Origin of the sequence: Gordonia sp. CPCC 205515 (assembly GCF_048537925.1) — a bacterium.
Lineage (GTDB): Bacteria > Actinomycetota > Actinomycetes > Mycobacteriales > Mycobacteriaceae > Gordonia.
The window spans coordinates 458,978-571,255 of the sequence record NZ_JBCLVJ010000010.1 but is presented as its reverse complement, the minus strand read 5'-3'; the positions used below and the strand labels follow the sequence as shown (position 1 = coordinate 571,255).

General features: G+C 67.8%; 65 protein-coding genes (1 of these 65 running past the window's edge). 30 read left to right on the top strand and 35 right to left on the bottom strand.

Translation table 11 applies throughout. The annotated features are described in order from the left end of the window. The coding region (locus AAFP30_RS17510; protein ID WP_419231240.1) for a DUF222 domain-containing protein at positions 1-925 on the top strand (925 nt) is incomplete at its 5' end. A gap of 327 nt (positions 926-1,252) precedes the next feature. Here the strand turns inward: AAFP30_RS17510 and AAFP30_RS17505 are convergent. The 4 genes from AAFP30_RS17505 to rplN are packed head-to-tail and all read right to left on the bottom strand — an operon-like array spanning position 1,253 to position 2,709. Further along, a complete protein-coding gene (locus AAFP30_RS17505; RefSeq protein ID WP_006338055.1) occupies positions 1,253-1,438 on the bottom strand; it encodes a type Z 30S ribosomal protein S14 in 186 nt (61 codons plus the stop codon). Between the two features lies 1 nt (position 1,439). Continuing rightward, complete coding sequence (rplE, locus tag AAFP30_RS17500) at positions 1,440-2,018, bottom strand: 50S ribosomal protein L5 (RefSeq protein WP_419231239.1); 579 nt, start codon at positions 2,016-2,018, stop codon at positions 1,440-1,442. A gap of 2 nt (positions 2,019-2,020) precedes the next feature. After that, the gene (gene rplX / locus AAFP30_RS17495; RefSeq protein ID WP_419231238.1) at positions 2,021-2,338 is read right to left on the bottom strand and encodes a 50S ribosomal protein L24; all 318 of its coding nucleotides are present in this window, start codon (positions 2,336-2,338) and stop codon (positions 2,021-2,023) included. Positions 2,339-2,340: 2 nt separating this feature from the next. Further along, on the bottom strand, positions 2,341-2,709 hold the full coding sequence (rplN, locus tag AAFP30_RS17490) for a 50S ribosomal protein L14 (RefSeq protein WP_419231237.1): 369 nt from the start codon (positions 2,707-2,709) through the stop codon (positions 2,341-2,343). Positions 2,710-3,038: 329 nt separating this feature from the next. Here rplN and AAFP30_RS17485 point away from each other — a divergent pair, with 329 nt between their 5' ends. From AAFP30_RS17485 to AAFP30_RS17470, 4 genes are read left to right on the top strand one after another with little or no spacing between them, the layout of a single operon-like run. Then, positions 3,039-16,514: an amino acid adenylation domain-containing protein gene (locus AAFP30_RS17485; protein WP_419231236.1), complete on the top strand. Its 13,476-nt coding sequence runs from the start codon at positions 3,039-3,041 to the stop codon at positions 16,512-16,514. Continuing rightward, positions 16,511-16,762, top strand: a complete 252-nt coding sequence (locus tag AAFP30_RS17480; RefSeq protein ID WP_419231235.1) for an MbtH family protein — start codon at positions 16,511-16,513, stop codon at positions 16,760-16,762. The genes AAFP30_RS17485 and AAFP30_RS17480 overlap by 4 nt, the downstream gene beginning before the upstream one ends. Continuing rightward, positions 16,749-17,732: an ABC transporter ATP-binding protein gene (locus tag AAFP30_RS17475; RefSeq protein ID WP_419231234.1), complete on the top strand. Its 984-nt coding sequence runs from the start codon at positions 16,749-16,751 to the stop codon at positions 17,730-17,732. Before AAFP30_RS17480 ends, AAFP30_RS17475 begins: the two co-directional genes overlap by 14 nt. Then, complete coding sequence (locus AAFP30_RS17470) at positions 17,729-18,514, top strand: ABC transporter permease (RefSeq protein WP_419231233.1); 786 nt, start codon at positions 17,729-17,731, stop codon at positions 18,512-18,514. The genes AAFP30_RS17475 and AAFP30_RS17470 overlap by 4 nt, the downstream gene beginning before the upstream one ends. Before the next feature lie 2 nt (positions 18,515-18,516). On the opposite strand, the gene AAFP30_RS17465 is transcribed toward AAFP30_RS17470, so the two are convergent. Both AAFP30_RS17465 and sigK read right to left on the bottom strand, forming a co-directional pair. Continuing rightward, positions 18,517-19,326, bottom strand: a complete 810-nt coding sequence (locus tag AAFP30_RS17465; protein ID WP_419231232.1) for an anti-sigma factor — start codon at positions 19,324-19,326, stop codon at positions 18,517-18,519. Continuing rightward, positions 19,319-19,894, bottom strand: coding sequence for an ECF RNA polymerase sigma factor SigK (sigK, locus tag AAFP30_RS17460; protein ID WP_419231231.1), 576 nt, complete (start codon positions 19,892-19,894; stop codon positions 19,319-19,321). Before sigK ends, AAFP30_RS17465 begins: the two co-directional genes overlap by 8 nt. Before the next feature lie 169 nt (positions 19,895-20,063). On the opposite strand from sigK, the gene AAFP30_RS17455 reads away from it, so the two are divergent. After that, complete coding sequence (locus AAFP30_RS17455; RefSeq protein ID WP_419231260.1) at positions 20,064-21,011, top strand: alpha/beta hydrolase; 948 nt, start codon at positions 20,064-20,066, stop codon at positions 21,009-21,011. A gap of 9 nt (positions 21,012-21,020) precedes the next feature. On the opposite strand, the gene AAFP30_RS17450 is transcribed toward AAFP30_RS17455, so the two are convergent. Next, on the bottom strand, positions 21,021-21,314 hold the full coding sequence (locus AAFP30_RS17450) for a response regulator transcription factor (RefSeq protein ID WP_419231259.1): 294 nt from the start codon (positions 21,312-21,314) through the stop codon (positions 21,021-21,023). Positions 21,315-21,657: 343 nt separating this feature from the next. Here AAFP30_RS17450 and AAFP30_RS17445 point away from each other — a divergent pair, with 343 nt between their 5' ends. Next, entirely contained in the window at positions 21,658-22,419 is a 762-nt protein-coding gene (locus tag AAFP30_RS17445; protein ID WP_419231230.1) for an acetoacetate decarboxylase family protein, read from the top strand. A gap of 71 nt (positions 22,420-22,490) precedes the next feature. After that, on the top strand, positions 22,491-23,513 hold the full coding sequence (locus tag AAFP30_RS17440; RefSeq protein ID WP_419231229.1) for a pirin family protein: 1,023 nt from the start codon (positions 22,491-22,493) through the stop codon (positions 23,511-23,513). 2 nt (positions 23,514-23,515) lie between these two features. On the opposite strand, the gene AAFP30_RS17435 is transcribed toward AAFP30_RS17440, so the two are convergent. Further along, the gene (locus tag AAFP30_RS17435; protein ID WP_419231228.1) at positions 23,516-24,187 is read right to left on the bottom strand and encodes a CE1759 family FMN reductase; all 672 of its coding nucleotides are present in this window, start codon (positions 24,185-24,187) and stop codon (positions 23,516-23,518) included. Further along, the gene (locus AAFP30_RS17430; protein ID WP_419231227.1) at positions 24,184-25,293 is read right to left on the bottom strand and encodes an LLM class flavin-dependent oxidoreductase; all 1,110 of its coding nucleotides are present in this window, start codon (positions 25,291-25,293) and stop codon (positions 24,184-24,186) included. The genes AAFP30_RS17435 and AAFP30_RS17430 overlap by 4 nt, the downstream gene beginning before the upstream one ends. A gap of 135 nt (positions 25,294-25,428) precedes the next feature. On the opposite strand from AAFP30_RS17430, the gene AAFP30_RS17425 reads away from it, so the two are divergent. After that, positions 25,429-26,025, top strand: coding sequence for a DUF4878 domain-containing protein (locus AAFP30_RS17425; protein ID WP_419231226.1), 597 nt, complete (start codon positions 25,429-25,431; stop codon positions 26,023-26,025). 88 nt (positions 26,026-26,113) lie between these two features. Here AAFP30_RS17425 and AAFP30_RS17420 read toward each other — a convergent pair whose 3' ends face one another. Next, positions 26,114-26,647 (bottom strand): hypothetical protein, encoded by a 534-nt coding sequence (locus tag AAFP30_RS17420; RefSeq protein WP_419231225.1) that lies wholly within the window; start codon positions 26,645-26,647, stop codon positions 26,114-26,116. Between the two features lie 213 nt (positions 26,648-26,860). Between AAFP30_RS17420 and AAFP30_RS17415 the strand changes: the two genes are divergently transcribed. Next, positions 26,861-27,376, top strand: a complete 516-nt coding sequence (locus tag AAFP30_RS17415; RefSeq protein WP_419231224.1) for a DUF4190 domain-containing protein — start codon at positions 26,861-26,863, stop codon at positions 27,374-27,376. Between the two features lie 35 nt (positions 27,377-27,411). On the opposite strand, the gene AAFP30_RS17410 is transcribed toward AAFP30_RS17415, so the two are convergent. The 4 genes from AAFP30_RS17410 to AAFP30_RS17395 form a co-directional block, all read right to left on the bottom strand. After that, positions 27,412-27,720, bottom strand: a complete 309-nt coding sequence (locus AAFP30_RS17410) for a hypothetical protein (protein WP_419231223.1) — start codon at positions 27,718-27,720, stop codon at positions 27,412-27,414. Positions 27,721-28,005: 285 nt separating this feature from the next. Then, positions 28,006-28,248 carry an MbtH family protein gene (locus AAFP30_RS17405; RefSeq protein ID WP_419231222.1) on the bottom strand — a complete coding sequence of 81 codons (243 nt, stop codon included), beginning with the start codon at positions 28,246-28,248 and terminating at the stop codon, positions 28,006-28,008. A 101-nt stretch (positions 28,249-28,349) separates the two neighbouring features. Further along, a complete protein-coding gene (locus AAFP30_RS17400) occupies positions 28,350-62,642 on the bottom strand; it encodes a non-ribosomal peptide synthase/polyketide synthase (protein WP_419231221.1) in 34,293 nt (11,430 codons plus the stop codon). A 181-nt stretch (positions 62,643-62,823) separates the two neighbouring features. Then, entirely contained in the window at positions 62,824-70,863 is an 8,040-nt protein-coding gene (locus tag AAFP30_RS17395) for an amino acid adenylation domain-containing protein (protein ID WP_419231220.1), read from the bottom strand. 604 nt (positions 70,864-71,467) lie between these two features. Here AAFP30_RS17395 and AAFP30_RS17390 point away from each other — a divergent pair. From AAFP30_RS17390 to AAFP30_RS17370, 5 genes are all read left to right on the top strand, one after another. Further along, positions 71,468-72,856 (top strand): ATP-binding cassette domain-containing protein, encoded by a 1,389-nt coding sequence (locus AAFP30_RS17390; RefSeq protein ID WP_419231219.1) that lies wholly within the window; start codon positions 71,468-71,470, stop codon positions 72,854-72,856. After that, entirely contained in the window at positions 72,853-73,647 is a 795-nt protein-coding gene (locus tag AAFP30_RS17385; RefSeq protein WP_419231218.1) for an ABC transporter permease, read from the top strand. Before AAFP30_RS17390 ends, AAFP30_RS17385 begins: the two co-directional genes overlap by 4 nt. Then, positions 73,644-74,480: an ABC transporter permease gene (locus AAFP30_RS17380; protein ID WP_419231217.1), complete on the top strand. Its 837-nt coding sequence runs from the start codon at positions 73,644-73,646 to the stop codon at positions 74,478-74,480. Before AAFP30_RS17385 ends, AAFP30_RS17380 begins: the two co-directional genes overlap by 4 nt. A 68-nt stretch (positions 74,481-74,548) precedes the next feature. After that, on the top strand, positions 74,549-74,911 hold the full coding sequence (locus tag AAFP30_RS17375; protein WP_419231216.1) for a GNAT family N-acetyltransferase: 363 nt from the start codon (positions 74,549-74,551) through the stop codon (positions 74,909-74,911). Positions 74,912-74,944: 33 nt separating this feature from the next. Next, positions 74,945-75,421 carry a phosphoribosyltransferase gene (locus AAFP30_RS17370; RefSeq protein ID WP_419231215.1) on the top strand — a complete coding sequence of 159 codons (477 nt, stop codon included), beginning with the start codon at positions 74,945-74,947 and terminating at the stop codon, positions 75,419-75,421. On the opposite strand, the gene AAFP30_RS17365 is transcribed toward AAFP30_RS17370, so the two are convergent. From AAFP30_RS17365 to rpsJ, 13 genes are all read right to left on the bottom strand, one after another. Then, positions 75,396-76,856 (bottom strand): alpha-amylase family glycosyl hydrolase, encoded by a 1,461-nt coding sequence (locus AAFP30_RS17365; protein WP_419231214.1) that lies wholly within the window; start codon positions 76,854-76,856, stop codon positions 75,396-75,398. The two genes, AAFP30_RS17370 and AAFP30_RS17365, sit on opposite strands and share 26 nt — an antisense overlap. Further along, the gene (locus AAFP30_RS17360; RefSeq protein ID WP_419231213.1) at positions 76,832-78,175 is read right to left on the bottom strand and encodes a cation:proton antiporter; all 1,344 of its coding nucleotides are present in this window, start codon (positions 78,173-78,175) and stop codon (positions 76,832-76,834) included. Before AAFP30_RS17360 ends, AAFP30_RS17365 begins: the two co-directional genes overlap by 25 nt. A 107-nt stretch (positions 78,176-78,282) precedes the next feature. Beyond that, on the bottom strand, positions 78,283-78,567 hold the full coding sequence (gene rpsQ, locus AAFP30_RS17355) for a 30S ribosomal protein S17 (RefSeq protein ID WP_419231212.1): 285 nt from the start codon (positions 78,565-78,567) through the stop codon (positions 78,283-78,285). After that, complete coding sequence (gene rpmC / locus AAFP30_RS17350; protein ID WP_419231211.1) at positions 78,564-78,797, bottom strand: 50S ribosomal protein L29; 234 nt, start codon at positions 78,795-78,797, stop codon at positions 78,564-78,566. The genes rpsQ and rpmC overlap by 4 nt, the downstream gene beginning before the upstream one ends. Next, positions 78,797-79,213 carry a 50S ribosomal protein L16 gene (gene rplP / locus AAFP30_RS17345; protein WP_419231210.1) on the bottom strand — a complete coding sequence of 139 codons (417 nt, stop codon included), beginning with the start codon at positions 79,211-79,213 and terminating at the stop codon, positions 78,797-78,799. The genes rpmC and rplP overlap by 1 nt, the downstream gene beginning before the upstream one ends. 3 nt (positions 79,214-79,216) lie before the next feature. Then, a complete protein-coding gene (gene rpsC, locus AAFP30_RS17340; RefSeq protein ID WP_419231209.1) occupies positions 79,217-80,026 on the bottom strand; it encodes a 30S ribosomal protein S3 in 810 nt (269 codons plus the stop codon). Further along, a complete protein-coding gene (rplV, locus tag AAFP30_RS17335; RefSeq protein WP_419231208.1) occupies positions 80,026-80,436 on the bottom strand; it encodes a 50S ribosomal protein L22 in 411 nt (136 codons plus the stop codon). Before rplV ends, rpsC begins: the two co-directional genes overlap by 1 nt. Further along, the gene (rpsS, locus tag AAFP30_RS17330) at positions 80,436-80,717 is read right to left on the bottom strand and encodes a 30S ribosomal protein S19 (RefSeq protein ID WP_348805557.1); all 282 of its coding nucleotides are present in this window, start codon (positions 80,715-80,717) and stop codon (positions 80,436-80,438) included. The genes rplV and rpsS overlap by 1 nt, the downstream gene beginning before the upstream one ends. A 21-nt stretch (positions 80,718-80,738) precedes the next feature. Further along, positions 80,739-81,575 carry a 50S ribosomal protein L2 gene (rplB, locus tag AAFP30_RS17325; protein WP_419231207.1) on the bottom strand — a complete coding sequence of 279 codons (837 nt, stop codon included), beginning with the start codon at positions 81,573-81,575 and terminating at the stop codon, positions 80,739-80,741. Between the two features lie 30 nt (positions 81,576-81,605). Next, on the bottom strand, positions 81,606-81,911 hold the full coding sequence (gene rplW / locus AAFP30_RS17320; protein ID WP_419231206.1) for a 50S ribosomal protein L23: 306 nt from the start codon (positions 81,909-81,911) through the stop codon (positions 81,606-81,608). A gap of 2 nt (positions 81,912-81,913) precedes the next feature. Further along, the gene (rplD, locus tag AAFP30_RS17315) at positions 81,914-82,573 is read right to left on the bottom strand and encodes a 50S ribosomal protein L4 (RefSeq protein ID WP_419231205.1); all 660 of its coding nucleotides are present in this window, start codon (positions 82,571-82,573) and stop codon (positions 81,914-81,916) included. Next, positions 82,570-83,226, bottom strand: a complete 657-nt coding sequence (rplC, locus tag AAFP30_RS17310; RefSeq protein ID WP_419231204.1) for a 50S ribosomal protein L3 — start codon at positions 83,224-83,226, stop codon at positions 82,570-82,572. The genes rplD and rplC overlap by 4 nt, the downstream gene beginning before the upstream one ends. Positions 83,227-83,247: 21 nt before the next feature. Further along, a complete protein-coding gene (gene rpsJ, locus AAFP30_RS17305; RefSeq protein WP_003938093.1) occupies positions 83,248-83,553 on the bottom strand; it encodes a 30S ribosomal protein S10 in 306 nt (101 codons plus the stop codon). A 531-nt stretch (positions 83,554-84,084) separates the two neighbouring features. On the opposite strand from rpsJ, the gene AAFP30_RS17300 reads away from it, so the two are divergent. Genes AAFP30_RS17300 through AAFP30_RS17285 form a run of 4 tightly spaced genes read left to right on the top strand, consistent with a single transcriptional unit; the run spans position 84,085 to position 89,988 of the window. Then, a complete protein-coding gene (locus AAFP30_RS17300) occupies positions 84,085-84,867 on the top strand; it encodes a succinate dehydrogenase cytochrome b subunit (protein ID WP_419231203.1) in 783 nt (260 codons plus the stop codon). Between the two features lies 1 nt (position 84,868). Next, positions 84,869-86,836, top strand: coding sequence for a fumarate reductase/succinate dehydrogenase flavoprotein subunit (locus tag AAFP30_RS17295; RefSeq protein ID WP_419231202.1), 1,968 nt, complete (start codon positions 84,869-84,871; stop codon positions 86,834-86,836). 11 nt (positions 86,837-86,847) lie between these two features. Beyond that, entirely contained in the window at positions 86,848-87,600 is a 753-nt protein-coding gene (locus AAFP30_RS17290; RefSeq protein WP_419231201.1) for a succinate dehydrogenase/fumarate reductase iron-sulfur subunit, read from the top strand. A gap of 6 nt (positions 87,601-87,606) precedes the next feature. Beyond that, on the top strand, positions 87,607-89,988 hold the full coding sequence (locus AAFP30_RS17285; RefSeq protein WP_419231200.1) for a lysylphosphatidylglycerol synthase domain-containing protein: 2,382 nt from the start codon (positions 87,607-87,609) through the stop codon (positions 89,986-89,988). A 4-nt stretch (positions 89,989-89,992) separates the two neighbouring features. On the opposite strand, the gene AAFP30_RS17280 is transcribed toward AAFP30_RS17285, so the two are convergent. Further along, positions 89,993-91,471, bottom strand: a complete 1,479-nt coding sequence (locus AAFP30_RS17280; RefSeq protein ID WP_419231199.1) for an anion permease — start codon at positions 91,469-91,471, stop codon at positions 89,993-89,995. 114 nt (positions 91,472-91,585) lie between these two features. On the opposite strand from AAFP30_RS17280, the gene AAFP30_RS17275 reads away from it, so the two are divergent. Continuing rightward, positions 91,586-92,053, top strand: coding sequence for a hotdog fold domain-containing protein (locus AAFP30_RS17275; protein ID WP_419231198.1), 468 nt, complete (start codon positions 91,586-91,588; stop codon positions 92,051-92,053). A 3-nt stretch (positions 92,054-92,056) separates the two neighbouring features. Here AAFP30_RS17275 and AAFP30_RS17270 read toward each other — a convergent pair whose 3' ends face one another. Continuing rightward, positions 92,057-93,244 carry a hypothetical protein gene (locus AAFP30_RS17270; protein ID WP_419231197.1) on the bottom strand — a complete coding sequence of 396 codons (1,188 nt, stop codon included), beginning with the start codon at positions 93,242-93,244 and terminating at the stop codon, positions 92,057-92,059. 146 nt (positions 93,245-93,390) lie between these two features. Here AAFP30_RS17270 and AAFP30_RS17265 point away from each other — a divergent pair, with 146 nt between their 5' ends. From AAFP30_RS17265 to AAFP30_RS17230, 8 genes are all read left to right on the top strand, one after another. Then, positions 93,391-96,114 carry a glutamate--cysteine ligase gene (locus tag AAFP30_RS17265; RefSeq protein ID WP_419231196.1) on the top strand — a complete coding sequence of 908 codons (2,724 nt, stop codon included), beginning with the start codon at positions 93,391-93,393 and terminating at the stop codon, positions 96,112-96,114. A 1-nt stretch (position 96,115) separates the two neighbouring features. After that, positions 96,116-97,915: an N-acetylglutaminylglutamine amidotransferase gene (locus AAFP30_RS17260; RefSeq protein ID WP_419231195.1), complete on the top strand. Its 1,800-nt coding sequence runs from the start codon at positions 96,116-96,118 to the stop codon at positions 97,913-97,915. Next, positions 97,912-99,921: an alpha/beta hydrolase family protein gene (locus AAFP30_RS17255; protein WP_419231194.1), complete on the top strand. Its 2,010-nt coding sequence runs from the start codon at positions 97,912-97,914 to the stop codon at positions 99,919-99,921. Before AAFP30_RS17260 ends, AAFP30_RS17255 begins: the two co-directional genes overlap by 4 nt. Before the next feature lie 8 nt (positions 99,922-99,929). Beyond that, positions 99,930-100,622 carry a GntR family transcriptional regulator gene (locus AAFP30_RS17250; protein WP_419231193.1) on the top strand — a complete coding sequence of 231 codons (693 nt, stop codon included), beginning with the start codon at positions 99,930-99,932 and terminating at the stop codon, positions 100,620-100,622. A 97-nt stretch (positions 100,623-100,719) separates the two neighbouring features. Beyond that, positions 100,720-102,069: an NADP-specific glutamate dehydrogenase gene (gene gdhA, locus AAFP30_RS17245; protein ID WP_419231258.1), complete on the top strand. Its 1,350-nt coding sequence runs from the start codon at positions 100,720-100,722 to the stop codon at positions 102,067-102,069. 8 nt (positions 102,070-102,077) lie between these two features. Then, a complete protein-coding gene (locus AAFP30_RS17240; protein WP_419231192.1) occupies positions 102,078-102,272 on the top strand; it encodes a hypothetical protein in 195 nt (64 codons plus the stop codon). Between the two features lie 177 nt (positions 102,273-102,449). Next, on the top strand, positions 102,450-104,018 hold the full coding sequence (locus AAFP30_RS17235; protein WP_419231191.1) for an NCS1 family nucleobase:cation symporter-1: 1,569 nt from the start codon (positions 102,450-102,452) through the stop codon (positions 104,016-104,018). A gap of 5 nt (positions 104,019-104,023) precedes the next feature. Next, the gene (locus AAFP30_RS17230; protein WP_419231190.1) at positions 104,024-104,749 is read left to right on the top strand and encodes an aspartate/glutamate racemase family protein; all 726 of its coding nucleotides are present in this window, start codon (positions 104,024-104,026) and stop codon (positions 104,747-104,749) included. 219 nt (positions 104,750-104,968) lie between these two features. Here the strand turns inward: AAFP30_RS17230 and AAFP30_RS17225 are convergent, their stop codons facing one another. From AAFP30_RS17225 to AAFP30_RS17215, 3 genes are all read right to left on the bottom strand, one after another. Next, the gene (locus AAFP30_RS17225) at positions 104,969-106,252 is read right to left on the bottom strand and encodes a DUF222 domain-containing protein (RefSeq protein WP_419231189.1); all 1,284 of its coding nucleotides are present in this window, start codon (positions 106,250-106,252) and stop codon (positions 104,969-104,971) included. A 334-nt stretch (positions 106,253-106,586) separates the two neighbouring features. Beyond that, complete coding sequence (locus AAFP30_RS17220; protein WP_419231188.1) at positions 106,587-107,834, bottom strand: CynX/NimT family MFS transporter; 1,248 nt, start codon at positions 107,832-107,834, stop codon at positions 106,587-106,589. After that, positions 107,831-108,508: a FadR/GntR family transcriptional regulator gene (locus AAFP30_RS17215; RefSeq protein ID WP_419231187.1), complete on the bottom strand. Its 678-nt coding sequence runs from the start codon at positions 108,506-108,508 to the stop codon at positions 107,831-107,833. Before AAFP30_RS17215 ends, AAFP30_RS17220 begins: the two co-directional genes overlap by 4 nt. A 122-nt stretch (positions 108,509-108,630) precedes the next feature. On the opposite strand from AAFP30_RS17215, the gene AAFP30_RS17210 reads away from it, so the two are divergent. Both AAFP30_RS17210 and AAFP30_RS17205 read left to right on the top strand, forming a co-directional pair. Further along, entirely contained in the window at positions 108,631-109,365 is a 735-nt protein-coding gene (locus AAFP30_RS17210) for a DsbA family protein (protein ID WP_419231186.1), read from the top strand. Between the two features lie 8 nt (positions 109,366-109,373). Continuing rightward, positions 109,374-110,039, top strand: coding sequence for a vitamin K epoxide reductase family protein (locus tag AAFP30_RS17205; RefSeq protein WP_419231185.1), 666 nt, complete (start codon positions 109,374-109,376; stop codon positions 110,037-110,039). Between the two features lies 1 nt (position 110,040). Here AAFP30_RS17205 and AAFP30_RS17200 read toward each other — a convergent pair whose 3' ends face one another. The 3 genes in view from AAFP30_RS17200 to mftF are tightly spaced (at most 15 nt apart) and all read right to left on the bottom strand, a layout consistent with a single transcriptional unit that may run on beyond the window. Next, positions 110,041-110,469 (bottom strand): PPOX class F420-dependent oxidoreductase, encoded by a 429-nt coding sequence (locus AAFP30_RS17200; RefSeq protein WP_419231184.1) that lies wholly within the window; start codon positions 110,467-110,469, stop codon positions 110,041-110,043. A 4-nt stretch (positions 110,470-110,473) separates the two neighbouring features. Beyond that, the gene (mftG, locus tag AAFP30_RS17195; protein ID WP_419231183.1) at positions 110,474-111,799 is read right to left on the bottom strand and encodes a mycofactocin system GMC family oxidoreductase MftG; all 1,326 of its coding nucleotides are present in this window, start codon (positions 111,797-111,799) and stop codon (positions 110,474-110,476) included. Positions 111,800-111,814: 15 nt separating this feature from the next. Next, positions 111,815-112,278: the end of a mycofactocin biosynthesis glycosyltransferase MftF gene (gene mftF, locus AAFP30_RS17190; RefSeq protein WP_419231182.1), read on the bottom strand. Its footprint extends 973 nt past the window's final position; only the last 464 of its 1,437 coding nucleotides appear in the window; the start codon falls outside the window, past its right edge; it ends in the stop codon at positions 111,815-111,817.

Genomic DNA, 112,278 nt, shown 5'->3' with positions numbered 1-112,278 from the left:
ACATGCCGATGCCATCCTCTCCGGAATCACCCACGTCGAGCGTCGGGCACCCGACGGATTGTGTACGGAGGAGAAAGCCGAGGTGGAACGCACGTTGATCGCGCAGGCGATGTCAGGTGCCAGCCCGGTCGACATCGGGAAGAAAGCCCGAGAACTGGGCAACGACTACGCCGCTGAATCCGGTGGCTTGCCGGCCGGGGAGGACCGCTCGATCAACGAGTTCTCCATGCGCCCCACCGGCGACGGACGGCTCACCGTCCGCGGAGACCTCGACGCAGTGATCGGCGAGAAACTCACCACCGCCATCGAATCGTTGAACCGGCCACGACCCGAACCCGACGGCTCCGATGACGCCCGTACCAGCACCGCGCGCAACGCCGACGCCCTCGAAATGATCCTCGATGCCGCCGCGGTCGCCGACACCCATCTGGCCACGCCCCCGAAAACCCATGTCGACCTGGTGTTACCGGCCGCAGCGCCGGAGAGGGCGCGGTTGTTGTACCTGGGACCGATCAGCGCGACCACCGCCAAGCTGCTGCTCTGTGATGCCGAGACGACCGAGGTCGTCGTCGACGGAGACACGGTTCCACTGCAGATGGGTACCAACCTCCGCCGATTCCCGCCACACCTGCGACGCGCGATCATCATCCGTGACCAGTGCTGCATCAAATGCGGGGCACCAGGCGGCCGCACCCATGTTCACCACATCGAGTTTTGGAGCAACGGTGGGCCGACCGATCTGGACAACGGGTGTCTGCTGTGTCCGTCGTGTCACGCGTTCATCCACGCCACCGACTGGGACATCATCCTGGGCGCCGACCGGCACCCCTGGTTGATTCCACCGGCCGCGATCGATCGGCAACGACGACAGCTACCGGCCTACAACCGCCGCACCCTGACCCTCGACGACCCGATCGCCGCCTGAGGTCCACCGATCTTGTCGGGGGTCGGTGATACACCTGTACCAGGTGATCAGCCAGGGCAAGAGGCTGACACCCCACGACATCTGATGCGGGCTCCCGCCAACGACAACACTCCCCGTGTGTAGCACCTTTCGCGCACCCGACCCGTCGGGACCGCGCACGCACATTGACAAGTCCATAGTGTGAACCGGCATGTGTCGACCGCTGAGATGAGTACAGCCCCACCTCCCTGGTGGGAGGTGGGGCTGTACCCATTGAAGCTATTGCGCCTCAGGTGGTTTCGACTCGCCCTTCGCTATCGCTCCGGGCGGCTCAACCAGCGGTGAAAGTCACCAGCTCGACTTCTGCACGCCCGGCAGCTCACCGGCGTGTGCCATTTCGCGCAGGCACACACGGCACAGGCCGAACTTGCGGAACACCGAGTGCGGGCGACCGCACTTGTTGCACCGGGTGTAGCCACGCACGGCGAACTTGGGCTTCTTGTTGGCCTTGTTGACCAGAGCCTTCTTTGCCATGTCAGTTGTCCTTCACGGAGTTGTCTTTGAACGGGAAGCCCAGTGCGCGAAGCAGCGCACGGCCTTCGTCGTCGGTGGTGGCCGAAGTGACGACGGTGATGTCCATACCGCGCGGCCGATCGATCTTGTCGATGTTGATCTCGTGGAACATCGACTGCTCGTTCAGGCCGAACGTGTAGTTGCCATTGCCGTCGAACTGGCGGTCCGACAGTCCGCGGAAGTCGCGGATACGCGGGAGGGCGATGGACACGAGGCGGTCCAGGAACTCCCACATGCGGTCGCCGCGCAGCGTGGCGCGAGCACCGATCGGCATGCCCTCGCGCAGCTTGAACTGCGCGATGGACTTGCGGGCGCGACGGATCTCCGGACGCTGACCGGTGATCAGCGCGAGGTCCTCGACGGCGCCGTTGATCAGCTTGGCGTCGCGGGCGGCGTCACCGACACCCATGTTGACGACGACCTTGACGACGCCGGGGATCAACATGACGTTGTCGTAGTTGAACTCTTTGTTGAGCGCGTCCTTGATCTCCTCGCGGTAGCGAGTCTTCAGGCGCGGCTGAACCTTTTCAGTGGTGGTCATGATCAGATGTCCTTCCCGTTTTTGCGGGAAATCCGGACTTTCTTGCCGGTCTCCTCGTCCACGCGGTAGCCCACGCGGGTCGGGTTTCCGTCGGAGTCGACGACCATCACGTTCGAAACGTGGATCGAGGCCTCCTGGGTCACGATGCCGCCGGACGATGCGCCGCGCTCGTTGGCCGATGCGGCGGTGTGCTTCTTGATGCGGTTGACGCCCTCGACGAGAACTCGCTGCTCCTTCGGGAAGGCCTGGATGACCTTGCCCTTGGCGCCCTTGTCCTTGCCCGAGATGACGATCACGGTGTCACCCTTGTGGATCTTCATGGTCAGATCACCTCCGGTGCGAGCGAAACGATCTTCATGAACTTCTTCTCGCGGAGCTCACGGCCGACCGGGCCGAAGATGCGGGTACCGCGGGGGTCGCTGTCACCCTTGAGGAGGACGGCGGCGTTTTCGTCGAAACGGATGTAGCTTCCGTCCGGACGACGGCGCTCCTTGGTGGTGCGCACGATAACCGCCTTGACGACCTCGCCCTTCTTGACGTTGCCGCCGGGGATGGCGTCCTTGACAGTGGCGACGATGACGTCACCAATGCCGGCGTAGCGCCGCGACGAGCCGCCCAGCACGCGGATGCACAAGATTTCCTTGGCACCGGTGTTGTCGGCCACGCGCAGACGCGATTCCTGCTGAATCACTGTGCGTAGTCTCCTTGACCTGGATTGCGATGCACGCCGGATTTCCGACCCGACGCGCACGGTCTGTCACCACCGAACACACGCCTGCCTGGGGTTTTAGTCCTAAGACGGCAATCCCAGTGGGTTCGTGAGCCGATTCGCGGCACGTTCATGCCGCAGGCAACCGTTCAAGTGTAGGCGAATGCGCAGGTCGGAACCAAATCCGTGCCTTGGTGACCCACATCGCAATTCTGCACCCATCTGCACCCAGTTCCCACGCGAAGCACCACACAGACGGCACTGCGCCGGCCACCCGGTCGCCGCGCACGCCGAGATGAGGGGAGAAACGCGTGACCACGGAGAACGCCATCCGGACAGATTTCACCAATGATCCCGGTGCTTCGATCGCCATGACCGCGGCGCAACGCGGCATCTATTACGCACAACAACTCGACCCGGATGTGCCGATGTCGGTGGCGGCGTTCGCCGAATTCCGCGACCACGTGGACGCCGACGTGATGCAGCGAGCGATCACCGCGACGACCGCGGAGACCGAGTCTGCGCTGCTGCGACTCGTGCCCGATGAGGACGGCGAGCCGACCGTCCTGGTCGATCGCATGCGCAACATCACCCTGGGACGTCGAGATTTCTCTGACGCCGACGACCCGCGGACCGCCGCGCTCACCTGGATCGACGAACACCGCTCGCAGATCGCCGACCTGTACACCGATCCGCTGTTGCAGACCTCCCTGCTGCGCCTCGGCGAGCGTCATTACATCTGGTACTGCTGGGGCCATCACCTGGCCTTCGACGGGTACGCCGCGATGTACATGATGTTGCGCGTCGCGCAGCACTACACCGCCATCGTCGATGACACCGAGGTTCCTCCCGCCTCGTCGGCATCGACCGCCGACATCGCCGAGTTCGACGCCACCTACCGGTCGTCGGCAGCCTTCGACGATGACCGCCGGCACTGGACGGGCTACCTCGACGCCGACGGCGGAGCCCCGGAGTCCACGTCGCTCTCGTCGATGAGTGCCGCCGCTGCGCCCACCGCAACTGTCCGAGCCGCGACCCTCCCGGCGGATCTGGTCGACCGGATTCGGAGCGTGGCGCGTGATCATCAGGTTCGGGCGGCCTCGCTGATCACCGCCGCCGTCGCGACCTACCTGGCGCGATTCAACGACCGCGACGCCGCCATGCTGAGCTTGCCGGTTGCCGCCCGCGACCGCGACATCCTGCGGACCTCGGCCGGGCTGACGTCGAACGTCGTTCCGATCCGCGCCGCTATCGCCGACTCGGGCCACCCGGTGACCGCCGCGGAGCTGCTGCGCCGGGTGAACGGTGACATCAAGGCCGCAGTACGCCACCAGAAGTATCGGCACGAGGACATCACCGGCACCGTCCTGGAATCGCCGGGCGGCCGTCGCGGCTTCTTCGGTCCGATGGTCAACGTGATGCTGTTCTTCGAGCACATCGACTTCGGCCCGCTGCGCGGCGAACTCAACGTACTGTCCACCGGCCCGGTCGAGGACGCGTCGATCAACGTCTACGACGGCTTCACCGGCGGGATGCGCCTCGACCTCGAAGCCAACCCGAACGTCTACTCGTTCGAAGAGATCGCGGACCACCACGACCGGATCGTCGGCTTCTTGCAGCGCTTTGTCGACGCCGATCCCGATGCCCCGGTGACCGACATCCCGATGATGTCCGACGACGAGTCGGCGGCCGTCGCGGAGTTCACCGCCGGTGAGATCGTCGACCGGCCCGACCTGACTCTGCTGCACCTGCTCGCCGATGCCGCAACCGGCTCCGGCACCCGCACCGCGCTGCTCGACACCACCGGCGCCGAGGTGTCCTACGCCGAGTTCACTCGCCGCGCCGAGCGGGTCGCCGACGGCCTGCGCCACCACGGCGTCGGCCCGGAAAGCGTTGTCGGCGTGGCCATACCACGCAGCATCGATCAGGTCGTCGCACTGCATGCGGTGATCCGGGCCGGGGGTGCGTACCTACCTATCGACCCAGAAGAACCACCGGCGCGGCTCGAGCACATCCTCACCACCGCCGCACCGGCGCTGGTGATCTCCGACGGATCCCTCGATCTCGACACCGCGACGGTGACCCTCGACGACCTGTCGGCAGAACACCCGCACGGCACGCCCCCGGCGCGGCAACCGCACCCGGATCACCCCGCCTACGTGTTGTTCACCTCCGGCTCAACCGGAAAGCCCAAGGGCGTCATCATCAGTCACCGCGCCATCGTCAATCGGCTGCTGTGGATGGCCGACCAGTACCGCCTCACCGACACCGATCGGGTGCTCCAGAAGACACCGGCCACCTTCGACGTCTCGGTGTGGGAGTTCTTCTGGCCCATCATCTCCGGTGCAGCGCTGATGATCCCGAGCCCGCACGGGCACCGCGATCCGTGGTACCTGCGCGAGATCATCGACCAGTACTCGATCACCACAGCACATTTCGTGCCGTCGATGCTGGCCACCTTCGCCGCGGCGCACGCCGACGATCCCGACACCGCCAACGACCTGCGCTCGCTGCGTCGCATCATCACCAGCGGCGAGGCACTCACGCCCGACACCGTCGCCGCGATCGGCCGTTTCACCGACGCCCCGGTGCACAACCTGTACGGCCCCACCGAGGCGGCGGTGGACGTGACCAATCACGACGACGTCGCCGCCGACGCAGACACGGTGCCGATCGGTGCACCGATCGCGAATACGTCGGTGCGGGTGCTCGATCATCGGCTCGCGCCGCAGCCGATCGGCGCGATCGGCGAACTCTATCTGGGCGGAGTGCAACTGGCCCGTGGGTACCGCAATCGTCCCGAACTCACCGCCGGCCGATTCGTCGCCGACCCATTCTCGCCTGGCGCACGGCTGTACCGCACCGGCGACCTGGTTCGTCGCCGCCGTGATGGCGAGCTGGAATACCTGGGCCGCAGCGATTCTCAGGTGAAGATCCGCGGGCAGCGGGTGGAACTCGGAGAGATCGAGGCCGCGCTCACCCGGCTCGACGGAGTCCGGGCGGCCGGCGTGGTGCTGCGCGACGACATCGTCGCCGACGGGCACACCGTCGTCGGCTATGTCGCCGGCACCGACGGACTGCGCGCACGCGACCTGCGCGCCGAGGTCGCCGCGCTCGTCCCCGAACACATGGTGCCCACGCTGATCTCGGTGCTCGACGAACTGCCGACCACCGCGAACGGCAAACTCGATCGTCGTGCCCTGCCGGCACCGGCGTTGCCCGAGCGCGTCGACGCGATCGCACCGGACGGCCCAGTCGAACAGCTCGTGTCCGACACGGTTGGTGTGGTCCTCGGCTGCGAGTCGATCTCCATGTCGGACAACTTCTTTGCCCTCGGTGGCGATTCGCTGTCGGCAACGCGGGTGGCCGCTCGACTCTCCCGCGCCACCGGGCGTCGGGTCGATCTCCGGGTTGTCTTCGACACCGACGACCTCGCCGGGATCGCGGCCCGCATCGACACCGACGGCGTCGACATCGACCGTCTCGACGACGATGCCGCGGTCGCGACACATCTGGAGCCGGTCGACGGGCCCATCCCGCTCTCCCCCGCGCAGCATCGTCTCTGGCTGGCCGAGCGCCTCGATCCGGAGTCGGCGGGCAGCTATCACATCCCGTTCACGGTGCGTCTGGTCGGCGTGCTCGACGCGGAGGCGTTGCACCGCGCGCTGACCGATGTGGTCGGGCGTCATGAACCGTTGCGCACCACGGTGGCCGAACGGGACGGCACCGCGTACGGAGTCGTCGCGGACGCCGCCAACATCCGGATTGACCTGCCGATCCTGGACGTGACCACCGATGACGTCCCCGATGTCCGTGAATTCGCCTCGACGCCATTCGATCTCGCACACGACCTACCGATCCGCGCTCGCCTGGTCCGCAGCGGCACCGATGACCATCGGCTGACCGTCGTGATCCATCACCTCGCTGCCGACGGCTGGTCGCTGGCGCCGCTGGCCGCCGATCTCGCGACTGCCTATCGGGCCCGGCGCGACGGCACCACGCCGGCCTGGGCCCCGCTGCCGGTCAGCTACACGCAGGTGAGCGCGAGCCGCCAAGCCGGTCTCGACGACAGCACACCCGGGTCACCCGCCGCCGAGGACCTCGAGTTCTGGACAGCGCAACTCGCGGGGGTGCCCGGGGAGATCGAGTTGCCCCTGGACCGCCCGCGGTCGACCACTCCCGCCGTCGCGGGTGCCCGCCTGCACACCGCCGTGACCGCTCGGACCCATCAGCGAGTCGCGGAGCTCGCCGGCCGGCACGGCGTCACCGGCTTCATGGTGTTGCATGCCGCGGTCGCCGCGCTCCTGCGCACCTATGCGACCACCGACGACATCACCGTCGGCACACCGGTGTCCGGGCGCGGAGACGCCGACCTGGATGCGTTGGTGGGCATGTTCGTCAACACCGTTGCCCTGCGCACCCAGGTTCGCAAGGACGTACCGTTCACGCAGCTTCTCGCCGACGTGCGCAACACCGACCTCGCGGCATTCGGCCACGCCGATCTGCCATTCGACCGGCTGGTGACCGAACTCAACCCCGGTCGTTCGGCCAACGTCCACCCGTTCTTCCAGGTGTCAGTGGCCGTCGAGGACAGTGCGGCGATCAACCTGGAGTTCGCCGAACTGTCCGCCACCGCATCCCGGGTGGACACCGGCCACACCAAGTTCGATCTGCAGTTCACCTTCGCCGAACACACCGGAGCCGACGGCGCACCAGCCGGCATCGGTGTCGACATCGATTACGCGACAGCCTTGTTCGAGCGCGACACCGTGCGCACACTGTCGCGGCGACTGCTGCGGCTGATCGAGGCGATCGTCGACACCCCGGATACGCCGATCGGCGACATCGGGCTGCTCGAACCGCATGAGCAGCTTGATCTGGTGCCGGCGGTGGGTGCGGGACGTCGACCCGTCGAGCACCTGACCAAGATCCTGGCGCGCGCAGTGGAGACCGGCCGCGATCAGGTCGCCCTGTGCGACAGCACGTCCGCCCTCACCTACGGTGAACTCGACGCCGCCGCCAACCGGCTCGCCCGCCTGCTCATCGCGCAGGGCGCCGGTCCCGAACGTTATGTCGCGGTGTCTCTGCCGCGCAGCGTCGACTGGATCGTCACGCTCTGGGCGGTCGCCCGGACCGGCGCAGCCTGGGTGCCGGTCGACCCGCGGTATCCGACCGAACGCATCGCGTTCATGCTCGAGGACTCCGGAGCCCAACTGCTCGTGAGTGATTCGCGCTCGGTCCCGGAGACGACGGGTATCACTACCATCGTGCTGGACGATCCGTCGACCCTCGCTGCGCAACAAGACTGCTCAGCGGACCCGATCACACTCGCCGAGCTCGGCGCGCCACAATCGGTGGATCAACCCGCCTACCTGATCTACACCTCGGGTACCACCGGCACCCCGAAGGGTGTGGTCGTCAGCCATCGTGGGCTCGCGGATTTCGCAGCACAGCAGGTCGTCGGCTTCGGCCTCACCGGATCGAGCCGCACCCTACATCTGGCCTCACCGAGCTTCGATGCCTCCGTGCTCGAGATCCTGATGGCCACCGCCGCCGGTGCGACCATGCACATCGCGCCCGCCGACATGGTCGGCGGAACCGAACTGGCCGATCTGATGCGGACCGCACAGATCTCCCACGCGTTCCTGACGCCGTCGCTGCTGACCACGATGTCGCCCGACGACGTGCCGGACCTCGAGGCGCTGGTCATCGGCGGGGAGCACCCGAATCCGGAGATGGTGCGCCGGTGGTCGGCGGCATGCTCGCTGTACAACGCGTACGGCCCGACCGAGACCACGGTGGTCGCCACCATCTCCGACGAGATCGATCCCGCCGACCCGACGGTGACCATCGGGCGCCCCATCCGCGGGATCGCCGCGATGGTGCTCGACGAACGCCTGCAACCGGTGGCGCCGGGCGCGGTCGGCGAACTCTACATCGCCGGTGGCCATCTCGCACGCGGCTACCACGGGGTACGTCCGCTCACCTCCAAACGATTCATCGCCAACCCGTATGGCGACCCCGGCGACCGCATGTATCGCACCGGTGATCTGGTGCGCTGGACCGCCGATCGTGAACTCGAGTTCCGGGGGCGCGCCGATCACCAGACCAAGATCCGTGGCCATCGGATCGAACTCGGCGAGATCGATGCCGCCCTGGTCGCCGACGATGCCGTCGTGGCCGCCGTCACCACGACGGTCGGGGAAGGTTCCGAGGCGCGACTCGTCTCCTATGTGACGACCGCCGCGGCGGGCCACGAGAACATCGGTGCCGCAGTACGTTCCCGGCTGGCCGAGCGGCTGCCCCGCCACATGGTGCCCGCCAGTGTCATCGAACTCGACGAGATCCCGACCACCCCGATCGGCAAGGTCGACTTTCGTGCCCTGCCCGCTCCGGACGTCGAGACATCCACCGACACCATCGACTATGTGGCACCTCGCACGGCTGCGGAACGACTGGTCGCCGACCTCGTCGCCGCCCAGCTCGGGGTCGACGTCGCTGACATCGGACGTGAGCACGACTTCTTCGATCTCGGTGGCAGCTCCTTGTCGGCGATCCACGTCGTCGAGCAGCTACCGACGGGCGCGGATGGCCGGATCTCGGTGCGGGACCTCTTCGATCACTCGACGATCGCCGAGATCGCCGGCCTCCTCGACGATATCGACCTGGACACCGAGGCACGTCCACTCGCCGCACTGCATCACGATCCCGACGCGGAGGTCGAACCCGGACCGGCACAACAACAACTGTGGTTCCTCAACCAGACGGCAGCGGGTTCGGGCCACTACAACATCGCGTTCGCGCTGGACCTGCGGGGCGAACTCGACGTCGACGCGCTGACCGGCGCGCTCGCCCACACCATCGATCGGCACGAACCACTGCGGACGGTCTACCCCGATCGGGACGGCCGCCCCGGAATGGCGATCAAGTCAGCCGCGGATGCGTGCCCGGATCTGACCCCGGTGACTGTCGCCCCGGCCGAATGGGACACCGCAGCGGCCGATCTGGCTGCCCAGCCGTTCGACCTGACTCGGGACACCCCCATCCGGGCGGCGCTGCATCGTGTCGGCGACACCCACAAGCTGACCATCGTCGTGCATCACATCGCGGCCGACGGATGGTCGATGGCGCCGCTCGCGAGAGATCTCGCCGGCGCCTACGCGGACCTGCGGGACGGTCGATCACCGTCGCAGGCTCCGTTGCCGGTCGGCTACCGCGATCATCTCCGGTGGCAGGCCGAGAATCTGGAGGGCCGGTTCGACGAACTGGCCGGGTGGTGGGGCCGAGAGCTCGACGCACTCGACCCCACCCCCATCCTCCTGCCGGACTCGTCGACGGCCGAAGCCGTTGTGCCGCAGGCAGAAAGTGTCGAGGTGGCGTTCGACCTCGATCTGCGTCGCGCGCTGGCGGCCATTGGCGAGGACCGGACCACCGAGTTCATCACCTTGCACACGGTGTTCGCGGTGCTGTTGCACCGGCTGCACGCCGACCCCGATGTCCATGTGGGCGGCCGCCATTCGGATGTGGTGATCGGCACACCGGTCGCCGGACGACCCGATCCGCGCCTCGCCGACTTGGTCGGCATGTTCGTCAACTCGGTCGTGCTGCGGACACCGGTCGACGGCTCCGCCGGGTTCGCCACGGTGCTCGACGAGGTGCGGCAGCGGGATCTGGAAGCCCTCTCCCGCGCCGAGATGCCGTTCGAACAGGTTGTCGCAACGGTCAATCCGCCGCGCACCGGCCGCCACCCCATCTTCACCATCTCGCTGTCGGTGGACCCCGCAGACCCCGGTTCGGGTTCGACGCTCGGCATCGACGTCGGCCTCGCCGGTCTCGACGTATCCGTCGCCGAAGTGAACACCGGTGCGTCGCGGTTCGATCTCGAGTTGCGGCTACGCGGCAACACCGCCCGCTTCACCTATGCGACAGAACGATTCAGTCGCCGGCGAGTGGAGACCATCGCGGCGGCATTCGTGTCGCTGAGCCGGCAGATCGTCGCGCATCCGGACCGCCCGATCGACGATCTCGACCTCGACCTCGCCGACCACCCGAGCAGCGAATGCGTTGCGACACCGCCGGCCCATCTGGCCGATCTCCTGCAGCGCACCGTGTCCGAGAATCCGGATACTGCCGCCGTCGACGACGGACACACGGCGCTCACCTACGCCGCGCTCGAACGTCGCGCCCAGCGCTGGGCCCTCGCGCTCAGCGAGATGGGCATCGGCGCCGAAGATGTGGTGGCGGTGGCGCTCGACCGGTCGACCGAGTCGGTGACCGCCACCTGGGCGGTTGCCCTCGCCGGCGCCACCCTGCTCCCCCTCGACCCGCGTTATCCCGCGGATCGGTTGCGGCACATGATCGACGACGCGCGCACCGTCCTCGGCATCAGCAGCGACACCCAACTCGCCGGGCTTCCGCGCGACAAGTGGTGGCTCACCACCGATCACCTCGACGCCCACTCGGAGGCGACCGCACCCCGGTGCCGCCGCCCTGCCCTCCGCAATCCCGACAGCGCCGCCTACATCGTGTATACGAGCGGATCGACCGGAAAACCCAAGGGCGTCATCGTGACCCACCGTGGCCTGGCGGCGTTCGCGCAGGCGCAGCAGCAGGCGTTCGCGGTCGGCGCCGGGGACCGCACCCTGCATTTCGCATCGCCGGGTTTCGACGCCGCGATGCTGGAGTTCCTGCTGGCCTTCACCACCGGCGCCACCATGGTGGTCGCGCCGGCCACCATCTACGGCGGCGACGAACTCGTCGAGTTCCTGGCCGACGAAGCGGTCACCCACGCGTTCATCACCCCGGCGGCGCTGGCCGCCGCCTCGGCCGCCGACCTGCCGAAGCTCCGCATGCTCGGTGTGGGTGGCGAGGCGTCGACGCCGGCGCTGGTCGAACGCTGGGGCACCGGCCGCGACTACCGCAACAACTACGGGCCGACCGAGACCACGATCGTCTCGACCATCTCCGAGCCACTGCGCCCCGGGGAACCGATCACCATCGGCGCGCCGATCGCCGGATGCACCGCGCTGGTGCTCGATCATCGGCTGCGGCCGGTCCCGCCGATGGTGCCCGGCGAGCTCTACCTCGCCGGCCCCGGCGTGGCCCGCGGCTACCTGGGTCGTCCGGACCTGACTGCCGGCCGATTCGTCCCGGTACCAACCGCATTCGCCGACACCCCCGGCGTGGTGATGTACCGGACCGGTGACATCGTGCACCGCGACACCGCAGGTGCACTCACCTATCACGGGCGCAGCGACAACCAGGTGAAGGTCCGCGGCTTCCGCATCGAACTCGATGAGGTGTCCGGCGCACTCGCCGACCACCCAGCCGTCGACTTCGCCACCACCCTCGTGCGCGGCTCCGGAGCGGAAGCAACACTCGCCTCCTATGTCACCCTGCATGCCGCAGAGACGCTGCCGACCGACGCGGACCTGCGTGCCGCCCTGCGCGGTCGACTGCCCCGCCAGATGATCCCGTCGTCGATCACCATCCTGGATCGGATTCCGTTGACCACCAACGGAAAGCTCGACCGTGCGGCGCTGCCCGAACCGACCGTGATGACATCGACGGGTCGATCGGCGGGTACCGCCGCGGAGGTCGCGGTTGTCGAATCGGTGGCCGAGATCCTCGGGATCGACGCCGCCAGTGTCGATCTCGACGACGATTTCTTTGGTCTCGGTGGCACGTCGCTACAGGCGACAGCGCTCGTGAGTCGGTTGCGGCGGGTCGCACCCGACGTCGACTGGCGGGTCGCCGACATCTTCGACACCGCTTCGATCGCCGCGTTCGCCGCCCGTATCCCGGCCGATGCCGAGCTGCAGCCAGCCGCCGGTGCCCCCGACGCCGAAAGCATCGGACCACGACCCGAGCGGATCCCATTGGCGCCGATGCAGCGTCGGCTCTGGTCGGTGGCCCGCGCAAACCCGGACTCGACCGACTACCTGATGCCGTTCGCCATCCGGCTCAGCGGTCCACTCGACGTCGGCGCGCTGCGCGAGTCCTTGGTCGACCTGGTCAGCCGGCATGCGGTGCTGCGGACGATCTACCCGCTCGACGGACACAGCCCGGTCGGTCAGGTGCTCGACGACCCGGGTGCCGTCGTCGGCGACCTGACCACGAGCTCGGACGCCGGCATCGTCGAGGGAGAACTGTTGCGGCCGTTGGACGTGACCACCGAGCCCCCGTTGCGGGCCGCGGTGATCGCCCACGATCACGATGACAACACCCTGGTGCTGGTGATCCACCACATCGCGGCCGACGGGGCGTCACTGCCGCTGCTCGTCGCCGACCTGGTGTCGGCGTATCGGGAACGCGTGTCCGGCCGCGAGACCGTGTGGTCGGCAGCGGAAGTCGACTACCGCGACTACGCCATCGAGGTCGGCGGCGCCGGCCATGACGACACCGCATCCGCCGACCGCACCTACTGGGCCGACCATTTGACCGACGCACCGGCGGAGACCACGCTGCCCGCGACAGTGCACAGCGCACCCACCGACGAGCATCGCGGCGCCACGCTGCACCACGAGATCGAGGACGAACTACGCAGTGCGTTCGCCGATTTCGCTCGCGACCACGCCGTCACGCCGTTCTCCGTGCTGCACACTGCGTTGGCGATCCTGCTGCATCGGCTCGGTGTCGGCGACGACCTCGTGATCGGGACGCCGGTCGCCAACCGCACCCCGCGTGGCGGTCGCGGCACGAACTACTCGTCGGTGGTTGGCATGTTCGTCAACACTCTCGCCTTGCGCACCCGGTTGTCGCCGCACACACCGGCGACCACGCTCCTCGAGGAGATCCGGGCCACCGACCTGGCCGCCCTCGACCATCTCGACGCGGCCTTCGACGACGTTGTCGCCGAGGTCAATCCGGTGCGCGAACCCGGCCGGCACCCGCTGTTCCAGGTCGCGTTGTCGGTGCATGATTTCGCCGACTCGATCACCGACGAGATCCCGGTGACCGAGGAACTGCGCCTCGGACTGGCCGAGATGGGCACGCGCACCGCCAAATTCGACCTGCAGTTCACCATCACTGGACTGTCGGCCACGGACCGACCGGCGGCGGTGGAGGTCAATTACGCGTCCGGGCGCTACCGTGAGCGTGACGTCGAGCAGATCACCATCCGCTTCCTGCGGGTGCTGCGCGCACTGCTCACCGACGCAGATCGCCCGATCGGCGACCTGCGGATCACCGATCCGCTCGAGGTCGCCGAGTTGAGTCCGGCGAGCGGACCGGCAGCCGCATCGACGACGACCTTCGAAGCGCTGCTCGCCGCGGCCGTCCGCGCCAATCCGGAGGGTTGGGCGGCGGTCACCGACGGTGACGCGATCACCTACGCCGATCTCGACGCGCGCTCCAATCGACTCGCCCGCGTCCTGCTCGGTCGGGGTGCCGGTGACCGCCCGGAAAGCGTGGTCGCCATGGCCATCCCGCGCTCCATCGAGGCCGTGATCGCGGTCTGGGCGATCGTCAAGACCGGTGCCGCCTATGTACCGGTCGACCCGACCTATCCGGCCGAGCGGATCGAGCACATGCTCGCCGACAGCGGCGCGGCCCTGGTCGTGACCATGGCCGACTACCGCGAGCGGCTTGGCGATGCAGTACCGATACTGCAACTCGACGCCCCGACGACGCGGACCCGACTCGGGCACTCGTCCCCCGCACCGATCCGCGACCACGAGCGGATTGCGCCGCTGCGGGTCGATCAGCTCGCGTACATCATCTACACCTCCGGCTCCACCGGCCGCCCCAAGGGCGTGCTCGTACCGCACAGCGGTCTGGCCGCGGTGCATGAGGAACTCCGCACCCGCATGGGGCCCGAGACCGGTTCGCGAGTGCTGCATTTCGCGTCACCGAGCTTCGACGCGTCGGTGCTTGAGTTCCTGCTGGCCGCCGGCGGTGCCGGAGCACTGGCCATTGTGCCGCCCGGTATCTATGGCGGGCGTGACCTCGAGCGGTTCATCGAGCGGCACCGGGTGAGCCACGCGTTCATCACCCCGGCCGCGGTCGCGAGCATGGACCCGAAGGCCGTGCGAAGCCTGCACACCATGGCGGTGGGCGGTGAGGACTTCGGCGGCGAGCTCGTGCGCCGCTGGGCGCCCGGACGGACGATGCTCAACGTGTACGGACCCACCGAGACCACGGTGATCACCACCGGCAGTGCGCCGTTGACCCCCGATGAGAACTTGACGATCGGCACGCCGAACAACGGTGTCGGAACGCTTGTGTTGGACCGGCGCCTGCATCCGGTGCCGCCCGGCGTCGTCGGCGAACTGTATCTGCTGGGTGACCAGGTCACCCGCGGATACCATCGCCAACCCACGTTGACCGCAACCCGATTCGTGTCGGCGCCGATGGTCACCGGTGAGGACTATGCCGGCCAACGGATGTACCGCACCGGCGATCTGGTGCGCAGGAGCGACGACGGCCGCATCGAGTACGTCGGTCGGGCCGACGGTCAGGTGCAGATCCGCGGCTTCCGGGTCGAGCTCGGCGAGATCGACGACGCCCTGGCCGCCCATCCGTCGGTCGACTTCGCGGTCACCGTCGTCGACGAGTCCGGCAGCGCACCGGTCCTGCGCAGTTACCTGACCACGGTCGACGCTGCTGCACTGGATGATTCGGCGCTGCGGGCCCACCTGGCGGCGCAGCTGCCCCGGCACATGATGCCGACATCGCTGACCCGACTCGACGACGTCCCACTGACGCCGACCGGAAAGCTCGATCGCACCCGGCTTCCGGCGGTGCGCGACGAAATACGCTCGCGGGCACCGAGACCCGGGTTCGAGCAACAGATTGCGGAGGTATTCGCCGAGATCCTCGAGGTGGACGCCGGCACGATCGGCGCCGACGACGGCTTCTTCGACCTCGGTGGCAACTCGTTGCTGGCCGGTGCCGTGGCCGCCCGGTGCGGGGAACTCCTCGGGCGGGAGGTGCCGGTGGCCGCGTTGTTCACCGCGCCCACACCGGCCGAGTTGGCGGCACTCGCCGACGGCGATCGCGGCACCGGCTTCGACCCGCTGCTCCCGTTGCGCCGCAGCAGGTCCGACATGTCAACGCCGCCCCTGTTCGTGGTGCACCCCGCGATCGGCCTGTCATGGAGCTTCGCGGCTCTGTTGCCGCACCTGCCGGAGCAGCAAGCGCTGTATGCGTTGCAGAATCCTGCGCTGTCCGGAATGCCTGCGTCACCATCGATTGCCGAGCTGGCAGCCGATTACGTCGCACGCATCCGCGCGGTGTCCCCGGATGGTCCGTTCCACCTGCTCGGCTGGTCGTTGGGCGGACTCATCGCCCACGAGATGGCCGTGCAACTCGAGGCCGCCGGCGAGGAGGTGGCGTCGCTGACGCTGCTCGATTCGTTCGTGCTCGCCGATCGCCCGGAGCTGGCCGTCGAGCCATCGCTGGGTGAGCTGCTCGCCGAGTTCGGGCTGGGCACCGACGACACCGAACCCGGTGTCGAGCAGGCCTGGCGGGCGGTGCGCGACTCTGGCGGCGCCCTGGGCGGACTGAGCCTCGACGAGTTCGGCAGGGTCCATGACGTCTTCCGCGCCGCAACAGATTTGGCCGCCGATTGGCGTCCCGGGGTGTTCGGCGGGGACATGACGTTCGTGACCGCTGCCGACGACCCGCCGCCGGGACGCTCGGCCGTTGCCGACTGGGCCGGCCACGTGCGCGGTGCTGTCGACGAGATCGTCGTCGAGTGCACCCACGCGCGAATGCTGCTACCGGAGAACGTCACCCAGTTCATCAGTGCCATCGATATCCACACCACACCGAAGGAGGAATCATGACCAACCCGTTCGACAACACCGAAGGCGTGTTCTTCGTACTCGTCAACGACGAGGGCCAGCACTCACTGTGGCCCGAGTTCGCTCCCGTTCCCGAAGGGTGGCGCGTCGTCCACGGTCCCGCCGGACACGACGACTGCCTGGCCTACGTCGAGGAGAACTGGCGGGATATGCGCCCGGCCAGTCTGATCCGCGCGATGGAGTCCGCGGCACCCACCACCGGAGGTGAGGCCACCGATGCCACGACATAGCCTGCCGAAGATCACGCTCACCGGCGTGGCCAAGACCTACCGTTCGGGCCTCTTCGGCCGCGGACCCCGGGTACACGCCCTGAAAGACCTCGATCTTGTTGTCCCACAGGGCACCGTGCATGCCCTGCTGGGCCCCAACGGCGCCGGCAAGACCACCACGGTGCGGACCATCGCCACTCTCCTGCGTCCCGACGCAGGCACGGTCGAGGTGTGCGGTCACGACGCGCTCACCGACGCCGACGCAGTGCGTGAACGGATCGGGGTGTCCGGCCAGTACGCCGCGGTCGACGGCACCCTCACCGGATTCGAGAACCTCCGGCTCGTCGGGCAGCTCTACGGGCAGTCCCGCGCAGATGCATCCGACCGTGCGCGCCAACTCATTTCCGAGCTGTCGCTCGAGGAGGCGGCGGATCGACCGATGCGCACCTACTCCGGCGGCATGCGACGACGACTCGACCTGGCCGGCGCGCTCATCAACGATCCGGAACTGATCATCCTCGACGAACCGACCACCGGGCTCGACCCGCGGGGTCGCCGCCAGATGTGGGAGGTCATCGGCGCACAGGTGTCGTCGGGCACCACCGTGTTGCTCACCACCCAGTATCTCGAGGAGGCCGACGCCCTCGCCGACGAGATCACCGTCATCGACCACGGCACCGTCCGCGCGCAGGGCACCGCCGAGGAGCTCAAATCGACGACGGCACAATCCATTCTCACCATCGAGGTGGACGGATCGACGGACGAACAGGGCGATCTGATCGCGACCACCCTTGCCGACATCGGACTCGGCATGCCGCGACAGCTCGACTCGTCGCGGTGGACGGTGGCCGTCGCCGACGGCACCCGCAGCGGCGTGGACGCAGTCAAAGCCTGCGCGCTCGCCGGCATCGACGTCGTCGACGCGGAGGTCTCCTCCCCCACCCTCGACGACGTGTTCCTTTCTCTCACCGAACGATTGGAGCGAGTGTGACCACCTTCACCGACGCCGCAGTCATCGTCGAACGCAATCTGCTGACCGTTCGGCGCATTCCGACCCTGCTCATCAGTGCGACGATCCAACCGCTGATGTTCGTGTTCCTCTTCGCCTACGTGTTCGGCGCGACGTTCGGCGGGGGCGCCTATCGGGAGTTCCTGATGGCCGGGATCTTCACGCAGACAGTCGTCTTCAACGCTGCGTTCACCACGATCGGGCTGGCCAACGACATGTCGGCCGGCATCATCGACCGGCTGCGTTCGCTGCCGATGTCCCGCCTGGCGGTGATCGCCGGGCGTGTCGGATCGGACATGCTGCTCGGCGCGCTCGGCCTGGCGGTGATGGTGGTGTGCGGCCTGGCGATCGGCTGGCGCATACGGGGCAGCGCTCTCGACGCCGTGATCGCCTTCGCGATCATCGGCCTGTTCGCCCTGGCGATGGCGTGGGTGGGGGCGGTGACCGGTCTGGCCGCGCCGAATGTCGAAGTGGCGCAGAGCCTCGGCTTCCTGTGGATGTTCCCGGTGACATTCCTGTCAAGCGCGTTCATCTCCGCACAGAGCCTGCCCGGCTTCCTGCGACCGATCGCCGAATGGAATCCGGTGACCGCCGTCGCGACCGCCGCCCGGCAGAAATTCGGCAACGCCGCACCGCCGGACTTCCCACCCGCCACCGGATGGGTGGCCGAGCACGCCGTCGGCTATTCCATCGGCTGCAGTCTGGTCATCCTCGCGGTCTGTATCCCGCTGTCCCTGGTCCTGTATCGCCGCGCTACGGCCTGAGATCAGATCGGTACCTGCACGAGGATGGGGGTCGTCGGCTGCGGCGATCCACCCCTCGGCTCGATCGTGACGGCCAGCACCGAGGCTCCGTCGAGTGCGTCGACCAGGGTCGGCGCACCGGCGCGGCCCGGTGGCACCAGACCGGCCGAAACCGGTTGTGCCGCCTTGCCGACCAGCCACAGTTGGAACTCACTGTCCACCGGGATCGGGTTGCGCGGGTCGCGCAGCACCGCCACCGCCTGGTTGCGGTCACGTGAGGTGACCACCGACACGACACCTCGGTTGTCGTCGAGCCGGCCGGCCGACAGCTGCGCATCCGGGGCCGCCAGCACTTCGGCGACCTGCTGTTGGGTTTGCGCAATCGGCGGCGGCGCAGGCTGTTCCGGCGCGGTGCTGCGACCGATGATGACGCCCGCACCGAGCGCCACTACCACGGCGGCCGCGGCCGCGGCGATCCCGGTCGCCCAGCGACGCCGGTTCCGCGACCGGTCGATCGGTACAACCGTACCGTTGTGCCCAGGCTCATCAGGCTCATCGGGCATTTCGACCGGCGCCGACACGGGCCGGGCCGGGGGTTCGTCGGCGATCCGGCCGAGAACCCGGTCGCGGAGTCCGGCGGGCGCATCAAGCGCGTAGGCGCTGGCGAACTCGCTCATCGCCGTGTGGATTTCATCGATGCGGCCCTCGTAGATGCTGCGCTCGACGGTCGTCAGGGTCGCGAGTTCCCGCTGCACCCGATCGTGCTCGTCGGTGGCCAGGGCATCAGCGGCGAAGAGTTCGATGTGCTCGTCGAGCCACTCGGTGTCAGCCATGGTCGCGCCCCTTGAGGCAGTCGCGCAGCTTGCGCAGTCCGTCGCGGATGCGCGATTTGATCGTCGGCAGCGGCGTCGAGGTGTGTTCGGCGACCTCGGGATACGACAGACCGCCGAAGTAGGACATCTCGATGCTGTCGCGCTGCAGGTCGGTGAGCCGATTCAGACAGGTGCGCAGTTCGGTGGTCGCCTCCCGGTCGACGACCAGTTCCAGGGTGGCCGGCACATTCGAGGCTTGGTTGGTGGCACCGAACTCGGCGGTCTTGCGGTGCTGCAACTCCTCCGACCGCACCCGATCGACGGCGCGTCGATGCGCAATGGTCATCATCCAGCTGATGACCGACCCCCGCGACGGCTGGTAGTCGGCGGCGCGCTGCCAGAACTGGAGGTACGCCTCCTGCACGACTTCCTCGGCGTAATTGCGGTCGACGACCACCCGGAGCGCGAGACCGTAGATCCGCGAACTCGTCAGGTCGTACAGCCGCGCGAAGGATGTGCGGTCGCCGAGTGCCGACTCGGCAAGCAGGGTGCGCAACTCCTCGGCATGGGCCGCCCCAATGGAAGTCACACCTGCCACCGTAGCCAACTTCGGTTCGTCGGGGGAGTTCGGCCGCGACGTGTCGGGCCCGCCCGTTAAACTGGGCCCTCACGCAACCAAGTGAACAGGGTGGGACACAGTGCGCAGTCAACGTCTGATGATCGCGGCCATAGTCGCGGTGCTCGGAGTCATCGCAACAATGCTGACGGGAACACCGGGGACGGCATCGGCGGCACCGCAATCACGCATTCTGAGCAGCTACGACGACAACCCCCAGCAGGTCACTCTCGTCGTCTACTCCGCAGCCATGCGGCGCGCGATCCCGGTCACGGTACTGACGCCGCGCAACCGCTCGACGCCCGCACCGGTGCTCTACCTGCTCAACGGCGCCGGCGGTGGCGAGGACTCGGCGACCTGGGACGCACGCACCACCTACAAGGACTTCTTCGCCAAGAAGAACGTCTACGTGGTCACCCCGATCGGCGGCGCCTTCTCGTACTACACGGACTGGCAGCGCGACGACCCCGTGCTCGGCCGAAACAAGTGGACGACCTTCCTCACCAAGGAATTGCCGCCGCTGATCGACGGCAAGTTCCGGACCACCAAAGCACGCTCGCTGGCCGGGATCTCCATGGCCGGCACGTCCGTGCTGACACTGGCCATCGCGGCACCCAAGTTCTACAAGTCCGTCGCCGCGTTCAGCGGGTGCGCCCGCACCAGCGACCCGGTGGGTCAGGAGTACATCAAGCTCGTGGTCGAGAGCCGCGGTGGCGGCGACGTGACCAACATGTGGGGTCCGCTCAACGGTCCGGGGTGGCCGGCCAACGATCCCTACATCCATGCCGAGAAACTGCGCGGCACCAAGATCTACATGACGTCGGGCACCGGTCTGCCCGGCGCGCACGAGACCCTCAACGATCCGCTGATCGACGGGAACGCCTTCACCCTCGCCAATCAGGCGGCGCTCGGCGGCCTCATCGAGGCGGCGATCAACCAGTGCACCCACCAGATGGCACAGCGCCTGGCGGCACTGCACATTCCAGCGGTCATCGACTTCCGGCCCGTCGGTACCCACTCCTGGGGCTACTGGCAGGACGACCTCTACCGCACGTGGCCGAAGATCGCCCGTGACCTCGGGGTCCGCTGAGAGGTCAGGTCACCAGCGATCGAGGCTGGTGTAGCCATCCTGGAGTGCGCGGGCGAAGAGATGGGTCTTTGTCGGGGCCTCCCGGCCGACCGCCGAATACTTCGCCCGAATCCGGGCGAGATGGGTGCTCACCGTCGACGCGGAGATGAACAGCGCGGTCGCCGCCTCTTCCTTGGAGTCGGCGTCGAGCCAGGCCAGCAGCACCTCGACCTCACGTGAAGACAATTCCGGCCGACGATAGTTCGGCAGGTGCGCGCTGTCCGGCCGGTAGTCGGACAGCCGCGTCACCGCAGACTCCCGCATCCCCTTCGGCACGCTGTGCCGTCCGTCGCTCTCACCTGCTTGTTCGTGCGTTTCCGTCACGTTCATGGACATTCGCGAACCCCCGCTCATCGAATTTCTTCGCTCCACCATGTCCTCTGCTCCCGATGCTGCACGTCGGGCCTCGAGGTGATCTGAACACTGTAATCACCAGAATCCCCGACTGACCTGGACAATAGACCCACAGTCGGCGACGTGTCCGGTGAATGTCCGTATCGCTTGGCCAGAATCCACAATCCCGTGGCGAACGAGTCTTCACATGCCATCATGGCAAAATAGGAACGTGTTCTAGTTTTCGCAATGGTTCGCCGAGAGGATGCACTCCATGCCCGCTGCCCCGTCCACCCACGACGTCCTGGGCACCGCCGTCACCATGCCGGTGGAGATCCGGTACGCCCGATGCTTCGTCGCGGGGTTCACCGCCGACAGTTCCGCGGTGCGCGAGGCCATCGCTGCGGCCGGTGGCACCGATCACGCTCGCCTGCGGCCACTCCGTATCCGACCCGGACGGACGATGTGCATGCTGGTGTTCGTCGACTACGTCGACGGCGACCTCGGACCGTATAACGAGTTCGGCGTCTGCTTCCTCGTCGAAGACCCCACGCAACCCCCGGCCAATCCACTGCAGGCGATGCGCAAGCTCGCCGGCGGGGACGCCCGTGCGCTGGTCCATCGGCTGCCGGTGGACGGCGAGTTCACGCTCGCCGCAGGACGCGGGATCTGGGGCTTCCCGAAGTTCCTCGCCGACTTCGACGTCGACCACGACGCGACCACCAAGCACGGTCGGGTCAGTGCCGACGGGCAACTGATCGCCGACCTGACGGTCCGGCGCGGCATTCAGGTGCCCGACAACCCGGCCGACACCGTTCTCAACGCCTACTCGCAGCTCGACGGGGTGCTGCGGATGACGCCCTGGAAACTCACCTCGACCTCGGGCACCCGCACCCGCATCGGTGGCGCCCGACTGGAACTGGGCACCCATCCGATCGCCGACGAACTGCGTTCCCTACGCCTGGGCAAGCACGCGTTGATGACGTCGTCGGTGGATCGGATAACGATGCGGTTCGAGGATGCAACGGTGATCTGACCGGGCGGTGTCCAACACCCCATAGACTGGGTCGTACAGCCCCGACGACCTGCGTGGATGGTGTGTGCCGAATGAGTAACCTGGAACTCGAACCAACGGAAATCGATTGCGGTACAACGGTTCAACGAGATGGACTGCGAGCCGTCGAGACGACCGACGAGGTGCGGGTCGAGGTGCTGACCGCACGCGACGTCCCGCTCGGCGGTCCGCGTGCGATGACCGTACACCGGACACTTCCGCAGCGGCAGCGGTCACTGATCGGAGCCTGGTGTTTTGCCGACCACTACGGGCCGGACGACGTCTCGGTGACCGGTGGTATGGATGTCCCGCCGCACCCGCACACCGGGCTGCAGACGGTCAGCTGGCTGTTCACCGGGGAGATCGAGCATCGCGACACCATGGGCAATCACGCGATGGTGCGTCCTGGCGAGGTGAACCTGATGACCGCCGGGCACGGCATCGCGCACACCGAGGTGTCCACGCCGGAGACCACGACACTGCACGGCGTCCAGCTGTGGGTGGCGCTGCCCGCCGACGCCGTCGACACCCCACGGGATTTCGCCCACTACGTGCCGCCACTCATCGAGGCCGACGGCACCGCGTTGCGGGTCTTCCTCGGCGAGCTCGCCGGCGAACGGTCACCGGTACACACCTTCACCCCACTCCTCGGCGCGGAGCTCACCCTCGACGCCGGCGCGGAGATCGATCTACCAGTGAATCCCGAGTTCGAGCACGGCGTGCTCGTCGATACCGGTGCCATCCGGGTCGTCAACTCGGCGGCCGCGCCGCTTGTCCGCACCGAACTCGGCTACGTCGGCGTCGGCGCCACCCACCTGCACCTGTCCAACGTCGCCGACGAACGAACGCGAGTGGTGATCCTCGGCGGCGCGCCGCTCGACGAGGAGATCATCATGTGGTGGAACTTCGTGGGCCGCACCCACGACGACATCGTCACCTACCGCGACGAGTGGATGGCACACAGCGACCGGTTCGGTCAGGTGCAGGGCTACACGGGCGAGGTGCAGCACCTGCCCGCGCCGACCTTGCCGACCACCCACCTGCGCCCGCGGCACAATGAGCCGGGGCGCGCCTGAGCTCAGGCGGACTCGCCGAGGAGCTTGGCGAAGGTGGCGATACCGGCCGCCTCAGTCGCCGTCGCGTAGTCGTCGGAGCCGAATCGTGCTGTGACACTGCGTGTTACGCTGCGATCACTATCACCGTTGACTAACGGCAGCAACGCAACGAGTTCGGCTGCGGCACGATGCACCCGATCCGACAGCGCCGCGGTGTCCCCCGACGTACCCGCCCAATCCTCGGCTGCGGCATACACGCCGGTCGGCACGACGATTGCACGCAGATAGCCGAACAACGGACGGATCGCGTGATCGAGGACCATCGAGTGGCGCGGACTGCCGCCGGTCGCCGCGATCAGCACCGGTTTGCCCGCCATCCGGTCCACCTCGACGAGGTCGACGAACGACTTGAACAACCCACTGTAGGACGCGTTGAACACCGGCGTCGCCACGATCAAACCGTCTGCGGCATATACCTTCTCGAGCGCCCGGCGCACCTCGGCGTCGGCGAATCCGGACACCAACGATTGCGCGATGCCGACCGCGAGGTCCCGCAGATCGACCACCTCGACGTCGACCGTCTGCGAACGGTCATCGAGGATCTCGCGCGCCGACTCGACGAGCCGGTCGACGAGCAACCTCGTCGACGACGGATCGCCGAGTCCCGCATTCACCGCCACCAGACGGGTCGTCATAACCGCGCCCCCTCAACGGATTCCTGCTGGGCAGCAGCCTGTTTCGCGGCCACCAGCGACGCGTGCGTCGGCGCGTCGGGCACTGCGTCTCCCCTGCCCTCAGCGAAGCCGGCACGCAGGTCCGGCAGCACCTCACCGAGCAGGTCCAGTTGCTCCAGAACGGTTTTCAGCGGCAGACCCGCGTGGTCGACGAGGAACAGTTGACGCTGATAGTCGCCGAAGCTCTCCCGGAAGGTCAGGGTCTTGTCGACGAATTCCTGCGGGCTGCCCACGGTGAGCGGGGTTTCGCTGGTGAACTGTTCGAGCGACGGTCCGTGCCCATAGACGGGCGCGTTGTCGAAGTAGGGGCGGAACTCGCGCACCGCATCCTGGGAGTTCTTCCGGATGAAGAACTGGCCTCCGAGTCCGACGATCGCCTGCTCGGCGGTGCCGTGGCCGTAGTGCTCGAACCGCTCGCGGTAGAACGCGATGAGCCGCTGGAAGTGCTCCTTGGGCCAGAAGATGTTGTTGGCGAAGAAGCCGTCACCGTAATAGGCTGCCTGCTCGGCGATTTCCGGGCTGCGGATGGAGCCGTGCCACACGAACGGTGCGACGTCGTCGAGCGGCCGCGGCGTCGACGTGAAGCCCGTCAACGGAGTGCGGAACTTACCCTCCCAGTCCACGACGTCCTCCGTCCAGAGCCGGTGCAGCAGATGATAGTTCTCGATCGCGAGCGGTATGCCTTGGCGAATGTCCTGCCCGAACCACGGGTAGACCGGGCCGGTGTTGCCGCGGCCCAGCATGAGGTCGACGCGGCCGTCCGCGAGGTGCTGCAGCATCGCGAAATCCTCGGCGATCTTCACCGGGTCGTTGGTGGTGATCAGCGTGGTCGCGGTCGAGAGCTGCAGTTTCTCGGTCTGTGCGGCGATATAGGCCAGCGTGGTGGTCGGCGACGACGAGAAGAAGGGCGGATTGTGGTGTTCGCCGATGGCAAAGACGTCAAGACCGATGTCCTCGGCCTTGCGCGCGATCGCCACGATCGCCTTGATCCGCTCGTGTTCGGTCGGCGCGACGCCCGTCGTCGGGTCCACGGTGATGTCACTGACACTGAATAGTCCGAACTGCATTCCGTACCTCCTGGTCGGTTGCCACTGTCACCGAGCATAACCGGACCGCGGTCCGATTAATTCCTGTGCACAGCCTCGGCCGTGCCATGCGCTGGGTGGGTTAGTGTGTGCTTACCCAAGAGGAGGAGTCACCACATGAAGGTTCGGAAGTCCCTGGCCGCCGGGCTGCTCGCCGCATCGACGTTGCTCGTGGCCGCCGGCTGCTCGAGCGACGACGGCACCCCCACCGTCGACACCAACAAGGCATCGGCCGCACTCGAGTCGGCCGCAGGCAAGGCATCGGCGGCAGCCGGATCCGCAGCCGCAGCCGCATCGTCGGCAGCCGGGTCGGCCGCCGAAGCAGCAAAATCTGCGGCCAGCAACGCGACCAACGCAGCGGTCGGCCTGACCAACGAGAACGCCCAGGTCGTGATCCGTAAGGCGGTCGACCCCGCCACCTCCGAAACCGAACTCACCACGGTCGTCGACGCGACGGATCCGGCCACCATGACCGCGATCAAGGGCTACGCCAAGTCGTCCAACGCAGCCGGCTACACACCGGACGCCTACGTGGTGAAGGCCGTCCAGGCCGACGGTATGAACAAGGCCAACGTCACCGTCGCGGTGAAGAGCCCGCACGCCCCGGAACCGGTCGACATGACGCTCTCCTACGTCAAGATCGACGGGAACTGGCTCCTGACCGCGGACTCCGTCAACCAACTGGCGTCGATGGGCGGCCAGCACGGCGGCTGATCCCCGCACACCGAGCACGACAACGACTCTCGCCGCATCCCTTTCGGGATGCGGCGAGAGTCGTTGTGGGACTTGATCTCAGCTCAGGTCAGCGGAGGTAGATCGGCACCCAGTACGGGCCGTAGTTGAAGCCCCAGCCCCATCCACGGTGGAACTGCGGGCGAACAAACTGACCGCGGTACCAGAACGGACGCAGGTTGTGGCGGACGACGCCGGGCAGCCAGCGACGCGGCGGAGCCGGACGGTGCTGCGGCGGACGCGGCGGCATCGGACGGTGCTGCTGCGGGGGCGGCGGCATCGGCGGGCGATGCTGCTGCGGCGGAGCCGGCGGCTTCGGGGGCTGCTGCCGCGGCGGCTGCGGCTGCGGGGTCTGGTGCTGCGGGGGCTGCTGCTGCCTGGGCGGCTGTTGCGGCTGCTGGGGACCCTGTTGTCCCGGCTGTCCCGGTTTCGGGCAATTGGGCGCGGGATGCTTGGGATCGCACTGCTGTTGCTGCGACGGCGGATTGTTCGGTGCCGCCGAAGCGAGACCGGCACCGGCACCGAGTCCGGTGATCATGATGCTGCCGGCAGCCAACGCGCCGACGGCCAGCTTCTTGGCGAGGTTACGCCGCGATGGTGTCACGTGATCTTCCTTTCGTCCGGTTCCCCGGGACCTACCCGGGGTAACCACTGACCCGAACTCATCGGCCCCGGTGTCGCGTCGACTCCCTCGACGATCCGGTGCGTTCGCAGTCATGGAAATCAGATCGGACGTGCATCGTGATCCGTTACACACAGTGACAACAGGCGTTTTCACGGGTAAAAAGGCTGGCAGACCAAGAGCGAGGATGCCCCGATGTCAGCCACCGAGCACACCACCGAGCCGATCACGCCGGCCGACACCGACCGCATCCGGGTCTGGGCGCCGCCGAGTGCCCCGCACGCCACCGCGGAAGTCACGTCGGGCTACCGGCCCACGACCTACTGGCAGACCCGCAACGTCGACGACCCGATCCCCGAGGTCGGCGATTTCTGGGATCTCGCGCACGCCGCACCGCTGCCGGTTCCGGCGGCCGCGAGCGCCCAACCCCGACAGATCTACCGGCGCCCGCGCTCGCAGGTATCCGGGGCGTCGTCGACCGCGCTCGCACTGGCGATCGCCGCGGTCCCGCTCTCCCTGGTGGGTATCGGCGCGATACTCGGAATGCTCGCCATCGTGCTGGGCGGCGTGGGCATCCGTCAGGTGGCCAAGGCGCCGACGGAGTATCACGGCAACGGGCGAGCGATCACCGCGATTGTGTTGGGTACCGGAAGTGCCCTAGTGGGCACGCCGATCCTGCTGTTGATCATGGGGTTGGCGGCGTTGCTGTAGCTCAGCCAATACATCCGCGGACTAGTCCAGCCGGGTCAACTGACGGCGCGGAGTCGGTTGTCGGTTCCCCCGCCGAGATCGCGACTGAGCCAGCCAATTACTTCGTTCACGATACGCATCTGTTTCGTCGGCTCCCCCACAGATGCGATACCAGGAATACAGTTCATCAGGGCCGGAATCATCGCCGCGTCACTCGACAGGGCATGACTTGACATTACGTCCTCGTAGGCACGCAGCGAGGTACTCAGACCGCCGAACGTGACTGAATCTTCGCCGAACCGAACGGCGGTGAGACTCGGCGTTATCTCCGCCTTACGCTTGATATGTTCGATCAGTTCTTCCATAGTTCATCGCCCCCCGGCGTTCGTGCCCCATTTGCTTGCACTGATCTCGACCATCGCCGACCTGCCCTTTCACATAGCCTTTGGGCGGCTTCACTCCGGTTTCAAGCATGCGCTCGTCCCAACTCGTACGCCACGCTCAACACAAGAAGTGTGACAGAAACCACCGTACATGTCACCGGTCCACATCGCCCAGGCTAGTCGGTGAGATAGAAGTTACCAGTGAGACTCATGGGATTTCGCCTAAGCGTTATGGCGCGTCGTCCGTTTCGTCATCGACGACGCCGCTCAGTTTGCGTGGTCTCCATTCCGTGCGGCTTGGTCGGCCTCCATAGCGTCGATCAGACTCTGGGGTCGCAAGTCGGTCCAGTTTTCCTCGACGTATTGAAGGCAGGCTGCCCGACTGTCCTCGCCGAAGACTTTTGTCCATCCTGCTGGGATGTCGGCGAACGTGGGCCACAGTGAATGCTGGTTCTCGTCATTCACCAGCACGTAGAAGCGGCCGTTCTCGTCGTCAAACGGGTTAGTCATGGTCGACCTTTCTCAGTGTTTGCTGTCTCATGTCGTACTCTTCGCATTGTCCGGTACGCCAGGTGGGCAATTGGTGAGCCTACCCAAACTGTCCACGGTGATCACTCCGCCCCATCCATCTTCCGGTCTTCGGCGTCCCAACTGCGCAGAATTCGCTGCAGGACTCCTCCTATGAAGCCGAGCGACTCACCGTCGGCCATTCCCAGATGCGCTACGTCGAGATCATGATTCTCGACCCTTCCGGTGACGAGCCGATGCCAACTCTCGGCGATCTCGGCAGGGTTCTCCTTGTCGGCGGTGGCCGTGAACACCACCAGATCGCCCGGATAGGTCCGCGGCCGGTGCGCCACCATGACATCTTCGGCCATCCGGAAACTCTCCATGACGCGATCGATCTGCTGGTCGTCAAGCAGGCCGGTCGATTGAATTTGGTTCCGAATCAACTGAGCGACATCTTCCGGACGCGCATCGCCCGTAACCGATGGTCCAAGATCGAACAACGCACGCCATGCACCGAGCAACTCGGCTACGTCGGGCTCGCCAACCGCGGTAGGACGGTCCACATTGGTGGTCGCCGCTGCGTCCATCAATCCGACGACACCGACCGGCAATCCCATGTCGGCCAATTGAACCGCGATCTCCTGGGCGATCACGCCACCCAGAGACCAGCCCAACAGATGGTATGGGCCGTTCTGCGACACCGCTCGTATCTCGTCCACGTAACGCCGCGCCATCTCGGTGACCGACTCCGCGGACGGTTCGCCGGATACGACCTGCGGGTCCTGAACACCAAATATCGGGCGATCGGACAGATGTTGGGCGAGTCCTCCATAGAACCACGCAAGGCCGCCTGCGGGGTGGATGCAGAACAACGGTGCCTGACTCCCCTCGGCTCGCAATGGAATCACGACGTCTCCGGTCAGAGCCGAAGATGAGGTCTGGTGCAGATCCTCGATCATCCGGCTCGACAGTCCGCGTGCGGTCGGATCGGCGAACAGCCACCCCAGGTCGATTGACCGGCCGGTTCGATCTCGCAGTAGGCCGACCAAGCGCGCCGCGGACAATGAGTTGCCGCCCAAATCGAAGAACCCGTCGGTGACACCGACCTGATCCAATCCGAGAACATCGGCGATTGCGGTGACCACGAGCCGTTCGGTGTCTGTCGCCGGTGGTTCGTATGCGCGAGGCACGAATACCGGCGCCGGAAGGTTTCGGCGATCGAGTTTTCCGTTGGCGGTCAACGGAATCGCGCTGAGTTCGGTGATCACGTCCGGAATCATGTAACCGGGTACGAACTCCGCCATGGCGATGCGCACTGCGGCCGGGTCGACTGCTTGCCCCGCATCCGGCACCACATAGCCCGCCAGCATGTCCTCGCCGCCCGGATGAACGACCAACGACACTGCCGCCCCCACGACGCCCGGAGTCCGTCGCAATGCCGCTTCGACCTCACCGAGTTCGACCCGGAAGCCGCGCAATTGGATCTGCGCGTCGCCGCGACCAAAATACTCGATGTCGTTGCCGACGCGCCGACCAAGATCGCCGGTGCGGTAGAGCCTGCTCCCGACGACTCCGGGCGATGCGAACGGATCGGCGACGAAACGCGTCGAAGTAAGCGCCGGTCGGCGGTGGTAGTACTGCGCGAGTTGGGCTCCGGCGACGTAGATCTCCCCCACCACACCGTCGGGAACAGGGTGTAGCCGGTCGTCCAGGATCCGGATAGCCAAGGTCGACAGCGGTTGTCCGATCCGGCTGGCCCCGACGTGCTCGACCGCCGAGCGATCGAGCTCGCGATGCGTGACGTGCACTGTGGTCTCGGTGATCCCGTACATGTTGACCAGTCGCGGAGCGGTGTCAGGCACCGATGCGTACCAGCGCCGCACCTGATCGAAGCTGAGGTCCTCGCCGCCGAACACGACATATCGCAGGTCCATCGACTCACCGGTCCGCTCCCGGGCGTCGATGAGCTGGTAGAACGCCGACGGCGTCTGGCTGAGGACCGTCACGCGTTCGTCACGGAGAAGACCGAGCAGACCGTCCGGTGACCGGGCGAGCTGACGGTCGACGATGACCAGGCGCCCGCCGGTCAGCAGCGGCCCCCAGAGTTCCCACACCGAGAAGTCGAATGCGTAGGAGTGGAACATCGTCCACACGTCGGTCTCGTCGACCGCGAAGTGTTCGAACGCGCTGTCCATCAGCGCGGTGACCTGGCGGTGACCGATGACGACTCCCTTCGGCAATCCGGTCGATCCCGAGGTGTAGATCATGTACGCCGCGCTCTCGGGGGTCGGTGCCGACAGAGGCACGGATCCAACCGGCCCGCCGGCCGGCAGATCGTCGAGATCGAGCACGCCGGTCACCTCCGGCAACTCCGCCCGCGTCGACGCGTCGACCAGGACGCAGGCCGGGCTGGCATCGGACAGGATGTGCCGCAGCCGGTCCGCGGGGTTCGAGACATCCAGCGGTACGTAGGCGGCCCCGGCCTTGAGGATCGCGACGATCGCGACCGGCAGCGTCGTGCCGCGGCGTAGAGCCAGACCCACAAACGTCCCCGGACCGACGCCGTTCGCAGCCAGCCGACCGGCCAGCTCCGACGACCGAATATCCAGTTCGCGGTATGTCAGCGACTCGCGGTCGGCGGTGACGGCGACCCGATCACCGTGTGCGTTCACCGATTCGGCCAGGAGGTCGGTCAGTGTCGACGAACGATGCGGCCAGGTGGTGATGGGATCGGGGATTTCGGCGAGCCGCCGTCGCTCGTCCGGCAGTATGAGGTCGACGTCGGCGACGGCGGTGTGCGGATCGGCGGTGAGACCGTCGAGCAGCGTGACGAAGCGTCGTCCGAAGCCGACCACGGTGGTCTCGTCGAAGAGGTCTGTCGCGTAGATGAGCGAACCGCGCCACCCCTGATCCGATCCCGTCACGGTGACCCCGACGGTGAGATCGACCTTGGCCGGATACTCGATCGGCGCGACCTGCGCGAGGTGCAGTCCGCCGGTGTCCGCGTCATCCGATGCCGCGTCGGCGGTCACGGCCTGGTCGAAGGTGAGCATGACCTGGGTCAGCGGCGCGAAGGCCTGCGACCGTGTCGGACTCAGTTCGTCCACCAGGGATTCGAAGGGCGCGTCGGCGTGGGCGAAAGCGTCGAGATCCGTGGCGCGGACGTCGGCGACGAGGTCGGCGAACGACGTTCCCGGCGTGATGCGCGTGCGCAGCACGAGGGTGTTGACGAACATGCCGACGAGATCGTCGAGTTCGCGGCGCCCGCGACCGGCGATCGGGGTGCCGATCGCCACATCATGGGACGCCGACATCCGCGCGACCAGCACCGCGAGCGCGGCGTGGACCACCATGAACGGGGTGACGTCGTAGGTGCGGGCGACCTCGGTGATCCGGTGGGCCAGTTCCGCGGGGATGTCGAAGTCGACGTTCGCGCCGCGCAGCGACGCCACCGCGGGCCGGGGCCGATCGGCCGGCAGATCGATGACGTCGGGCAGCCCGGCGAGCTGTTCCACCCAGTAGCCGAGCTGACGTCCGAGTATCGAAGCCGGGTCGGAGACCGCACCGAGCACACGGCGCTGCCAGATCGCCACGTCGGCGAACTGCACCGGCAGGGGGTCCCAGCCGGGCGCGGCGCCCTCGTGCCGCGCGGTGTACGCGGTCACCAGGTCGGACACCAGCGGCACCATCGACTCGCCGTCGGCGGCGATGTGATGGGCCACCACGGCCAGCAGATGGCGTGGTTCGTCCGGCGACTCGGACTCGTCGAAGAGCCGCACCCGCAGCGGCGTGTCGAGGGTGACATCGAAGCCACCGGTCACGGCGGCGACGAGGTCGTCCGCGTCCGCGACGATGGCGAAATCGAGATCGCGTGCCGCGTCCGCCGCGTCGGCGATCCGTTGCACAGGGTCGCCGTCGATCACCGGATAGGTCGTGCGCAGCACCTCATGCCGGATGACGACATCGCCGAGCGCGGCGCGCAGGGCGTCGACGTCGAGCGGGCCGGTCAGCCTCAGCACCGCCGGGATGTTGTAGGCCGACGACAATACGTCGAGCTGGTTGATGAACCAGATGCGCTGCTGGGCGAGCGAGAGCGGGATCGCGTCGGGTCGGGGTCCGGCGGTCAGCGGCGCGACCGGGGCACCCGGCTCGGGCAGTGCCCGGGCCAGTGCCTCGACCGTCGGGTGATCGAACAGGGTACGCACGCCGACATGCTCGCCGACGAGGTCACCGAGCCGGGCCGCCACACGCGTCGCCGACAAGGAGTTGCCGCCGAGATCGAAGAACGACGCGGTCACCGAGACCTCGTTCATCCCGAGGATCTCGCCGAACACCTCCGCGATGGCGGACTCGGCGGCGGTGCGCGGCGCGCGGACCGTGATGTCCTCGAACTCCGGTTCGGGCAGGGCGCGACGATCGACCTTGCCTATCGGGTTGAGCGGCACCTCCGGCAGGACCGTGAGCGCGGTCGGGACCATGTAGTCCGGGAGCAGGGCGGCGACGTCGGCGCGGAGACGATGCCGATCCGGCTCCACCCCGTCCGCGAGCGCCACGTAGCCGGCGAGCTCGGTGCCACCGGGTCGGTCGATAGCGATGACCGCTGCCGCGACCACCCCCGCGACGCGCAGCAACGCGGATTCGACTTCGCCGACCTCGATCCGCAGACCGCGGATCTTGACCTGGAAATCGGTCCGGCCGATGTATTCGATGAGGTCGTCGGACCGTCGCCGCACGAGGTCGCCGGTCCGGTACATGCGGTCACCGGGTGTGCCGAACGGGTTGGGAACGAATCGTTCCGCGGTGAGCGCCCCGCGGCCGACATAGCCGCGGGCAAGTTCGGGTCCGGCGAGGTAGAGCTCCCCGGCCACACCGATCGGTACCGGGCGCAGGCGGTCGTCGAGCACGAGCGCGACGACACCGGCCAGCGGATCGCCGATGCTGATCCTACGGTCCGCGTTCATCGGTGTCGGCGAGGTGACGGCGATGATCGTCGTCTCCGTCGGGCCGTAGGCGTTGTAGAGGGATCGTGTGGTGTCGGGACCGGTCCACCGGACGACCTCGGTACCGGGCACCGCTTCTCCGCCGAGGAGCAGGTCGCCGAGCACCCCGTCGGGCGGCACCGGCATGGTGGCGGCCACGCTCGGCACAAGGAAGGCGTGGGTCACCCGATGGTCGGTGGCGAATCGGGACAGGTCGGGTCCGGCATAGGTGTCCGGCGGGGCGACGACCAATGTGCCGCCCGCGGAGTACGCCCCCAGCACTTCCATCATCGACGCGTCGAAGGCCGGCGAACTGACCGCGAGCCACCGGGTATCGGAGCCGGCGTGATAGTCGTCGCGCAGCCCGGCGGCGACACCGCTCAGACCTGCGTGCGTGACCATCACACCCTTCGGGCGACCGGTGGAGCCCGAGGTGAAGATCATGTAGGCGGCGTTCGCGAGCCGAATCGGTCCGCCGCGCTCGGCGTCGGTGATCGGCGCCACCGACCACTGGCCGGCCAACTCGTCGATGTGGGCGAGGTCGAGCGGGAGCCACGTCGGCCCCGTGGGCATCGTCGCCGCGTTCGACGCCTCGACGAGCCCGATCCGCGCACCGCTGTCCTCCACCGCCATCCGTACCCGGTCGCTCGGGTAGCGCGGATCGATCGGCGCATAGACGGCGCCGGTCTTGGCCACTGCCCACAGCACGATCTGCATCAGGTCCGAGCGGCCGAAGGCGGAGAGCACCACCGACTCGGGGCCGAGGCCCCGCGACAGCAGCATCCGGGCAAGAGCGTTGCTGAGCTCGTCGATCCGCCCGTAGGAGAGTTCGCGTCCGTCGTAGACGACTGCGGTCGCGTCCGGGTGCGCCGCGGCGGAGGCCGCGAGGATCTCCGGGAGGGTCTGCAGATCGCGCGTTTCGGGTCCCCGCAGCATGGCGCGGTCGGCGACGAGGTCGGGGTTGACGAGGTCGATGGACCCGATCGTGCGGGCCGCGTCGTCGGCGAAGATTCCAAGGACGTGCCGCAGTGCTTCCGCGAGATCGGCGACCGTGGCGTCGTCGAACACGTCCGGCAGATACTTCAGGGTCAGCGAGAGCCCACCGGGATGCGGTGCGGCCGACAGATTCAGCGGGTAGTGCGTGGCGTCCCGGCCGGCGGCCGCGGTCACCTGCAGGCCGCCCGCGGCGGTGGCCTCGGCCGCCGCCGACGTGTCGACCGGGTAGGACTCGTACACGGTCAGCGTGTCGAACAGGATGTTCTCGCCGACCTGCGACGAGATGTCGGCGATACCGATGTGCTGATGGTCGAGGACGCCGGTCTTCCATCGTTGCAGCGCGGCCAGCGTGGCGCCGACGGAGGCGTCCGGGCTGACCTCGGCGGCCACCGGGATCGTGTTGATGAAGAGACCGACCATCGCGTCGGCGCCGTCGAGATCGGCGGGCCGTCCCGACACGGTCTCACCGAAGACCACCGTCTGCTGGCCGGTCATCCGAGAGAGCAGAACCGCCCACGCGGCCTGCAGCACCGTCGACATCGTGACGTCGTGGGTGCGCGCGAGCGCGGCGAGGCGTTCGGCGAGCGACTGGTCGACGTCGACGGTGAGGTCGCGGGGGGCCGCGCGTTCTGCACCGGTGTCCGGCACCGGCGCGACCAGGGTGGGGCCCTCGATGGCGGCCAGCGCGGCCTGCCACGCGGCGAGTCCCGCGGTGCGGTCGCGCCGCGACAGCCAGTCGAGGAAGGTGTCGTAGTCGGGGGCTCCGTCGGCGCCGGTGGTGCCGCCGGTGAAGTAGGCGGCGAGGAGATCGGTGATGACCAGCGGACCGGACCATCCGTCGAGCAGGATGTGATGGTTGGTGACGATCAGGCTGTGCTTCTCGTCGTCCTCGACGACCAGGGTGAAACGGATCGGGCCCGGCCGGGTCAGGTCGAAGCGACGCCCCCGAAGTTCGTCGGCGAGTTCGGCGCGTCGACTGTCCATCCGGTCGGCCGGCGTGTCGCGGAGGTCGACGACCGACCAGTCCGCCGCGGCGGCCGCGGCCACGACGGCGACCACCGTGCCACGGCCGGTCCGCACGAAGCCCGACCGCAGGATCGCGTGACGTGCGACGACGAGATCCGCCGCGGTGCGCATCCGGTCCCCGTCGAGCGGGCCGCCCAGACCGATCACCGCCTGGGTCACATAGACGTCGTCGGCGTCGTCGCTGTCGGCCAGTTCGGACTGGAAGTAGAGGCCGTGCTGCAGCGGGGACAGCGGCCACACCTCGGCGTCGCCGTAGCGTGCGGTGATCTCGTCGACCTCGGCCTGGGTCAATCCCGGGGCAAGGAGATCCGAGGGGCTGCGGCCGGGATCGAAGCCCGAGTCGATGGACGCGACGAGCGCGGTCAGCACGGCCACCCACCTCGCTCCGACTCGCGCGACCTCGTCGGCGGTGAACAGCGCGTCGGGATAACTCAGATCGGCGTGCAGCACTCGGTCGCCGCCGGCCACGTCGACCGCGGCGTTCACTGACAGCGCCGCGGTGGCCGTCATCGCACCCGACACCGTGGGCGGGAGCTCGTGGCGTTCCGGGGCCGGCGAGAACGGGGGCAGCTGGTCGGCCAGGTCGTCGGTGCGCCCGGCGGCGACGTTGCCGAAGTAGTTGAACCCGAGGGCCGGGAGCGGGCGATCGCGCACCGACGGGTCGGCCGCGAGGTACCGGACCGGGCCGAAGGACAACCCGTCCGTCGGCATCGCCCGCCGGGTCTCCTTGACGGCCTTCACCAGTGCGGCGACGTTCGCCGCGTCGGAGGCGTCGCCGATCCCGATGACGCGGAGCGGGGCGATCGAGGTGAACCATCCGACCGTCCGGGCCAGATCCGCGCCCGGCGCGATGTGTTCCTCACGGCCGTGACCCTCGAGCAGAATCGACACCTCGTCGGCCCGCTCGGTCCCATCGGTCGTGGCCGGGATGGTGTCCCCGACTGCCGCGGCCAGCGCCGCGAGCAACACGTCGTCGATTCCAGTCCGGAAGGCGGTCGGCACCCGGGTCAAAAGGGCGTCGGTGATCGGTGCGGGCACGTCGACGCCGACGCTCTGCAGGGTCGACATGCGGTCGCGGTCGCGGTCGATCCGGCGTTCGGCAAATACGTCGCAGGCGGTCGGCAACTGCTGCTGCCAGAACTCGCGATCCGCGTCGGGGGCGTCGGCCAGGTCGGCAAGGACCTTCGACCAGCGTCGGAAGGAGGTGCCTGCGGCGCCCACGGCGATGTCTGCGCTCGCGACGACCTGATCCCATGCGGTTGCGAGATCGGTGACGATGGTCTGCCACGACACCGCGTCGACCGCCAGGTGGTGGATCGCCACCACGAGACGACCGCTCGTATCAGGTGCGGTGGACCGCACCGCGACGATCTGTGTCACCACACCGGCGGCCGGGTCCAGGCCGGCCAGTGCCGCCCGCTGCGCGGCTTCGACGTCGGCGACGAACTGCGGAGAACCTGGAACCGCGGCGGTGTCGACGCGGTGGATGGACCGGGTCGCGTCGAACAGCGCGCCCGCGACCAGCGACAATTCGCCGCCGGAATCGGCCTCCAGACGCGACGCGAGCATCGGATGGCGGGCCTGCAGCGCGGTGATGATCGCGGTCAGTTGGTCGTCGGTGCAGCCCGATGGCAGCACCAGCACCGCCGACTGGGAGAAGTCGGCGTAGTCGGCAGGTTCGGTCGAGTGCTCGACCATCCACTGCACCATCGGCGGTACCGACACCTCGCCGGTCGGGCCGCCGGGCAGTTCGGGCAACGACTCCGCCACCGTGCGGCGGGCCATCGCGGCCAGGGCGCGGACCGTCCGGTGTTCGAAGATGTCGCGCGGCGAGACGGTGAGACCGGCCGCCCGGAGCATCGACGACAGCTGGATCGACATGATGCTGTCGCCGCCAAGCTCGAAGAACGACCGCGTCACCGACACCTGTTCGGCACCGAGGACCATCGCGAAGACATCGGCCACCACCATTTCGGTCGGGGTCGCCGCGACCTCGAACACGGCCTCGTCCTCGACGCCCGGGATTGGCAGGGCGCCGCGATCGAGTTTGCCGGTCGGTGTCAGCGGGATCGCGCCGATCGCGACGATCGCGGCGGGCACCATGTACTCGGCGAGATGTCGCGACAGCCGCTCACGGGCGGCCGCCGCGTCGAAGGCGGCCGGGTCGGAGGTCACGACGTAGGCGATCAGACGCGTCGACCCACCGAGACCGTCGACCCCGAGCGTGAACGCCTGTCCGACGGCCGGATCGGCGGTCAGCGCCGCGTCGATCTCCCCCAGCTCCACGCGCTGGCCGTTGATCTTCACCTGGAAGTCCGAGCGGCCGGCGTAGACGAGCCGATGATCCGCGGTCCACCGGGCCAGGTCGCCGGTGCGGTACATGCGGGTGCCGGGCGGCCCGTACGGCGCCGCGACGAATCGGTCCGCGGACAGCGACGGGCGGCCGAGGTAGCCGCGGGCGAGGCCGTCGGCGGCGAGATACAGCTCGCCGACCACCCCGACGGGCACCGGATGCAGTCGCTCGTCGAGGACCACCACCGAGAAGCCGCCGATCGGGGTGCCGATGGTGATCGGCCGGTTCGGCGTCATCGATCCGACCGTGGCCCACACAGTCGACTCCGACGGCCCGTACAGGTTGTGCATGGAGGTCGTGGGGGCCCACCGCTCGACGAGTTCCGGCGGGCACGCCTCACCGGCGGTGGCCAGGTGACGCACCGATGGCACCGACGCCGGATCCACGGTCGCCAGGACCGACGGGGTGATCACCAGATCGGTCACCGCGGCATCGCGGATGATCTCGGCCAGCGCGTCGCCGCCGAAGATGTCGGCGGGCGAGACCACCAGGGTCTGGCCGCGGCCGTAGGCCCAGATCATCTCGAAGAATGCCGCGTCGAAGCTCGGGGACGCGACGTGCAGGATCCGCACATCGGCGTCGTCGCCGGTGATGGCGCGCTGCGCGGCCACCAGGTCGGCGATGCCGCGATGGGACACCGCGACCGCCTTCGGCACGCCCGTCGACCCCGATGTGTAGATGAGGTAGGCCAGGTTGTCGAGCTGCACGTGTGCGCGACGGTCGTCGTCGGTCACCGGTGTCGCGGGGCGTCGGGCCAGCCGGGCGGTGGTGGCCGCGTCGTCGAGGATGTGCCACTGCACGCCCTCGATCCGCTCGAACACGTCGCGGTCGGCGGTCACGCTGATGCCGATGCGTACCCCGGAGTCGGTCACCATGTGACGGATGCGGTCCGCGGGATGACGGGGATCCACCGGCAGGTGGGCGCCGCCTGCCTTGAGCACCGCCCAGACGGCGACAACCGACTCGATCGACCGCGAAATACCCACCGCGACAGGCACATCCGGACCAACCCCGGCGTCGATGAGTTCCCGCGCCAGTCGATTGGTGGCGGCCTCGAGATCCCGGTAGGTCAGCGACCGGTCGCCCTCGACGACCGCGACCCGATCGAGATCGAGGTGGCGGGAGTCGAGCAGTTCGATGATCGTCTGCGGGGTCACGCCGGCGGCGCGCGGCGCCGTCGCGGGGACCAGCTCACGTTGGGTCGCCTCGTCGACGATCGCGATGTCGCCGACGGGACCGACACCGGCCGACACCATGCCGGCCAGTACCCGGCGGAACACCTCGACGAACCGCTCGACGGTGGTGTGCTCGAACAGCGCCGACGAGTAGGCGATCTCGCCGCGCAGATCGCGCCCGCGTCCGTCGGCGGCACCACGCTCGACGAAGCCGACCGACAGGTCGTACTTCGTCACCGGCGCGGTGACATCCTCGAAGGTGATCTCGACTCCGCCGAGCGCATCCACCAGGGCGCCCCGGTCGGCGTCGACGAGGTAGTTGAAGCCGACCTGGAAGAGCGGTGCGTGCGAGGTGGAGCGCTGCGGCGCGAGGACGTCCACGACCTGCTCGAACGGCACGTCGGCGTGGGCGAAGGCGTCCAGGTCGTCGCGGCGGACGCGGCGCAGGAAGTCGCCGACGGACTCGCCGGCGTCGATCCGGGTGCGCAAGACCACCGTGTTGACGAACATGCCGACCAGGTCATCGAGTGCCGCCTCCCCGCGGCCGGCGACGGCCGCGCCCACCGACACGTCGTCGGTGTTCGCCAGGCGGGACAGGGTGGCCGCGAGGGCGGCATGGATCGCCATGAACAGGGTGGCGCCTGCCTCGCGGGCCAGCGCGGACACCGCCGCGACCACCTCCGGCTCGATCTCGAAGTCGACGGTTCCGGCCGCCGGATCGAACACCGCAGGCCGCGGCCGGTCGGTCGGCAGCGCGAGCAGTTCCGGCTGATCGACCAGCCGGGTCCGCCAGTGCTCCAGCTGGGCCGACAGGATCGACGCCGGATCGTCGATGGTGCCCAGCACGTCGCGTTGCCATACGGCGAAGTCGGCGTACTGCACGTCGAGATCGGCCCAGCGCGGCGGCTCCCCCATCGAGCGCGCGGCGTAGGCGGTGATCAGGTCGCGGGCGAGGACCGGTGCAGATTCGCCGTCGGAGGCGATGTGGTGGGTCACCAGGACGACGAGGTGGTCGTCGCCGGTGACCTCGGCGATCCGGATTCGGATCGGCAGATCGGTGGTCACGTCGAAGCCGGTTCCGGCGGCGGCACGCGCGATGTCGACCACCGAGCCGACCATCCAGTCGAGGCGGCGCGCCGCGTCGTCGACGTCGAGAATCCGCTGATACGGGGTGCCGTCCACGGCCGGGAACACGGTGCGCAGCACCTCGTGCCGGGCGAGCACATCACCGGCCGCCGCCCGCAGCACCGCCGGGTCGAACGCGCCCCGGACCCGCAGTCCGACCGGCACGTTGTAGGCCGGTGAGGTGGTGTCGAACTGGTTGATGAACCACATCCGCTGCTGGGCGAACGATAGCGGGATGCGGTCGGGGCGGGCGCCGGCGGTCAACGTCCGGCGCTCGCCGACCCCCACGCTGATGCGTGCCGCCAGCTCGCGTGCCGACGGCGCCTCGAACAGCTCGCGCACACCCACGGTGGTCGACAGCGCGTCGCCGATGCGGGCGACCAGTCGCGTCGCCGACAGCGAGTTGCCACCGATCTCGAAGAACCCGTCGGTGACCGACACCCGGTCGACGCCGAGGATCTCGGCCATGACCCCGGCGACCGTCTCCTCGACGGCGTTCTCCGGTGCGACGTAGTCACCGGCCTCGATGACCGGTTCGGGCAGGGCGTCGCGATCGAGCTTGCCGACCGGGGTGAGCGGCAGCGCGTCGAGTCGGGTGATCGAGGCCGGGATCATGAACTCGGGCAATGTCCGGCCCAGGTGCGAGCGCAGTTCGGCGGTGCTCACGGGCACGTCGGAGACCACGTACGCGGCCAGCGCCGTCGCCACCGATCCGCCGACGCCGAGCACCACCGCGGAGGTGACCGCGGGGTGCTGGGTCAACGCGGTCTCGATCTCGCCGAGCTCGATCCGCAGTCCGCGCAGCTTGACCTGGTCGTCGCTGCGGCCCGAATAGGCCAGGGAGAGTTGGCCGTTGCGGTCGCGAACCCAGCGGACCACATCGCCGGTGCGGTACATGCGGGCACCGGGCGCACCATACGGATCGGCGACAAAGCGGTCCGCTGTGAGGTCGGGGCGGTCGAGATATCCGCGGGACAGGCCGACCCCGGTGACGAAGAGTTCGCCGGAGACCCCGGCGGGCACCGGACGCAACCGCGCGTCGAGGACCTGCAGCCCGACCCCGTCGAGCGGACCGCCCAGCAGCACCGGCTCACCGGCCGGCAGCGGCGTGGAGATGGTGATGCCGATGGTCGTCTCGGTGGGCCCGTACAGGTTGTGCACCCGCATGTGCGCCGACCACTCGTCGACGAGTGCCTGCGGCACCGCCTCGCCGCCGGCGGCGAGGTCGCGCATCGACGGCAGTCCGGCCGGGTCGAGGGTGGCCAGCACCGTCGGCGTCAGGAAGGTGTGGGTGATGGCGCGCTCGGCCATGAAACCCTGGAGGACGGCGCCACCGATCGCGTCACCGGGCCGGTAGACGAGGGTCGCGTGCGCGACGGACGCCATCAGGTATTCGAGCACCGACGCGTCGAAACTCGGTGAGGCGAACCCGAGCACCCGGGCATCGGCATCGACACCGAGGCGACGGTTCTCCTCGACGCCGAAGTTGTACAGGCCGGTGTGGGTGACCGACACGCCCTTCGGCCGGCCGGTGGAACCGGAGGTGTAGATGACGTAGGCGGTGTTCGTCACCCGGATGGTGCCGTGCCGTTCGTCGCCGGCGATGGCGGTGGCCGGGTGGTCGGCGATGGCGGCGGAGACGACGGTGTCGTCGATGGTCACCCAGTCGACGCGGTCGGCGGGCAGTGCGCCGGCCCGCGCGACCGTCAGTCCCATCACCGCCCCGGAGTCCTCGACCATCGCGGCGACACGCTCGGCCGGGTAGTCCGGATCGATCGGGACATACCCGCCGCCGGTCTTGGCCACCGCCCAGATCGCGGTCAGCAGTTCCACCGAACGCGGGATCGCCAGTGCCACCAGGGTTTCCGGTGCGACACCCCGATCGAGGAGCCACCGTGCGAGCCGGTTGGACCGCGCGTCGAGTTCGGCATAGGTCAGTTGCGCACCCGAGCCGTCCTCCACCGCAACGTGATCGGGCCGTGCGGCCACGGCGCCGGCGAAGATCTCCGGCAGCAGCAGCGGTGTGGTGCCGTCGGTTCCGCCGACCGGGGTCAGCGCCCGCTGCTCGTCGGCGTCGAGGATCGCCACGTCGCCGACCGCGGTGTCCGGTGCGGTGGTGACGGTGTCGAGCACCCGGATCAGGCGGTCGGTCAGTGCGCCGATGGTGGCCGGCTCGAAGAGATCGGTGGCGAAGATGACCGAGCCGTCCCAGCCGTCGTCGCCGTCGGCGACGATCCCGATGGTGAGGTCGACCTTGGCCGAGGTGTCGCCGTCCCCGACGGGGGTGATGGTCAGCCCGTCCAGTTCGACCGTCGGGCGACCTCCCTGGTCCACCGACAGCAGGACCTGTGTCAGCGGCGCGAAGGACTCGGATCGGACCGGATTCAGTTCCTGCACAAGGTATTCGAACGGAACGTCGGCGTGCGCGTAGGCGTCGAGATCGGTCGATCGGACGCGGTCGACGAGGTCGCCGAAGCTCTCGCCGGAGTCGATGGCGGTCCGCAGCACCAGGGTGTTGACGAACATGCCGATCAGATCGTCGAGTTCGCGGCGGCCGCGGCCGGCGATGGGGGTACCGATCGCGATGTCGTCGGTGGCCGACAGGCGTGCGAGGACGACGGCGAGCGCGGCGTGCAGCACCATGAACGGGGTCGCGCCACGGTCGCGCGCCAGGTCGCGGATGCGCGCGGTGACCGGTGCGGGGATGGTGAACGCGACGCGGTCGCCGAGCATCGACCGGTTGGCCGGACGCGGGCGGTCGGACGGCAATTCGAGGACGTCGGGGAGGCCGGTGAGCCGCTGCGCCCAATGGTCCACCTGCCGCCGCAGCTCCGAGGTCGAATCGGCCTCGTCGCCGAGGACGTCGCGCTGCCAGAGGGCGAAGTCGGCGAACTGGATGGGCAACGGGGCGAACGTCGGGAGCGCGCCGCGGCAGCGGGCGTCGTAGGCGAACACCACGTCGCGCACCAGCGGGACGATCGATTCACCGTCGCCGGCGATGTGGTGTAGCACGACCACCAGGAGATGCCGGTCGGCGGCCTGCCGGTACAGCCGGATCCGCAACGGCCAGTCGTGGGTGATGTCGAATCCGGTGCTCGCGGCCGCCACGGCGGCGTCGGCGGAGTCGACGGTCTGCCAGTCGAGCCGCTCGTCGATCGCGGTGGCCGGATGGATCGACTGGAACGGCTGACCATCGGTGTCGGCGGGGAAGGTGGTGCGCAGGATCTCGTGCCGGGCAACCACATCGGCGACCGCGCGACGCAGCGCCGCGACGTCGAGGTCACCGGCCAGTTCGAGCGCTGCCGGAATGTTGTACGCCGGCGACGACGCGTCGTAGCGGTTGATGAACCACATGCGCTGCTGCGCGAACGACAGCGGGACGTGCGTCGGCCGCGGGCGCGGCACGATCGGCGCGACATCAACGCTGCCCACGCTGATCTGCGCCGCGAGTTCGCGGACCGAGGGCGCCTCGAAGACGGCTCGCACCGGGACGTCGGCGGAGAGCGCTTCGCCGACCCGCGCGGCGAGGCGGGTGGCGGACAGGGAGTTGCCACCGAGATCGAAGAACGATTCCGTCACGCTGACGGCGTCACCGCCGAGCACGTCGGCGAACACCGCGGCGATCGTCTGCTCGGTGTCGGTCGTCGGTGCGACGACGTCGGCGGCCTCGAGGACGGGCGCCGGCAGCGATCTGCGGTCGATCTTGCCCGCGCTGCTCAGCGGCATCTCGTCGAGCACCACCCATGCAGCCGGTCGCATGTACTCCGGAAGCGACTGCGCAACAAGATGTCTGATCTCGTCCAGGTCGATCGCCGAGGTGTCGGCACCGGCGACGTAGCCGACGAGTTGCTGGCCCGCGACCCCGTCGCGCACCGCCGCGGCGGCATGGACGACACCGGTGGCGTCACCGATCACCGCCTCGATCTCGCCGAGCTCGATGCGCTGGCCGCGGATCTTCACCTGGAAGTCCGTACGGCCCAGGTACTCGATCTGTCCGGCGCGGTTCCACCGCACCAGGTCGCCGGTGCGGTAGAGACGCGCACCGGGTGCGCCGTACGGGTCGGCGACGAAACGCTCCGCCGTAAGGTCCGGACGCCCCTCGTATCCGCGGGCCACCTGCACACCGCCGAGGTAGAGTTCGCCGGCCACGCCGACGGGGACCGGATGCAGCCGCTGGTCGAGTACGTGGGTGGTGGTGTTGGCCACCGGCCGGCCGATGGGTGTCACGCCATCGGTCGGTGTCACCAGTGCGTGGGTCGCGAAAATCGCTGTCTCCGTGGGCCCGTACTGGTTGTGCAACTGCACCCGCGGCAGCCGGTGGGCGGTCTTGCGCACCAGTGCGGGCGGCACCGCCTCGCCGCCGGTCTGGATGGTCTCCAGCGAGGTCAGCCCGCGCAGGGTGTCTTCGTCGAGGACGTCGACGAACAGCGACAGCACCGACGGCACCATCGTCGCCATCCGCACGCGGTGCCGCCGGATGAGCTCGGCCAGGTACGCCGGGTCGGCCTGTCCGCGCGAGCGGGCGATCACCACCGTCGATCCGGTCAACGAAGGCCGGAACACCTCGAGTAGCGAGGGGTCGAAGGTCGGTGCGATCACCTGCAGGGTCACGTCGTAGTGCGCGCCGTGCGCGTCGACGTCATAGGCGAGCTGATTGGTCAGGGCGCCGTGGGACACGGTGACGCCCTTGGGCCGGCCGGTGGAGCCGGAGGTGAAAAACATGTGCGACGCGTGTTCACCGTGCAGGGGCGCGAGCCGTTCGGCGGCGGCGATGGGCGGTACCGGTGCCGGATCCGGATGTGACGCCTCGATCGCGATCTGGCGGATCGCACCGTCGGAGAGCGCCGCCGTAAGCGATGAAGGCACCGAACCCTGTTGCACGAGAACCAGTGCGGTGCCGGCCGTCGCCAGCATGTACGCGATCCGCTCGGCCGGTGCATCCGGATCGATCGGGAGGTAGGTGCCGCCCGCGTGCATGATGGCGTGCGCGGCGATCAACAGCTCCGGCGACCGCGGCATGCACACGGCGACCGGGCGATCCGGACCGACGCCGGCGGCGATCAGCATGCGGGCGGTGGCCCGGACGAGCACGTCGAACTCGCCGTGGGTCCACTGGTCGTCGTCGGTGATCATCGCAGGTCGGGCGCGATCGGCCACCGGCACCCGGGCCAGCAGGCCGGGCACGGTGTCGGCGGGCACGTCGAGCGCCCGGCCGATCGCCCATTCACGGACGTCGTCGATCTCGGTCAGGATCGGCGCGTCGCCGATGACCATGCCCGGGTCGACGACGAGCGCCTCGAGGGTGCGGCTCAGACGCGCCGCGAAGACGGCGGCCGACGACTCGTCGAAGAGATCGGTGGCGTAGCGAATGGAGCCCCGCCAGCCCGAGCCGGACTCCCGTGACCGCAGGATCTCCACCGTGAGGTCGAGCTGGCTGGGGCGTTCCCCGGCATCCACCGGTTCGATCCGCAGGTCGGGCAGGTCGATCCCGGCGTCGCCATCGTCGTCGAGGACGTTGAGCATCACCTGGGCCAACGGTGCGAAGGCGGTGGATCGCGACGGATTCAGTGCCTCCACCAGGTATTCGAACGGCACGTCGGCATGTGCGAACGCATCCAGCGTGGTGGTGCGGACCTGGTCGAGGACATCGGCGAACGCCGCGGTCGGGTCGACCGCGGTCCGTAGCACCAGGGTGTTGACGAACATGCCGACCATGTCGTCGAGCTCTTCACGGCCACGGCCGGCGACCGGGGTGGCGACGGCGACGTCGTCGGTCGCGGCCAGCCGGGCCAGCAACACACTCACGGCGGCCTGCAGTACCATGAACGGGGTCATGTCCCGTTGCCGGGCGCCCGCCACGACGCGCCCGGCGAGCGCGGCCGGCAGATCGAACCGGAACGCGGCACCCGCCATCGACGCCGCCGGCGGCCGCGGCCGGTCGGTGGGCAGTTCGACGACATCGGGCAGCCCCGCCAACTGATCGCGCCAGTAGCGCAGCTGACCGCCGAGAACGGACTCGGGGTCGTCGGCCGAACCGAGCACGTCGCGTTGCCATAGCGCCACATCGGCGAACTGCAGGGGCAACGGCCGCAGCGCGACACCGATCCCCCGGCGCCGGGCCTCATAGGACACCGCCACATCCGCGACCAACGGCCGGATGGACTCGCCGTCACCGGCGATGTGGTGGAGCACGACGAGCAGCACATGGGTGTCAGCGTCCTCGGCGAGCAACCGGACCCGCAGGGGCAGATCGGTCGTCACGTCGAAACCGGTTGCGGCGGCGGCCATCATCGCGTCGAGATCGGTGACGTCGACCCAGTCCATCCGGTCGATGGCATCGGCCGCGGGCCAGATCTGCTGCCCCGGCTCGTCGTCGACGACCGGATAGGTAGTGCGCAGCACCTCGTGACGGGTCACCACGTCCTCGACGGCGGCGCGCAGTGCCGAGGTGTCGAGCCGGCCGCGCAGGCGCATCGCCGCGACGATGTTGTATGCGGCCGATGACGGGTCGTATCGGTTGATGAACCACATGCGCCGCTGGGCGAAGGAGAGCGGAATCCGCTCGGGCCGTTCGCGCGCGACGATCGGCGGCAGTCCGACGGCGGATCCGGCGTCGACTCGTCGGGCGAGTTCGCGAACCGAGGACGCGTCGAACACCATCCGCACCGACACGTCGGCGGCCAGCGCCGTCGACAGCCGGGCGGCGAGCCGGGCGGCCGACAACGAGTTGCCGCCGAGGGCGAAGAACGAGTCGGTGGCGCCGACCTGCTCGACGTCGAGCACCTCGGCCACTACCTGCGCAATGGCCGACTCGATCTCACCGACCGGCGCGACATAGTCGGTTGCGGTGAAAGTCGGCTCTGGCAAAGCATTTCGGTCGATCTTGTCCGCCGCGGTCAGCGGCATCTCGTCGAGCACCACCCATGAGGTCGGCCGCATGAAGTCGGGCAAACGTTGCGCGGCATCGGCGACGACGGCGTCGAGGTCCACCGGCCCCGCGGCGCCCGACAGGTAGCCGACGAGATGTTGTGCGCCGGCGACCAACACCACGGCCGCGGCGGCGTGCGCCACGCCGGGCGCCTGGACCAGTGCGGTCTCGATCTCCCCCAACTCGATCCGCTGCCCGCGCAGTTTCACCTGGAAATCGGTGCGCCCCAGGTATTCCAGTTCACCGTCGGTATTCCACCGGGCCATGTCGCCGGTCCGGTACAGCCGCGCTCCCGGCGCACCATACGGGTCGGCGACGAATCGATCGGCCGTCAGGTCACCGCGCCGCGCATATCCGCGGGCGAGCGGCGCCCCTCCGAGATAGAGTTCTCCCACCAGACCCGTCGGCACCGGTCGCAATCTCGAATCAAGAACCAGGGCAATCGAGTTCCAGATCGGGAGACCGATCGGGACGACCGTGGCGTCGGCGGCGGTGACCTGGTGATAGGTGACGTCGACGGTGGCCTCCGTCGGACCGTACTGGTTCTGCAGCACGGTCGACGGCAGCGCGGCGGTAAACCGGCGGGCCAGTGCGGGCGTCAGCGACTCGCCACCCACCAGGACGACGCGCAGGTGCAGGCGTGCCAGGTCGTCTGGCGTCATGACATCGAGCAGGACACCGAGCATCGACGGCACGAAATCGGCGATGGTGACCCGCTCGTCGATCATCAGCCGCGCAAGGTATTGCGGATCGCGGTGGCCGCCCTCCTCGGCGATCACCAGTCGAGCCCCGGCCATGAACGACTCGAACAGTTCGAGCACCGCGACGTCGAAGATGACCGGATTCTTCAGCAGGCCGACGTCGTCGGACGTCCGGCCGACGGTGTCGGCGCCGATCCCGATCCGGTTGACGATCGCCCCGTGTGACACGGTGACGCCCTTGGGGCGCCCCGTCGAGCCGGAGGTGAACAGGGTGTACACGGCGTTCTCCGGACGCAACGGCGCGCGGCGTTCGACATCGCCGACCGGCGGCACGGCGCCGGGGTGCGGCGTCGAACAGTCCACCGCCAGGCAGTCCACGCCGGCGTCGGCAATCGAGGTCGCGGGTTCCTTCGGTCCGGTAAGGATGAGTCGAGCGCCCGAGGTGTCGACCATGTAGCCGATCCGCTCGGCGGGCGCGTCGATGTCGAGCGGCACCCAGTGTCCACCCGCCGCGACTACCGCGTGGACCGCGACGACGAGTTCGATCGAGCGCGGAATCGCAATGGCGACTGCGGTTTCCGGGCCGACGCCACGGGCGATCAGCTCACGGGCCAGGGACGCCACCCGCGCCCCGAACTCGGCGTAGTCGACCGTCCGCTCCCCTTCGACGAGCGCCACCGCGGACGGCGTCGCCTGCACCTGGCGTGCGACGAGGTCCGGCAGCAACGCAGGCGCGGCGGTGATCTCCGGGCCCCGCGACTGTGCCAGCACGCGGCCGGTGGCGGCCCCGTCGAGCAGTGTCAGATCGCCGACGCGACCCGACGGCGGCGCGGACACGATCTGGGCCAGGATGTGCCGGTAGGCGTCCTGATAGACAGCGACACTCGCGGCCGGGATCTGATCCGGCAGATAGGTGAAACTCAGCGTGAGGTCGTCGGGCACCGGCGAGATACCCATCGCCAGCGGGTAGTGGGTCGCATCCGACATGACGACCTCGTCGACCCGCATCCCGGAATCAGAGTCGCCGGCGGCCACCGCCTCGGCCGGACCGATCGGATAGGACTCGTACACCGTGAGGGTGTCGAACAGTGCCGAATGCCCGGTGGCCGAGAGGATCTCCGCCAACCCGAGATGCTGGTGATCGATCACCTTCAGCTTGGTCTCGTGCAACCCGGCCAGCATGTCGGTCACCCGCCGGGTCGGCTCGACATCGACCACGACCGGGATCGTGTTGATGAACAAACCGACGGTGCGCTCGGCACCCTCGAGGGCGGCGGGACGTCCGGAGACGGTCTCACCGAAGCTCACCGTGGTGACCCCGGTGATCCGCGACAGCAGTACAGCCCACGCGGCCTGCAGGATCTCCGCGACGGTGACCTCGTGCTCGCGTGCATAGCGGGTGAGGTCGGACGCGAGCTCGGACCCGACCCGGGCCTGTTCGGTGACGGGCGGCGCCGCGGCCGACGGGGCCGCGCCGCGACCGACGAGGGTGGGCTGTTCGACCTCGGCCAGCACCTCGCGCCACACACCGATTCCGGACCGATCATCTTGCTGCGCAAGCCATTCGAGGTAGTCGTCGAACTCGGCCGGGGTCGCGCCCTGATCGGTCACGGTGGCGCCGGTCCGGTACACCGACACCAGGTCGGCGAGCACCAGTGGCGCCGACCATCCGTCGAGGACGATGTGATGGTTGGTGATGATCAGGCGCCGGCGCTCACCCGGCAGCAGCACCAGCACGAACCGGACCAGCGGCGGCGCCGCGAGATCGAACGGGAACTGTTCCTCCTCGGTGACGATCTCGGCGCACCGCGCATCGGCCGCGGTGGCGTCGAGACCCGACAGGTCGACGGTCCGGAACGGGGTGGACACGCGGTCGGGTACGACCGAGACGGAGGTGCCCTCGCTGGTCTGCAGGAACCCGGCCCGCAGCGCGGCGTGGTGATTGACCACGGTGTCGGCAGCGGCCGCGAGCCGATCGATGTCGAGCGGTCCGGCGAGACCGATGATCGCCTGTGCAACATAGACGTCCACACCGTCGGCGGTGGCGTCGGCCAGCTGCGACTGGAAGAACAGGCCCTTCTGCAGCACGGCCAGTGGCCAGAGTTGCGCGCCCGGGAACTCGCGCTCGAGCCGGTCGATCTCGGGTTGGGTCAGTCCGGTCGCTGCAAAGTCCGACGGCGATGCCCCGACGTCCCCGACCGTCGCGACGGCCCGGGCGATCTCGTCCAGCGCCTGTTCGAAACCATTTGCCAGCGTGCGTATCTCGTCGTCGCCGAGCGCATCCGGCAGATATGACCAGGAGACCTCGAGCTCGCGCCCGTCTGGGGTCGCGACCGTCGAGATGTTGGCGTTGAGCACACCGGCGGCGCGCATGTCGCCGCGGATCGAGCCGGGCAGCAGGTAGCGTTCCGGCGCCGGGGCGAACGCCACCGAATCGTCGGCACCGCTCCCCTCGGGTCCGGCCTGCGCGACATTGCCGAGGTAGTTCAGGGTGATCTCGGGCAGGGGCCGATCGGCCAGCGACGACCCGGACGCCCCGTAGCGCTGCGTGCCGAATCCGATTCCCTTGTCCGGCAGGGCCGCAACTGTTTCCTTGACCGCCTTGACCAGGTCCACGAGAGACCGTGCGTCGGTGATCTCGGGGACCGGGAAGGTGATGGGCGTGATCGAGGTGAACCAGCCGACCGTGCGCGCCAGGTCGGCGCCGGGTGCCACCTGTTCCTCGCGGCCGTGTCCCTCGACCAGCACCGAGAACGACGGGCCCGTCGCCGGCGCGGCGTCGGCTGCATCGGACCGCAGCCGCGACGACGCCAGTGCCAGCGCGGCCAACAGCACATCGTCGACGCGGGCGCGGAAAGCGGCCGGAAGGTCGACGAGCACCTGCTCGGACACCGCGGACCGCACGCGAGTCACCAGCGGCCGCAGATCGTGTTCACGAGCCGCATCGAGCGGGCCGAACAGTCGGTTCGGCGCGGCCGGGAGCATCCGGTCCCAGAGCTCGGTCTCGACGCGCCGCGATTCGGCGAGTTCGTCGACCGCGGCCGCCCACCGTCGCATGGACGTGCCCTCGCCCCGGAGCGAGATCGCCTCGCCGCGTGCGTGTTGTGCGCCCGCGGCGATCAGATCGCCGACGACCGTCTGCCACGACACCGCGTCGACGACCAGGTGGTGGATGGCGATCACCAGACGTGCCGTCGGGTGATCGGCGGGCCACAGTCCGATACAGCGGACCATCGCGCCGGTCGTCGGGTCGAGCTGCGACAGCGCCTCGGCGTGAGCGGCCAGCACATCGGCGTCGAACTCGGCGCTGCCGGGCCGCCCCGAGGCGAGACGCTGCTGCACGGCCGCCGCCGGATCGAAGTCGCCGCCGGCGATCAGCTCGGGAATCGCGGTGCCGGAGAAGCTCAGCCGGGCCGAGAGCATCGGATGTGCCGCGACCACCGCGGCCAGCACGGTCTGCACGTCGGCCACCGGCGTCGCGGTCGGGATGCTGACCACCATCGCCTGGGCGAAATCGGCGAAATCGGCCGGACCGTCGGAGCGGTCGAGCATCCAACGCGCGATCGGCAACAGCTCGACCGGCCCGGTCGGGCCGCCCGGAAGTTCGTCCAGCTGAGCCTGCTGCGCCTGATCGGCCAGTTCGGCAAGGGCACGGACCGTCTTGCGTTCGAAGATGTCACGCGGCCGGATCGCGATGTCGGCGGCCCGCAGCAACGACGACAACTGGATCGACATGATCGAGTCACCGCCGAGCGCGAAGAACGACTCGGTGGCACCGACCCGATCACGCCCGAGCAGGCCGGCGATGAGCCCGGCGATCTGCTCCTCGGTGGCGGTGGCGGGCGCCACGAAATCGTCGTCGGAGGACAACTCCGGTTCCGGCAGCGCGCGCTTGTCCAGTTTGCCAACCGGCGTCAGGGGCAGCGCATCGAGCATCATGATCGATGCGGGCACCATGTGGGCGGGCACACGCTGCGCCAAGTGGTCGCGGAGCTCGGTGGTACTCACCGTGTCGCCCGCGACGACGTAGGCCGCGAGTGCCGTGGCCACCGACCCGCCGACGCCGATCACCACGGCCTGCTCGACCAGCGGGTGCCGTTCGAGTTCAGCCTCGATCTCGCCGAGTTCGATCCGCAGGCCGCGCAGCTTCACCTGATCGTCGCTGCGGCCGGCGTAGTCAATGGTGAGCGCGCCGGTGTGGTCGCGCGTCCACCGCACCACGTCGCCGGTGCGGTACATCCGATCACCAACGGCCGCATACGGATTGGCAACAAAGCGCTCCGCGGTGAGGCCGACCCGGTCGAGATAGCCGCGGGACAGGCCGACGCCGCCGATGTAGAGTTCGCCGACCACCCCCACCGGAACCGGATGCAGCCGGTCGTCGAGGACCAGCAGGTGCACGCCGTCGATGGGACCGCCGATCGTGACCCGGGGTCCGACGGGCATCGGTGCACTGAGGGTGACACCGATGGTGGTCTCGGTGGGGCCGTACAGATTGTGGATGTCGGTGTGCGGCGCCCACCCGTCCTTCAGCTTCTGCGGCACCGCCTCGCCACCGGCCATCAGCGCCCGCAACGAGGGCAGCCGGGCGGGATCCAGCGACGCCAGCACCGTCGGCGTGAGGAAGGTGTGGGTGATCTGCTCGTCGCGCATGAACCGCTCGAGCGGGTCGAAGGCGGCTGCATCGGCCGGGCGGTACACGAGCGTGCCGACCACCCGGGTCGCCATCAGGTATTCCAGCACCGACGCGTCGAAACTCGGTGACGCGAACCCGAGAACGCGCGCGTCCTCGGTGACGCCGAGCCGACGCACCTCCTCGGCGGCGAAGTTGGCCAGACCCCGGTGGGACACGGCGACGCCCTTGGGCCGACCGGTGGAACCGGAGGTGTAGATGACGTAGGCGGTGTTGTCGATGCGGACCGGCGCGCGATCCTCCTGCCGGATCGGGTGTTGCGGCGCTTGAGCGAGCGCCTCGAGGTGTTCCGCGCCGTCGATGAGGAGCCAGTCGAAATCGTGTCCGAGGTGCTCGGCACCATCGCCGAACGCGAGCCCGAGACACGCTCCAGAGTCCTCGACCATCGCGGCGACGCGCTCGGCCGGGTAGTGGGGGTCGATCGGGACGTAGCCGCCACCGGTCTTGGCGACCGCCCAGATCGCGGTGAGCAATTCGATCGACCGCGGAAGTGCCAGCGCCACCAGCGATTCCGTGGTGATGCCACGCGCTTGCAGGACGTGGGCGAGGCGGTTGGACGCAAGGTCGAGTTCGCGGTAGGTCGCCCGGCGGCCGTCGGCGACCACGGCCGTGTGGTCCGGTCGCGCGACGACGGCGGCGGCGAACATGTCGGCCAGCAGGATCGGTTCGGTGGCGTCGGCGCCACCCACTGGGACGAGGGCGGTGCGCTCGTCCGCCGACAGGAGGTCGATGTCGCCGACCGGCGCGGCGGCCGAGGCCGGGTCGCTGGTTACCTGCGCCACCGCGCGCAGCACCCGGCCGAAACGATCGGTGAACGCCTCGACGGTCGCAGGGTCGAACAGATCGGTGGCGTAGACAATGCGTCCGTCGAATCCGCCGTCCGCACGTGCGCTCAACGTGACGGTGAGATCGACCTTGGCGAAGTGGTCGGTGGCGTTACGCGGGGTGAGGACCAGGCCGCCGAGCCGGACATCCTCGGGCGCGGGCTGCTCGTCGACGGTCAGATAGACCTGGGTGAGCGGCGGAATGTCGTCGGACACCTGCGGTGACACGATGTCGACGAGTTGCTCGAACGGCACGTCGGCGTTGGCGTAGGCGGCGATGTCGGTAGCCCGCACGTCGTCGAGCAGGTCACCGAACGACGCCGCGGGATCTACGTGTGTGCGGAGGACGAGCGTGTTGACGAACATGCCGACCAGGTTCTCGATACCGGTCTGGCCGCGACCCGCGATCGGGCTGCCGATACTGATGTCGGTGGTGCCCGACAGTCGCGACAGCACGGCCGCGAGTCCGGCGTGGGCGACCATGAACAGCGTCGCCCGATGTGTCGCGGCGACCTGCCGCAGGCGTTCGACGATCTCGCCGTCGATCACGAAATCCGTTGTGGCGCCTTGCATCGACGCCACCGCGGGACGGGGCCGGTCGGTGGGCAGCTCGAGTTCGTCGGGCAGCGAGGCCAGTTGCGACGTCCAGTACCCGACCTGCGCGGAGAACGCCGAGTCGGGATCCGCGGCGTCTCCGAGCACCGCACGCTGCCACAGCGCGAAGTCGGCGTACTGCACCGGGAGTGGAGCGAAGCGGGGTGTGTCCCCGGCGTGGCGGGCCGCATAGGCGACCAGCGCGTCACCGAGCAGTGGCCGCATCGACTCGCCGTCGCCGGCGATGTGGTGGACGACGACGAGCAACAGGTGCTGATCCGCGCGGTCCGGGTCGGCCATCACGCGTACCCGCACCGGCAGGTCGGTGGTCACGTCGAAGCCGACAGTCGCGGCCTGCTCGAGTTCGGCGACACGGGACGCGACGGCGAAATCGAGACGTGCACGCGCGTCGTCGAGGTCGATCACCCGCTGCTCCGGCACGGCGTCCACCGACGGGAACACGGTGCGCAGCACCTCGTGGCGCTCGAGCACGTCGTCGAATGCCGCACGCAGCGCGTCGATGTCGAGGTCGCCGGCGACCTCGGCCCACAGCGGGATGTTGTACACCGCCGCCGACGGGTCGAGCTGGTTGATGATCCACATGCGCTGCTGCGCAAACGACAGCGGGAGGTGATCGGGCCGTTCGCCGGCCGTCAGTGGTGCCACGATGGCGCCCGCGGCGCCGGCGGCCACCACGAGCTCACGTACCGACGGCGCCTCGAACACGGCGCGCACGGAGACGTCGGCGTCGAGGGCCTCGGAGACACGAGCGGCCAACCGGGTGGCCGACAACGAGTTACCGCCGAGATCGAAGAAGGACTCGGTCACGCTGACGGTCTCGATACCGAGCACGTCGGCGAACACCGCGGCGATCCGCTGCTCGGTGTCGGTCTCCGGCGCGACGTACACCGCGGACGCGAAAACGGGTTCCGGCAACGCTTTCCGGTCCAGCTTGCCCGCCGAGTTCAGTGGCACCTCGTCGAGCACCAGCCACGCGCCCGGCCGCATGTACTCCGGCAGGGCCACTGCCACGGCGGCCTTCACCGCGTCGAGGTCGAGCGTCTCGCCCGGGCCGGGGGCCACATAACCGACGAGGTGCTCCCCACCGGCGGCGGCGATCACGGTTGCGGCGGCATGCACCACCCCCGGCGCGCCGGCCAGCACCGCCTCGATCTCGCCGAGTTCGATGCGCTGCCCGCGCAGCTTCACCTGGAAGTCGGTGCGACCCAGGTATTCCAGAGCGCCCGACGAAGTCCGCCGCACCAGGTCTCCGGTGCGGTACAACCGGTTTCCCGGAGCTCCGAACGGGTCGGCGACGAATCGTTCCGCGGTCAGGTCCGGACGCGCGGCGTAGCCTCGCGCCAACTGCACGCCGCCGACGTAGAGCTCGCCCACCACCCCGTCCGGAACGGGACGCAACCGGGTATCGAGTACGTACGCGGTGGAGTTCCAGACCGGCTCGCCGATGGGGACGTTGAGGACGCCGGCCGCGTGTTCCACGTGCCGGTAGGTGATCTCCACCGCGGCCTCGGTCGGGCCGTACAAGTTGTAGAGGTCCGCCCCGGGAATGGACTCGAGGGCCTGAGCGGCGATCGCCGGCGGCAGCGCCTCACCGGTGGTACCGATGAAGCGCACCGAATCCAGTGCCGCCAACCGCTCCGCCCCGGCGAGATCGAGGAACACCGACAGCATCGACGGCACGAAGTGGATCATCGTCGCGCGTTCGGCGCGCACCGTCTCGGCGATGTACACCGGGTCGAGGTGTCCGTCGGCCTTGAGTACCAACAGCTTTGCGCCGATCATGAACGGCGCAAAGATCTCCGGTACCGAGCAGTCGAAGGTGTAGGGCGTCTTGAGCACCACCAGGTCCGACGCGTCGATGGGCATCTGATGCAGGCCCCACCACAGGCGGTTGACCACCGCCGCGTGGCTCAGCGTCACGCCCTTCGGCCGTCCGGTCGAGCCGGACGTGAAGATCGTGTAGGCGGCGTGATCCGCACGCAGCGCACCCCGGCGATCGGCGTCGCCGACCGGGCGGGTGTCGCCGACGACCGGTCCGGCGGTGTCGACCACGACGATGTCGGCCCCGCAGTCCGCAACCGCGTCGGGCACCGGGTCCGGGCCGACGAGGACGAGTTCGGCACCGGCGGTGCTGACCATGTACCGCACCCGATCGGCGGGTGCGGCGGTGTCGATGGGCACGTACTGGCCGCCCGCGGTGACGATCGCGTGGATCGCGACCATCATGTCCACCGATCGTGGAATGCACACGCCCACCGCCACATCCGGGCCCACGCCCCGGCCGATCAGCGTGCGCGCCAGCGCGGCGACCCGGTCGGCGAGTTCACGATGCGTGACCTGCCGCCCGGCAAAGATCATTGCGGTGGCATCCGGCGCGATCGCCGACCCCGCCGCGAGCACATCCGGAATGGTCTCGACTGCGAGGGAACGTGATTCGCCGACCGATTCGGCGAGGACTGCGGTCCGGCGGTCGTTGTCGAGCAACGCGATGTCGGCGATCGCGGCATCGGGACGCCGGACCACCTGCTCGAGGACCTGCACGAACATCGCTGCGATCACGGTGACCGTCGGCTCGTCGAAGATATCGGTGGCGTAGACGATCTGGGCCCGCCACGATCCGTCGGCGGTGGCGGTGCCCACGCTGACCGTGAGATCGACCTTCGCCGAGTCGGTCCCGGGGTTCACCGGCTCGAGGCGCAGGCCGTCGAGCTCGGCGACCGTGTCCACTCCCGTGGCACCGGTCAGGCCGAAGTCGTGCTGATCGAAGGACAGCATCACCTGGCTCAGCGGCGCGAACGCCTCCGATCGGACCGGGTCGATGCGCTCGACGAGGTACTCGAACGGGACGTCGGCGTGCGCGAACGCCTCGAGGTCGGTGGTACGGACGTCGTCGAGCAGCGCGTCGAAGGTGCGGTCGGCGTCCAGCGTCGTTCGCAGTACCAAGGTGTTGACGAACATGCCGATGATGTCGTCGAGGACCTCGCGTCCACGGCCGGCGATGGGCGTCGAGATCGCGACGTCGTCCGAGTTGGCCAGCCGCGACAGCAGGACGGCGAGGGCGGCGTGCACGACCATGAACTCGGTGGCGCCGCGGGCGCGCGCGAGATCGGCGAGTCCTCCGGCCACCGACGGCGGCACGGTGAAGTCGACGGCGGCGCCGCGCAACGAGGCCACCGGCCGGCGTGGCCGGTCGGTCGGCAACTCGATGACGTCGGGCAGTCCGGCCAGCTGGCCCTCCCAGTAGGCCAGTTGGGATCCCACCACCGATCCGGAGTCGGTTACCTCACCGAGGACGTCACGCTGCCAGAGCGCGAAATCGGCGAACTGCACCGGCAGCGGTACGAAGTCCGGTGCACTCCCCCGTCGTCGTGCTTCGTAGGCGATGACGAGATCACGCACCAGCGGGCCGATCGACTCCCCGTCGCCGGCGATGTGGTGGATGACCGCGAGCAGCACGTGCCGTCCAGGTGCCTCGGTCAGGACCCGGACCCGGATCGGCAGATCGATGGTGACGTCGAATCCGGCCGTGGCCGCGTCGATCACGTCCGACTGGTCCGCGACGACCGCGAAGTCCAGACGTGCCGCCGCCGCGTCGGGCGACACCACCAGCTGGTACGGCTCGCCGTCGTAGGCCGGGAACACGGTGCGCAGCATCTCGTGCCGACCGAGGAGGTCGTCGGTGGCGACCCGCAGTGCGTCGAGATCCAGGTCGCCGGTGACGCGCAAGGCCGCGGGCAGGTTGTAGGCCGCCGACGCGACGTCGAACCGGTTGATGAACCACATCCGTTGCTGCGCAAAGGACAGCGGGATGCGGTCGGGCCGTACGCGCGCCACGATCGGCGCCAGCCCACCCGCACCGGCCCGGACCCGGGCCCCGAGTTCCCGAACGCTCGGCGCCTCGAACACCATGCGGACGGTGACATCGGCGTCCAGCGCCTCGCCCACCCGCGCGGCCAGACGTGTTGCCGACAGCGAGTTTCCGCCCAGATCGAAGAACGACTCGACCACGCTGATCTCGTCGGTGCCCAGCACCGACGCGAAGACCGCCGCGATCCGCCGCTCGGCATCGTCGGCAGGTGCGACATACCGGGCCGCCGACGACCGAAAATCCGGCTGCGGCAGTGCTTTTCGATCGACCTTGCCCGTCTGGTTGAGTGGAATCCGGTCCAGCACGACAACGGCGTCCGGCACCATGTACGACGGCAGGGCCCGGCCGAGGGCCGCGATCACCCGGGCCGGCTCCACGTCGGCGCCGTACGCAGCGGTGACGTAGCCGCACAGCCGATCACCGGTGGGCGTCGGCACACCGACGACCACGGCCGCGCCGATCTCGTCGAGTTCCCGCAGCGCCGCCTCGACCTCACCGAGTTCGATGCGCAACCCGCGAATCTTGACCTGGAAGTCCGTTCGGCCGACATACTCCAACTCCATGTCGGCGGTCCACCGCACCAGATCGCCGGTGCGATACATCCGTTCACCCGTCACACCAAACGGGTTCGCGACAAATCGCTCCGCGGTGAGCGCCGGCTGGTCGGCGTAGCCGCGCGCCAGCGGTGGTCCGGCCAGATACAGCTCGCCCACGACACCCACCGGCGCCGGCCGCAGCTGCTCGTCGAGGACCACGGTGACGATCCCCTCGACCGGCGACCCGATGTGCACGGGTTCTTCCGGGTCGAGTTCGCGGGTCGACGTCGCGATGATCGTCGTCTCTGAGGGCCCGTACAGGTTGAACATCACCCGGCCGGCGTCGGTGGTGCGCCGCGCAACCTCCGCCGACGGGAGCGCCTCGCCGGCCGTCATCAGCACCGGCAGCACCCCGTCCGGCAGTTCCGGCACCGACGCGAGAACACTCGGCACGATGACCGCATGGGTCACCCGCTGGTCGGCGAGCAACCGGCCCAGGTCCGGGCCGCCGAAGGTCTCCGGTGGTGACACCACCAGGGTCGCCGCGTTGCCGTAGGCGAGGAGGAACTCGAACACCGACGCGTCGAAGCCCGGTGAGCTGACCGCGAGCATCCGGGAATCGGCGTCGAGGCCGTATCGGCGCGCGGCGAGGACCGCCACGTTGGCCACCGCGCGATGGGTGACGACCACCCCCTTGGGCCGGCCGGTGGAACCCGAGGTGAAGATCAGGTAGGCGGCCGAGTCCGGCGTCAGGACGCCTCGCGTCTCGACGGGCCCGATCGGCCGGTCATCACCGGTCAACGCGGCCGGGTCGGGGTCCAGCACGATCCACCCGACGCCATCGGGCATCGCCGCCGCATCCGCCGCCGACACCACACCCAGCCGGGCACGCGAGTCCTCGACGATGGCGGCGACCCGCTCGGCCGGATACTTCGGATCGATCGGGCAGTACACCGCACCGGTCTTGGCGATGGCCCAGAGCACGATCTGCCCGACCGCCCCGCGCGCGAAGGCACTCACCACCACCTGCTCGGGGCCGACACCCCGGTCGATCAGGGTGCGCGCCAATCGATTCGACGCAGCATCGAGCACCCCGTAGGTCAGTTCGACCTCACCGCAGACCACCGCAACCCGATCGCGGTCGACGGCGGCCCGGGCGAACATCTCGGCCAGGGTCAGCGGATCGGCGGCCTGCGTCCCGGCGACCACCAGCGCCTGCCGGTGCTCGGCTTCGAGGATCTCGAAGTCCCGCACGCTGCGGCCGGGATGGTCCACCGCCTGCCGTGCCACATGCTCGAAATACTCGGCGAACCGGGCGACAGTGCCGGACTCGAACAGATCCGCCGCGAAATCGATGGTGCCCGAGAGATAGTCGTTCCCCGACTGTTCGCCGGACAGCCCCTGCACGAACGTGATGTTGAGGTCGTAATCGGTGAGCGCACGCGTCTGCTCAACGAATTCCACTGCCACACCAGGCAATTCGAGCTGCGCGACGTCAGCGTCCTGCAGTGCCAGGGCAACCTGGAACAGCGGCGCGTGGGAACTGGTGCGCGTTACCTCGAGTGCGTCCACCACCATCTCGAACGGCACGTCGGCGTTGGACATCGCGGACAGGTCGCGGTCCCGCACGAGCCGTAGCAGGTCGTCGAAGGCGATGTCGGCGTCGAACTCGGTGCGCAGCACCAGGGTGTTGACGAACATGCCCACCAGGTCGTCGAGCGCGCGTTCACCGCGCCCGGCGAAGGGGGTGCCGATGCTGATGTCGCCGCTGCCGGTGATTCGGTTGAAAACCACCAGCCAGAGGCCGTGCAGCAGCATGAAGAGTGAGACCTCGTGGTGTCGCGCAACCTCTTCGAGCTCGGCCACCAACCCCGATCCCACGGTGAAGGTGTGGCGCAGCGACCGCTTGGTCTGCACCCGCGGACGCACGTGATCCAGTGGCAGGTCCAGCAGTTCCGGCGCACCGGCGAGCGTCTGCTTCCACATCGAGAGCTGTTGTCCGGCAATCGATTTTGGGGTTCCCGGGTCGCCGAGCACCGACCGTTGCCAGAGGGTGTAGTCCACGTACTGCACGGGGAGCTTGCCGAAATCCGGCTGCCCGCCGCCGAATCGGGCGTGATAGGCGACCATCACGTCGCGGGCCAGCGGCGTGAGCGAGGCACCGTCGGCGATGACGTGGTGCACCACGTAGACCAGGACGTACTCGGTATCGGACAACTGCAGCAACCGAACCCGCAGCGGCGGTGCGGAATGCAGATCGAACGGCGCGCGGACGAGCGCGTCGACCTCGGCCTCCACGTCGTCGGCGGCCACCTGCACGGGTGGGTTGACGAGCACATCCGGCGGCGACTGCTCCAGGTCGCACACCACCTGCCCGGGCACCCCGTCGATGGTCGGGAACCTGGTGCGCAACGCCTCGTGCCGGCCGATCACGTCGATGAGCGCGGCGGCGAGATGGTCGGGCTCGAGCACGCCGGAGAACCGCATGACGAGCGGGATGTTGTAGACGGCGCTCTCCGGCTCGAGTTCAGCGAGGAACCAGAGACGTTGCTGCGCATAGGAAAGCGGGATGACGTCGGGCCGCTCGAGGACGGCCAGCTCGGGACGTTCGATGTGGACGCGGTCGCCGATGCGGTCGGCCAACCCCCGCACTGAGGGACACTCGAAGATGTCGCGTACCCCGACCTGCAAGCCGAGGACCTCACCGGCGCGCGCCGCGATCTGCGCCGCGACCAGTGAGTTGCCGCCCATGTTGAACACCGATTCGGTGACGCCGACCCGCTCGAGACCCAGCAGCTCGGCGAACACCTCGGCCAGCCTGCGTTCGAGATCGGTTGCCGGCTCCACGAATTCGTCGGTGCCGGTGAGCACCGGCAGCGGCAGCGCCGCACGGTCGAGCTTGCCGTTGACGTTCAGCGGCAGTTGGTCGAGGACCATGATGACGTCGGGCACCATGTAGTCCGGCACATGTCGGGCCACCGCGGTGCGCACCGCGGCGGTGTCGAGTTCACCGCCGTCGGCGTCGGCACCGGTCACGTATCCGACGAGGTGGTGCATGCTGTTGTCGCGTTGCTTGATCGCCGCAGCCGCCGCGTGCACACCCGGCGCGGCCATCAGCGCCGCTTCCACCTCACCGAGCTCGATGCGGAACCCGCGCAGCTTGACCTGCGCGTCGCTACGGCCCAGGTACTCCAGCCCGTCGCCACGGATGATCGCAACGTCGCCGGTGCGGTACATCCGGGACCCCGGCACGAACGGGTTCGCGACGAACCGCGTCGCGTTCAGTTCCGGACGGCCCAGGTAACCGCGCGTGACCTGCGGGCCCGCGAGATACAGCTCGCCGGGTACCCCCTCGGGCACCGGCGCCAGACGGCGATCGAGCACGTGGGCGACCAGTCCGGGGAGCGCGCCCCCGATATCGGAGGCCGCGGTGCCCGCGACGAATTCGACCGTCAGATCCCGGCGGGTGGAGTAGACGGTCACCTCGGTGGGCCCGTACATGTTGTTCAACTCGGGCCCGGCACCGCCGTCGAACTCGGCGCGCTCGTCGTACCAGCGTCGGACCTGTTCGAAGTCCAGCGCTTCACCCATCAGCACCAGGTAGCGCAGGGAGCCCGCGAGCCGGCCGAGGGCCGGGGGCCGCAGGGCCGCCGCCAGCTGGTAGAACGCCGACGGGGTCATGTTCACAAAGGTGATCTGCTCCCGGTTGACCACCTCGAGGAAGTCGCCGGGAGAACGCGTGGTGAAGAAGTCCAGCACCACCAGGCGGCCACCGAAGAGCAGCGACACCCAGATCTCGGCCACCGACACGTCGAAGGCGTAGGACTGGAACATCGCCCACACGTCCTGGTCGGACAGGTCGTACATCTGCTCCATGGCCGACATCAGATGGATCAGACCGTCGTGCGGGACGACGACGCCCTTGGGCTTACCGGTGGATCCGGACGTGTACATGACGTATGCCGGATGACGCGGGTCGACGACGGCGGGAATGCGTTCGTGACCGTCGTCGGATCCGATCTCGTCGACGGTGCACAGCGGTACGTCGAAGCTCTCCTGCCAGATCTGCGCGGTCTCGGCATCGGCGATCACCCGCACCGGCTCGGCGTCGGTGACGATCGAGTGCAGTCGCTCGACGGGATGCGAGCGGTCCAGCGGCAGGTAGGCCGCTCCGGATTTCAGCACGCCCAGCAGGGCGACGATCAGCTCGGCAGTGCGCTCGAGGGCAACTCCCACAAGGCCTTCCGGGCCCGCGCCCGCGGCGATGAGGCCGGCGGCGATCCGATCCGACCGCTCATCGAGTTCCCGATAGGTCAGCGAGGTGCCCGCGAGATCGGTCACCGCGACCCGGTCGGGGAAGCGGTGCGCCGACGAACGGAACACTCCGGGCAGACTCGCCCAGTCGTCGGTACCCAGGACTGCCGCGGCGGCCGCACGGATGGCTTCGACGCAGTCCTGCGTCAGCGTGGCGGTCTCGGCCGGGCTGCGACCGGGAGCGGTGAGCAGACCCGTCACCGTCGCGGCCACCGCAGCATCGGTGCCGAGCCCCTGCGCCGCGAGCACCCCCGCGGTCATCGATGCGCGAGTATGCAACTGCTCGAACGTCACCGGACCCGAAGGAGCCTCGAGCGCAATTGCTTGCGGTTCGTGCGCCGCAGCCAGGGAGACCAGGTCCAAGACTGCCGGTGTCACACCCCATGGAAGAGAAATCTCCCTGCCTCCTGATCTCTGCGGGGGTAACCGAAATCGGTCGCTGTCATCCGGTGACCGGATTCGTCACGAGTCGGCCGGCGCTGGACCGAATCTCGCCGAGTACTTCGTCGAGCCCTGCGGGCCCGGCGGTCGCCAGTCCCGGCACACTGCTCATCAACGCCATCGTCAGTGCCGCATCCGAGCCCGGCGCCACTACCGCCATCGCGGCCATCGTCGCCGACAGCTGCTCGAAGGTGACGGCGAACCCGTCGCGTATCACTGCGGTCGCCGCCGGATCGATTTGCGCAGCCAACACCAGCAGGTCGGGCAATCGCAGGTCGGACTCGACATCGCTCTCCCCGTCGGCCAATTCTGCGCTTGTGTGGATCACAATGTCCCCGACTATACAGGCGGCGTCGGTGGCGACCGCACCCAGAACCTGGAGGAGCCGCTCGGTCAGCGTCTCGACCGTGTCGGCGTCGAACAGGTCAGTGGCGTAATGGAACTGGCCACGCATCGCCTCGACGTCGCTGCCGGCGGGCGAACCGCCCGGATACAGCGTCAGCTGCAGGTCGACCTTGGCGCTGACCAGTTCCTCCGGGATTTGCGACACCCGGAGCCCGTCGAGTTCCACTTCCGGGAACTCGAGGTTCTGGAAGGCGAACATCACCTGATAGATCGGGTTGTACGACGTCGGCGGCGCGTCGAGGACATCGGAAGCGATGGTCTCGAACGAGATGTCGGCGTTGCTCATGTCGGCGAGGTCGTCGCGGCGCACCTCCTCGAGCAGTTCGGCGAAACTCTGTTCCGGCCGTACCCGTGTGCGCAGGGCCAGCGTGTTGACGAACATGCCGACGACGTCGTCGAGGGCGCGGTCGTCACGGCCGGCATACGGAGTTCCGATGACCACGTCGTCCTGTCCGGACAACCGTGACAGGAGCACCGCGAAGGCCGCGTGGGCCACCATGAACAGCGTGCTGTTCATCTCGCGCGCCACCGACACCAGTGCCCGCACCAGCTCGGCCGGCACCTCGAACTCGACGAGGCCACCGGTATAGCTCGGCGCCTTCGGCCGCGGCCGATCGGCACTCAGGGTGATCAGTTCGGGCGCACCGGACAGTCGCGACCGCCAGTAGTCGAGCTGTGCCTGGGCCTCGGTGCGGCCATCCGCGCCGACCCGCTCGAGCTTCTCGGTCTGCCACAGGGTGAAGTCGGCGTACTGCACCCGCAGCGGCGTCCACTGGGGGATCACCCCGCGCCGCCGGGCGGCGTAGGCGGTCATCAGGTCACGCGCCATCGGGGCCATCGACGACCCGTCGCCGCAGATGTGATGGACCACGAACACCAAGACGTGGTCGGTGGGGCCGCTGCGCAGGACGGCCATCCGCACCGGCGGCTGCGCCGTCACATCGAAGCCCTCGCCGGTGATGGCCCCGATCGCCTCGGTCACCTCTCCCTCGACCGTCAGCACCCGGAAGTCGAGTCGGTCGTCGAGTGCGTCCGGCGGGATGATCACCTGCGTCGGTTCCCCGGAGATCATCGGGTAGGTGGTTCGCAGCGACTCGTGCCGCACCACCAGATCGAGCGCCGCCACCCGCATCGCCGTCACGTCGAGGTCACCCTCGACACGCAGCGCGAGCGCGACGTTGTATGCCGACGACTCGGGAGCTGCCTGGTTCAGCAGCCACATGCCGCGCTGGATCGTCGACACCGGCACCAGCTCGGCCCGCTTGCGCGGACGCAACCGCGGCGTCGACTCGCCGGGTGCGGCGCTCGACAGGTGCACGGCCAGGTCACTGACGGTGGCGGCATCGAACAGCTCGCGGACCGAGATCCGACGATCCAGTACTTCACTGAGGCGGGTGGTGACCTTGACGGCCGACAGGGATGTCCCGCCGAGGCCGAAGAAGTCGTCGCGAGCACCGACCTGATCTCGTCCGGTGACCTCGGCGAACACGCCGGCGATCACCGACTCCAGCTGCGAGCGCGGTGCGACGTAGTCGTCGCTGGCGGCGAGCTCCACCGGCGGCAGTGCCTTGCGATCGATCTTGCCCACCGGGGTGAGCTCGAACTGATCCACCAGCATCACGGTGTGCGGCACCATGTGGCGCGGCAGTCGCTCGGCGGCGAAGGCCAGGAGCGCGTCGGGGCCGATGGTCGAGCCGGACGTGGTGGTCGCATAGGTCACCAGCAGCGTGTCCCCGCCGGGCACGGTCACCCCGACACTGATGCAGGTCACCACGTCCGGGTGTTCCTCGATGACCGCGTCGACCTCGCCGGGTTCGATGCGCAGGCCGCGGATCTTGATCTGGAAATCGTTGCGTCCGTGATAGACGATGCGGCCGTCGCGGCCCCGGGTGACCCGATCGCCGGTGCGGTACAGCCGTCCGCTGCCGTACGGGTTTGCGACGAATCTCGTTGCGGTCAGCGATGTCTGGTGCAGATAGCCCAGTCCGACCTGATCGCCGGCGAGGTACAGCTCGCCCATCACGCCGGCCGGGGCCGGGCGGAGCGCGGAGTCGAGCACCAGTGCCCCGACACCGTCCCACGCCGAACCGATCGTGACGTGGTCCTCGCGCGCCATCGGACCGTCGACGGTGACGATCACCGTGGTCTCGGTGGGCCCGTATGCGTTGAAGAACCGGCGATCCGACCAGCGGCGAACCAGTTCGACGCTGCACGCCTCACCGGCGGCCATGACGGTCTGCAGGGTCGGCACGTCGATCGGATCGATGGTGGCAAGCACCGACGGCGTCATCATCGCGTGGGTCACGCCACCGTCGGCGATGACCCGCGTCAGCGCGGCGCCGGCGTATTCATCGATGCCGGCGACCACGAGCTCGCCGCCGGAACACAGCGCCATCAGCAGTTCGAGGATCGACACGTCGAAACTGGGCGAGGCCACGTGCAACACCTTGGCGGCAGCGTCGACGTCGAATCGGCGGATCGAGCTGACCGCGAGATTGGCCACCTGACGGTTGCTGATCGCGGTCGCCTTGGGCCGACCGGTCGACCCCGACGTGAAGATCAGATAGGCCAGGTCATCCAGACTCGGCGGGTGCGCGAGTTCGCCGGTCTCGATGGGCGCACCGCTGTGTCCGGCGATCTGCATCTCGAGGTTGGGGTCGTCCAGGGCGAGCCACTGCATGCCGACCCGATGTGTCGCGGCGTGGCCGGCCCGGGTCAGGCCGATTCGGGCCCCGGTGCTCTCGAGCATCATCTCGCGGCGCTCGGACGGATACGTCGGATCGATCAGCACGAAGGCGGCACCCGACTTGATCACGGCCACGGTGGCGATGATCGAGAGGGTGGATCGACCGATCTCGATCGCCACCACCTGACCCGCACCGGCGTTCAGCCGGATCAACTCGCGGGCGATCTGGTTGGTGCGTGCCTCGAACAGCTCCCGGGTGACCACCGTGTCACCCGACAACGCGGTCGCGGAGAGCTCCGGTAACCGGGCCGCCGCGCTCAGCACCTCCCGGAACGTCTGCGGGGTCGCCGGATTGTGTACGGCGGTGACCGCACGCACCTCGTCCCGGGTGAGTAGATCGATCGAACCGATCGGCGCGGTCGGTTCCGCCACGAACGCCGACAGCAGGCGCTCGAACTGATCGGCGATCGCGGCGATCGTCGATTCGTCGAAAAGTTCTGTGGCGTAACTGAACTCAGCGACAATTCGCGGGCCGTCGGCTCGCTGCACCTGAGTGAAGGCGACATGCAGGTCGTACTTGGCGGCCGGCACTCGGGCGTCGAGCAGCCGGACGCCGGCGTCCGCACCGGGGGCGCCGAGCCGGTCCTGCTGCCACGTCATCAGGACCTCGAACAGCGGCGACTGGGTCAGCGACCGGTCGGGGGCAACGGCCTCGACGACCTGCTCGAACGGCACATGGGCGTGGGCCAGCGCGCGCGCGCTGGTGTGGCGGCTGCCCCGCACGACGTCGTCGACGGTGTCCGACTGACGCACCTGCGTCCGCAGGACGACGGTGTTGACGAACATGCCGACGATGTCGGCCAGCGCGGGATCGTCCCGCCCGGCCACCGCGGTACCGACGGTGATGTCCTGACCACCCCACAACCGCGACAGCAGCACCGCGACCGCCGCGTGCAAGACGTGGAATGTCGAGGAGCGGTTGCGGTGCGCCAACGCCGCGACGGCGTCGACCAGTCGCGCGTCGATCTCCCGATCGACGTATGCGCCGTGACCGGTCGGCATCGCCGGCCGAGGTCGATCGGTCGGCAACTCCACGACATCGTCGAGGCCCGCCAGTTCAGTCGTCCAGAAGTCGATCTCGCGATGCGCGAGCGACGACTCGTCGCTCGGATCGCCGAGCGCGTCGTGATGCCACAGCGTGTAGTCGGCGTACTGCAGGGTCAGCGGTTCCCAGGTGGGTCGCCCGCCGGCGCGGATCGCCTCGTAGGCGGTGAACAGGTCGGCGACCAGCGGGGTCAGCGACATGCCGTCGCCGCAGATGTGGTGGAGCACGATGACGACGTAGTTCTCGTCGGGTGCCGCCACCACGGCGCACCGCACCGGTACCTCCGCGATGAGATCGAAGCCGGTGGCCGACAGTTCGGCGATCGCCGCATCGACCCCGTCGGCGCTGATGTGGCGGACGGGGGCGATGATCTGGTCGATGACCGACTCGGCGGACAGGATCTCCTGCACCGGTTCTCCGTGCACCGACGGATACCGGGTACGCAGCGATTCATGGCGTTCGACCACGGCGGCGAACGCCGCACGCAACGATTCCGGATCGTGGTCGGGACCGAGCGCGACCGCCCCGGCCATGTTGTAGGTCGGGGACTCCGGGTCCATCCGATTGACGAACCACAGGCGCGTCTGCGCAGGCGACAGCGGGAGGATCTCGGGTCGCTGCGCGACCGGCGCGACTGCCGGACCGAGCGTCACCGGTGCGGCACCCTCGATCGTGCGGGCGAGGTCGGCGAAGTCTTCGCTCTCGAACAGCTCGGCCAGCGGTATCGAGACCCGGAAGGACTCCCGGATGTGCGACGCGAGACGCGCGGCGTCCAGCGAGTCGCCGCCCACCGTGAACAGGTTGTCGCGCATGCCGATCGGCGTGACACCGAGCACGTCGGCGACGACGTCGGCCAACCGCATCTCGACCTCCGAGGTGGGCGCGACGTAACCGGTCGAGCGTTGCACCGGCGCCGGCAGCGCGCGGCGATCCAGTTTGCCGTTGACGGTCAACGGGAGTTCATCGACGACCATCACCACGTCGGGCACCATGTAACCGGGCACGCGGGTCCCGACGATCTCCCGGACCGCGGTGGGGTCCACCTCGTGTCCATCGGTCATCGTGATGTAGCCGACGAGCTTGGCTCCGGAGCCGGCTGTGGCTTCGACGACTAGCGCTGCGGCGGTGCCGACACCCTCGACGGCGCGCAACGCCGTCTCGATCTCGCCCAACTCGATTCGGAATCCGCGCAATTGCACCTGCGTATCGGCACGACCGAGGTATTCGATGTCATCCCCGACGCGTCGTCCCAGGTCACCGCTGCGGTATAGCCGCCCGCCCCGACCGCCGGGATCGGCGACGAAACGCGATGCCGTCAGATCGGGTCGTCGCAGGTACCCCTGGGCGAGTTGATCGCCGGCCACGTAGATCTCCCCGACGGCATTCTCGGGGACCGGCCGCAGGCGGCGGTCCAGGACGCGCAGCGCCAGCGATGACAGCGGTCGCCCGATGAGACTGCCGACCTGATCGCGCACGAGTTCGGGTGTCAACGGCCGGAAGGTCACGTGGACCGTCGTCTCGGTGATGCCGTACATGTTCACGAGCGCGACGTCGTCGCCGAAGGCGTCGTACCAACGCGCCACTGCATCGAAACGCAACTCCTCGCCGCCGAAGACGAGGTAGCGGAGCGCCAGGCGACGCGGAGCCCTCTTGCGGGTCTCCGAGAGCAGATAGAAGGCTGAGGGGGTCAGCGATGCGACGGTCACCGATTCGCGCTCGAGGAGTTCCAGGAACTCTTCGGGGGCACGTGCTACCGAGCGATCGACGATGACGCACCGGCCGCCGGTCAGCAGCGGTCCGAAGATCTCCCAGATCGAGAAGTCGAAGGCATAGGAATGGAACAGCGTCCACACGTCGTCGGCGGAGAAGTCGAACTCCGTACCGGCCACGTCTATTAGCGTCGTCACGTTACGATGCGCTACCGCAACGCCTTTCGGCCTTCCGGTGGAGCCGGAGGTGTAGATGACATAGGCCGGTGCACCGGACGTGGACGGCCCGGTCGGTTCCGGCCCGTCCGGCGCATCGGTGGCGAGTTCGTCGATGGTGACCGACGGGACGTCGGCAAGCCAATCGGCCTTCTCACCGGTACCGATCACGAGGACCGGAGCGGCGTCGGAGACGATGTGCGCGAGCCGGTCGCTCGGATTGCCGGTGTCGAGCGGCAGATAGGCCGCACCGCTGGACAGGACTGCCAGGATCGCCACGACGAGGTCGACGTCACGCTCGGTCGCGATGCCCACGAGGTCGCCTTCACCGACTGCCCGCGCACGCAGCGCGCGTGCGACCGCCGCAGACCGATCGTCGAGTTCGCGATAACTCAGCGTCACCCCATGAGGATCGGTCACCGCCGGCCGATCACCGTGCGACGCCACCATTCCGGCAAACACGTCCACGATCGACGTCTCGGCGTTGGGGGTGGGACCCACCGGCACCGGGAGAGCGGCCAACAGGGCGTGGTCGGAATCCATGAACATGTCGATGTCGTCGACCGACCGGTCGATGGCTCGCTGGTCGAGGAAGCCACCCAGGAAGACGAGGAATCGCGCGTGCAGTTGCTCGAGTTCGTCCTGGGTGTAGAGACCGGGATGCCCGTGCAGGTCGATGACCAGCGGTGCACCCGGGCTGCTCTGGTAGAGATTGAGCAGCATGTCCTCCAGGATCCCCGACGAGAGGATGTGGTACTCGGCTTCCGCACCGACCACCTCGATGGGCTTGTCGAAGAACATCATGTTGACGACCGGCCCGAAGGAGGCCGCGGCCGCGTCGAGATTCCCGGCATCGCGACGGATGTCCTCGACCCGGTAGCGCTGGTGACGCAGAGCGCCGGTGAGCTCGATCTGGACCTTGTCGATCAGGTCACGGACGGTGCCGGCCGTCGTCTCACGGGTCCGGACCGGCAGCAGATTCGCCAGCATTCCGCCGGCACGCTTGATCTTGGCGGTGGCGCGACCGGTGACTGGGAGGGTCAGCACGATGTCGTCGACTCCGGTCATCCGGGCGACGAAGGCACTGAAAGCCGCGGTCATCAGCACCGCAGGCGACGAGTTGAGGTCAGTTGACAGTTGCTCGAGCCGTCGCTGCCGCGCCGGTTCCAGCACAGCCGAGGTGACGAGATTGGCCGGCTGCAGTGCGGCGGTGGCGCCGCGACGCGACAAAGTGACCCGTTCGGGGAAGTCGGCGACGCGGGAACGCCAGTGAGCGCCGTCCGTCTCACGCCGGGTGCTCGCCTGATACTTCTGGTCGTCCTCGACCAGTTCGACGACGGACGCGACCGGCTTCTCGTCCAGCGTCTGACCCGTCTTTGCGGCGTTGTACCGCTCGACGGCCATCCGGATCTGCGTCAGGGCCGCGTAACCGTCAATGCCGATGTGATGACCCCTGCCATACCACACGGTACGTTCGTCGCTGACGCGGAGGAGTGCACCGACCATCAGGCTGTCGGTGAGTAGGTTGACCGGTGCCCGGTACTCGGCGAGCATCCACTCGTGCGCCGCGACGAACGGGTCCGCCTGCCCGCGGAAATCCAGGATGCGTATTTCGTCGGGTTGATCGAAGTCGATTACCTGGCCGATTGCCCCATCGTCGTCGACAATCCGCAAATAAGGCGCTTGGAGAACTTTACTGGCATCCAGCAGACAATCTGCGAGAAGTCGATGGTCGAGCCCGTCCGGTTCGTGCGCGAGATCCAAGTAGTGCGCGATGTTGACCGAATAGCCGGGCGAAAGCTGCTCGGCAAACCACATGCCCCGTTGCGCCGCGGTGAGCGGCACAAATCGGGCTTCCCCGGTCAGCGGCCCCCGGTCGTCCGACGCGATGACCTGCTCTTTCCACTTGCTGGCGGTCAACGGACTCGCACCGCCGCCGCGGGCAGAAATCCGGCTTGCACCTGCAAATACTTCATAACTGAATGCGAACCCTCCTTTGAGACCACAAATGCCCGCTTCCTCACGTATCAACACCTCTTTCGTCCCCGGGGCGGCCAGACCAGAGTCGCATTATGCGTTCAGGACTTCAAAATGTCGGCAGCGGTATCTCAGGTTTCACTCGTGGTCAGGGTAATAGTTCCATCAGTTCCAACAGATCCTCAGTTCAGTATTTCGATTCCACGGTCCAGTGTGTTACACCCAATGTCGAGATGTCGCGATCTCACCGAAAAATCTGCCAATCTTCAGTCGTTCGAGCGAACGGCGTAACGTCTGGCCGCCCGAGCGCGGTTGTCACAACAGTGTGGAATGCAGCAGTCTTCGTGAACCGAGTAGTGCGCTACGCGAAGGGGAGCCACCCCGTCACGCGTCCGAATCGCCAGTACTCGATTGAGCGTGGCGACGTCGCGTTCCCCACACCAACTGCGTATGTTGAAGAGGCCAGGGACACGTGCGACAGTCAGTCCTGCCGAAAAGGAGCGATATGTCCGACACGTCACGAGTGCCAGCGAGGAACCGTGATGATGTGGCCCTGGCTAGTGGACTCGCTCCCGATGACCCTCGGCAAGGCGATCTGAACACGTCAAAGCACGTCACACCACTTCTGCACTCGGCGGATCCGGACTCGACAGGCCTGCCGACGCCAGATCCGCTGCGGGCAGGTTCGGGCGAGCCCCGGCGAACCGAGCACCGATCGCACGTCGGTCGGCACGCCGCCCCGGACGGTGTTGGATCCCAGTGGCTCATCAATACCCTCACCGATCCGCCGCCGCCTGAGATCTCGGTCACCTCCACCCTCGACCTGTCCAAGCCTGAACCGTCCGTACGGCATGTCGAATCCGAAGTACCGACCTCGGCCCGCGTCGCACCCTCGTCATCGACACAGACCGCCTCGTCCGTTCCGGTCGCGCCGACCGTCCCGCAAGCTCCGACCGCTCCCCCCAACGCAATCGAGATCAACGGCCTGAACAAGAAGTTCAAGGACATGGTGGCCGTCGAAAGCGTCAGCTTCGTCGTGCCCACGGGCTCCATAGTTGCGCTGCTAGGGCCCAACGGTGCCGGCAAGACGACCGTCGTGAACATGCTCTGCACACTATTGGTGCCCGACGGTGGGTCGGCGACGGTGGCCGGCCACAGTGTCCTCGACGATCCCGCCGCAGTGCGTCGTTCGATCATGCTCACCGGGCAGTTCGCAGCGCTTGATGAATCGCTGACCGGAAAAGAGAATCTCGTTCTCTTTGGGCGGCTACTCGGCTTGTCGAAATCCGAGGCGCAACAGCGGGCTACCGACCTGCTCGACCAGTTCGACCTTTCCGCCGCGGCCAACCGGATGGTGCGCGAGTACTCGGGCGGAATGCGCCGTCGCATCGATATCGCGTGCGGGTTGGTGACGATGCCGAAAGTGGTATTCCTCGATGAGCCGACAACCGGTCTCGATCCGCGCAGCCGCCAAGAGGTGTGGCGACTCGTCGACGGTTTGCGTCAACGCGGAGTGACCACCTTGTTGACCACTCAGTACCTCGAGGAGGCGGATGCGCTGAGCGACAGCATCGTCGTGATCGACCACGGGCAAGTCATCGCCGAGGGCACCGCCGACCAACTCAAGGAGCAGACCGGGTCGTCGTACTGTGAAGTCACCCCGGCTCACATGGACGAACTTCCACGTCTGCGTGCGCTGCTCGGCGACCTGATCGGCGACGCCGATGACCGACCGGTGCCGGAATCCGACGAAACCCCGCAAAACACCTACTCGTTGTCAGTCCCGGCTCGCAACGGGGCTGAGACCTTGGTGGAGGTGGTGCGGCGCACCGACGATGCGGGTATCCGCCTGTCTGACGTCGCGCTTCGCCGGCCCACACTCGACGAGGTCTTCCTCGCCCTCACCGACCCCGAACAACGGACTGTCGCGAGATGACCGTCCACGAACCCGACACCACTACCGCGCAGATCCAAACCCGAGGTCAACTGGCAGCGTTGACGAGCCGCGGGCTGAGCGGGATGGTCCGCAACGGTGAGATCATCTTTGCGCTTATCTCACCGGTATTCCTCACCGTCTGCTTCTATCTCCCGCTGCGTTCCATCATGGATCAGACCCCCGGCATGGACTATGCGGAGTTCCTCATGCCGATCATCATGCTGCAGTCCGTCGGTTTTATGGCCTCGTCGGCAGCGATGCGCTCGTCCCTCGACGGCACCAAAGGAATCAGCACCCGTCTGCGAGCTCTCCCCATCCCGACTTCCTTACCCGTGATCGCACGACTGGCGACCAACACCGCCCTACTGGCGATCTCACTCGCCTGCGCCACCATCGCGTGCCTGGTCATCGGCTGGCGACCGCACGGCGGCCCAGTCGACACTGTCGGACTGTATTTGGTCGCTGTCGTCGTCGGAATGTTGATGGCGCTGATCGCCGACGCTATCGGACTTCTCGCAAACAGCCCAGAGGCCACCAGCCAGGCGCTCACCCTGCCGATCCTGATTCTCGGAATGCTGTCGACAGGATTCGTGCCGGAGAGCCAGTTCCCGTCGTGGATCGCCCCATTTGTGCGTAATCAGCCGATTTCGCAGTTCACGAATTCGATGCGCGCTCTCAACGAGGGCAACGTAACCGCGTCCGTGTTGATGCCCACCGTCTGGTGGTGTATCGGCCTGGCCGTGGCGGCTGTGGCGATGATGTATCTGGGCGTTCGGAAGGTGACGCGATGACCACGACCGCCCGGGTGGCCACCGATCGCGATACCGAGGACCCTGCCCAATCCGAAGGCACACTCAGGGCGTGGGCCGTCCAGAGTATGGTCCTGACTGGACGTCAAGTGCTCGTCCTCTTTCGCGACCGCGCAACAGTGTTGCAGATACTGGTGGTTCCGGCGCTGACGATGGTCATGTTCAAGGTCGTTCTGGGGGACGCCATCGGCTCTGCCACTGGCTCCAACAGCGCGTACGGAACAGTTCCCCTCGTGATTCTCGTCAGCGCGATGTTCGGCTCTATCGCGAGCGGGGTACGCCTCAATCAGGAACGCGCCACCGGACTCCTCGGCCGTCTGTACGTACTTCCGATCAATCGGGCGGCGGACCTCACCTCACGACTGGGCTGCGAGGTGGTCCGCATCGTCATCACGAGTGTGCTGCTGTTGATCGCCGGACTCGGCATCGGTTTCCGTTTCACTCAGGGACCCCTCGCTGTTCTCGGTATTCTCGGTGTCGCGCTCCTGTTCGGGCTGGCGTTCTCGACTTTTGTTTTGACCGTGTCAGTCAGTACTCGGCCCAGCGTGACCTTGGTGCCGTTGCTCTCACTGTTCTCGAGTGTGCTGATGTTCTTCAATTCGGGATTCAGTCCTGTCGACGCCTACCCCGCGTGGCTGCAACCGATCGTCGAGAATCAGCCGATGACGCCCGCCATCGAGGTGATGCGCGCGATGGCGTCGGGCGGACCGATCACCGCGAACTTGATCAAAGTGATCATCTGGACGGTTGTCGTCGTGGTGATCTGCGCCGTTCCGGCACTTCGCGGTTACCGAAAAGCGGCGACCGCTCGTTGATTTCGTCACCACCGCCGACAGTTCGTCAGTAGTTCTGCGGGCGGGCGTCGGTCGCCTACGCTGATCAGATGCCCACCGACAAAACCGGAGCCACCGCCACCGTCACCGACAATCCCGCCGCCCAGCGCTACGAGATCGCGACCGACGATCAGACCGCCGGTTTCACCCAGTACCGCGATCGCACCGCGCCGGACGGCAGCGCCGAGCGGATCTTCTTCCACACCGAGGTCGCCGAGGAGTTCGGTGGGCGTGGTCTGGGCACGATCCTGGTGCAGGAGGCACTCGACGACACCCGCAGCAACGGCCGGATCATCGTCGGGGTTTGCCCACTGGTCGCGGCGTTTCTCACCAAACACCCGGACTATGCCGAGGCCGCCCATCCGGTCACGCCCGAGGTGCTGGCCTGGCTCAAGAAGGCTCTCAACAACTGAGCGGTCGCCGCGAACTCTTGGCAGAGTGAGCACATGACCGCACCGCCACCCGCCGAACGCGAGATCCTCACCTGGGAACTCAACGGACAGGCCTGCCGTGAGCTGGCACGACTCGTTCTCGACGACGGTTTCGTCCCGGACATCATTCTGGGGATCGCCCGCGGCGGCCTCATCCCCGCCGGCGCCCTGGCCTACGCCCTCGACTGCAAGCGGCTCATCTCGCTCAACGTGGCGTTCTACACCGGTGTCGGGGAGACGCTGGCCGAACCGGTGATGCTGCCGTCGCTACTCGAATCCAGTGGGCTCATCGATCAGCGGGTGCTGGTGGTCGACGACGTCGCCGACTCCGGCAAGACACTGAAACTCGTCGACGACTACTGCGAGCAACAGGGACGAGTCGCCGAGGTCCGCAACGCGGTGATCTACCAGAAGCCGCACACCATCACCGCCCCCGACTACTGCTGGCGGACCACCGACAAGTGGATCAACTTTCCGTGGTCGACGGAGTGATCGCCCGGTAGAGCTGCCACCCCCAGGGACCGAGCGACACGCGGAGCCGATCATCACGTGGCCGGAGCACCTCACCGGTCAGCGGGTTCTCCCACTGCGCTTCGATCGGGGCGGCCAACGTTCCCGAAGCCACGTCGTCGCCGACGTTGACCGCGACCACCCAGTGCCCCGGGCCGCTGCGCGACCACGCCACCACATCGCCGTCGCTCGCACACCGCCGCCACTCCCCCGCCCGGAACGTCTCGTCGGCCAGCGCCCCGAGCAACGCCCGATAGAACACCGCACGGTCGGCGTCGACGGGTTCGTCGGGAAAGCGTCTCAGCTGCACCGGGACCCGGATGCGGCGACCCTCGATCTGGCCGTGGTGGATCAGACGCGCACCGATCTGGGTCAGCGTGACGACCGCAGCCAGCCGGTCCCGCTCGCCGAATACCCTCGATGCCCGCGGCTCGTCGTGATTCTCGATGAACCGCAACAGCTTTCGCTGCGCAGAGGCATCCTCCGGGAGCCGCGCCCACAACACCGACGGTTCGTGGACCAGTGTGTCGTAGAGCGATTTGTCATAGCAGTGGTCGAAACCCTGTGCGGCGAGCGCCGACTCGGTGTCCCAGTACGCCTCGGCGATGAACCGGAACTCCGGGTGATCGGCGCGCACTGCGGCGATCACCCGCGGCCAGAACTCGTCGGCCGGCCGCGGTCCCGCCCGATCACCCCAGGTGCGGGCGAACACGTCGTTCATCATCAGCATCGCCATGTCGCACCGCACGCCGTCGCACCGCGTCGCGATGGCCCGCACGGCGTCGATCGTGAGCTCCCGCAGCACCGGACTGAAGGCGTTGACCTGCACGGTGTCTTGCCACGCCGGGAAGTACGGGTCGCGCCCGTTGGCCAGCACGGCGTCGCCGACAGCGACGAACGAATCACCATGCTGCGCCAGGTCGTCGGCGCTGCCGGTGATGAACGCCGTCGGATCGGCGGTCCAGGAATGATCCGGCGCAACATGATTGGGCACATAGTCGAGGATCAGCCCGATGCCGCGGCGCGCCAACTCCGCCCGCGCCACGGCAAGCCCGTCGGGGCCGCCAAGATGTTCGTCGACGACATAGTCGGCCACACTGTAGGGCGAGCCGACGACGTCGTCGGGCGTGAACCCGGCCAAACTGTCGGCGAACCACTCCATCAGGGCCGCATCGGCCAGCGCGATCTCGACACCGACCACGCTGCGCCGCCACACCCCCATCATCCAGACCGCGTCGAACCCCAACGTGGCCAACCGATCCCACTCGATGCCGGGCACCGAGCCGAGGTCCACGTCCCGACCCTCGCGCGTCGACAGCTCGGTGAGCCACGGCCAGGTGTTGATCTCGTAGATGAGCGGCGACGGCGGCAGCCGTCGACCGGGCCGGGCGGTCACCGCGTCGATCCGTGCCGCCACACGAGCATGCCTCGCGAGCGCACGGTCACCGCGCCGGCCTCGGCGACCTCGTCGGCGACGCCGGCGGCCTCGGCCGGATACCGCCGTGCCACCGGTCCGGCTGTCACCCCGTGCGCGATCACGCTGAGGAAGACGGTCGTGCCGATCGCGGCGACCGCGGTCTGCGCCGTCGACCCGGCCAGCGCCTCCACGCCGAGCAACCCGAACACCACCGACGCGAGTCCGCGCGGACCGAACCAGCCGACGATCGCCACGTCCCGCGCGGACAGTCCGGACCCGAGCAACGACAACACCACCGGCACCATCCGGAACACCGTCAGACTCAGCACCGCATACGCGAGCATGAGCAGCAGATCACCGGCCTCGACGACCTGCAGCACCAGCGGGATGAGCGCGGCACCGAACAGGAACCAGACCATCAGGGCCAGCAGCTCGCCGCCGAGCTCGGGCAGCACCTCCAGGGCGGTCCCGTCGCTGTCGTCGATGGCCTTGTCGGACTCCTCGGACCCACTGGAAATCGGTCGGCGCACGATATAGCCGAACGTCATGCCCGCCACGAACGCCGCGATGAACCCGTTGCCCTCCACCGCGAGCGCCAGCAGAAACACCCCGATCGCGACCGCGAGGGTGGCGATCCGGCGGGTGGAGGCCGACGAGAGTCCTTGCCTCGCCGACATGTTGATCGCCCACGCCGACACCGCGCCGACCACGACGCCGATCGCCACTCCGAGCAGCAACTCGACGCCCGCGTCGCCGACGGTGACGTGTTCCCCCGAACTCAGGCCCATCGATGTCCCGGCGAGCGCGATCGCCAGGGTCACCACCGGTGTCGCGATGCCGTCATTGAGTCCACTCTCCACGTTGAGGGCCAGCCGCAACCGCTGCGGGATCCGCTCGTCGTTGATCAGCTGCACGCTCAGCGCAGCGTCGGTCGGCGCGAGTGACGCACCCACGAACAGCGCGAGCGCCCAACCGATGCCGCCGAAGCACCAGTACGCGCCGAGCGTGCCCAACAGCATGGTCAGCGGCAGGCCGATCAACAGCAGCCGGGCCGGCACCCGTACCGCTTTTCGTAGTCCCCCGACGTCGACCCGGGACGCGTCGGTGAACAGGACGAGTGCGAGGGTGAGCTCGGCGAGCCTATGCACCAACGATGTGTCGACGTCGACGTCGAGCACACCCCACGTCGGATTGGCCAGCACGTACCCGGCGACGACGAACAGCAGCGGGCCGGTGACATCGTGGCGGGAGAGCAGTTGCGACGTGATCGCCCACAGCAGGATCAGCAGGCAGAGTACGGCGAGAACGGCGTCGGTCATCGTGGCTCGCCCATTCGGGTCATGAGAGGAGATTATTCAGCAATGACAAACGGCCCGCTCCCCATTGGGGAACGGGCCGTCCGCATGTATTGCGTTGGGAGAGTGCCTTACTTGGCCTTCTCCATCACCTCGACGAGGCGCCAGTGCTTGGTCGCCGACAGCGGGCGGGTCTCCATGATCCGCACGCGGTCGCCGATACCGGCGATCTCCTGCTCGTCATGGGCCTTGACCTTGCTCGTGGTCCGGATGATCTTGCCGTAGAGCGCGTGGCGCTTACGATCTTCCAGCTCGACCACGATGGTCTTGGTCATCTTGTCGCTCACGACGTAGCCGATCCGCTCTTTGCGGCTGGCACGTGCCTGCGTTGTCGTCACTTCTTGGTCCTCACTCATGCGTCATCACCTTCCGGTCCCGACGCCAGACCAAGCTCACGCTCGCGCATCACGGTGTAGATCCGGGCGATCTCGCGACGCACGGTCCGCAGGCGACGGTTGTTGTCGAGCTGGCCGGTGGCCATCTGGAAGCGAAGGTTGAACAGCTCTTCCTTCGACTCCTTCAGGCGATCGACCAGATCGGTGTCGTTGAGATCGCGCAGTTCGGACGCAGCAACTCCGAGTCCCATCAGAACTGCTCCTCTCTGGTCACGATTCGGGTCTTGATCGGGAGCTTGTGCTGCGCACGGCGCAGGGCCTCGCGAGCAATCTCCTCACTGGGGTAGGTCATCTCGAACAGCACGCGACCCGGCTTGACCGGGGCGACCCACCATTCCGGCGAACCCTTACCGGAACCCATGCGGGTTTCGGCAGGCTTCTTGGTCAGCGGACGGTCCGGGAAGATGTTGATCCACACCTTGCCGCCACGCTTGATGTGCCGGTTGATGGCGATACGAGCGGACTCGATCTGACGGTTGGTGATGTAGGCGCTCTCCAGAGCCTGGATGCCGAAATCACCGAACGTGACCTTGGTGCCGCCCGTGGCCTGACCCTTCAGGCTGGGGTGGTGCTGCTTGCGGTGCTTGACCCGACGGGGGATCAGCATGGATCAGCCCTCCTTCTCTGTGCTACCCGCAGCCGCAGTCGCTTCCGAAGCCGGAGCATCAGCGGCACGACCCGCATCGGTGCTCGTGGCGGTGGTGCCCGAGGCACCGCTGCGACGCGGACGGCTGGGACGGCGCGGACGACGGTCCTCGGCGGCCGGCGCAGCTGCGGTCAGCTCGCGACGTCCACCGACGATGTCACCCTTGTAGATCCACACCTTCACACCGATCCGGCCGAAGGTGGTCTTGGCTTCATAGAGTCCGTAGTCGATGTCGGCGCGCAGCGTATGCAGCGGCACGCGTCCCTCGCGGTAGAACTCACTGCGGCTCATTTCTGCACCGCCGAGGCGACCCGAGCACTGGACCCGGATGCCCTTCACGTTCGGCTGACGCATCGCCGACTGGATGGCCTTACGCATCGCGCGGCGGAACGCCACGCGGTTGCTCAGCTGCTCGGCGACACCCTGCGCGACGAGCTGCGCATCCGACTCGGGGTTCTTGACCTCGAGGATGTTCAGCTGCACCTGCTTGGCGGTCAGCTTCTCCAGGTCGCCACGGATCCGGTCGGCCTCGGCGCCACGGCGACCGATGACGATGCCCGGACGGGCGGTGTGGATGTCGACGCGAACCCGATCCCGGGTGCGCTCGATCTCCACCTTGGAGATGCCGGCCCGCTCGAGCCCCTGCGAGAGGAGCTTGCGGATGGCGACGTCTTCCTTCACGTAGTCCGCGTACTGCTTGTCGGCGTACCACCGCGAGTTCCATCCCGTGGTGATGCCCAGACGGAAGCCGTGCGGGTTGATTTTCTGTCCCACTACTGGGCTCCCTTCTTCGGCTGACGCGAACGCGCACGGCCGGCCGGTGCCTTTTCGGGCAGGCTCTCGACGACGACGGTGATGTGGCTGGTGCGCTTGCGGATGCGGAACGCGCGGCCCTGTGCACGCGGCTGGAACCGCTTCAGGGTTGCGCCCTCATCGGCGAATGCGGTGTGCACGACCAGGGTCCGACGATCCAGTCCCAGGTTGTTCTCCGCGTTGGCGACAGCGCTGGCCAACACCTTGTACACGGGCTCGGACGCCGACTGCGGGGCGAACCGCAGGATGTCCAGGGCCTCGTCGACGTTCTTGCCGCGGATCAGTGCGATCACACGACGCGCCTTCATCGGCGTCACGCTCACGTGCTTGGCGGTGGCCTTCGCCGTGGGATTCTCGGTCTGCGTAGTCATTAGCGGCGCTTCGCTTTCCGGTCATCCTTGATGTGACCCTTGAAGGTGCGGGTGGGGGCGAACTCGCCCAGCTTGTGCCCGACCATGTTGTCCGAGATGAACACCGGGACATGCTTGCGGCCGTCGTGGACGGCGAAGGTGTGTCCGATGAAATCCGGGATGATGGTCGAACGGCGCGACCAGGTCTTGATGACCTGCTTCGTGCCCTTCTCGTTCTGAACATCGACCTTCTTCAGAAGGTGGTCGTCGACGAACGGGCCTTTCTTGAGGCTGCGTGGCATTCTTCTACCTCCTCCTGTTTCTTATCGCTTGTTCTTGCCGGTACGACGGCGGCGGACGATCAGCTTGTCGCTGGACTTGTTCTTACGGGTGCGGCCCTCAGGCTGACCCCACGGGCTGACCGGGTGGCGACCACCGGAGGTCTTGCCCTCACCACCACCATGCGGGTGGTCGACCGGGTTCATCACGACACCGCGGACGGTCGGGCGCTTGCCCTTCCAGCGCATACGGCCAGCCTTGCCCCAGTTGATGTTGCTCTGCTCGGCGTTGCCGACCTCGCCGACAGTGGCGCGGCAGCGCACGTCGACGCGACGGATCTCACCGGACGGCATACGCAGGGTCGCGTAGGCGCCCTCCTTGCCGAGCAGCTGGATCGAGGCGCCGGCCGAGCGGGCCATCTTGGCGCCGCCACCCGGACGCAGCTCGACGGCGTGCACCTGGGTACCGGTCGGGATGTTGCGCAGCGGCAGGTTGTTTCCCGGCTTGATGTCGGCGGTCGCGCCGCTCTCCACCACGTCGCCCTGGTTCAGACCCTTGGGGGCGATGATGTAGCGCTTCTCGCCGTCCACGTAGTGCAGCAGCGCGATACGCGCGGTGCGGTTGGGGTCGTACTCGATGTGCGCGACCTTGGCGTTGATGCCGTCCTTGTCGTTGCGACGGAAATCGATCAGCCGGTAGGCGCGCTTGTGACCGCCACCCTTGTGACGGGTGGTGATCCGACCGTGCGCATTGCGGCCACCGCGGCCGTGCAGCGGACGAACGAGCGACTTCTCCGGATGGTCACGGGTGACCTCGGCGAAATCGGCGCCGCTGGCACCACGACGACCCGGGGTCGTCGGCTTGTACTTACGAATTGCCATGTCTCTAGTCCCTCAACTCTCGAGTCCCGGTCAGCTGACCGGTCCCCCGAAGATCTCGATGGGCTTGCTGTCGGCGGCCAGCGTCACGATCGCGCGCTTGGTCGACTTGCGCTGGCCGTAGCCGAAGCGCGTGCGCTTGCGCTTGCCCTGACGGTTGGCGGTGTTGACGCTGGTGACGGTGACGTCGAAGATCTTCTCGACCGCGATCTTGATCTGCGTCTTGTTCGAGTCCGGGTGCACGAGGAACGTGTACACGTTGTCCTCGATGAGCCCGTAGCTCTTCTCCGAGATCACCGGCGCCAGGATGATGTCGCGCGGGTCAGCATGGGTAGCCATACTCACGCCTCCTTCTGGTTTTGCGAGATGAACGCGTTGAGCGTCTCGACGCTGAACACGATCTCGTCGGAATCCAGGACGTCGTAGGTGTTCAGCTGATCCGGCGCGATCGGGAGCACGTTGTCCAGATTCGCGACGCTCTTCCATGCGGCGACGTCCTCACGGCCGAGCACCACCAGGAACTTGCGACGATCACTCAGCGCCTCGAGGAACACCCGAGCCGACTTGGTCGACGGGGTCTGCCCGGCCACCAGTTCGGTGATCACGTGGATGCGCTCGTTGCGCGCCCGGTCGGAGAGGGCTCCGCGCAGGGCGGCGGCCTTCATCTTCTTGGGGGTGCGCTGGCTGTAATCACGCGGCTGCGGACCGTGGACGACGCCACCACCGGCGAACTGCGGTGCGCGGGTCGAACCCTGGCGGGCGCGGCCGGTGCCCTTCTGGCGGTACGGCTTGGCGCCGCCACCGCTGACCTGAGCGCGCGTCTTGGTCGCGTGAGTGCCCTGGCGGGCCGCGGCCTGCTGTGCGACGACGACCTGGTGCATCAGTGCGATGTTGGCCGGTGCGTCGAACAGTGCGGCGGGCAGATCAACGGTGCCGTTGGTCGAGCCGTCGGCCGCCTTCACGTCGAGCGTCAACTTGGTTGTTGTTGCGTCGGTGCTCACTTCGCACCACCCTTCACTGCGTCGCGGATCACCACGATGCCGCCCTTGCGGCCGGGGATCGCGCCCTTGATCAACAGCAGACCGGCGTCGGCGTCGACCTTGTGCACGGTCAGATTCTGCGTGGTCACGTTGTCGTTACCCATCCGGCCGGCCATGCGCATGCCCTTGAACACGCGACCCGGGGTGGCGCAGCCACCGATCGAGCCGGGTGCGCGGTGCACGCGGTGCACGCCGTGGCTGGCGCCCAGACCGGCGAAGCCGTGGCGCTTCATGACGCCGGCGAAGCCCTTGCCCTTGGAGGTACCGGTCACGTCGACCTTGGTGCCGGTCTCGAAGATCTCGGCGGTCAGCTCCTGGCCGATCTCGAGCTCGGAGACGTCCGCGATGCGGATCTCGGCGAGGTGACGACGCGGGGTGGTCCCGGCCTTGGCGTACTGCCCGGCGACCGGCTGGGAGACCTTGCGCGGGTCGATGGCGCCGTAGGCGAGCTGCACGGCGGTGTAGCCGTCGCGGTCCGCGGTACGGAGCTGGGTGATGACGTTCGGTCCGGCCTGGATGACAGTCACCGGAACGACACGGTTGTTCTCGTCGAAGACCTGGGTCATGCCGAGCTTGGTGCCCAGGATGCCCTTGGTCGCGCTTTGATTACTCATGATTTCTTCTCGCCCCCCCGCCTACTGGATGTTGACGTCGACGCTGGCCGGCAGGTCGATGCGCATGAGCGCGTCAACCGTCTTCGGCGTCGGGTCGAGGATGTCGATGAGTCGCTTGTGAGTGCGCATCTCGAAGTGTTCGCGGCTGTCCTTGTACTTATGCGGCGAACGGATGACGCAATACACGTTCTTTTCAGTGGGCAACGGCACCGGGCCGACCACACGTGCCCCGGTACGGGTCACGGTTTCCACGATCTTGCGCGCCGAAGCGTCGATCGCCTCGTGGTCGTAGGCCTTGAGCCTGATGCGGATCTTCTGTCCCGCCACGCTGTGTCCTCTTCCGTCAGTTGTTCTCGACAGACAAACACCGCGTGACCACTTGGTTCCCCCGGCGAGGGGCCGGCTCGATGGCCGGTGGGCACATGACCACCCGTGTGAGATACGGGGATCGACGCTGTTCATCTATCGTTGTACGTTGGCTCGCGTCAGACGCGAACCCGTTGTGCTCCGGCACCCGCGGTCGGGCGTGTCGTGCCATAACCTCTGTGCCAGCGTGGCTGGTCCAGCGCATGAGTTACACGCCCAGCTCCGGTTTTCGGAAGCCTGAGAGTCATTCACCCGATCGGAGGCCGCAGAAAAACCCGCGTCCACCGGTCAAGGCAACCCGACAAGTATGCACCAGGTCGGGGGGTGGATTCAAATCCGACCCTGATCGGACCGCTTCCGGACGGCCGTTCCCGGTCACGACGAGGCCACCGATCGGCGATTCGGCGCGCGTCGACGGCGCCTGCGTCTTAGTCTCGCCCCAGGGACCCGAATCCGGCTCGCCAGCCCCGAGCCGACACCGAAGGCCTGCCCATGAGCACGGTTGTTCCACCAGACGCCGCCCACGACATCGACGACGCGGACGGTCCGATCCCCACACCGCGCGTCGACCGGACCGCGACAACCATCCGCAGACCGCGGCCGAGCAACGTCACCCTCAAGGTCACCATGGCGCTGACCGGAACGGTCTTTGCCCTGTTCGTGCTGGTCCACATGATCGGCAACCTCAAGGTCTACACCGGGGCCGAACATTTCGACGCGTACGCCCACTGGCTGCGCACCCTGCTCGAACCCCTGCTCCCCTACGAGGGCATGCTGTGGATCTTCCGCACCGTGCTACTGCTGTGCCTGCTCGCCCATGTCGCTGCGTCGTTCCTGCTGATCGGCCGGGCGCACCGGGCCAAAGGGCGGTATCGACGCAAGGGCATGAGCTGGAGACGGCTGCCCGCGACATTGATGCCCTACACCGGCATCGTCCTGCTGGTCTTCATCGTGTTCCACATCCTCGACCTGACCACCGGCACCCGGCCCGTCGCCAGCGACGAGTTCATCTCCACCACCGAGCAGAGTTCGCACGCCTACCACAACCTGGTGGAGAGCTTTCAGCGCTGGCCGGTGGCCCTGTTCTACGTCGTGGTGATGGTGCTGCTCGGCATCCATCTGGTGCACGGGCTGTGGAGCGTGGTCAACGACCTCGGTGCCACCGGTCATCGGGTGCGGCAGGCCGGTGCGGCGATCGCCTTCCTGCTGGCAGCGGCGGTGATGATCGGCAACATCACCATCCCGATCGCGGTCCTGACCGGGGTGGTGAGCTGAGATGACCCACGCCCGCCCGACCTCCCGGCACATTGACGACCTGCGGTCCGTCGGCCACGACCTCACCTCGGGTCTGACCGACGGCGACCCGGCGACCGCCTGGCAGCGACGACGCGACTCGTACAAACTCGTGGGTCCGCTCAACCGGCGCAAGTTCAGCGTCATCGTCGTCGGTACCGGGCTCGCCGGCGCCGGCTGCGCCGCCGCGCTCGGTGAACTCGGCTACCACGTGCATTCCTTCACCTTTCACGACGCCCCGCGCCGCGCCCACAGCGTCGCCGCGCAGGGCGGCATCAACTCCGCCCGCGCCCGCAAGGTCGACAACGACTCCATCCACCGGTTCGTCGTGGACACCGTCAAGGGCGGCGACTTCCGCGGCCGCGAGGCCGACGCGTTCCGGCTCGCCGAGGAATCGATCCGCGTCATCGACCATCTCAACGCGATCGGCGCGCCGTTCGCCCGCGAGTACGGCGGCGCACTGGCCACCCGCAGCTTCGGCGGCGTACAGGTGTCGCGCACCTACTACACCCGCGGCCAGACCGGTCAGCAGTTGCAGGTCGCGGCGTCGCAGGCGCTGTTGCGGCAGGTCGCCGCGGGTACCGTCACCCTGCACACGCGCCACGAGATGCTCGACCTCATCGTCGCCGACGGCCGCGCGCAGGGCATCGTCGCGCGTGACCTGGTGACCGGTGCGATCACCGCGCAGACCGCCCACGCGGTGGTGCTGGCGACCGGCGGCTACGGCACCGTCTACTACCAGTCGACGCTGGCCCGCAACTGCAACGCCACCGCATCGTGGCGGGCGCATCGGCGCGGGGCATATTTCGCCTCGCCGTCGTTCGTGCAGTTCCATCCGACGGCCCTGCCGGTCAGCGCTCCGTGGCAGTCGAAGACGACGCTGATGAGCGAGTCGCTGCGCAACGACGGCCGGATCTGGGTGCCGCGCACTGCCGGTGACGACCGGCCGCCCCGCGACATCCCGGAGGCCGACCGCGACTACTACCTGGAACGCAAGTACCCCACCTACGGCAACCTCACCCCGCGCGATGTCGCGTCGCGTGCCGCCCGCGAACAGATCGAGACCGGTCACGGCGTCGGACCCCTGCACAACAGCGTCTACCTCGACTTCGCCGACGCGCTCGGCCGACTCGGGAAGGCCACCATCGCCGAGCGCTACGGCAACCTCTTCTCGATGTACCACGACGCGACCGGCGAGGACCCGTACGAGGTGCCGATGCGAATCGCGCCGGCCGCGCATTTCACCATGGGCGGCCTGTGGTGCGACTACGACCAGATGACGTCGATCCCCGGGTTGTTCGTCGGTGGCGAGGTGGGCTGGGGTTATCACGGCGCCAACCGGCTGGGCGCCAACTCATTGCTCTCGGCCTGCGTCGACGGCTGGTTCACCCTCCCCTACTCGGTCCCCGACTATCTGGCCGGCCACCTCGGCGAACCGGCACTCGCGCAGGACGATCCGGCGGTGACCGCCGCCGCGTCCGCGGTGTCCGACCGCATCGCCCGGCTGACCTCGATCGGCGGCACCCAGGGGCCGGCCACCTTCCACCGACGGCTCGGCGAGATCCTCTACCGGGGTTGCGGGGTATCCCGCAGCGTCGAGTCGCTGTCGGAGGCCATCGACGACATCCGTGTGCTCACCGCCGAGTTCTGGTCGGATCTGCGGGTGACCGGCACCGCCGGATCGTTCAACCAGGAACTCGAACACGCCGGACGGGTCGCCGACTTCCTCGAACTCGCCGAACTGATGTGCATCGACGCGCTCGACCGTGACGAATCGTGCGGCGCGCACTTCCGCGTCGACCACCAGACGAACAACGGTGAGGCACTACGCGACGACGACCACTGGTGTTTCGCGTCGGCCTGGGAGACCACGCCCGATGGGCGGCAGGTGCGCCATCGGGAGCCGCTGTCGTTCACCGCGGCCCCGTTGCAGACCCGGAACTACCAGTAGGGGTGGAGAGAATGCGCATCACGATCGAGGCGTGGCGGCAACCGAACCATGACGCGGACGGGCATTTCGAGACCTACGTCGTCGACGACGCCACCGCCGAGATGTCGCTGCTCGAGGTGCTCGACCGGCTCAACGAGGACCTTGTCGCCCAGGGTGTCGAACCGATCGCCTTCGACTCCGATTGCCGCGAGGGGGTGTGCGGCGCCTGCGGGATGATGGTCAACGATCGGCCGCACGGTCCGACGCCGAACACGCCGTCGTGCCGGCAGCATCTGCGGCATTTCCCGCCGAACACCACGACCCTGAAGCTGGAACCGTTGCGCGCCAAGTCTTTTCCGGTGGTGCGGGATCTGGTGGTGGATCGCAGCGCGCTCGACCGGGTGATCGAGGCGGGTGGGCACGTCGCGATCAACGCGGGGCAGGCGACCGATGCCGACGGCACCCTGACCCCACACGACACCAGCGAGCAGTCCCTCGACTACGCCGCCTGCATCGGCTGCGGCGCATGTGTCGCCGCCTGTCCCAACGGCGCGGCCCACCTGTTCGCCGGCGCGAAACTGCTGCATCTGGCGGCCACCACCTACGGCCGCCAGGAACGCGGCCGCCGTGCCCGGGCCATCACCGGCCAGATGGAACAGGATTTCGGGCCATGCTCCACCTACGGGGAGTGCGCGGACGTGTGCCCGGCCGGCATCGAACTCAACGCGGTAGCCGCGGTGAACCGGGAGGCGATGCGGTTCGGCTTCCGGCGTAAGCCAGACTGAACCACGATGAACGTCGACGGCCGGGAAGTACCCGTTTCGGGGAGCCTGCTGCAGCCGTTGACCCACCGCACCAACGACATCGTCCGCCTGGTGCTCGCTGCCGCGGTACTCATCGTCGTCGTCGCGAGTTCACTGATCACCCGCGACACCTGGGTGGAACTCGAGCAGTCCATCTCCGACATCGTCGGGGTGCTGACGCCCACGCAGGCCAACATCGTCTATCTGATCTACGGCCTGGCCATCCTGGTGTTGCCGTTCGTGATCCTCGTGAGTCTGCTGGCGGCACGACAGTGGCGCATGCTCTGGGCCTACGGTGCCGCGGCCGCGATCAGCTTCCTCGTCCTGTCGATCAGCGAGAACGGTATCGCCGCCCCCAGCTGGCACTTCAACGGACAGCGCCTCGACTCGCTGCTCTCCCAGTTCCTCGACGACCCCCGCTGGATCGGGATGCTCGCCGCGACGCTCACGGTGTCGGGCCCCTGGCTCCCGGCGAATCGGCGACGTCGCTGGTGGGTGCTGCTGCTGGCGTTCGTACCCATCCATCTCGTGGTCAGCGCCGTCGTGCCGGCCCGCACCATCCTCGGGCTGGCCACCGGCTGGTTCATCGGCGCACTGGTGGTGTGGGTGGTCGGCACCCCTGCCCTCGTCGTGCCACTCGACGCGGCGGTCCGCGCGTTGGGTCGACGCGGGATCGTCGTCGACTCCCTGAGTGTGGTCCGCCCCGCCGGGCCCGGCCCACTGGCCCTCGCCGCCGTCACACATCCGCCCGACCTCGGGGGCGACAGCGGCCGCGCAGTCATCGACCTCTACGGCCCGAATCAGCGCAGCGGCGGCGCGCTGCGGCAGTTCTGGCGCAAGGTGCGGCTGCGGTCCGAGGAGACCGCGCCGCTGCAGCTCTCGGTGCATCGGCTGGTCGAGCATCGCGGTCTGATGACGATCACGGTCGGCGAGATGGACCTGGCCAACTGCCGGACTTTGGCGGTGGCCCCCCTGGACCGCGGCTGGATCATGTACGCCCGCACCCTCACCGACGGGACTCCGATCGACGATGCCACCACCGCCCATGACGTCTGGGCAGCGTTGCGCAGTCTGCATGCCCAGGGCGTCTCCCACGGTGATCTACGTGCATCGCAGATCACCCACGACGACGCGGGCGCGGTCCGCTTCGGCGGCTTCGGTTTCGCCGAGTTCGGCGCCACCGAGGTGGCGATGCAGTCCGACATGGCGCAACTGCTCGCCACGACGACCGACATCTTCGGCGCGGAGGCCGCGGTGGCCGGCGCGATCACCGCATTCGGCGAGGACGCGGTACTGCATGCGTCCCGGCGGTTGACCGCGTCCGCTGTGCCGAAGCGCGTTCGGGACACCCTCGACGAGCCCAAACACGTACTCGCGTCGGCGCGCGACGAGATCCGCACGGCCACGGGCGCCGACGAGATCACCGCCGAGACCGTCACCCGGTTCACCCGCGGCCAGGTCATCCAGCTCGTGCTGCTCGTCGCCCTCGTCTACGTCGCCTACCCGTTCATCAGCACGGTGCCGACCTTCTTCAGCGAACTGGCCACCGTCGACTGGGCCTGGGCGTTCGTCGGATTGGGCGCATCGCTGCTCACCTATCTCGGCGCGGCGGCGGCACTGTGGGCCTGCGCCGACGCACTGACGTCCTTCACCAAGCTGACCATCATGCAGTTCGCGAACACGTTCGCCGCCACCACCACCCCGGCCGGGGTCGGCGGCCTCGCGCTGAGCGCCCGCTTCCTGCAGAAGGCGGGACTCGGTGGCCTGCGCGCGACGACGGCTGTCGCCTTGCAGCAGACGATGCAGGTGATCGTTCATGTGGTGCTGCTGATCGTGTTCACCCTGCTGGCCGGGGCGTCGACGAATCTGTCCCACTTCGTGCCCTCGGCCACGGTCCTGTACTTCATCGCCGGCACCCTGCTGGGCGTCGTCGGCATCTTCCTGTTCGTCCCCACGCTGCGGCGTTGGCTGGCCACCGCCGTCCGGCCCAAGCTGGCCGAGGTGCTGACCGACCTGGTCGCGGTGGCCCGCGAACCCCGCCGACTCGCCACCATCACGCTCGGCTGCGCCGCCACCACCCTCGGGGCCGCGCTGGCGTTGTGGGCGAGTGTGCTCGCCTTCGACGGCAGCGTCTCGTTCGTGACCGTCACCGTCGTGACGATGATCGGCGGCACCCTGGCCTCGGCGGCACCCACTCCGGGCGGGGTCGGCGCGGTGGAGGCCGCGTTGATCGGCGGTCTGGCCGCGTTCGGTGTCCCGACCGCCGTCGCCGTGCCCGCGGTCCTGCTCTACCGCATCCTCACGTGCTGGCTGCCGGTCCTCATCGGCTGGCCGGTGATGGGGTGGTTGACCCGCAACGACATGATCTGACCCGTCACCACACCCCGATCACCTTCATCCACGCACCGCCGACGACGGTCCAGATCGCGATGATCACGATCGACATGATGAAGCCGACCCGGAACCATTCCGAGGTCTTGATGTAGCCGGAGCCGTACATCACCGCGGCCGGCCCCGACGAGTAGTGCGCGAGACCGCCGAACAGGCTGCCGATGAAACCGAAGACCAGCGCCGCGAACATCGGCGGTGCGCCGGTGGCGACGGCTGCGCCGAGGAACACCGCGTACATCGCGACGATCTGCGCGGTGTTCGACGCGAACAGATAGTGCACGTAGAAGTAGACGAGGGTGAGGATCGCGAACGCCGCAATCCAGGGCAGGCCGTCGACGCTGCTCGCGACCTTGTCGCCGATCCAGTCGATGACCCCGAGCTGTTTGAGTTCGTCGGCCATCGCCACCAGCACTCCGAAGAACACCAGCGTCTGCCAGGCACCCTTGTCGCTGACCAGGTTGCTCCAGGTGAGGACCCCGGTCACCAGCAGGATGGCGATACCGAGGAACGCGGTGGCGGTGGCGTCGACGTTGAGCTGGTCGGACAGGCACCACAGGACCAGCAGCAGGACGAATGTGCCGGCCATGATCCACTCGTGGACCGACATCTTGCCGGCCTCGCGGAGTTGGGCGCGGGCGAGGTCGGGGGCCTCCGGGGTCTTGCGCACGGTCGGCGGATACAGCTTCTGCATCACCCACGGCACCACGATCAGGCTCACCAGTCCGGGCACGATCGCCGCGAGTGCCCATTTACCCCAGCTGATGTCGATGCCCTGTTTGGCGGCCGCATCCTGGGCGAGGGGGTTGCCGGCCATCGCGGTGATGAACATCGCCGAGGTGATCACGTTGACCTGCAGAGCGGTCAACAGCAGGTACGCGCCCAGCTTCTTCCGTGACTCGTCGCTGTCGGCGCGGGAATCCTCGAGTTCGGCCAGCGACCGGATGATCGGATAGACGACACCACCGGCGCGCGCGGTGTTCGACGGGGTGGCCGGCGCCAGGATGAGGTCGGTGACCGCCATGCCGTAGGACAGGCCGAGACTCGACTTCCCGATCGCCCGCACGAACACCAGGGCGATCCGACGGCCCAGCCCGGTCACGATGAAGCCCTCGGCGATGAAGAACGACGCGACAATCAGCCACACCGTCTTGTTGGCGAACCCGGCGAGGGCGTCGTCCATCGCCATCGTCTTGGTGATCATCGCGATCGCGATCCCGACCAGCGCCACCGAACCGGTCGGCAACGGCTGCAGGATCAGCCCCAGGATCGTCGCGACGAAGATCCCCAGCATGTGCATGCCGTCGGGTTCGACCCCGTCGGGCACTGGCAAGAAGTAGACGATGACCCCCACCACGATGGGGATGGCCGCCTTGTACCAGATCGGTGTGAAGTGGAAGTGCGGATGCTCGTGTGCCCGGACGACATTCGTATCACTGGTCGGGTCCGGTCGCGAGGACGTCATGGTTCTCATGATCGCCACGGACTCCGACATCAGCAGCGCGTTCGACGAACCGTTACCCGCGGGTCATCGTTTCCTCACGAACGACCATAACTTACCGCATAGTAAGGTATCGGGATGAGTGCCACCTATGCCCTCCGTCGTCGACTCCCCGACAATCTGTTGGGCCACGCCCTGTTCTCCCTCGGCATGGTCGCCCGCGTGCCCTACTTCGGCACGGTATTGCCCGTCGTCCAGGAGATGCGCCCCGGTTTCTGCCGCGTCAGCGCACCCAATTGGTTCGGCGTACACAACCACCTGGGTACCTTTCACGCGATCGCGGCGTGCAACCTCGCGGAAGCGTCGATGGGCATGCTGATGGAGGCCACCACGCCCGACACCCACCGGTGGATTCCCAAGGCGATGACCACCCGGTACCTGGCCAAGGCGACGACCCGGCTGACCGCCGAGGCTGTGCTCGCCGAACCGGTCGACTTCGCGTCGCTGACCGAGGGCACCGACCTCGTGGTGAATGTCCGGGTGCTCGACACCCACGGCACCGAGGTGGTGCACTGCGACATCACCACCTGGGTGACGCCGCGGTAGCCGCTAGCCGTAGCAGGCCTTCGCTCCTCGCGTCCGCACCACGTCGGCGTCGCAGTAGGTCGCCCGCGGGAACCCGGCTCCCATACTCACCGCCGGATTGGTGCCCCGCGCCTGCGACGCCATCACGCTGCGCGGATAGTACGACCCGTTCGGCAGCATCTCGCGATAGACGAGCACATGCTGCGGCACCGCGGTGCTGCCCCACGGGATGATCGTCACTCCGGGGCGCGCCGCGGCACGGGCCTCGGCGGGGGCGGCGACCACGTAGGTGTAGTACCCGTCGGAGTCCAGCCGGGTCCGATGGTCGGGCGCGCAGTAGGTCACCGGATACGGCGGCACCCGGTCGTTGGTACACATCGACCAGTAGCGCACATCCTTACCCATCCCGAAGCTCGGCGCCTTGCCCCGGATCACCACGACCCGGCCCGGCCGGTAGGACACGATGGCCCCGAGGTAGCGGCCCTCGCCGTTGGCCAGCAGCCCGTCGGTGGTGGCGGGATTCACGAAGCGGGCCTCCGGGATGGTCCCCGGGAATGCCGCGTTGGCAGCGCCGATCAGTGGCACCGTCACGCCTGCGGTCACGAGGCCACCCAGGAGGCCGGTACTGGCATACGAGTCCGCACACGGCTGCAGTGTCGTCGACCCGCCGCCGACATGGAAGGTCACCGTCGGCAGCGGCGCACCACCGTTGGGCGAGAACGGATCAGTCGGGACATAGACCCGCTGGATCAGCAGTCCCACTGCGGGCGCGGCGATCTCGTTGCGTGCCGGATCTGCGCGCCGGTTGTCGCGCACCACCCGCATCGTCCACCGGCGACCCGGTCCGGAGCCCTCGCCCGAGTACGGGTTACGACTACCCGCGTCGGGATGAATCTGGGTGTCGTGCAACCAGTTCGCCGCGGTGAAGTTCAGCCCATAGCTGTTGATGGAGAAATACCGGGCCGCCGGATAGGTGCCGTGCAGTTCGATCCAGTCGCCGGACCCGAGGGTGTACGGCTGCACCCAGTAGGTCGCGTTGGTCTCCGGGAAACCGAGATTGAGTTCCCCTGGTTTGTTGCGCATCTCCCATGCGCACGCCGGCGACGGCGCGGTCCCCTGCGGAGCGGCGTCCGCGGGCGCGGTCAGCACACCCCCTACGACGACCCCGACAACCAGGCTGACCAGAATCCGGATGAAACGCGTGTGCACCATCGCCGCGACCCCTTCCCTCGACCCGGAAATAATAGGCGCACCCACCGTCAACGGCACCGGGTTCGGAGCTATTGCGCGCTCTCCGGACACCGTCCGCCCATTGCGCTCACCCTGCCGACCCGCCCGGCAACTCCTAGGCTGGGACGATGACGTCTGGTACCGAGCGCACGGAACCTGACGACGCCCGGATCGACGATCGGACGGGCATCCGCCGGGTCGGCGTCGAGGAGGAGTTCCACCTCGTCGACCTGAGTACCTCCCGACTGACCACCCGCGCACCCGAACTGCTCGCCACCCTGCCGCCGGGTGGGCCATATGTCGAGGAGCTGCAGCGTTGCGTCGTGGAGGCGAACAGTGGCGTGTTCACCCGACTCGACGATCTGCGTGACGACCTGCACACCAATCGAACCGTACTGGTGGAGGCCGCGCGCGGACTGGGCATCGGGGTGGTCGCCGCCGGATCGGTCCCACTGGCCGTGCCGACGGAAATGCGGGTGACCGAGACCGCCCGTTACCGACGGATGCTCGCCGACTACCAACTCCTCGCCCGCGAACAGCTGATCTGCGGCACCCAGGTCCACGTCGACACCGCCGACCGGGACGAAGCGGTCGCCATCGCGACGCGACTCGCGCCGTACGTACCGACGTTGCTCGCCATCTCGGCGAGTTCCCCGTTCTGGTCCGACGGCTCCGACACCGGGTACGCCAGTTCGCGCACTCTCGTCTGGCAACGCTGGCCGACGACCGGTCCGTTTCCGAACGTGCACACCGCCGACGCCTACGACCGGGAGATCGACCGGCTGATCAGCAGCGGCGTGATCACCGATCCCGGCATGGTCTACTTCGACGTGCGTCCGTCGGCGCGAGTGCCCACCCTGGAACTGCGGGTGTGCGACAGTTGCCCGTCCGTCGACACCATCACGCTGATCGCGGGGCTGTTCCGGGCCCTCACCATGCGCGAGGCGAGCCGCCTCACCGCGCCACACGTTCCGGTGTCCCCCACCCTCTACCGTGCGGCCATCTGGCAGGCCGCGCGCGCCGGACTCGAAGGCGACCTCATCGACATGTTCGACGCCCGGCCCCGTCCCGCGACCGACATCGTCGACGACCTGACCACCTCGCTGCGTCCCGAACTCGAGTCCACCGGCGACTGGAGCACCGTCGCCCGACTGGCCGCCAACGCACTCGAGGCCGGTAGCTCATCGGCTCGGCAGCGCCGGGAACTCCGCCGGCGCGGACGACTCACCGCCGTCGTCGATCGCCTGCTCGCCGAAACCGCAGGCACCCTCGCGCCGGAGACCCTGCCGCCGGATCCGGGTGGCACCCTGCTCTATGGGTACCAGTCCGTGCCCGTCCCCGCAGACGCGCCCGCTGTCGACTCCCCCGAGGATCACGCCTTCGACGAGGCCGTCTCCAGTAGCCGCCAACCACGCCCTGGCTATGCCGAGATACTTTCGGCCACAGCACAACTCGGCGCCATCGAACTCCGCAAGCGGCAGTACCGGATCGAGCGGGAACAGAGCATCGACGGCGTGACCTTCAAGGTGACCGGGCAGTCGCGGGCGCAGCTGTTCCCCCTCGACGTCGTCCCCCGCTACATCGGCGCGCAGGACTGGACCGACGTCAGTGCCGGGCTGTGTCAGCGAGCACTGGCGCTCAACGCCTTCCTCGTCGACATCTACGGTCCGCAAGAGATCATCCACGACGGCGTCATCCCGATCGAGGCCCTCGACCGCGCCCCCGGCTACCGCGAGACGGGACGGCTGCCGACCTGGCAGCGGGTGCGGGCGCATATCTCCGGCACCGACCTGGTCTCCGCCGAACCCGGCCGATTCATGGTGCTCGAAGACAACCTGCGGGTACCGTCCGGCGTCGCCTACGCCATGTCCAACCGCGCGCTGATGAGCCAGTTCCTGCCGGAGATCCCGGTGCCGCCGGACACGCTGTCGGTCGATGGCGTGCCCGCCATGATCGCCGCGACCATCGCCGCCGCGGCCCCCGCCGATCCGCATCCCGACGGCATCGACATCATGCTCAGCTCCGGCTGGCAGGACTCCGCGTGGTTCGAGCACAAACTCCTCGCCGAGGGCGCCGGACTGGAACTGGTGACCCCGGAGAACCTGTCGGTCACCACCGCGGGCCGCGACACCGGCCGCATCTGGCGACACCACGGCACCCGGCGGGTGCCGGTCAACACCGCCTACGTCCGGATGGACGAGGACATGCTGCTGTCCTCCACCGGCGTCGACGACGTGCCGTTGCGGTCCGGCATCCGAGCGGGCCTGGCCCGCGGCCGCTTCTCCATCGCCAATTCGCTGGGCAACGGCGTCGCCGACGACAAGGCCATCTACTACTTCGTACCGGAGATGATCCGCTACTACCTCGGGCAGGAACCGCTGCTCGACCAGGTACCGACGTGGCTGTGCGCCGAACGTCACCAGCGGGACCACGTGCTCGACAACCTCGAACACCTCGTCGTGAAACCCATTGACGGTCTGGGCGGTTCCGGAATCACCATCGGACCCGAATGCACCGAGGAACAACTCGCGGCTCGACGGAAGGATCTGCTCACGCAGCCGGAACGCTTCATCGCACAGGAGGTTGTCGCACTGTCCACCCATCCCACCTTCGACGGCAACGGCTTCTACGCCCACCACGTCGACCTGCGTGCCTTCGTCCATCTCCGCGACACCGACCGCGAGATCGAGGCGCATGTCGCGCCGGCGGCACTCACCCGGGTGGCGCCGGCCGGTAGCCTCATCGTGAACTCGTCGCGCGGGGGCGGCGGCAAGGACACGTGGATCCAAGGAACCCCTGGACTCCAGGGCGTTGCGCAGATCCCCGGCGGCACCGCGGAGGGCAGGAACTGACATGTGTGGCATCTGTGGCGAGATCCGATTCGACGGAACGGCTCCCGACGTCGCCGCCGTCGACACCATGACGTGCGAGATGACCCGGCGCGGTCCCGACGGTTCCGGCATCTTCGCCAAAGGCGGCGTGGCGCTGGGCCATCGGCGTCTCAAGATCATCGACCTGTCCGAACGGGGCGCGCAGCCGATGATCGACCCGGACCTCGGGCTGGCACTGGTGTTCAACGGCTGCATCTACAACCATCAGGAACTGCGGGCCGAACTGCAGGCGGCGGGCTACCGATTCTTCTCCCACGCCGACAGCGAAGTCATCCTCAAGGCCTTCCACCATTGGGGCGCCGCCTGCGTCGACCATTTCCTGGGCATGTTCGCCTTCGCCGTCGTCAACACCGACACTCAGGTGGTGACCCTGGCCCGCGACCGCCTCGGCATCAAACCGCTCTACCTCGCCGAGAAACCGGGCCGCCTGCGGTTTGCGTCGTCGCCGCAGGCCCTGCTGCGCGCCGGCGACATCGACACCAGTATCGACCAGATCGCCCTGCATCACTACTTCAGCTTCCACGCCGTGGTGCCCGCGCCGCACACCATCTACAACGGCATCCGCAAGCTGCCACCGGCCACCGTCGCCACCATCACCCCGGACGGCCGGCGCACCGAAAAACGGTATTGGGAGCCAACTTTCGCGCCGCATCCGGATCGCGCCGATTGGGACGAGAAACGCTGGCAGCACGAACTCGTCGACTCGCTGCGCACGGCGGTACGCCGGCGCATGGTCGCCGACGTGCCCGTCGGGGTGCTGCTGTCCGGCGGCATCGACTCGTCGCTGGTCGTCGCGCTGCTCGCCGAGCAGGGACAGACCGATCTGGCCACCTTCAGCATCGGATTCGACTCCGCGGGAGGCGAATCCGGCGACGAGTACGCATATTCCGACGTCATCGCCGACACCTTCGCCACCGATCACCACAAGATCCACATCGGCACCGAACGCCTGCTGCCCGCAGTCCCCGACGCGGTCGCCGCGATGGGCGAACCAATGATCAGCCACGACTGCGTCGCCTTCTATCTGCTGTCCGAGGAGGTCAGCAAGTCGATCAAGGTGGTGCAGTCCGGGCAGGGCGCCGACGAGATCCTCGGCGGGTACAGCTGGTATCCGCCGCTGGCCGACGTGCCGCGAGACCAGACCACCCCCGCCTACGCAAAGGTGTTCTTCGATCGACCGCACGCGGCGATCAGCCAGTTCCTCTCCCCCGCTTATCAACTCGCCGACGACTACGACCCGAGTTGGGAGTTCGTCAAGGCACACCAGGCAGCACCCGGCGCACACACCGCCGTCGACGCCGCCCTGCGTCTCGACACCACCATCATGCTCGTCGACGACCCCGTCAAACGGGTCGACACCATGACGATGGCCTGGGGGCTCGAGGCGCGGGTGCCGTTCCTCGACCACGAGTTCGTGGAACTCGCGGCGACCTGCCCACCGAATCTCAAACTCGCACACGGCGGCAAGGGCGTCCTCAAGGAAGCCAGCCGCTCGCTGCTGCCGGCCGCAGTCATCGACCGTACCAAGGGCTACTTCCCGGTCCCCGGCATCCGCCATCTCGAAGGCGGTGTCCTCGACCTGGTCACCGACGCGCTGCGTTCACAGTCCGCCCTCGACCGCGGCCTGTACCGCCCGGAGGCGCTCGACACGCTGCTCGCCAACCCGAACGGCACCCGAACAACGTTGGGCAGCAACGAACTCTGGCAACTTGCCTTGCTCGAGATGTGGCTGCAGAGCATGGAAACGTTGCGCGCCCGATGAGTATCGACAACCCCTCCGCCATCGGTTCCGGCGTGAATCCGCATCCCGCCATTCCCACCCACGACGTCGACTTCGACGACCGCGGTTGGCACACCTACGGCCCGTCGGTGTCGCCCGACGGGTCCGCGTTCGCCTACATCGTCGATGACGGCACCGGGTATCCCCGTGCGGCACAACGCTCGCTGTCCCGCGACGGCGTCGGCGACCTGCGCTGGGTGCACATCCGGTCCACCGGTCCGGTGCGAAAAGTGGTGCACTCCACCGACAGCCGCTGGCTCGCGGTCGAGATCGCGCCGAGCGGCGGTGAACACCACCAGGTATGGGTGGTCACCACCGATCCCGACGACGACACCATGCACCGGATCGCCGCAACCCGCCCCGACGGACGCTCCTTCGGCACCGTCTCCCTCGTCGGTTGGGACACCGACTGGGTGCTCATCGTCGCCACCGACATCGACGGCACCGCGCACTCGCTGCGCGTACATCCCGGTACCGGCACCACCCAGACACTCGACGTCCGCGTCGGCGGGGAACTCATCGACTCGTGGAAGGGCGCCACCCTGGTCCGCGTCGGGCCGCGCGGCTACCGCGACATGCTGCTGCTGCGTCGCCGACTGACAGCCGACACCCGGCCCGCGCGCTACGCTCCCGGCGCCGACGAAGCGTCCGACGAGGTCACCATGACCCCGCTGCTGCCCAACGATCCAGGCGCGGTGACCGACCAGGGGTACATCCTCGATCAGGGATTTGACCACCCCTCGGTGGTGTTCGTTTCTCCCCCACAGGATTCCGACCGCGATCTGGACAGCGTGCAGGCGATCGTCGCCAGCGACTTCGACGCCAAGTATCCGCGCCTGCTCGGCGTCGAGGTCGGGCGCCACGGCGTGCGGTTCCGGGTGCTTGCCCAACGGGCGGGCGCCGGCCTCGACTCATTCGCGGTCAGCCACGATCAGTCCACCGTCGCCATGCTCTGGAACATCGACGGCCGCAGCGAATTACAGATCCTCACCCTGCCCGACCAGACACTGCACGAGCCGATCCCGCTGCCCGGCGATGTCGCATCGGATCTGTCGATCAGCACCGCAGGCACGCTCATCGCACTCACGGTGTCGAGTCCACAGCACTCCCCGCTGGTCCACCTGGTCAACACCTTGACCGGCGAGGTCACCGCCGTCCGCGACGACGTCGTCACCGGTGCCGGTCCGTCGAGTGCACTCTGTCCCGAACTGGTGGAGTTCTCCGCACGCGATGGAATGCCGTTGTCCGGCTGGCTGTTTCGTGGCGCCACCGACGCGGGTCAGGCGCCCGGTCCCGCGCTGCTCTACTTCCACGGTGGCCCCGAGGCGCAGACCCGGCCCGACTATCATTTCCTGTTCGGCCCCCTCGTCGCCGCCGGGATCACCGTGTTCGCACCGAATGTGCGCGGTTCGTCGGGATATGGCCGACTGTTCTCCCACGCCGACGACCGATACGGCCGCTACGCCGGGATCGACGACGCCGCCGACTGTGCGGATTACCTGTGCGCCAAGGGTATTGCCGATCCGAACGCGCTGTACGTGTCCGGCCGTTCCTACGGCGGCTATCTCACGTTGGCGTGCTTGACCTTTCATCCCGACCTGTTCGCCGCGGGCATCGCGATCTGCGGGATGAGTGACCTGGAGTCGTTCTTCCGCAACACCGAACCGTGGATCGCGGTGGCCGCCTACACCAAATACGGGCACCCGGAATCCGACCGCGAACTGCTCGCCGACCTGTCGCCGATCCACCGCATCGGCGAGGTGCGCGCACCGCTGCTGGTGGTGCACGGCGCCCACGACACCAATGTGCCGGTCAGCGAATCGCAGCAGATGGTCGACGAACTCCGGGCACTCGGCGCGAACGCGCAGTTGTTGATGTTCAGTGACGAGGGCCACGAGATCGTCAAGCGGCACAACCAGCAGCGACTCACCGAGGCGGTCGCCGGCTGGATCCGCGACCACCCGACCAAACCGGTGACTCCCCGATGAGGTCCCGGATGACCGACCGGCTGATCGCGCAGCTGGTCGAGACCCGCTCGGACAGCACACATGCCAACGTGCTCGAGGAGTTACGACGGCTCATCCTGTCCGGCGGTGCCCCGCCGGGCGCGCAGATCCCGCCCGGCGAGGTCGCCGACGCCTTTGCCGTGTCACCGATCCCGGTCCGCGAAGCCCTGAAAACCCTTGTCGGAGAGGGACTCGTCGTCCATCAGCCCAACGCCGGGTATCGGGTCAGCCAGCTCTCCACCGAGGAGTTGCGGGAGATCTACTTCGTCCGCGGCACCCTCGAGCAGGCGGCGCTCGCGCGGGCCATCGACCTCATCGACGACGCCGCGATCACCCGGGCGCGCGGCCACCACCACGACCTGGTCACCGCAGTGAAGTACAACGACCGCAAGGCCTTTCACGACATCTCCCGCAGCTTCCACCGCGAGCTGACCACCCCATGCGCAATGCCGCGGCTGCTGCACATGTTCGACTCCACCTGGAATCTCACCGAACCCTTCCAGGTGATGCGCGCGGTCGGCACGCAGGTGCAGCAAGCCCTCAACGACGACCACGCCGCCCTGCTCGACGGCTTCACGGCTCGGGATCCGGCCGCCGTCCTCGACGTCGCGCGAATCCATCACCAGCGCCTCGAGAGCGCGATCATCGAAGCGGCCGCCGACCTCGACGTACGCCACGACTGACGCTCCCCCAATGGGGGCGCCTCGGGAGAGAAACTGTCACTCGATAGGCTGCGGGGTGTCTTTTCGTCTGATATGACCGATAGGAGCACCCGTGACGGTGACAACGCTCGACGAATCGGTCCAGGATCTGTTCACCCAGGTCGTGGCGCGCAATCCGGGGGAAGCCGAGTTCCACCAGGCAGTGCACGAGGTCTTCGACACCCTGGGGCCGGTCCTGGCCAAGCATCCGCATTACGCCGACGCCGGCATCCTCACCCGCCTCTGCGAGCCCGAGCGTCAGATCATCTTCCGGGTGCCGTGGGTCGACGACGCCGGTGACGTCCAGATCAACCGTGGTTTCCGCGTCGAGTTCAACTCCGCATTGGGCCCCTACAAGGGTGGTCTGCGGTTCCACCCGTCGGTCTACCTGGGCGTCATCAAGTTCCTCGGCTTCGAGCAGATCTTCAAGAACGCCCTCACCGGCCTCCCCATCGGCGGCGGCAAGGGCGGCGCCGACTTCGATCCCAAGGGCCGCTCCGACGCCGAGATCATGCGGTTCTGCCAGTCGTTCATGACCGAGCTCTATCGCCACATCGGCGAGCACACCGACATCCCGGCCGGCGACATCGGCGTCGGCGGCCGCGAGATCGGCTATCTGTTCGGCCAGTACAAACGCATCACCAACCGGTACGAATCCGGCGTCCTCACCGGTAAGGGGCTGAGTTGGGGCGGTTCGCAGGTGCGCACCGAGGCGACCGGGTACGGCACCGTCTTCTTCGTCCGCGAGATGCTCGCCGCCGGCGGTCAGACCCTCGACGGCAAACGCGTCGTCGTGTCCGGCTCGGGCAACGTGGCGCTGTTCGCGATCGAGAAGGTGCAGCAGCTCGGCGGACACGTCGTCGCCTGCTCGGATTCCAGCGGCTTCGTCGTCGACGAGAACGGCATCGACCTCGAGCTGATGAAAGAGATCAAGCTCGTCGAGCGCGGTCGTATCGCCGACTACGTGACCCGGCGTGGCTCCGGCACGCAATTCGTCGAATCCGGGTCCATCTGGAGCGTCCCCACCGACATCGCCATCCCGTCGGCCACCCAGAACGAACTGAACGCCGCCGACGCGGAGATGCTGATCCGCAATGGCTGCCGCATTGTCGCCGAGGGCGCGAACATGCCCACCACCCCCGACGCCGTCCGGGCGCTGAACGAGGCGTCGGTCGGCTTCGCCCCCGGCAAGGCCGCCAACGCGGGCGGCGTGGCGACCAGCGCGCTGGAGATGCAGCAGAACGCCTCCCGCGACTCGTGGAGCTTCGACTACACCGAGCAGCGTCTCGCCGACATCATGCGCGGCATCCACGACAGCTGCCTGAGCACCGCCGACGAGTACGGCATGCCGGGGAATTACGTTGTCGGCGCGAACATCTCGGCCTTCACCCAGGTCGCCGACGCGATGCTCGCGTTGGGTGTGGTCTGAGCGACCCGATGTCCGACGACGACGCGTTGGCCACCATCGTCCGCTGGCACGACTCCGGCGGACTGGTGGAGGTCATCGCGCGTCGCCGCGATTCGGTGACGGTCTCGCTCCGCACCTGTGACGGCGGCGAGGAGATGGGCGTGGTGACCTCCGCCGACCCGGCCGTCCGCGCCTGGCTCGACGCCCACCCCTCCGCCGGTTGATCACTCCGCGCTTTGCGGCTCGATCTCGACGCTGGTCGAATCCCGGCACAACCTCCCGGAAGATATATCTGCCTGTTCATCGTGGGGTAACAAACCGTTTCTACGTTTGTCCCATCAGCGTTCCCGACGTCGCGCGCGCTGACGAGCTCGTCACCCACGACCGACCGGGAGATCACCATGTCCGCATCCGCCGACGCGGCCGTCGAGACGCATCACAGCGCCGCCGGGGAAAGCGTCATCAAGCTGGACTACCACCAGCAGCTCACCAACTCCGACCTCGCGCCACTCAAAGAGCAGAAGTGGACCTGGTACAACATCTTTGCGTTCTGGATGTCCGACGTGCACAGCGTCGGCGGCTATGTCTTCGCGGGCAGTCTGTTCGCCCTCGGGATCGCCGCCTGGCAGGTGCTGGTCGCGCTGATCGTGGGCATCATCATTGTGTACGTCCTGTGTAACCTCGTCGCCAAGCCGTCGCAGCTGGCGGGCGTGCCGTATCCGGTGACCACGCGAGTTGCCTTCGGCGTCAAGGGCGCCAACATCCCGGCCATCATCCGCGGGTGCATCGCAGTGGTCTGGTACGGCATCCAGACCTACCTGGCGTCGGTCGCGTTCGGCCTCCTCGCCCTCAAGTTCTGGCCCGGCCTCGAACCCTGGGGTGATGTGGATCAGCACGGTTTCCTCGGCCTGAGCGTCCTCGGCTGGGCCGGCTTCATCCTCATGTGGGTGCTGCAGGCGTTCGTGTTCTGGAATGGCATGGACACCATCCGCAAGTTCATCGACTTCTGTGGTCCCGCAGTCTATGTCGTGATGATCGCGCTGGCCGCCTACCTGATCGTGAAGGCCGGCTGGAGCAATGTCAGCTTCGATCTGTCCGAAGGTCCCGGCCTGTCCGGATGGTCGTCGATCACCCAGATGATCAGCGCCACCGCGCTGGTGGTCTCGTACTTCTCCGGCCCGATGCTCAACTTCGGCGATTTCTCCCGCTACGGCAAGAGTTTTCATGAGGTCAAGAGGGGTAACTTCTGGGGCCTGCCGGTGAACTTCCTGTTCTTCTCGCTGCTCGTGGTGTGCACCGTGTCCGCCGGCGCCACCGTGATCGGGCACGACGAGGACGGCAAGATCATCACCGATCCAGTGCACATCGTCGACAAGATCGACAACACCACCGCTGCGGTGCTCGGTGTGCTCACCTTCGCCATCGCCACCATCGGCATCAACATCGTGGCGAACTTCGTCTCCCCCGCCTTCGACTTCTCGAATGTGGCCCCCACCAAGATCTCTTGGCGCACCGGCGGCATGATCGCCGCTGTCGGATCGGTCCTCATCACGCCGTGGAATCTGTTCAACAACCCCACCGCGATCCACTACACGATGGACACGCTCGGCGCGGTGATCGGCCCGCTGTTCGGCATCCTGATCGCCGACTTCTATCTGAACAAGAAGCAGAAGATCGAGGTCGACGACCTGTTCAGCATGGACGCCGGTAAGAGCTACGCCTACCGCAACGGCTGGAATCCGGTCGCGGTCATCACGGTGATCGTCGCGTCGATCCTGCCGATCAGCTTCGTCATCTGGGGCACCGCGTATCAGGCCAGTTTCACCTGGTTCATGGGCGCGGCCGCCGGTGGCGTGCTCTATTGGCTGGGCATGCGATACGCGCCGAAGAGCTTCATCTACGCCACCGGCGAGGAGCCGGCGGTACTGCCGACCGCCAAGGACGGCACGCTCGAGGAGACGGCGCTCTAATCACCATGCGGATCTGCATCATCAATCCCAACACCGCGACGGCGATGACCGACGTCATCGCCGTCGCGGCGCGGGCCGTCGTCCGCCCGGACGCCGACATCGTCGCCGTCACTTCGCCGATGGGCCCGGCCTCGATCGAGAGTCACTACGACGAGGCCCTCGCCGTACCCGGCGTGCTGCGGGCCATCGCCGACAATCCCGGCTGCGACGGCTATCTGCTGGCCTGCTTCGGCGACCCCGGCCTCGACGCCGCCCGCGAGCTCGCCGACGCACCGGTGCTGGGCATCGCCGAGGCCGCCATGCATATCGCCGCGCCGCTGGGCCGCGGGTTCTCCGTCGTCACCACCTTGTCCCGAACCATCGGGCGCGCAGCCGATCTCGTCGACCACTACGGCTTCACTCGAAGCTGCCGCGGCCTGCACGCCTGCGACATCCCGGTCCTCGAGCTCGAGTCCAACCCGGCCACCGCCGAGATCCTCGAAAAAGCCTGCCGCGAAGCACTCCTCGCCGACGGCTCCGACGCGATCGTCCTCGGATGTGCCGGCATGGCCGACCTGCCCGAGCGGATCAGCGAAGCGATCGGCGCCCCGGTGATCGACGGCGTCGCCGCCGGCGTCGGCATGCTGACCGCCATGGCCGCCATGGGATTACGCACCGGCACCGCGTCGGGCGAGTTCGCCCCACCGCCACCCAAGCCGTACACCGGACTCTTGGGTGATTTCGGCCAGTGACCACCGCTGCGCGGGCAGGGCCCGCGAGGGTTCACTATGGAGTTGTCAAAGATCGTGCGCGATCCCGAGTCGTCGGGTGCGCGGAAATGTGCTGCGCCATACGCTGGTTGAGCCGTCCCGAGCCGCTGGGCGAGGGGCGTGTCGAAACCTTTCGTCACGGTGGACTTCTGCCCACCGCTGGGTGAATAGCCCCGACGAAGGAGGGGCGTATCGACACCATCACGCGGCGACCCGATCGTCGAGCGTCATGGTGCGCCTGTTGTAGGCGGGCAACGGTATTCGCGCGGGATCGACCGTGGCCGGTGGGATTAGCCATGGATGCCGGTCGACGCCCATGACGATCTCCCAATCCGAGGCGTGGATCTGGGCATGACACGAGGCGCACAACAGGCACCCGTTGTCCAAATCTGTTGGGCCACCATGACTCCAGTAGGCGATATGGTGACACTCACCCATCCAGGCCGGTGCCCCACACTTGACGCAACAGGTGTCGCGGATCAGGATCGCCTTGCGGAGGTGGTGCGGAAACCGCCGTTTCTTCACACCCATGTGCAGCGGTACACCTTCTCCGTCAAGAACGATTTCGGTGACTTTGCTGTCGCAGGCCAGCAGTTCAGCGGTCGCCTGGGTCAGCGCGGAGGTCCATTGCAGGGTGGCCGGCGCGGCAGTGTTGGCCGAGACCGTCACGTTCAGATCGGTGTGCGGGGCGGCGACGAACGGGGTCGGGTTACTCGCGGCCGCCTCGAGAACCAGGTTGAGCGCATCGGCGCGCTGCTGCCCTGGGGTACGAGCATCTTTCGAGCCGTCGGGTTGTGGTCGAGGGTCGACCAGCGATTCGATCGCGGTCTGCAGCCTGGTGCCGGTGACGATGTCGAGATCCCCGCGCACTGCGATCCGACCGTCGGAGGTTTCGGAGACGGTGAACTCGTTGATACTGCGGTCCTCGGCCGCCGGCAAGCCACCGGTCTCGGCGGCGAAGGTGTTACCCAGTTCGCGAGCCTTGGTGCTGATCTGTTTCGGTGTCGCCCCCGACATCGCTTGCGCGATCAACTCCACCTCCACCTCGCGACGTTCCTCGTCGCACAACCCGTCCAACGCCCGCCGTGCCACGTGAGCCACCCCGGAAACAATCGCGTCGAGATGCTCGGCCGGAAGGACACCGTCCTCGGCATACCCCGCCAACAGCTGCATCCGCGGCATACCCAACCCGATCCGCAGGGTCCGCTCGGCCACCGACGGCGCCAACCCCATCGTGATCAACAAGGCTTTGGTTTTGCCGTTGTCCCGCTGCTTGGCCACGCCCAGCCGGTCCATGTGGGCCGCGCACACCGCCAGCTGGTAGCTCAGGGCGCTGACCGCAGTGATCATCACCTTCGTGGTCTCGAAGGCCTCCCGGCCGGAGGTGATCCGGCCGAGGTCGAGGTCATAGACCGCGGACAGCAGCGCGCTGACTGCGGTGGTGGTGTTCGGCGGGGCGGTGGGGGTGGCGACTGGTTCGGGCATGCCTCCACTGTACTCGCACACACGTTCGAGTCAAGGGTTTGGCAACGTCCAATTTGGTTGGGCATCAACAATTTTGGATCATTCAATCGAGTGGAAACCCCCAGCATATCGCGGGCCTCCGACAAGATTGGCCACCTCCGCCGGGTGAACGCATGGCCAGAACTGTCGGTGGCGTCGGTTATGGTGCGTATCAGGTTCCCAGCACGGACCGCCCGAGTGAGAGGGCAGTCAGCGCAGCACATTTCCACGCACCGACGAAAATCGGTACCGCGCACGATCTGTGCGAACTTCATAGCGCCGGGCGGTGGGCAGTCACAGTGCGTCCGCACACTGCCTACAGTCGGATCTTGACGTCCTTCGCCGCGAGAAGCGTCGACAATGCCTGCGGAATTACCACCAGCCCCAGCACACCCATCGCGAGCTTCCAGGAGTCGGTGGCGTCGTGCAGCGCGCCGATGACGATCGGCCCCAGTGCCGCAACGATATAGCCGATCGACTGGGCCATGCCGGAGACCTGACTGGTCACCGCGGTCGACGGGCTCCGCAGCACCATGAACAGCAGCGCCAGGCTGATCGAGGCACCCGGGCCGATCATGATCATGATCGCCCACAGTGTGACGAGGCTGTTGGTGCAGACGAGTCCGATGAAGCCGGCGGCGCAGATCGCCAGCACGATCAGGGTGATGAGTCGCTGGTCGGCGTAGCGCGCGGCGATGATCGGGATCACCAAAGACGCAGTGAGCGCGACGACTTGACCGATCGCGAGGATCGCGCCGGCCTGCGCGTCGGAGCGGCCCAGCTCGACCAGATAGGTCGGCAGCCACGCGCTGAAGGTGTAGAAGATCAGCGACTGGGTGCCCATGAACACCGTGATCGCCCACGCAATCCGATTGCGTCGCAACGATGGTGGCGCGTGCGACACGGCCACTCGATGCACTCGTCGTAGTTGCGGTATCCACACGACCACCGCGACGAGCGCCAGCATCGACCAACTCATCAGTGTGAGACGCCAATTTCCGCCGACGGCGCGGTCGATCGGCACGGTTAACCCGGCGGCGATCGCCGCACCCCCGGACAGGGTCATCGAATACAACCCGGTCATCAGACCGGAGCGATGGGCGAAGTCCCGTTTGATCAACGACGGCAACACCACATTGCACACGCCGATCGCCGCTCCGACCACCGCCGAACCCGCAAACAGCGCAACGCTATTGGGCACGAACCGCAGCACCATTCCGGCGATCAGCACGATCATCGACACGAAGACGGTGCGTTCGATGCCGAACCTAGCGGCCAGCCGCGGCGCGAACGGCGCACTGAGACCAAAACACAGCACCGGCAGCGTGGTGAGCAAACCCGCGACCGCACTGCTGAATCCGAGGTCGGCGGTGATGTCGTCGATCAGCGGTGCGACCGACACCACCGGCGGGCGCAGGTTCGCGGCGACCAGCATGATGCCGATCGCGGCGATCACCGCGGCCGCCCCCTGCGGCGTCTGTGATCTCTCCCCGCGCGGTGCGTCCACCGCGGCGGCCGAGTTCTGGTCGACTGAGGTCTGGTCGGCCGATGATCGCGAACTCATGCCACCACCCCCGGGACGTGCTCGAGGTACGACGCCACCGCGGCGCGTGCCGCCGCCGCATCACCGGCCGCGATGGCCTCCACCACCTCGCCATGCCCGGCGGGATGTGCCCCGTCGGCGACGATCGGCCGGAGTATTTCGGTGAACATCCGGTGCATCACCTCGACGACACTGCCGTAGAGCTCGATGAGCAGCTCATTTCCCGACGTGCCGACCAGCGCGCTGTGGAACGCGATGTCCGCGGCCGTGTAGGCATCGAGGTCACCGGCCGCGAGCGCCGTCTCGGCGGCATCGAGCAGCCCCCGGAGTTCGGCGACCTGATCCGGCGTGGCCCGCAGGGCTGCTGCGGCCACCGCCTCGGTCTCGAGTCCGCGCCGCACTTCGAGGAGATCCTGGCGGTCGGAGCGGGGTGCGGACCGCACCATCGCGGCGGCGAGAAGACTGCGGCTGCGGACGTAGGTACCGTCGCCGCGGCGGGGCGCCAGCATGCCCGCGTGTTCGAGGGCGCGGACCGCTTCACGAATGGTGTTGCGGCCCACACCGAATTGCTTGACCAGGTCGGGCTCGGCCGGGATCCGGGAGCCCACCGGCCACTCATCACTGCGGATGAGCTCCTGCATCCGGTTGACCACGAGTTCACTGGTGCGCGGCGGAGGGGTGATCAGGTCAGGCATGCCAAACACCCTAACATCCCATGTTTACGCTTCTTTCAGCCGAGGCCAGTACCCTGTACTGCGTCGGCGGGCGCCTCGGGCGCACGCCAGGAGAGCACCGTCGAGAGATGTGAGGAAACCCCGTGGCCGAGAAAAGCCGCAAGCCGATCGTCGACCCGCGTCAGGCGGAGAAGCGTCGTTCGTTCTGGATGAAGATCGGCGCCGCGGTCGTGCTGGTCGCGATCGTCGCCGGCCTCGGCGTCTGGCTGGCCACCTCGCACAAGTCGACCGACGTCTCTGGTGACACCGTGACGGTGGCGACCAACAACGCCTACCGGATCACCGCGGCACCCAAGGGCACCACTCCGCCGGTGACCGTGAACATCGTCGAGGACTTCCAGTGCCCGGCGTGCAAGGCGTTCGAAACACAGTTCGCCGACGCACTCGCCCAGATCCGGGCCAATCCGAAGGTCGCCGTCGACTATCAGCCGATCGCGTTCCTGGACAAGATGTCGACGACCAACTACTCATCGCGCTCGGCCAACGCGTCGGCGTGCGTCGCGCAGGCCACCGCCGGAGACGGCAACTTCGACACCTGGCTGAAGTTCCACAACAACCTCTACGCTCAGCAGCCCGCCGAGGGCAGCGCCGGTCTCACCGACGACAAGCTCAATGACATCGCTCAGCAATCGGGCGCTCCGAACCTCTCGAACTGCATCTCCGACAACCAGTTCAGCGGCTTCGTGAAGGAAGCCACCCAGCAGGCAATGGATTCCGGTGTCGACTCCACCCCGACGGTGAAGATCAACGGCCAGAAGTACGAACTGACCACACCCGACGCCCTCGTCGCTGCGGTCAACGAGGCAGCGAACAAGTAGGACACGCGATGACCGACTCCACCACAGGGGATCTCCTCGAACCGACACCGGCCGAGGGTTCGCCGACCGACCCCGACGACGCCGGCCGCGACGAGGGCGGCCTCCTCGCGCGGGTCCTGGTCTCGCCGGCGACCGGTCTCGCCGTCCTGATCCTGGGTGCGATCGGGCTGATCGCGTCGGCCACCCTCACCGTCGAGCGGTTCCATCTACTGACCGATCCGGGCTACACACCGAGTTGCAGCATCAATCCGATCATCTCCTGCGGCTCGGTGATGGTGACCAAGCAGGCGGCCATCTTCGGCTTCCCCAATCCGCTGATCGGCATCGCGGCATTCTCGGTCATCGTGGTCACCGGCGTCCTCGCCATGGCCCGCGTCTATCTGCCCCGGTGGTACTGGCTCGGCCAAGCGCTGTGCACCGCAGCCGGATTCGTGATGATCAACTGGCTGGCATTCCAGTCGGTCTACCGCATCCACGCACTGTGCCCGTACTGCATGGTCGTCTGGACGGTCACCGCGCCGATCCTCATCCTGTCCATCAACCGGGTGCTCCCGGACACCCACCGCGGCCGCGAGATCCGGTCGTGGCTGTGGGTGCTGCTGCCGGTCTGGTATGCGGTGGTGATCGTCGCGATCGGCGTCGAGTTCTGGGACTACTGGTCGACGCTGATCTGACTCAGGCGGTCATGTCCAGCGCGGCGATGACCTTGATCGGTTCGATCCACACCGCGAGTTCGCCCGGCACCCCGTTGCGGGCACCGAACTCCTCGGCGCGCTCGGCGCCCATGTAACGACCACCGCACAGCGTCGCCACCCGTTTCACCTCGTCGAGGTCGTCACCGGTCACCGCACGCCCCTGGATCTGGACGAACGCGTACGGCGGCTCGGGAAGATCGACGCTGAGCACGACCCGCGGATCGCGGGCGATGGCCCGGGCTTTGGCGGTGTCGGCGCCGGTGTTGAAGGCGATGCGGTCGCCGTCGAGGACGAACCAGATCGGGACCGACAGCGGGCGGCCGTCGGTGGCCAGGTAGCCGAGGTGCCCGGTTTTGGTGCCACTGCTCAGGAATTCGCGGATCGCGGGATCGTTCAGAGTCGCTGCCATGGCTTCACGATACGAGCGCATCGCCGATCCGGCACGCAACCATCATCGTGGTGGCGTGGGGGCCGCTGCGACCGGCGGTCGGCAGGATCGATCCGTCGACGATACGCAGCCCACGCAGGCCGTAGACGCCGCCGAGCCAGTCGGTGCGCTCCCCCATCGGCATGGTCCCCCACGCATGTTGCGCGTTGCGCAGAACCTGATCCACCGCAACCGAATCGGCGTCGGCGAGGTCACCGAACACCGGTGCGCGCAGCATCTCGACGACGTCCGCCACCCCGGCGTCGATCCGCGGTGTCTCCTCGGAGTCACCGTCGCCGAGGTCGACGACGAGGTCGCGGCCGGCCAGGCGCAGTGTCCCGGGCGCGCCGGGGCGCATCGAGGTGACGCCGATCGCCGGCCCCAGCGGTGGCACGCCGTCGATGTAGTCGGCCATGTCCGCGCTGTAGCACCGGATTTCCAGGTCATCGGGGGTGTGTACGACCGTCTGCAGCAGCGGCACCGGCGGGTGCGGGTCGGTGGCCAGGCTCCGATAGTGCACCAGGATCTCCCGGTGCTCGCCTAGACCGAGCGAACCCTCCGGCGCAACGGAATCGAGGTCCGAGCGCAGCAAGATCGCCGCGGTGCCCAGCGTGCCCGCGCAGAGGATGACCTCGCCGGCCGTGACGGTGTGTTGCCCCACCACCACGCCGGTGACGTCGCGTCCGGTACCCGCCACCGCGTCGACATCGACGTCGGCGCACACCGTCAGATTCGGTCGCGTCAGCGCCGGCCGCAGATAGGCTTCACCTGCCGTCATCCGCAGCGCACCGATCCGGTTGGACCGCACCCGGTTCACGCCGACGACCGGCCACCGGTCGGCGAGCGGTCGGGCGCCGAGTCGCGTGGCCCAATGGGTTTCGAAGCGGCGGCCCACCTCGGTCAGTTCGTCGTCGGCGAAGACCGACACCGACATGGTGTCGTCGAGTTCGTCATAGCATCGCTCGATGTCGGTGAGTCCCCAGCCGGTCGGCCAGCGGGCGAAATCATCGGCGTGCCACCGCAGGAAATAGCCACCATTGACCACCGACGACCCGCCGAAGCCGCGTCCCCGGATCACCGCGAGGCCCGAGTCCTCCGCGTACGTGACCGCGTGATCGGCCCCCTCGGCGATGGGCAGCCGCCGCAGATCACGGGTCTGCTCGGTGGGCCACCGTGCCGGTCCGCGTTCGCACAGCAGCACCGAACGCGCCGGGTCCCGCGAAAGTCGTTCGGCGAGCACGCACCCGGCGCTGCCGGCGCCGACGATCACCACATCCGCAGTCGTCGGCAACGGTCTGGTCGGCGTCGTCATCCGGTGCGCACGAGGCTATTTGGTGAACACCGGCCGCAACGCACCGAAATCACGTTGGGTGAACGCCCCCTGCCAGAGTCCGGCCCCGTAGGCGAGGTCGTCGAGTCGTCGCAGGGCGGTAAAGGTCAACGGCCCCATTGCCGGTGCCGTCGACGGGTCGGCGAGGACCGTCCGCACCCAGGCGACCACCCCCTCGGCCACCGCGATCTCGATCGCGAGGTTGCGGAATCGGCCGGATACCACCGCGAGGACCGCCGCCACCGGCCAATAATGCCGGCAGATCGCACCGCCGGCCTGCAGCATGCCGAAGCCGACGGCGCGCGTGGACATCTGGGTGGCGACCACCGATGCGCCGGGTAGATCGCCGAGACGCCCGCGCAAGCGGATGGAGATGTGGCCGACGATGATCAGCGCGATCGCCAACCCGATCTTGGTGCGCGTCAGCAGTGCGATCACCGCCGCCACCATCGGGATCGACA

Coding starts and splice junctions, on each gene's coding strand:
- AAFP30_RS17505 (WP_006338055.1), bottom strand. CDS start 1,438: ATGGCAAAGAAGGCTCTGGTCAACAAGGCCAACAAGAAGCCCAAGTTC.
- rplE (WP_419231239.1), bottom strand. CDS start 2,018: ATGACCACCACTGAAAAGGTTCAGCCGCGCCTGAAGACTCGCTACCGC.
- rplX (WP_419231238.1), bottom strand. CDS start 2,338: ATGAAGATCCACAAGGGTGACACCGTGATCGTCATCTCGGGCAAGGAC.
- AAFP30_RS17480 (WP_419231235.1), top strand. CDS start 16,511: ATGACCAACCCGTTCGACAACACCGAAGGCGTGTTCTTCGTACTCGTC.
- AAFP30_RS17475 (WP_419231234.1), top strand. CDS start 16,749: ATGCCACGACATAGCCTGCCGAAGATCACGCTCACCGGCGTGGCCAAG.
- AAFP30_RS17465 (WP_419231232.1), bottom strand. CDS start 19,326: ATGGCTGACACCGAGTGGCTCGACGAGCACATCGAACTCTTCGCCGCT.
- AAFP30_RS17455 (WP_419231260.1), top strand. CDS start 20,064: ATGCTGACGGGAACACCGGGGACGGCATCGGCGGCACCGCAATCACGC.
- AAFP30_RS17450 (WP_419231259.1), bottom strand. CDS start 21,314: ATGCGGGAGTCTGCGGTGACGCGGCTGTCCGACTACCGGCCGGACAGC.
- AAFP30_RS17445 (WP_419231230.1), top strand. CDS start 21,658: ATGCCCGCTGCCCCGTCCACCCACGACGTCCTGGGCACCGCCGTCACC.
- AAFP30_RS17440 (WP_419231229.1), top strand. CDS start 22,491: ATGAGTAACCTGGAACTCGAACCAACGGAAATCGATTGCGGTACAACG.
- AAFP30_RS17435 (WP_419231228.1), bottom strand. CDS start 24,187: ATGACGACCCGTCTGGTGGCGGTGAATGCGGGACTCGGCGATCCGTCG.
- AAFP30_RS17430 (WP_419231227.1), bottom strand. CDS start 25,293: ATGCAGTTCGGACTATTCAGTGTCAGTGACATCACCGTGGACCCGACG.
- AAFP30_RS17425 (WP_419231226.1), top strand. CDS start 25,429: ATGAAGGTTCGGAAGTCCCTGGCCGCCGGGCTGCTCGCCGCATCGACG.
- AAFP30_RS17415 (WP_419231224.1), top strand. CDS start 26,861: ATGTCAGCCACCGAGCACACCACCGAGCCGATCACGCCGGCCGACACC.
- AAFP30_RS17410 (WP_419231223.1), bottom strand. CDS start 27,720: ATGGAAGAACTGATCGAACATATCAAGCGTAAGGCGGAGATAACGCCG.
- AAFP30_RS17405 (WP_419231222.1), bottom strand. CDS start 28,248: ATGACTAACCCGTTTGACGACGAGAACGGCCGCTTCTACGTGCTGGTG.
- AAFP30_RS17400 (WP_419231221.1), bottom strand. CDS start 62,642: ATGACCGCGGGGGTGCTCGCGGCGCAGGGGCTCGGCACCGATGCTGCG.
- AAFP30_RS17385 (WP_419231218.1), top strand. CDS start 72,853: ATGACCGTCCACGAACCCGACACCACTACCGCGCAGATCCAAACCCGA.
- AAFP30_RS17380 (WP_419231217.1), top strand. CDS start 73,644: ATGACCACGACCGCCCGGGTGGCCACCGATCGCGATACCGAGGACCCT.
- AAFP30_RS17375 (WP_419231216.1), top strand. CDS start 74,549: ATGCCCACCGACAAAACCGGAGCCACCGCCACCGTCACCGACAATCCC.
- AAFP30_RS17370 (WP_419231215.1), top strand. CDS start 74,945: ATGACCGCACCGCCACCCGCCGAACGCGAGATCCTCACCTGGGAACTC.
- AAFP30_RS17360 (WP_419231213.1), bottom strand. CDS start 78,175: ATGACCGACGCCGTTCTCGCCGTACTCTGCCTGCTGATCCTGCTGTGG.
- rpsQ (WP_419231212.1), bottom strand. CDS start 78,567: ATGAGTGAGGACCAAGAAGTGACGACAACGCAGGCACGTGCCAGCCGC.
- rpmC (WP_419231211.1), bottom strand. CDS start 78,797: ATGGGACTCGGAGTTGCTGCGTCCGAACTGCGCGATCTCAACGACACC.
- rplP (WP_419231210.1), bottom strand. CDS start 79,213: ATGCTGATCCCCCGTCGGGTCAAGCACCGCAAGCAGCACCACCCCAGC.
- rplV (WP_419231208.1), bottom strand. CDS start 80,436: ATGACTACGCAGACCGAGAATCCCACGGCGAAGGCCACCGCCAAGCAC.
- rpsS (WP_348805557.1), bottom strand. CDS start 80,717: ATGCCACGCAGCCTCAAGAAAGGCCCGTTCGTCGACGACCACCTTCTG.
- rplB (WP_419231207.1), bottom strand. CDS start 81,575: ATGGCAATTCGTAAGTACAAGCCGACGACCCCGGGTCGTCGTGGTGCC.
- rplW (WP_419231206.1), bottom strand. CDS start 81,911: ATGGCTACCCATGCTGACCCGCGCGACATCATCCTGGCGCCGGTGATC.
- rplC (WP_419231204.1), bottom strand. CDS start 83,226: ATGAGTAATCAAAGCGCGACCAAGGGCATCCTGGGCACCAAGCTCGGC.
- AAFP30_RS17300 (WP_419231203.1), top strand. CDS start 84,085: ATGAGCACGGTTGTTCCACCAGACGCCGCCCACGACATCGACGACGCG.
- AAFP30_RS17295 (WP_419231202.1), top strand. CDS start 84,869: ATGACCCACGCCCGCCCGACCTCCCGGCACATTGACGACCTGCGGTCC.
- AAFP30_RS17290 (WP_419231201.1), top strand. CDS start 86,848: ATGCGCATCACGATCGAGGCGTGGCGGCAACCGAACCATGACGCGGAC.
- AAFP30_RS17285 (WP_419231200.1), top strand. CDS start 87,607: ATGAACGTCGACGGCCGGGAAGTACCCGTTTCGGGGAGCCTGCTGCAG.
- AAFP30_RS17280 (WP_419231199.1), bottom strand. CDS start 91,471: ATGACGTCCTCGCGACCGGACCCGACCAGTGATACGAATGTCGTCCGG.
- AAFP30_RS17275 (WP_419231198.1), top strand. CDS start 91,586: ATGAGTGCCACCTATGCCCTCCGTCGTCGACTCCCCGACAATCTGTTG.
- AAFP30_RS17270 (WP_419231197.1), bottom strand. CDS start 93,244: ATGGTGCACACGCGTTTCATCCGGATTCTGGTCAGCCTGGTTGTCGGG.
- AAFP30_RS17265 (WP_419231196.1), top strand. CDS start 93,391: ATGACGTCTGGTACCGAGCGCACGGAACCTGACGACGCCCGGATCGAC.
- AAFP30_RS17260 (WP_419231195.1), top strand. CDS start 96,116: ATGTGTGGCATCTGTGGCGAGATCCGATTCGACGGAACGGCTCCCGAC.
- AAFP30_RS17255 (WP_419231194.1), top strand. CDS start 97,912: ATGAGTATCGACAACCCCTCCGCCATCGGTTCCGGCGTGAATCCGCAT.
- AAFP30_RS17250 (WP_419231193.1), top strand. CDS start 99,930: ATGACCGACCGGCTGATCGCGCAGCTGGTCGAGACCCGCTCGGACAGC.
- AAFP30_RS17240 (WP_419231192.1), top strand. CDS start 102,078: ATGTCCGACGACGACGCGTTGGCCACCATCGTCCGCTGGCACGACTCC.
- AAFP30_RS17235 (WP_419231191.1), top strand. CDS start 102,450: ATGTCCGCATCCGCCGACGCGGCCGTCGAGACGCATCACAGCGCCGCC.
- AAFP30_RS17230 (WP_419231190.1), top strand. CDS start 104,024: ATGCGGATCTGCATCATCAATCCCAACACCGCGACGGCGATGACCGAC.
- AAFP30_RS17225 (WP_419231189.1), bottom strand. CDS start 106,252: ATGCCCGAACCAGTCGCCACCCCCACCGCCCCGCCGAACACCACCACC.
- AAFP30_RS17220 (WP_419231188.1), bottom strand. CDS start 107,834: ATGAGTTCGCGATCATCGGCCGACCAGACCTCAGTCGACCAGAACTCG.
- AAFP30_RS17215 (WP_419231187.1), bottom strand. CDS start 108,508: ATGCCTGACCTGATCACCCCTCCGCCGCGCACCAGTGAACTCGTGGTC.
- AAFP30_RS17205 (WP_419231185.1), top strand. CDS start 109,374: ATGACCGACTCCACCACAGGGGATCTCCTCGAACCGACACCGGCCGAG.
- AAFP30_RS17200 (WP_419231184.1), bottom strand. CDS start 110,469: ATGGCAGCGACTCTGAACGATCCCGCGATCCGCGAATTCCTGAGCAGT.
- mftG (WP_419231183.1), bottom strand. CDS start 111,799: ATGACGACGCCGACCAGACCGTTGCCGACGACTGCGGATGTGGTGATC.